This window comes from Pseudomonas sp. KU26590 (assembly GCF_026153515.1).
In the GTDB taxonomy this organism is placed as follows: domain Bacteria; phylum Pseudomonadota; class Gammaproteobacteria; order Pseudomonadales; family Pseudomonadaceae; genus Aquipseudomonas.
This window is the reverse complement of the sequence record NZ_CP110644.1, coordinates 647,844-763,186: the sequence shown is the minus strand read 5'-3', so window position 1 is coordinate 763,186 and position 115,343 is coordinate 647,844. Positions and strand designations below refer to the sequence as shown.

Sequence of the window (115,343 nt, the reverse complement as noted above, 5' to 3'; positions counted from 1 at the left end):
TTGATGATCTTGCCGAAGTTGGTCAGGCGGCGGGCGTAGCCTTTGTCGTGGGTCAGGTATTCGAAAAATTCCTGGCCGTGACCCTGAGTGAAATCAGTGCCGATGCCGATGGCGTCTTCGCCGACGATGTTCATCACGTACTCGATGGCTTCGGCGTAATCGTCGATGGTCGAATCGATGCCCTTGGCCAGAAACGGCGCGAACATGGTCACGCCGACAAAGCCGCCGTGATCGGCGATGAACTTAAGCTCCGCGTCGGATTTGTTGCGGGGGTGTTCTTTGAGGCCCGAAGGCAGGCAGTGGGAGTAGGTCACTGGCTTCTTCGATTCGAGGATGACTTCCTCGGAGGTCTTCGAGCCGACATGGGAAAGGTCGCACATGACGCCGACGCGGTTCATCTCCGCGACGATCTCACGCCCGAAACCCGACAGGCCGCCGTCGCGCTCGTAGCAGCCGGTGCCCACCAGATTCTGGGTGTTGTAGCACATCTGCACGATGCCCACGCCCAGCTGCTTGAATATCTCGACGTAGCCGATCTGGTCCTCGTAAGCATGGGCATTCTGGAAGCCGAAGAGGATGCCGGTCTTGCCCAACGCCTTGGCCTTGCGGATGTCGGCCGTGTTGCGCACCTGGATGACCAGATCGCTGTTTTCACGAATCAATTTCTGGCTGGAGGCAATGCTGTTGACGGTCTGCTGAAAGCCTTCCCACACCGAGACTGTGCAGTTGGCCATGGTCAGGCCGCCTTTGCGCATGTCTTCGAACAGTTCACGGTTCCATTTGGCAATGATCAACCCGTCAATGACGATGCTGTCGGCGTGTAACTCGGCTGGGCTCATCAGGCGGTCCCCTGGGGTTCTTTAATGGCCGGAAGGTCTGCCGGCGCTTTGGGGTCAGCATATGCCTGAGGGTCGGAGGAGCCGGGTGCAAAAACGACAGGGGAATTGCCGAAAGCGTCAAGAAACGACAAAGGGGGGTGATGGGCATTTGCTCCCCGCATTTGATAACTGTTCTTTGCCTCGCGCTTGGGCGAGAATCCAATCCATCTCTGACTCGGGAAGTCCCAATGAAAACCATGTTTCTGGCTTTGGCTTTATTCGCGACAGGTGCCCACGCTGCAGCCAACCCGGCCGTCAATCCTTGTGACGGCGTTGAAGAAGATCAGCAGACGCTTGAGTGCTCGGTGTACAGCCGCGACACGGCGGAGAAGTTGCTGACAGAGAATGTTCAGAACGTGCTTGAGCGTGTGCAGACGCAGTTCGGGGCGAACAAGGCCCAGGCCGAGGAGTTCGCCACCAAACTCAAGGCGGCCCAGGAAGCCTGGAAGAAACTGCGTGACGCGGACTGTGCAGTGGAAGTGTTCCCGGCCAAGCCCGGCACCAAAGAATTCAACATCGACCAGAACGATTGCCTGACCCGCGCCAGCGACGAACGATCGGAATACCTGGACACCGTCGCGCAGTCTGAGTGATCCCGAATGCGCTACCCTGACGCCCTCCCCGAGCTCAAGGTATGCACATGAACATCTGCGGCGTAGAAATCAAAGGCAGCGAGGCCATCTTCGCTGTCGCCACTCGCGCGTCCGGCGCGCTCGAACACGTTCCGTTGCCGATCAAGAAGATCGCACTCGAAGACGACGATGAAGCCGTCAACGTGAAAGCGTTCGCCCGCCAGATCGAAGCGTTCGTGCGTGACAACGGCATCGGCCATATCGCGATCAAAAAACGCAGCAAGAAAGGCGAGTTCGCCGGCGGCCCGACGACGTTCAAGATCGAGACCATCTTTCAACTGCTGGAAGACTGTGAAGTCATCCTGCTGTCGCCTCAGACGATTAATGCTCAGATGAAGAAGCACAGCTTTGAACTGCCCCCTGCGCTGAACAAGTATCAGCATGAGGCTTACAAGGCGGCGTGTTCGGCGTTGATGAAGGCCAAGTAAGCAATACGCTTACTTGGGTTCTCTGCGTTGCAACAGCCACTCGCCCAGTGCCTTGTCCTCCAAGGCATATGCGCCGCGACTGGATTTCCACACCAGCTCTTTGTCACGGAGCGCATCGATCGCCGCCTGAATGGTCTGAGTGCCAGGCACCAGCTCGCTGTTCAGCGCCTCCAACGCCTTGCCCACCGCAAGTAAGGTCGCATCGGCGAAGGGTGCGAACGGCTGGTTGTCGCGTGCGCGGTCAGCCATCACTTCCAGCACTGCTCGCTGTGGCAAGGTCAGGGCGTTGTAGGCGCTCTCAAACTCCTCCCACACGCCCGCCCGCAGCAACCGGGCACTGTCATGCAGCAATTGGCCAAGATTCTCGGCGTCTCCCAGCTCAAGCGCCACATCGCCGATGATTGAACGCAGCATTTCCGGGCGGCGCCCTACCAGCTCGAACGCGGAATCAATATCGGCCGCGGAAAACTGGTTGGTGAGGGCCAGATGGCTGTTGAGGTGGGCCGTGTAGGCTTTGGTGAAGTCTTTGCCTAATAGCGGAAACGGCGTAATGTTCGAGCCATAAAACGGTTGGTTTTTGTTCAATACCAGATGGGCCAGCTTGTCTCGGTTCGAGCCCGTCAACACCAGCCGCAACGCGCCGTTGCCTTGCTCATGACCTTGATTGAGCTCGTCCCGTGCGGCCTTCAACGCGAACATTGCGTTGACCCCGGCTTCACTGGTCAAGGCGTGCTGAGCTTCATCGATGATCAGCACGATCATCTTCTGCGACGCGCTGTGCAACAGCTGCAAGGCCTGCGTTAACGTCGAGCCCACTGGCAATTGCGGCGTGGTGAAATCCCACGACAGCGTGCGCAGGAAGTTAAGTTTGTCTATCCCGGCTGATTTAGCGAGCTTACGAATGCCTTTTTCGTACGGCACAAGGGCAACCGCGATCGCCGAGCTGATCAGGTCGGCGGGGTCCTGTTCCCGATCAGCCCACAGGTCAACGTAAACCGGCAGCCAACCCTGGACGAGACACTGCGGAACCAGATCCTCGCGCAGGAAGGTGCTCTTGCCAGTGCGACGGGGCGCCGCGAGGAACAGTCCTGATGAATAATCGTGCAGTCCTTCGCCGGTCAAACCTTCGGCGACGGTGGACGCGAGGGTCGTGCGCTTGAACACAAAACCAGTGCGTTTGGTCATGATTTATACCCAATTATTACTCGGACTATAATTTATAGTCGTGAGTATAATTGACAATAATCAGGAGTCAAACAGCCTTCACCTCGCGCGCCCGCCCTCGATCCTCCCTCGGACACACCACAAATCTCGCTCTGTAACTGCGGGTGAAATACGAAGGCGATTCAAACCCGCACGCAATACTGACCTCCAGCACGCTCATGTCGCTCTGGCGCAGCAGTTGCCTGGCTTTTTCCAGCCGCAGGCCGAGGTAAAAGTTGCTCGGCGTGTCGTTCAGGTGCAGGCGGAATAGCCGTTCCAACTGACGCCGCGTCACTTGAATCCCTTCTGCAAGTGCCAGCGTGCTCAGCGGCGGCTCGGTGTGCTGCTCCATGACGCCGATCACCTGCACCATTTTCTTGTTATTGATGCCGTAGCGCGTGGCGATCTGCATGCGCTGGTGGTCTTTGCGCTGGCGTATGCGCCCGAGGACGAACTGCTCGGAAACCTTGATCGCCATGTCAGCGCCGTGAGCCTGCCCGATCAGGTCGAGCATCATGTCGATGGAGGCGGTGCCGCCGGCCGAGGTAATGCGGCGCCGGTCGATCTCAAACAGCTCCTGCGTTGCCTGTAGCCGGGGATAGGTTTCCTTGAAGGCGTCCAGCGCTTCCCAGTGCAGGGTCAGCCGATAGCCGTCCAAAAGACCCGCCTGGGCGAGGACGAAACCGCCGGTGTCGATGGCACCCAGCACCACGCCTTCCAGGTCCAGCCGACGCAGCCAGTGTTCCAGCATCCCCGTGTAAAACTTCAGCGGATCAACGCTGCACATCACCCATAACGTCGCGCCTTTTTTCAGCGGCTCCAGCGCGGCATCGGCGTTCACCGACATGCCGTTGCTGGCAATCACAGGACCGCCGTCGACGCTCAGGATGTGCCAGCGAAACAGCTCGCCACCAAAACGATTGGCGACGCGCAACGGCTCCAGCGCCGACACGAAACCCATCATCGAAAAGCCGGGCATGAGCAGAAAGTAGAAATCCTGGGACATCGTTGGCGCGTTCCTTAGGATCTGAGCATATGGGAGATTTGGTCGGAAAGTGATCAGACACGACCGGGTTTCCTGGGCCCGATCATCCAATACACCTCTTGCCGATTGGCAGCAACCGTACAGGTCGCTGCTGTGCAAGACCGTGTCGCCGCTGTGCGATTTGAGAGGCTCGCTGCTGCGTAGTTTTGCATCTCATAAGCGGGCCGCAAACGTCCGCGTCAATGCCTGGCCTGCAAGGAACCTCACCCATGAATCACGACGTCATCATCACCTGCGCACTGACCGGTGCTGGCGACACGACCGGGAAAAGCCACCTGGTCCCGATCACGCCCAAGCAGATTGCCGCAGCCGCGGTCGAGGCCGCCAAGGCCGGGGCGACGGTCGTGCACTGCCATGTGCGCGATCCCGAGACCGGCAAGTTCAGCCGTGACGTCGAGCTGTACCGCGAGACCATGGACCGCATCCGTGAAGCCGACATAGACATCATCGTCAACCTGACTGCGGGCATGGGCGGCGACCTGGAGATCGGACCGGGCGAGCTTCCCACCGATTTCGGCCCCGGCACCGATCTGGTCGGTCCGCTGACCCGGCTCGCGCACGTCGAAGCGCTGCTGCCGGAAATCTGCACGCTGGACTGCGGCACCCTCAACTTCGGTGATGGCGACACCATTTATGTGTCCACGCCCGCGCAACTGCGGGCGGGGGCCAAGCGCATTCAGGAACTGGGAGTTAAAGCCGAACTGGAGATTTTTGACACCGGCCACCTGTGGTTTGCCAAGCAGATGATGAAAGAAGGTTTGCTGGACAACCCGCTGTTTCAACTGTGCATGGGCATTCCGTGGGGCGCGCCAGCGGACACCACCACGATGAAAGCCATGGTCGACAACTTGCCCGCCGATGCGGTGTGGGCTGCCTTCGGTATCGGCCGCATGCAAATGCCGATGGCTGCGCAGGCGGTGTTGCTCGGCGGCAACGTGCGGGTCGGTCTGGAGGACAACATCTGGCTCGACAAAGGTGTGCTCGCCAGCAACGGCGCGCTGGTCGAGCGCGCCAGCGAGATTCTCAGCCGCCTGGGCGCCCGGGTGCTGACCCCGGCCGAGGGCCGCGTGAAGATGGGCCTGAAAAAGCGGTTTTGATCCCCACACAAATCCTACCGTGCAGGAGTGAGCGTGCTCGCGATAACGGTGTGTCAGTCACACATCTGGCACAGATGAATAGCTATCGCGAGCAAGCTCATTCCTACAAGGCCCTCGACACTTTTTCGAGTAACCGACATGACCTTTATCACCACCATCAAAACGTTCGCGGCCTTGGGCAGCGGTGTCATTGGCAGCGGTTGGGTGGCGCGCGCGCTGGCTCATGGCCTGGATGTCGTGGCCTGGGACCCGGCGCCGGGCGCAGAAGCGGCGCTGCGCAAACGCGTGGCCAACGCCTGGCCGGCGCTTGAGCAAAAAGGCCTGGCGTCGGGCGCGTCCCAGGAACGCCTGCGCTTTGTCGACACCATTGAGGAATGCGTTCGCGACGCCGACTTCATCCAGGAAAGCGCCCCCGAGCGCCTTGACCTCAAACTGGATCTGCACCGCAAGATCAGCGCGGCGGCCAAGCGTGACGCGATCATTGCTTCCAGCACCTCCGGGCTGCTGCCGTCGGAGTTTTACGAGAGCGCCACACACCCGGATCGCTGCGTGGTGGGCCATCCGTTCAATCCGGTGTATCTGCTGCCGCTGGTGGAAGTGGTCGGCGGCAAGCACACCGCGCCGGAAGCGGTGCAGGCCGCGATTCAGGTCTACGAATCACTCGGCATGCGTCCGCTGCATGTGCGCAAAGAAGTCCCCGGTTTTATTGCGGATCGCTTGCTGGAAGCGCTGTGGCGCGAGGCCCTGCACTTGGTCAACGACGGCGTGGCGACCACCGGTGAAATCGATGACGCGATCCGTTTCGGCGCCGGCCTGCGTTGGTCATTCATGGGCACCTTTCTGACTTACACCCTGGCCGGCGGCGATGCAGGCATGCGGCACTTCATGGCGCAGTTCGGCCCGGCGCTGAAGTTGCCGTGGACTTATCTTCCGGCGCCGGAGCTGACCGACAAGCTGATTGACGATGTGGTCGATGGCACCTCGGATCAGCTGGGTAGCCACAGCATTGCGGCGTTGGAGCGGTATCGCGATGACTGCCTGCTGGCGGTACTTGAAGCGGTGAAAACCACCAAGGCCAGGCATGGGATGGCGTTTGAGGATTGAGCCAAAATTTTCATCGCCCAAACCGGCTTCATCGCGGGCAAGCGCGCTCCTACAAGAGGTATGCGATCAACTGTAGGAGCGCGCTTGCCCGCGAATAGGCCGTTGATCTCACCGAAATTGTGACCCTGGAACCCTATGCCTGCGCTCATTACGTACAAAACCCCAGTCCTCGTCGACTGGGTCGACTACAACGGCCACCTGCGCGATGCCTTTTATTTGCTGATTTTCAGCTTCGCCACAGACGCCTTCATGGAACGCATCGGCCTGGCCAGTGACGATCGGGATGCCAGCGGCCACTCGCTGTTCACGCTCGAAGCGCACATCAACTTCCTGCACGAAGTGAAACTCGGCGAAGCGGTGGAAGTGCGTACGCAAATCGTCGGGCACGACCACAAACGTGTGCAGCTTTATCACGGGCTGTACAAGCCAGACGGGGAGATCGAGTTGGCAGCGAGCGAGCAGATGCTGCTGCATGTGGACCTGGCGGCGGGGCCGAAGTCGGCGCCGTTCAGCGAAGCGTCGCTGCAGGCGCTGCGATTGCTGAGTGAAGCTCAACATGACCAGCCGAATCCGTCCTATGTCGGGCGGATCATCACCCTACCCAGCCGGCAAAACACCCTGTAGATACGCGGATCACGCCCACAAAAAAGCCCGCATCGCTGCGGGCTTTTCATTTTTCAGCAATCGATCAGAAAACGATCAGTTCACTTTGGCGTTCAGCTCGCCTTTGGCATAACGCTCGAACATCTTCTCCAGGGAGATCGGCTTGATCTTGGAGGCGTTGCCGGCGGTGCCGAATGCTTCGTAACGGGCGATACACACGTCGCGCATGGCCGATACGGTTTTCGCCAGGTATTTACGTGGGTCGAACTCGCTCGGGTTTTTCGCCATGAACTCGCGGATAGCACCCGTCGAGGCCAGACGCAGGTCGGTGTCAATGTTGACCTTGCGCACGCCGTGCTTGATGCCTTCAACGATTTCTTCGACCGGCACGCCGTAGGTTTCTTTAATGTCGCCGCCGTACTGGTTGATGATTTTCAGCCATTCCTGCGGAACGGAAGAAGAACCGTGCATCACCAGGTGGGTGTTCGGGATGCGCTTGTGGATCTCTTTGATCCGCTCGATCGCCAGGATGTCACCGGTAGGCGGCTTGGTGAACTTGTACGCGCCGTGGCTGGTGCCGATGGCGATAGCCAGTGCGTCAACCTGAGTTCTTTTAACGAAATCGGCCGCTTCCTCCGGGTCGGTCAGCATCTGGCTGTGATCCAGCATGCCTTCTGCGCCGACGCCGTCTTCTTCACCGGCCATGCCGGTCTCCAGCGAGCCCAGAACACCCAGCTCACCCTCAACCGAAACACCACAGGCGTGAGCCATGGCGACGGTTTCCTGGGTGACGCGAACGTTGTAGTCGTAGTCCGCAGGGCTTTTGCCGTCTTCGCGCAGCGAACCGTCCATCATCACCGAGCTGAAGCCCAGTTGAATGGAGCGTTGGCAGATGGCCGGGCTGGTGCCGTGGTCCTGGTGCATGACCACCGGAATGTGCGGGAATTCTTCGATCGCCGCCAGGATCAGGTGGCGCAGGAACGGGGCGCCAGCGTATTTGCGCGCACCGGCCGAAGCCTGAACGATCACCGGAGAGTCGGTCTTGTCGGCCGCTTCCATAATGGCGCGCATTTGTTCCAGGTTGTTCACGTTGAATGCAGGGACGCCGTAGCCGAACTCGGCTGCGTGGTCCAACATCTGGCGCATGCTGATAAGTGCCATTGTCTGTCTCTCTCCCGGTGGGGTCGTTAATCGTGCGTGCCGTAGTGGCGGCTATTCAAATTATAGGGGTCGATTGCTCAGTCATCGCCCCGGTGCTGCCTCGCTCGAACCGCTCAGCCCTTTACGGCGCCTTGCAGCCACGACCGATCAAATCGTTGGTAGCGTCCCAGTAGACCAGGCCTTCGCTGCCTTTGTTGTCGAACGCCAGCACGCCGTTACTGTAGAGCGCGCCGGAAGCTCCGGGCGACGCTTGCAGACGGAATACCTGCTCGCTCTGATTGAGGCGTACATCAACCTCCTTCTTCGCGGCATCGGCGTACTTCCAGAAAATCTCGGCTTTGCTGTCGCAGACCCAATGGGTCCAGGGGGCTGCCGGTTCCGATGCTTTCATGCTGGCGCAACCGCTCAGCAGCATCAGTGTCGCAAGGGCTAACAAGCCTTTCATTACTACTCCTGAATCCCCCGCATCGCGTGACGGATGTCGATCATGGCAGGGGCAATGCTGTTCCTGTATTCCGGCACACCGTCAAATGAGACTCAGTGGTCAACTGAAAATCAGTGACAGGGGACAGGTCCCACGGCAGGCATGAATTCGTATTTTTCCCAGACTTCAGGCCCGCCACGCTTGTAAACGATCGGTACGGTTTCCGCCTGCCAGCCTGCCTGATAGCAGCTGACCTGAAGCAATCCCGGCGCCGCGCTCGACGCCGTCTCTGCCTCAGGCTTGCTTGCACAGCCGACCAGCAAACCCGCCATGATCAACAGCGGTAATGGCTTGACCATTTCACTCCCCTTCACCTTGGCCGGTCAGGCCTTGGCGCGTTGTTCCAGAACTTCCACGGCAGGCAGTACCTTGCCCTCGACGAACTCAAGGAACGCACCGCCGCCTGTAGATATATAGGAGAGCTTGTCGCCTATACCGTATTTGTCGATGGCGGCCAAGGTGTCGCCCCCGCCAGCGATAGAAAACGCCGAGCTCTCGGCGATTGCGTGAGCCAGCGTCTTGGTGCCTTCGCCGAACTGATCGAACTCAAATACGCCGACCGGGCCGTTCCAGAGAATAGTCTTGGAAGATTTCAACAATTCGGCAAAGTGCGCAGCGGTTTGAGGACCGATGTCGAGGATCATGTCGTCGTCGGCGACGTCGGCGATCAGCTTGACGGTGGCTTCGGCATCGGCGGCGAATTGCTTGGCAACCACCACGTCGACCGGCAACGGCACGCTGACCTTCGCGGCGATGGCTTTGGCGGTCTCAAGCAGGTCCGGCTCGTACAGGGACTTGCCAACCGGATGGCCCGCCGCAGCCAGGAAGGTATTGGCAATACCACCGCCGACAATCAGCTGATTGCACTTCTCGCTGAGGCTGTTAAGCACGTCCAGCTTGGTGGAAACCTTGGAGCCGGCAACAATGGCCGCCATTGGCTGGGCCGGATTGCCGAGGGCCTTGCCCAACGCGTCAAGTTCAGCGGCCAGCAGCGGACCGGCCGCAGCGACTTTGGCGAACTTGGCCACGCCGTGGGTCGAGCCTTCTGCACGGTGGGCGGTGCCGAAAGCGTCCATCACGAACACATCACACAAAGCGGCGTACTTCTGCGCCAGCTCGTCAGCGTTCTTCTTTTCGCCCTTGTTGAAGCGCACGTTCTCGAACAGCACGATATCGCCCGCTTTGACGTCGACACCGTCCAGGTATTCCGCGACCAGCGGCACTTCACGACCGAGCGCCTTGCTCAGGTAGTCAGCGACCGGCTTGAGGCTGTTCTCGGCGGAAAACTCACCCTCGGTGGGGCGACCCAGGTGCGAGCAGACCATGACGGCTGCGCCTTTCTCCAGCGCCAGCTTGATGGTTGGCAGCGACGCGAGAATGCGCGCATCGCTGGTCACCACGCCGTCTTTGACCGGGACGTTGAGGTCTTCGCGGATCAGTACACGCTTACCTTGCAGATCGAGGTCGGTCATCTTCAACACGGTCATGAGGCATTCCCTGTTTTTACTATTGTTTATGAATGGTGTGCAGGTAGTGATCGGCGACATCCAGCATGCGATTGGCAAAGCCCCACTCGTTGTCGAACCAGGCCAGGATGTTCACCAGCCGAGGGCCCGAGACCCGCGTCTGGCTGGCATCGATGATCGCCGAGTGCGGGTCGTGGTTGAAATCGCAACTGGCATGCGGCAATTCGGTATACGCCAGCAGTCCCTTCAGCGGGCCGCGGGTGGCGGCCTCGCGCAGGATGCGGTTGATCTCGACGGCATCGGTATCACGGGCGACCTGCAGCGTGATGTCCAGGCACGAGACGTTCACCGTCGGCACACGAACTGCTTTGGCCTGAATTCGGCCGGCAAGTTCCGGAAGCAGCCGCTCGATGCCCCGCGCCAGACCAGTGGACACCGGGATGATCGACTGAAAAGCCGAACGTGTACGGCGCAGGTCTTCATGATGGTAGGCGTCGATGACTGGCTGATCGTTCATCGCCGAGTGAATCGTGGTGATGGTCACGTACTCGAGACCCAGTTCGCGATTCAGCAGGTCGAGCAACGGCACGCTGCAATTGGTGGTGCACGACGCGGCAGACAGCAGCCGCTCATCGCCGGTCAGGGTTTCCTGATTGATGCCGTAGACAATGGTGGCATCGACGTCGGCTTCGCTGGCCATGGGCTGGGAAAACAACACTCGCGGCGCGTGGGCCGAAAGAAAGCGCTCGCCGTCAGCACGCGTGTTGTAGACGCCGGAGCATTCGAGCACCAGATCGACGTCGAGCGAGCCCCAGTCGATGCCTTCCGGCGTCGCGCTGCGAAACACTTTGATGACGTGATCGTTGATGTGCAGAAAATCGCCTTCGACCCGCACTTCGCCGGGGAACCGGCCGTGTGTGGAGTCAAAGCGCGTGAGGTATTCGAGACTGGCCATGTCGGCCAGATCGTTGATTGCCACCACGTCAAAGCCAGCCTTCGCCCCTCGCTCGCACAGCGCGCGCAGCACGCAGCGGCCGATACGACCGTAACCATTGAGGGCGACTTTATAAGGGTGTGGCTGAGGCATGGGGTTCTCGCAGGCTTTCATCAAAACCTGTAGGAGCGCGCTTGCCCGCGAGTGCGGTCTGTCAGCCCTATCTCAGGCGACTGACAGAATGCATTCGCGGGCAAGCGCGCTCCTACACGGCAGCGCAGTGGTGCTTAGTCTTCCAGCAGCTCTTCAGCCGTGGAGAGGACGTTCTCCAGCGTGAAGCCGAACTCTTCGAACAGCAGGTTGGCAGGTGCCGACTCGCCGAAGGTGGTCATGCCGATCACGCGACCTTCCAGGCCCACGTACTTGTACCAGTAGTCGGCGTGAGCAGCTTCGATGGCGATGCGCGCGCTGACTTCCAGTGGCAGAACCGACTGCTTGTAGTCGGCGCTCTGGGTTTCGAAAACGCTGGTGCACGGCATGGAAACCACACGCACGTTCTTGCCGTCTGCGGTGAGCTTGTCGTATGCCTGAACAGCCAGGCCAACTTCGGAACCGGTTGCGATCAGGATCAGATCCGGCTCGCCGCTGCAGTCGCGCAGCACGTAGCCACCGCGGTTGATGTTTTCCAGCTGCTCGGCATCACGGGCCTGATGCTGCAGGTTCTGACGGGAGAAGATCAGCGCCGACGGGCCGTCATCACGTTCAATCGCGTGCTTCCAGGCGATGGCGGATTCAACGGCATCAGCCGGGCGCCAGCAGTCCAGGTTCGGCGTGGTGCGCAGGCTGGTCAGTTGCTCAATCGGCTGGTGAGTCGGGCCGTCTTCGCCCAGACCGATGGAGTCGTGGGTGAACACATAAATGATGCGTTTCTTCATCAGCGAGGACATGCGCACCGCGTTGCGGGCGTACTCCATGAAGATCAGGAAGGTCGCGCCGTACGGCACGAAACCGCCGTGCAGGGCGATGCCGTTCATGATCGCGCCCATGCCGAACTCACGAACACCGTAGTGCAGGTAGTTACCGGTGGCGTCTTCGCCGGTGATGCTGCGGCAGCCTTTCCAGATGGTCAGGTTTGAACCTGCCAGGTCGGCGGAACCGCCGAGGAATTCAGGCAGCAGCGGACCGAAAGCGCTCAAGGCATTCTGGCTGGCCTTGCGGCTGGCGATGGTTTCGCCCTTGGCGTTGACTTCAGCCACGTATGCGGCGGATTTCTCGGCGAAGTCAGCAGGCAGTTCACCGCTCATGCGGCGGATCAGCTCGTTGGCTTCGGTCGGGAAGGCTGCGGAGTAGGCAGCGAAACGCTGATCCCATTCGGCTTCAACGGCCAGGCCTTTTTCCTTGCCATTCCACTCGCTGTAGATGTCGGCCGGGATTTCGAACGGGCCGTGGGTCCACTTCAGCGCAGCGCGGGTCAGGGCGATTTCTTCAGTGCCCAGCGGAGCGCCGTGGCAGTCTTCCTTGCCTTGCTTGTTAGGCGAACCGAAACCGATGGTGGTCTTGCAGCAGATCAGCGTCGGCATGTCGCTCTTGTGAGCGGTGTCGATGGCGGTCTTGATCTCGTCGGCGTCATGACCGTCGACGTTGCGGATGACCAGCCAGCCGTAGGATTCGAAGCGCTTAGGGGTGTCGTCGGTGAACCAGCCTTCGACTTCGCCGTCGATGGAAATCCCGTTGTCGTCGTAGAACGCGACCAGCTTGTTCAGGCGCAGCGTGCCGGCAAGCGAAGCGACTTCGTGGGAGATGCCTTCCATCATGCAGCCATCACCCATGAACACGTAGGTGTGGTGGTTGACGATGTTGTGGCCTGGACGGTTGAACTGGGCAGCCAGAGTTTTCTCGGCAACCGCAAAACCGACGGCGTTGGCGAAACCCTGACCCAGTGGGCCAGTGGTGGTTTCAACGCCCGGGGTGTAGCCGTATTCCGGGTGGCCCGGCGTACGGCTGTGCAGCTGACGGAAGTTTTTCAGGTCTTCGATGGACAGGTCGTAGCCGGTCAGGTGCAGCAGCGAGTAGATCAGCATCGAGCCGTGGCCGTTGGACAGGATGAACCGGTCGCGGTCAGCAAACATCGGATTGGCTGGGTTGTGCTTCAGATAATCGCGCCAAAGGACTTCAGCGATATCCGCCATGCCCATCGGGGCACCCGGGTGGCCGCTGTTGGCCTTTTGCACGGCATCCATGCTGAGGGCACGAATGGCATTGGCTCGCTCACGACGGCTTGGCATCGCTGATCTCCTGGGGCAGATAAAAGTGGGACCGGAAAAAGGCGGCCATTTTCCCTCAGGCACCCTCCGGGGGCAATGACAGATCACACACCATCGGTGTTTTCCTCTGCCAGTGACGTGTTTTCGTACACCGCACCCAACGCCCGACGGCAAACGGCAGAATCTCGGCGCCGGGGTGCCGCCACTGATCGACCAATATCAAAACTTTTTGATATTGCCCTTGCGACACGTCCGGTCGATAACTAGACTGCCTGCCTTATGAATCTTCGCGTGCCTGCCATTAGCCATGATGAATGCGACGAGCTGGCTGCCTTGTGCAAAGCCGGCGGCGATCCGCTGCGGCTGAATGTCTTGCGCGCGCTGTCGAACGATTCCTTCGGCGTACTGGAGTTGGCGCAGATTTTCGCCATCGGTCAGTCCGGCATGAGCCATCACCTCAAGGTGCTGGCCCAGGCCGATCTGGTGGCGACGCGGCGTGAAGGCAACGCGATCTTTTATCGACGCGCCCTGCCCCACACCGAACACACCGGCGGCAAGCTGCACGCGGCGATGCTTGAAGAAGCCGATAACCTGCGCCTGCCCGATGATGTACAGGCGCGGATCGGCCTGGTGCATCGCCAGCGGGCCAACGCCAGTCAGGACTTCTTCGCACGCACTGCCGAGAAATTTCGGGCCCAGCAGGACCTGATCGCAGGACTGCCGCAATACCGCGACAGCCTGCTGTCGTTGCTGGACAAGCTGAGCTTTCCCGTCGATGCCACGGCGATAGAAGTCGGGCCCGGGGATGGCGGTTTTCTGCCTGATCTGGCGCGGCGTTTTCGACATGTGACGGGCCTGGACAACAGCCCGGAAATGCTCGATCTGGCGCGCAAGATCTGCACGCAAAAGGCGCTGGTTAACGTCGAGCTGAAACTGGCCGATGCACTGACCAACGCTAATATCGCCGGTAACTGCGTGGTCTTGAATATGGTGCTACACCATTTCGCCGCGCCCGCCGAAGCGCTCAAACAATTGGCCAACCTGTTGCAACCGGGCGGTAGCCTGCTGGTGACAGAGTTGTGCAGCCATGACCAGAGCTGGGCCAAGGAGGCCTGTGGCGATCTCTGGTTAGGCTTCGAACAGGAAGATCTGGCCCGTTGGGCCATCGCTGCGGGGCTGGTCCCCGGGGAAAGCCTGTACATAGGCTTACGTAATGGTTTCCAGATCCAGGTCCGCCACTTTCAGCGACCGGCTGGCAACACTCACCATCGGTACTAATCAGGAAAACCGTCGAGATGAGCGAATACTCCCTTTTCACCTCCGAGTCCGTGTCTGAAGGACATCCGGACAAAATCGCCGACCAGATCTCCGATGCGGTGCTGGACGCCATCATTGCCCAGGACAAGCAGGCTCGCGTCGCCGTGGAAACCCTGGTCAAGACCGGTGTGGCCATCGTTGCCGGCGAAGTCACCACCACCGCGTGGGTCGACCTGGAGCAGATCGTTCGTGATGTGATCTGCGAGATCGGCTACACCAGCTCCGACGTCGGTTTCGACGGTGCGACCTGCAGCGTGATGAACATCATCGGCAAGCAGTCCCCTGACATCAACCAGGGTGTCGACCGCGCAAAACCTGAAGATCAGGGCGCGGGCGACCAGGGCCTGATGTTCGGCTACGCCAGCAATGAAACCGCTGAACTGATGCCTGCGCCGATCGCGTTCTCGCACCAGTTGGTGCACCGTCAGGCTGAAGCCCGTAAATCCGGCCTGCTGCCGTGGTTGCGCCCGGACGCGAAATCCCAGGTCACTTGCCGCTATGAAAACGGCATCGTGGTGGGCATCGACGCCGTTGTTCTGTCGACCCAGCACAACCCGGAAGTGTCGTACAAAGATTTGCGCGAAGGCGTGATGGAGCTGATCGTCAAGCACGTGCTGCCTGCCGAACTGCTGCACAAAGACACCCAATTCCACATCAACCCGACCGGCCAGTTCATCATTGGCGGCCCGGTGGGCGACTGCGGTCTGACCGGTCGCAAGATCATCGTCGACAGCTACGGCGGCATGGCCCGTCACGGCGGCGGCGCGTTCTCCGGTAAAGATCCATCGAAGGTCGACCGTTCGGCAGCGTACGCTGGCCGTTACGTGGCCAAGAACATCGTCGCTGCCGGCTTGGCCGAGCGCTGCGAGATTCAGGTTTCGTACGCGATTGGCGTTGCACAGCCTACTTCGATCTCGCTGAACAGCTTCGGCACCGGCAAGATCAGCGACGACAAGATCGTCCAGCTCGTCCGCGAGCACTTCGACCTGCGCCCGTACGCCATCACCACCATGCTCGACCTGCTGCACCCGATGTATCAGGAAACCGCAGCCTACGGCCACTTCGGCCGCACGCCGCAAACCAAGACCGTGGGCGACGACACCTTCACCACGTTTACCTGGGAAAAAACCGACCGCGCCGACGCACTGCGCGCCGCTGCCGGTTTGTAATATCCGCTGGGTGCATAGCGCTTAGCGGCATCCGGTAAAAAAAGCCCCTGGCGATGTGAGTCGTCAGGGGCTTTTTGCATTCGGGTTGAAGGAACGATCAGCCCCGCCGCGCCACCAGCAAAAACGACGCTGCGCTCGCTAACAGCCCAGCACATATCCGGTTGAACAGACGCTTGCCACTTGGTTTGGCAAACAGACGACGCGCATGCACGCCCATCCAGCTGTAGAGCCCGATAGCGATGCATTCCAGCGCCAGAAACATCGCGCCCAGTTGTGCGAACTGAGTGATGACCACGCCGGAACGGTCGACGAATTGCGGCAGAAACGCGGTGAATAGCAAAATAGCCTTGGGGTTACCGATGGCCACTAGAAACTCCTGTCGTGCCAGAGTCCCCAACCCCCTCGAAGCAAAAACGGTCCCGCCCTCAGCCTCAGGTGCTGCCCGCCACAACTGCACCGCCAGATAAAACAGGTACGCCGCGCCAACGATCTTGATCGCGTGAAACAGCAGCTCCGACGTATGCAGCACCGCCGTCAGCCCCACCGCCGCCAGCGCAATCATGATCGCAAACGCCAGCAAACGACCAATGCCGCCCCAGCAGGCACTGATAAATCCATAGCGCGAGGCGTTGCTGATCGACAGCAGATTGTTAGGGCCGGGCGCCATGTTCAAGGCGAAACAGGCGGGAATGAAAACCAGCAAGGTGGGAAGGTTCACTGCAAGTCTCCTGCAAGAATCGAAGTGATGAAGTGTCAGCCCTGCGCGCTGCGAAGCTCAAGACACAGCTGAAGATCAAATCTGTTGCGTTTTTCCGTCGCGATTAAATTCTGCAGCCCATAAGTATTTTGCAGCCTTAATCCTGTCGACGTCGTCGCCATATTCAAATAACAAACCCTGGATACTTGCTATCGCGAAACGCCATATAAAATGGAGGATTTACCACGCCTTCAACAGCACTAAACCGATTCGCTATCACTGATATTTCGAATAAGCATAAATAAACTTAACTCATTGAAATTTAAGGTCATTAATTTAACCTTCATCAACTCGATTATTTGCCTCTTTGCAAGACGATCTCTAGGGAAGGTCTGAAGTAGGCACGCGTTTTTAACAGCCCCGTTGCTTGAGGCTCAAAAAATGTCGACTCAATCGAAAATTAGACCTTTTGCTCTCTCAATCCCCGCTTTTTTCTGCGTACAAGCGCTTTTCAGCACTCATTTTCCGCATTAAAGGCGTACCTCTCCTGCATTGAGTAATCGTTTTCGCATCATCCACAGGTTCGACAGAGCAAACAGCGTGGTCTGCTGCGCAGTGTTTTTCAGCAGGCCTCGGAAGCGTACTTTCGTATAACCAAACTGGCGCTTGATTACTCGAAACGGATGCTCAACCTTGGCGCGCAGTTGAGCTTTCGCGTATTCGATTTTGCGACGCATGCGCCCGATCAGACTCTTCTTTGCATGCTTTTTATAGCTGCTGGGCCGCGCAGCAATCGACCAGATCATTTGGCGATCTTGATGCTCGGGGCGCTTTTCGACGCCGGTGTAACCGGCATCGCCAGAGACGTAAGTTTCTTCTCCGTGCAGTAACTGATCGACCTGGGTTACGTCCGCCACATTCGCCGCAGTGCCCACTACGCTATGCACCAAACCGGATTCGGCATCGACACCGATGTGCGATTTCATCCCGAAATAGTATTGATTTCCCTTCTTGGTTTGATGCATTTCAGGGTCGCGTTTGCCGTCCTTGTTCTTGGTCGAACTCGGCGCATGAATGATCGTCGCATCGACCACGGTGCCTTGGCGCAACAACAAACCACGGTCGCCCAAATAGCCATTGATGACCTGCAAAATCCCACCGGCCAGCTCATGTTTTTCGAGCAATCTGCGGAAGTTGAGGATCGTGGTTTCGTCTGGAATCCGATCCAGATGCAGCCCGGCAAACTGGCGCAGAATCGTAGTTTCGTACAGCGATTCTTCCATAGCTGGGTCGCTATAACCGAACCAGTTCTGCATCAGATGAACCCGCAACATCGCCATCAACGGGTATGCCGGACGACCACCTTCTCCCGTTGGATAGTGCGGCTCGATCAGTTTGACCAAGCCATTCCAGGGCACGACCTGATCCATCTCGATCAGGAAGCGTTCACGGCGGGTTTGTTTGCGTTTGCCAGCGTATTCGGCGTCAGCGAAGGACATCTGCTTCATCGGGACTCAACCGTTCAGTGCTTGGGACTGGCGTATTTCACCAGATTTGGAAGTCTTTTTCAGAGTTTCCCTAGGCTAACGAGTGGACGACCTTATCTGAAACGCCTTTATTCCCAGTAAACAGGAAGCGACATCATGGAAGAGAACACAACAACTGCCACTTATGGAAAACTGTTCCCAGAACAAGTCGCTGACAAATGCGCGTCCGACGCGCTAGAGGCCAACAACGGGCCTCTGGCCTATCTTCACGCCCTGTATCGACAAGCGCTGACGCTGGAGGCCCAAGGTAATCCCGATAGCCAGATCAAACTCGCCAGCCGGCGCCCGGATATCGGCGAACGGGTGCTGGATAAGGCAAGCCTTGAAAACCAGGTCTCTGCGCTGACGCTGGTGATTGAAGCCATGACGCGGCAAGCCAAACTTCACGTGGGTGAAAAAAAGAACCTGGTGGAGGAGATTTCCAAAGCGCAATACCCCGTCCAATTGCCTTTTCACCGGCCGCTTGAGCAGATCAAGGCAGTACTCAAGCAGAAGAAAACGTCACTGTTCGATGTGCTGCAACGAAGCCATTACCACTACCCCAACTTCACTTCAGACACCCTGCGTAGCGAAAAACTCAGACACGTCATGCTAACCGCGACGGGGTTCAGCCCTGCGCTGCAATCCCTCTTGATCGATAGCAGCGCTGCCACCGACGGCGACTTCCTGCACAAGCTGTACGGCGTGAAGGGCGATGCATCCAACGCCCTTGAGCAACTGACCGGTGTCGAGTGCTTGTCCCGGCAAACCGGACTAAAGCCCGAAAGCATTCTGGAACTGCTGGCCACGTCGGGCGTTCCGGACGATGGCACAGAGGCCATCACCACGGTCAAATGCTCCAGCGCTTACGCTGCGGCCAACGAAAAGAACAGCGCAGCGCTTGGCGGCCATCTCTACGGCGCCGTGTTCATCAACAACGCAACCGCTCCGGCGTTATCTCTGGAAGACACCTACGAAGGACCAGGCATCAGCCTGCGTATCAAGGGTGCAAATGCTGACCACTTTGGTCGCATTCACAAAATCATCCACCTGCAACGCGCATTGCAACTGCCCTTCGCTCACGTTGATCTGCTGGTGATGGCTGCCCTGCGTGCGGAGGGCCAGACCAAGGATTTCCAAATCACGAAAAACACGCTCAGGGCGCTGGGTGTTTTCTGCTACATGCGCAATGAATACGATGTGACTGCCGAGCAGTTCGCGGCCCTGATCAACGGCGTAACGCCCTACGTTACAGGTGAACAAACACCTTTCCTGGACCGAGTGCTCGATGGCCCTGGCGCAGGACAACTGGCGGACACAGAAGATCGCCTGACGCTCGACGGCCGCGAGTTCGAGATCAGCGTCACCGCACAGAGCAGCGACAGCTCCTCTAAATCCGTCATTGGGGGGATATGCCGCGCTTTCGCCCTGGAAGAAAGAGTGGCGAACCTCTATCTGAAGCAGGCTGCGCAAGCGTTGAAACTCACAAAGCCGACGTTATCCCTGCCGGTATTCTCATCGCTCTACCGCCTGACCAGATTGCCTCGCCTTTTAGGGCTCGGCACGAACGAAGGCAACAGCCTTATCGCCTTGCTGGCGAAAACAAATCCGCGAGTGTGGACACAACTGGCGGGGACGCCGCAGATAACTGAAGGCGATTACTTCTACGACGGGGAGGTCGATGTCAAGTTGGGGGCAGCCGACATTCTTGACGTGTTGACCGGCCTGATCAATCTGGACATCTGGCTGCGGCGGCAAAAGATTTCCGCGCAGGCCCTGCTGAGCTGGCTCACGCCACTGCCCGCTGACATCCCCGCCGAACTCAAACCTCTTTACAGGGTGGATGCTCGCATCCAGCGCACCCTGGTCGACGCCCTTCCGCGGATCAAGGCCTCCCTGTTAAGCGAGACGCAGATTGCACAAGAAGTTGGCCTGGATGTGCTACCCGCATCTGGCTCATGGATCGGCACTTTGCAAACATGCCTGGATTCCCGCGGCTTGGTGAAAACGCTAGTCCTGCGCCCTGATCAAAGCCTTGCGGATGTGTTGAAAGCGGAACTCAAGGGCAAAGTTAACAGTGCCAACGCGGTATTTCGGGCAGATGTGGACATCGATCAGGTCATAGACAGGCTGGAGCGGCTGATCACCAATGCAACCATCGCGCAAGAAGACGCAGCCAAACACATCATCGGCAACGTCTTCGCTAAGGACGACGACGGGCGCGCACTCACTTCAGGGCACGCGCTTGAGCTATTACGCTGGATAGAGGAAAGCCGTTTCAGTCTACTGGCGGACGTATTGACAGCTGCCGAGAAAACGCCCGCAAGCGCGAGCACGGCGCTCGATGGGCTGACCCTCGATTTGTGGGACAAGCTTGCCCGGCACGCGCAGGTGATCAAATACCTGCAATTGAGCCCTACCGGACTTAAAGCCCTGCTTGATCACCCCGCCTGGTTCGACCTGGCAGGGGAGACGGACACTGCGGGGCAGACACCTTCAAGTGCCACTGCGCTTACCCTCGACTTGTGTTATCAGGTCAGCCGATACAGTGACTGGGTGCAACAATGCGAAAAGTCCGGCGTTGAAGAGAATGATGCACTTAATTATTTTAGCAACGCACCCCAAATCAACAGATTGAATACCGAGGTGTTGACTGCGGGGCGGCTTGGGAAGCTCATTGGCTGGTCTGAAAGCGAAACAATGGTTGCGCTTTCGTATGCGGGAACGGCAAAAAAAGAAACCGTAAAAATAGATACCAGCAAACCATTTGACGATTTTTTAGCATCACTGACAAAAACGGAGAAAGATATATATATCAGGTCGGACTATCGAGAGTTCAGCCCTTTTGGAGAACTTGTAGCCAGACACATGTTTAATGCCCGGCCAGAAGATTCTTCCAAAGATGCGCGATCCGTATATGACAAATTCGATCAATTTCTGAGGGACAACCCAGGCCCATTAAAGGTTCGTAAAGAACTTCTTCTTCCAGAGACAAGGCCTGAGGCGTGGGATTATATAAGTAAGTACAAAGATAAGAACAAGGAGTTGACGCTCGTTGAGTACTCTCCTACAACCGTTGACACACAAGCATCCGCGCGTTTGACCACCACAATTTCTGACATCGACCTTGTGCTTCGTTTAAAGAACCTATGCAACTTGACCGGCCTGTCCAGCGAATCATTACTCGATCTACACTCGCTTGACGAAAGTTCTAAATTCGAGGCCTACCGTGTCAGCGGTCAAGTACTGCTGGGCGCTTGTGATAATGTTGAACAGGAATCTATAGAATCTCGCCTGCAAGAACCATGGCGCGATGCGCTGGCGGCCTATTTACTAGGATACTGGGCGGCGTCCACCCCTGAGCTGAAGCGATTCATTCCCACCACCGAGGAGCTTTCCAGTTATTTTCTGACAGATGTTCTAGTCAGTACGGCAGTGAAAGTCAGTGCTGTGAACCAAGCAACTGCGAGCTTGCAGCACTACCTGCACAGGCTGTTTGCACGACTCGACCCGGGCTACACGACTACCATTATTGCGCAGGAAACATCGGACTTCTGGCGTCAATACCTGAGTACGTACGGGACCTGGAAAGTATGGCGGACGCAACTCAATCATCCGGAAAACCTGATCTACTACGCTAACCGGCCCAATAAAAGCACTGCTTTCCAGGCGTTGGAGGTGGAACTCAACCAAGGCAAGCTGGACCCTGAACTCCTACAAACAGCCATTACCAGTTACCTTACTAAATTCGAACAGACCAGCAATTTGCAAGTTATCAGTGGTTATCTGGACGGCACTGACCCCAAGAACGACACGTATCACTTTATTGGCAAAACCAATGCCTCGCCGGCCGAGTATTACTGGCGGTCCGTAGACATAGGGCTGCGCGACGACAAGGAACGCTTGAGCCCGCTTGCGTGGACCGAATGGGAAAAGATCAGCGTCTCCGCGACCGGTCAGATCGTTCAGAGCAGCTACACAGATCCGGACACCAAGGCCACATCCAGGTGCGATGCCATTCGCCCGGTGATGATTGAAGGCCGCCCCTATGTGTTCTGGGTCGAACGCGGCACTGTCGGCCTGCCGAGTGCGGACGACAAAAACCAGACTCCCACCAAGTTCAAAAAAATCAGCGTTCAATATATCTACAAGCAGAGTGATGGATTCTGGTCCACCCCTAACGAGCTCATTTGCCTTGATGGCATCCAAGATGGGAAGCGCCTGCCAGATTTAAAGAACCCCTACCTCAAAGATGACACCTATGAGCCTGGTTTGATCGCGTTGGTCAACACCGAAGGAGAACGTACCGAAGATCCGTGGCTGACAGTAATGTTATATAACAGTGCCTACACGTCCATCAATGACACCGCGCAGGAATCTGTACACTATGGAAATCTCAACACAGATTATTTTATTGAAGCACGGGATCTGTTGCTCATCGATAAAAAACAGTTCCCGTTAGATGCTACGAAAAGCCTGAGCAAAATCATTTACAACTCATACAAAGACGTCACCAAAGTCCAGCACCCTTATACAGGAGAGCGGTCCGAAATTGAGCCTCTAAAAAAAGAGCAGGGCACAACGCGCTTCGCGCTGGAACAATATAAACCAGATACGCTCACTACACCAATCCGGCAGTGGCCACAAGTTCTGGCCAAAGTAGATAGCGTCTACGAATTCGATCTCCACTACCAGGACTTCATAAAAAAAGAACCTTTGATACCTCAATCACAGTTCATAAACTACGACACTCTCCATGAAATTATCCCGTATGCAATGGGGAAAGCAAAGTACAATGAAAACCCAGACCCTGCTAACATGCTTCAAGTGATAGAGAATTCTTCCACCCCTAAGTACCTGATTGGGAAATTATTATTCCCCAGGCCAAACTCAACCAATACAATAACCGCCAACTTCATATCCGGAAAAGCCCTGACTCTGAAAGGACACTATAAAAAACCAATCGTTAACCTCACCAAACTCCCAACTGTAACATCCATTGCCATTAACATAACTTTTCGAATCAATGACATTGCGTACACTGTAACGTCAAATCAGTCAAACATCTCAATACCGAATGACGACAGGGACATAGGTTTTCAGCTTCCAATCACCGTTAATACTGCTGAAAAACGCCCACTCAGCATTGGCTATTCAGTCACCGATGACAACAAGAAGATTCAGGCCAAACCCGAAACACTACCTGAAGCAACCAGCCCTGAACGGTGGACCGTTAACCTGAAACTGGAAAAAGCCCGCTACCTGCTCGAAGACAGTCTAAGGATCGAGTTCTATCTCAAAGACCAGTTGATCGCCTCTCTGCCCGTGGACGTCGTCGTTAACCCGAAGGCCTACGAAAAAATAGAACTTCGGCTTTATGCCAAAGGGCCTAAGGACAAGGCATTTACCCGGCTGACCGAAGAAAGCGTCGTCGCAGACGGTAACGCCGTCATCACTCGCGACTACCCGTACAAAGATTCTGGTCAGTACATGTTTGCGCTGTGTGAGGCAGGCGAACCGTTGCAGAACGTATTCACCACCTTCGATGTGCAGGCACTGGGCACGGACGAAAAATGGGACATCGCGATAAGAAGGAACACCGAACAAGCCCAATACCTGGATCTGAGCGCCGTGGCCGACGACGCCCCCACCTTCCCCTCCAATGCCATCCGGCTTAACACCCTGTTTGGCAAACAGCTGGTTTCTCGCGCAGCACGTAGCGTGGAACGCGCTCTGGAATGGGAGGCACAGTGGATTAAAGAACCCACCATTGATGCCAACATAGAGACACCTCCGGTCGACTTCCACGGCGCTAATGGCGCTTACTTCCGCGAACTGTTTCTGCACTTGCCAGATCTGGTTGCAACCCGTTTAAGTGAACAACAACAGTTCGACGAGGCAGAGCGTTGGTACACGCAGTATTTATTCGACCCTTTCAGAACACAGAAAGACGACAAGGAGCGTCAGCCATTTTGGAACACCCGACCGCTGGCAGAGGGCGGTACCAGCGGTTCCGAACTGCAGAAGGTTGTTGATCCGACGGCACGGGCGTTCACCCTTTCGCGCTACTACCGGCAGGCGGTGCTCCTGTCGCTGGTGGATAACTGGCAGCGACAAGGGGATCACTTTTATCGGCAGCTCACGTCCAGCACGCTGAATCACGCCTGGTTGTGTTTCCAGAAAGCGCTGAGGCTGATCGGACCTTTACCGGAACGGACCTCGGTATCGCGCTGGGCTTCCGTGGCCCTGAATAGCGCGAGCAGCGTGCACTTTCGCGCACCGATCAACGAGCGGGTCGCCGCAGCCCGAAAAACCCTGGAGCATCGTCTTTTCAACCTGCGTCATGGGCTGACGCTGGACGGCAAAGTCTTGCCCGTCATGGACTGGCGCACAGAGAGCGTGGACGCGTTCGGCGTCGGCCAGCGAGGTATCGGCCAACTCATTAACACTTACAACAGTGATCGGGCGCAGATACCTGCATATCGTTTCCGTGAGTTGATCCCAACGGCCCGTACCGCTGTGCGGCAACTCCAGGACATGGGCCGCCATTACATGAAACTGATGGAGAATGAGTTCAACAGCACACTGTCGGCATTGCTCAAGCAACAACAAATCAACGTTTCTGATTTCACCCTGCAACTCAAGCGGGAGGCTGTCAACGATGAAGTCACTCAGAAAAAGCTGCTTGAACTAAGCAAACAAGCAGCGGTTTTCAGGAAGGAATACTACGAGAATCTGCTGCTGACAGGTCGCTCACCGATGGAGGAGGCTGCAACCGGTCTCATCTGGAGCGCAGCCGTTCTAAAAACAATGTCGGTCCCCCTCCAGATTGCGGCAGGCATAACGGAGGGCTTGGTACCGACCATTTATGGAATGGCGTTCGGGGGCAATAAACCGCACGCTTCAATGGCCAAGGCAGCGCTGGGAATGGAAATAGCCGCTGAATCCAGCATGTTTGTATCCGATCGCCTACTGGCCGAAGCGGACTATGAACGCCGTGCTCAAGAGTGGCAATTCGAATTAAAGCAGGCAGAACTGGATATCGAATCTTTGAACTTTGAGCTGGACGAATCCGACCTCGAATACAACGCCGCTACCATCAGCCTGGAAGAGGCCCGGGCGGTACGCGCCAATCTGGAAGAGCTGCATGCCACGATGACCAACGGCTTCATCAGCCCCTCGTCATATAACTGGCTCGTCGCCCGTCAGGAGCTGCTGTACGCCCCGGCTTACGACGCCGTCCTGTCGTTATGCCTGAGCGCCGAAGCAGCCTGGCGTTATGAAATCGGCGACTACACGCGCCCTGCCTTTATCAAGACCGGCGCTTGGGTTGATTCCTACAAGGGGATGCTGGCTGGCGAGTCCTTGCTCGTGGATCTGCAAGAAATGGAAAACGCGCATATTCAGTGCAACGAGCGCCGCCTGAGCATCAAGAAAACAGTTGATTTGAGGGGCACTCAAACGGGAGATGAATGGCTTGCCACCCTCAAATCGCTGGCCAGCGCCCCGCTGGTATTCGAGTTCAAATCCGCCGATTTCGACAAAAACTACCCAGGCCATTACCTGCGTCAGCTCAGGCACGTATCGGTTTCGTTTGTGACGACATCGGCAGCCGGGGCAAGCCTGGAAAACGTCTGCGCCATCCTTACGCAAACAGACAGCACGACGTTGGTCGAACCCACCAGCGAGGGCGCGGATTACTTGTATGCGCCCGCGACCAAGGCCCCGGGAAGCATTAAACGGAACCTGCGGGTCCAGCAACAAATTGCCCTGTCATCCGGGGAGGCGGACGACGGCCTGGGCTTCGACAAGGCTGACTGGGTGTATGAGCTGATGTTCCACGATGGCCGCTACCTTCCCTTCGAAGGCACAGGTGCCATATCACGCTGGCAGCTGAACTTCACAGATGCCGATTTTGTGAAATCGCTGCTGGCTGCCGATGGAAAAACAACCGTCATCAAAACGATCCAGATAAACCTCGTCTACACGGCGCTGGATGGAGGCAAGGCGTTTACCGACAAAGTGAAAACGCTTATGCAGGCCAAAAAGTAGGCGATGGCTTGCTGTGGACGCCAAAGGTTACGCATCAACCGTAACCTTTGGCGTTGTCTGGACTGGGGATAACACCTGGTAACCAACGCGCAATCGCAGAGTGATTTCAAGCCGCGTAGCCTTCCTCGCTCCCCCAGGCAAGGATGCTTCGATGCTGCTCTCTCTCCGCGCGCTCTCTTTTATCGCACTCCCTCTATTCGCCTTTAACGCCGTCGCGCAGACCTGCCCCGACTGGCCACCGGCAAAAGCCCGAAATGAAATCCTTGCGCTGCAAAATCAGATCACCCAATGGGACGACAGTTATCACCGCCAGGGCGTGTCTCTGGTCGCCGATGAGCTTTATGACCAATCCGTTCAGCGACTCGCCGACCTGCGCGGCTGTTTCGCCGCCACTCCGGCATCGCCCTCCAATCCGCTGAAAACCGCGCGCGGTCCTGTCGCGCATCCCATCCCCCACACGGGCCTGACGAAATTGCCGGGCGAGGCCGCCGTGCAGGCGTGGCTCGAAGGTCGAAGTGATCTGTGGATTCAGCCGAAGGTGGACGGCGTGGCGGTCACGCTGGTGTATGTCGACGGCAAACTGGTGAGCGCCATCAGCCGGGGCGACGGGATCTTCGGCCAGGACTGGACTGGGCATGCTCACCAGATCGAGGCAATTCCTCGCCATCTCGCGTGGGAAAAGACCGTGATCCTTCAGGGCGAGCTGTATTGGAAGCTGACAGATCACGTTCAGGCCGACGCCGGCAGTCTGAACGCTCGCAGCAAAGCGGCCGGCTTGCTGGCGCGTCACGCGATTAGCGAGCAGGAAGGCGCGAATCTCGGGCTGTTCGTCTGGGATTGGCCGGAGGGCCCGTCGGACATGACCGCGAGACTGGCAGGGCTCAGGGCCATGGGTTTCGAGGACAGCGCGCGCTTCAGCGAGCCGTTGGAGGGTTTCACTCAGGCAAAGAACTGGCGAGAGCACTGGTACCGCTCGGCGCTGCCGTTTGCCACCGATGGCGTGGTTATCCGGCAGGGAGAGCGTCCATCGGCCGAACGCTGGCAGGCAAAAGCGCCTTACTGGATCGCGGCCTGGAAGTACCCGTTCGCGCAGGCGCTGGCGGAGGTGCGCAAGGTTCATTTCAACGTCGGGCGCAGCGGCAAGATTACGCCCGTGCTGGACATTGAGCCTGTGCGACTGGATGACCGCATGATCACGCGCATCAGCGTGGGCTCCCTGAAGCGCTGGCAGGACATGGACATTCGGCCTGGGGATCAGGTGGCAATCAGCTTGGCCGGGCTGACGATTCCGCGCCTGGATGAGGTGGTGTCGCGCAGCGTTGATCGTGCGCCGCTGCATGTGCCGCGAGCGGAGGATTTTCATTCGCTGAGTTGCTGGCAGCCGGTCGAGGGCTGCGAAAGCCAGTTCCGCGAGCGGCTGAAATGGCTGAGCGGAAAGAAGGGATTGGCGCTCAGCGGCGTAGGACCGGGCACGTGGGACAAGTTGATTCAGGCAGGGCAAGTGGGCAGTTTGTTGGACTGGCTGACCCTCGACGGTGCACAGCTTGCTAACATTCCCGGCCTGGGCGAGCGCAGCAGCGCTAAACTGCTGGCAAGTTTTCAGGCCGCACGTGAAAAACCGTTTGTGGTGTGGCTCAAAGCTATCGGTTTACCGCCGGCCACCGGCGTTGATCTGGGCGAGTCCTGGGCGGCGCTCGCTTCCCGCAGCGTTGAGCAATGGCAGGTCGAACCCGGCATAGGCTCGGGACGTGCGAAGCAGTTACATGCATTTTTTCAAGAGCCGCAGGTGCAGGCGTTGAGCAGGCAGTTGCGAGACGAAGGCATCAACGGTTTTTAGTTTCAGGGCCGCACGATTGTGTCGAGCGTGCGGCCATTTGTGTTCAAGGAGTATTCATGAAATTCCTGTCATCCCTTTTTGCATTCACCGCGTGCGGGTTTCTGGCCGCGCCCGTGTTTGCAGCCGAGCAGGCGCCGGAACCGTCCGGATGCGCCGCCAAGCGCCAGGACATCGCCACTCAGATTGAGAACGCCAAGGCGGCGGGCAATACCGATCAACAGGCCGGGCTGCAAAAAGCCCTGAGCGCGTTGAACGCCAACTGCACCGACGTCGACGTGGTCAAGCAGCAGGAACAGAAGGTGCTGGATGCCAAGCGCGAAGTCAGCCGTCGCCAGGCGGATCTGAACAAGGCCATGAGCAAAGGCGATCCCGAGAAAATCGACAAGCGTAAAGACAAGCTGGCCGAATCTCGCAAGGAACTGCAGGCCGAGCAGGAAAAGCTGGAGAAGGTTCAGCCTGACGAGGATGACGAGTAAGGTCGTCTGCGGGCATCAGTCCTTAATGTGTAGGAGTGACCGGGGTGGCGCTCCACCTTGCTCGCGAGGACGGCATTTCCGCTGATGAAGACTTGGCGGATGGACTCACCTCTTCGTGAGCAAGCTCACTCCCACACGGTCTTTTTCTCGGCAAGATCTCAGGGTGTAAGAGCGACCGTTGAGCGATCAAACTGAAACGCCAAACAGCGCAATCACCAGCCCCATCCCGACGATCCAGGCCAGCGAACGCAACGCCGCGAGATCCGCCAGATAAAAGATGATGTAGAGCAGGCGACTGGTCACGAACAGCACGGCGAGTACGTCGATCGTGACCAACTGCGCGACACCGGCGACGTGGGCGATGATTACGCCAGCGGCAAACCCGGGAATCGCTTCAAAACTATTGAGCTGCGCGTTGTGGGCGCGCCGCGGGAGGCCTTCGAGGCGGTCGAGAAAGTCCCGGGGATCATGATTGTGCCGTGCACTGAATTTGCCGCTGCTGAACTTGGCAATGCCAGCGCACCCTATCGGCAACAGAATCACGATCAACACGCACCAAAAAGCAACGGTCATAACCACATCCTTTTTTTAGAATTTGAGCTTCATCAGAAGCATACCGAGTAATACCTATCTACAGGCTAAGAGCCACGGCCCGCCGAAAGGTTCTTACAGGTAACGCACGGCGGACGGGACCACAACCACCCGCGCACCCAATGGCGCATTGCGCAACCGGAGTAGGACCGGCTTTAGCCGGGAAGGCATTACCCGTCACGCCGCAAATCTGATGGCGTTCACGCCGGCCCCTTCCCGGCTGAAGCCGGTCCTACAAAGAACAACCTGCGCGCAGGTTGCTCGTCGATACTGCCACGAGCAGCCCGATTGGCTAAGATGCCAGCCACCCAGCCGACCTCGGCTGTATCTCGTAGCCCAGGAGCCTGCATGTCCAGCGAAGAAGACGCCACCCTCAGTGGCGCAGCGCCGATGATCCCCGATCAGCGCCGGGAGTTGATGCTGCGTCAGTTGCGCAAGCATCAGGTGCTCAGCGTGCATCAGCTCATGGAAATGTTCGACTGCTCGCACATGACCGTTCGCCGCGACATTGCGCTGCTTGAGCAAAGTGGCCGTGCCTATTCGGTGACCGGCGGGGTACGCATCGCCAGTCAGGTTCACAGCGAGCCCAGTCACCAGTCCAAGGCAGTGGTAGAGCTGCCGCACAAACAGGCGATGGCGAAACTGGCCGCCAGCCTGCTGCACCCCGAGATGACCGTGTACCTGGACGCCGGCACCAGCACGCTGGAAATCGTCCCGCACATTGTTGCGCTGGCGGGGATGACAGTGGTCACCAACGATTTCGGCGTGGTCAATGCACTCGCCGATGCGACCCATGTGGATGTGATTCACACCGGCGGCTTGCTGGACCACCCGAACCGGTCCTGTGTCGGCGGGCTGGCAGCGGCGACGTTGCGGCAGCTGGCAACCGACGTGGCGTTCATGTCGACCAGCTCATGGGATCTGCAGCGAGGCACGACCACGCCCTCTGCGCTGAAGGTTGAGGTCAAGCAGGCGGCCATGCAGTCGGCCTCGCGCACGGTATTGCTGACCACCAGCACGAAATACGGCACGTTCGGCATGTACAAGGTCGCCGGTCTGGAGCAGTTCGACACGATCATCAGCGACGACCGCCTCGCCCACGGCGCTGCGGACAGCATTCGCGGGCTGGGGGTTGAATTGATGTTGGCGTCGATGGATCAGCCAAGCTAACTCAGCGAGTGCCACAAACACTGTAGGAGCGCGCTTGCCCGCGATGACGGACTGTCCGAGACATATCTGTTTCAGACAAACCGCAATCGCGGGCAAGCGCGCTCCTACATTTGATGCGTACCAAGCCTCGGCCCCGACTGAGGCTTTTTTTCGCCTGCTCGTGGCAATGTTAATTTTTGTTAATCCAAAAAAGCACTTCACATTATCCGATCACAGGTTCACTATCTTTAACAGATCAGAACAAACACCGTTCGAGTGCTGATGAACTTCGGCGCTCACCCGAGGAGAGATTCATGAATAACAAGAATGTCGGCGTCATTGGTCTGGGTGCGATGGGCCTGGGCATTGCGCGCTCCCTGCTGCGCAGCGGCTTCAACGTTCATGCCTGTGACGTGCGCGCTGCCGTGACCGAGCAATTCGCCAGCGAAGGCGGCGTTGCCTGTGAATCTCCTGCGACTATGGCCGCTGCCTGCGACGTGATCATCACCGTCGTGGTCAATGCCGAGCAGACCGAAACCGTATTGTTCGGCGACAACGGCGCAGTCGCCGCTCTGCGCCCGGGCAGCCTGATCATTGGTTGCGCTACGGTCGCACCGACCTTCGCCATCGAACTGGGTCAGCGCCTCACCGAAAAAGGCCTTCTTTACCTCGACGCGCCGATCTCCGGCGGCGCGGCCAAGGCAGCCGCTGGCGAGATGACCATGATGACCTCCGGCCCGGCTGATTCCTACGCCAAGGCCGATGCGATCCTCAACGGCATGGCGGGCAAGGTGTATCGCCTGGGCGACGTTCATGGCCTGGGTTCGAAAGTCAAAATCATCAATCAGCTGCTGGCCGGCGTACACATCGCCGCCAGCGCCGAAGCCATGGCCCTGGGCCTGCGCGAAGGCGTAGACGCGGACGCGCTGTACGAAGTGATCACCAACAGCGCCGGTAACTCGTGGATGTTCGAGAACCGCGTACCGCACATTCTCAAGGCGGACTACACGCCGCTGTCGGCCGTGGACATCTTCGTCAAAGACCTGGGCCTGGTGCTGGATACCGCCCGCGCCAGCAAATTCCCGCTGCCGCTGTCGTCCACCGCCCACCAGATGTTCATGCAAGCCTCCACCGCTGGCTTTGGTCGTGAGGATGACTCCGCCGTGATCAAGATTTTCCCGGGCATCGAACTGCCGACCGCCAAGCCTGAAAACAACTGAGATGACGCTGATGAGCACCACGACTCCGCGCCCTCTGTTGGGCTGCATTGCCGATGACTTCACCGGCGCCACCGACCTGGCCAACATGCTGGTGCGGGGCGGCATGCGCACCGTGCAAAGCATTGGTATCCCGAGCGCCGACAGCCTGGCTGAACTGGATGCCGACGCCATCGTTATCGCGCTGAAATCCCGTACCACGCCGGCCGCAGAAGCCGTTGAAGAATCCCTCGCCGCGCTGCAATGGCTGCGTGATCAGGGCTGTGAGCAGATCTTCTTCAAGTACTGCTCGACGTTCGATTCTACCGCCAAAGGCAACATCGGCCAGGTGAGCGAAGCGCTGCTCAAGGCGCTGAACAGCGACTTCACCCTGGCCTGCCCGGCGTTCCCGGAAAACGGTCGCACAATTTTCCGTGGTCACTTGTTCGTGCAGGACCAACTGCTCAGCGAATGCGGCATGCAAAACCATCCGCTGACGCCGATGACCGATGCCAATCTGGTCCGCGTGCTGCAATCACAGACCACGCAAAAAGTGGGCTTGCTGCGCTACGACAGCATCGCCAGAGGCGTCGATGGCGTGCGTGCGCGCATCGAAGAGCTGCGTGCAGAGGGCGTGGTCATGGCAGTTGCCGACGCGCTGTCTGACGCTGATTTGTACACGCTGGGCGAAGCCTGCGCCGACCTGCCGCTGCTCACCGGCGGCTCGGGTCTGGCGCTGGGCTTGCCGGGCAATTTCCGCAAAGCGGGCAAGTTGCGTGACATCGACGCGGCGAAGCTTGAGCACGTCGACGGCGGCGAAGTGGTATTGGCGGGCAGCGCATCGGTCGCCACCAACGGTCAGGTTGCCGCCTGGCTTGAGGCTAACCGACCGGCCTTGCGCATTGATCCATTGGCATTGGCTGAGGGCAAATCTGTGGTGGCAGACGCATTGGCGTTCGCCCGCGATGCCGGGCAAACCGTATTGATCTACGCCACCAGCAGCCCGGAAGAAGTCAAAGCCGTGCAGCAAAAACTGGGTGTTGAACGTGCCGGCGCGCTGGTCGAAGACGCGCTGGGGCAGATCGCTCGCGGCCTGCTGGAGGCGGGCGTGAAACGCTTTGTCGTCGCCGGCGGCGAAACCTCCGGCGCCGTGGTTCAGGCCTTGGGCGTGAGCCTGCTGAAGATCGGCGCGCAGATCGACCCGGGGGTTCCGGCGACCATCAGCAGCGGCGCGATGCCTCTGGCTCTGGCGCTGAAGTCCGGAAATTTCGGTGGCCGCGACTTCTTCGACAAAGCCCTCAAGCAACTGGCGGGGGATGCCCGATGAGCAACGTAACCAGCAGTTCAGTGAGCGCCGAAAACAAACAGCGTGAAGAAATCTGCGCCATCGGCCGCCTGCTGTTTGGGCGCGGCTATACCGTCGGCAGCGCTGGCAACATCAGCGCGCGCCTCGACGACGGCTGGCTGATCACGCCAACCGACGCCTGCCTGGGGCGTCTCGATCCTGATGCCATCGCCAAGGTCAATCTGGCCGGCGAATGGGTCTCCGGCGACAAGCCGTCGAAGACGCTGGCCCTGCATCGTCAGGTCTACGACCGCAATCCTGGCGTCGGCGGCGTGGTGCACACCCACTCGACGCATCTGGTCGCGCTGACACTGGCCGGCGTCTGGAAACCGGACGACATCCTCCCGCCCATCACGCCGTATCAAGTGATGAAAGTTGGGCACATTCCGTTGATTGCTTACGAACGCCCCGGCTCGCCGAACGTCGCCGATCAAGTGGCGAAACTGGCGAACAGCGTGCGCGGCGTAATGCTTGAGCGGCTAGGCCCGGTGATCTGGGAAAGCTCGGTCGCCAAGGCTTCTTATGCGCTGGAAGAGCTGGAGGAGACGGCTCGCCTCTGGCTGATGAGCAACCCCAAACCTGAACCGCTGGACGCAGCGGCGCTGGAAGAACTGCGCCAGACGTTTGGCGTGAACTGGTAACCCCAACGGCGTTTAGATCGAAAACCGGCCTTCCGGTTTTCGGCGGACCGGCTTCGCCGGAAAACAATAACAACGGGACACAACATGACTCCTCTATTCCTCATGATCGTCGCCGGAGCCGGCATTGCGCTGTTGCTGCTTCTGGTCCTGAAATACAAGTTCCAACCGTTCGTGGCGCTGATGCTGGTCAGCATTATCGTGGCGCTGGTGGCCGGGGTTAAACCGGCCGATCTGGTAGCGACCATCGAAGGCGGCATGGGCAAAACCCTCGGCCACATCGCGATCATCATTGCCCTTGGCGCCATGATCGGCCGCATCATCGAACTGTCCGGCGGCGCCGAGGCGCTGGCCAAGACGCTGATCAACCGCTTCGGCAACCGGCGCACGCCGCTGGCCCTGACCGTCGCGGGTTTCATGGTCGGCATTCCGGTGTTCTTCGAAGTGGGCGTGATCATCCTCATGCCGCTGGCCTATGGCGTCGCCCGTGCCGCGCGTAAACCGCTGCTGATTTTCGCGCTGCCCATGTGCGCCGCGCTGCTGTCGGTACACGCCTTCCTCCCGCCACACCCGGGCGCAGTCGCAGCGGCCGGTCAGCTGGGCGCGGACCTGGGTCGCGTGTTGATGTTCGGGCTGCCGATCGTTGCTGTGTTGTGCCTGATCGGCTACCTGATTGCCGGTCGCATCACCCGCAAGACCTACCCGATGACAGATGATATTCGGAGCGAAGTCTACGGTCCGCACATCACCAACCAGGATCTGGTGGCGTGGGCGAACAATGATTACTCAACGACCTCCGAAGCGGCACACGCCCAGGTGCTGGGCCTGGAAGAAAACGCCAGCAGCCTGGCGGCACGTCTGCCAAAAGCGCCGGCGCCGGGCGCAGGGATCATCATCGCGCTGATTCTGCTGCCGATCATTCTGATCCTGCTGGGCACGCTGGCGACCACCCTGCTGCCCGCCGACTCAATGCTGCGCAGCGTGCTGACCGTTCTCGGCGCGCCGCTGGTAGCCTTGCTGATCGACACGTTGCTGTGCGCCTGGCTGCTGGGTTCACGCCGTGGCTGGAGTCGCAGCCAGGTGTCCGATGTCGTGGGCTCGGCATTGCCCGGCGTAGCGATGGTGATTTTGATTGCAGGTGCTGGCGGCGTGTTCGGCAAAGTGCTGGTGGATACCGGTATCGGCGCGGTGGTCTCCGAAGCGCTGCGCAACACCGGGCTGCCGGTTCTCGCACTGGGCTTTCTGCTGACGCTGCTGTTGCGTGCCGTACAGGGCTCGACCACAGTGGCGCTGGTGACCACGGCCGGCATTCTCAGCCCGCTGATCGCCACGCTGAACCTGAGCGCCAACCACATGGCCCTGCTCTGCCTGGCCATGGGCGGTGGCGGTCTGGCGATGTCGCACATCAACGATGCCGGTTACTGGATGTTCACCAAACTGGCGGGCCTCAACGTTGCCGACGGCCTGCGCACCTGGACCTTCTTGGTGACCATTCTGGGCACCCTCGGTTTCTTGATGACGCTGCTGCTCTGGCCTTTCGTCTAACGGCTTCAACTAGGAGATAACCATGCCTCGCTTCGCTGCCAACCTCAGCATGATGTATCCGCAACACGACTTCCTGGCGCGTTTCTCGGCTGCGGCGAGTGACGGCTTCAAGGGCGTGGAGTACCTGTTTCCCTACGACTTCAAGGCCGAGGAAATCAAGCTGCGTCTGGACGACTTCGGCCTGACCCAGGCGCTGTTCAACGCCCCGCCCGGCGACTTCACCAAGGGCGAGCGCGGCATTGCTTCGCTGCCGGGCCGGGAGAGTGAATTTCGCGACGGCGTCCAGAAGGCGCTGGATTACGCAGCGGTGCTGGGCAACGACCGCATTCACGTCATGGCAGGCTTGCTGCCCAGTGAAGACCTGCGCCAGCAGCATCACGCGGTGTATCTGGAAAACCTGAGCTTCGCCGCGCAACAAGCGGCCAAGGTCGGGGTGACGGTGTTGATCGAGCCGATTAACACCCGGGACATTCCGGGCTTTTTCCTCAATCGTCAGGATCAGGGCCAGGCTGTGCTTAAAGAGGTCGGCGCCGACAATCTGTTGGTGCAGTTCGACTGCTATCACTGCCAGATCGTCGAGGGCGACGTCACCAGCAAACTGCGCCGCGACTTCGCCGGCATCGGCCACATCCAGATCGCGGGTGTGCCGGACCGGCATGAGCCGAGCGTGGGGGAAGTGAATTACCCGTGGCTGTTCGAAGAAATCGACCGCCTGGGCTACACCGGATGGGTCGGCTGCGAGTACCGCCCGAAAGGCGATACCAGCGAAGGCCTGCAGTGGCTGCGTGACTGGCAGGGCCTCAAGCGCTGATTCCAGTTGGCCTCGGCAACACCTAAACCTCATAAAAATAAAAAGAGGAACTGACCATGCGAGGATTCAAACGTGGCCTGTGCACTGCGCTGCTGATCGTAGCGCAGACGGGGATGGCCTTTGCGGCAAGCGTTCCAGCAGCAGTGGAAGGGGTGTGGACAGCACCCAACTTCACTTTCCACACCGGCGAAAAACTGGACAACCTGCGGATGAGCTACATGACCGTCGGCGATCCGAAGAACCCGGCGGTGCTCTATCTGCACGGCACCAATCGCCCCGCCAGTGACATGATAGGCAAGGAGTTTGGGGGCGAGCTGTTTGGCCCTGGCCGACCTCTGGATGCCAGCAAGTACTACATCATCGCCCCCGATGGCATCGGCGTCGGCAAGTCGAGCAAGCCGTCTGACGGTTTGCGCATGAAGTTTCCTGCCTACAACTACGACGACATGGTCGAGGCGCAGTATCGCCTGCTGACCGAAGGGATGGGCATCAAGCATTTGCGGCTGGTCATGGGCAATTCCATGGGCGGCATGCAGACCTGGATGTGGGGCCAGAAATGGCCGGACATGATGGACGCTCTGGTACCGATGGCCTCGCAACCCACAGCGATGTCGGCGCGCAACTGGATCATGCGCCGCATGTTGATCGAATCCATCAAGCAGGACCCGGCGTGGAACGAGGGGAATTACACCAGCCCGCCGCCCTCCCTTCGTCTGGCCAATGTGATGTTTGGCTTCGGCACCAGCGGCGGCACCCTGGCTTATCAGGCCTTGGCGCCTACACGAGCTCTGGCAGACAAACTGGTTGATGAACGGCTGGCAGCGCCTTTGCCGGGGGACGCCAACGACTTCATCTACCAATGGCAGTCATCGGCGGACTACGACACCGCGCCGAAGCTCTCGGCAATCAAAGCGCCGGTGCTGGCAATCAACAGTGCAGACGACGAGCGTAATCCACCTGAGACCGGGACCATGCAGAAGTCCCTCGCCCAGCTGAAAAACGCACGTCTTGTATTGATTCCTGCCAGTGCTGAAACCCGCGGGCACGGTACGACCAATATGGCCCGTTTCTATGCCGAGCCGCTGGGTGAGTTCATGAAGGCAACCGCCCGGCCTTGATGGCGCTGAGATGTTTGCCTGCAACCCCATACAAGGATGCGGGCCATTGCGGTATCAGCCGTCGATCGCCTCTTCTTTGAACTGATCCTTCACGTAGGTGATTTCGGTCTTGCCGTGTGGTGCCGGCAAGCCGTCTTCGCCCAGATTGACGAAGACCATCTTCTCGACCGTAAGAATGCTCTTGCGGGTGATCTTGTTGCGCACCTGGCAGGTCAGCGTGATGGAAGTACGCCCGAACTCGGTGGCCGTAATGCCCAGCTCAATGATGTCGCCCTGACGCGAGGCGCTGACGAAGTTGATCTCGGAAATGTACTTGGTCACCACGCGCTGATTGCCCAACTGAACAATGGCGTAGATGGCCGCCTCTTCGTCGATCCAGCGCAACAGGCTGCCGCCGAACAACGTGCCGTTGGGGTTGAGGTCTTCGGGTTTTACCCATTTGCGGGTGTGGAAGTTCATGGGGGCTCCAGGGTGTTTGGGAGGCGGTGGTGGATGTGCGCCAGCTTCAAGCTTCAAGCCTGAAGCTGCAAGTTAAAAGCAGGTCCGCTGTTGTTTACCGCTTGCCGCTTGCAGCTTGCCACTTGCAGCTCAAAGAAAGATAATCGCCACCGCTTCAAAAAACGGTCATCACACCTTGTTACCGTTTTCCCGCCACCTGTCCGAGGGGCGCTGCAGCAGGTCAGACCTGTCAGGCTCGGAGAGGGCGTTGTTTGATCAGGCTTCCCGCCGGTCAAGCTTTAAACGCACAACGGCGCCCATTCGCACCCTACGAATGGAGACTCTTTATGAGTGCTGTACTGACGCCCAACGATTTCAACGACTACAAAGTCGCCGACATGTCCCTGGCTGCCTGGGGCCGTCGCGAAACCATCATCGCCGAATCCGAAATGCCTGCCCTGATGGGCCTGCGTCGCAAGTACGCTGGCGAACAACCGCTCAAGGGCGCGAAGATTCTCGGCTGCATCCACATGACCATTCAGACTGCCGTGCTGATCGAAACCCTGGTTGCCCTGGGTGCCGAAGTGCGCTGGTCGTCCTGCAATATCTTCTCGACTCAGGATCAGGCCGCTGCAGCTATCGCTGCTGCCGGCATCGCCGTGTACGCGTGGAAAGGCGAAACAGAAGCCGAGTACGAGTGGTGCCTGGAGCAGACCATCCTCAAGGACGGTCAGCCATGGGACGCCAACATGATCCTCGACGACGGCGGCGACCTGACCGAGCTGCTGCACAAGAAATACCCGGCCATCCTGGACCGCGTCCACGGCGTGACCGAAGAGACCACCACCGGCGTTCACCGCCTGCTGGACATGCTGGCCAAGGGCGAACTGAAGATCCCTGCGATCAACGTCAACGACTCGGTCACCAAGAGCAAGAACGACAACAAGTACGGCTGCCGTCACAGCCTGAACGACGCCATCAAGCGCGGCACCGACCACCTGTTGTCCGGCAAGCAAGCGCTGGTCATCGGCTACGGTGACGTGGGCAAGGGTTCGGCTCAGTCGCTGCGTCAGGAAGGCATGATCGTCAAGGTCACCGAAGTCGATCCGATCTGCGCCATGCAAGCGTGCATGGACGGTTTCGAACTGGTTTCGCCCTTCATCGACGGCGAAAACGACGGCACCGAAGCGAGCATCGACAAAGCACTGCTGGGCAAGATCGACCTGATCGTCACCACCACCGGTAACGTCAACGTCTGCGACGCCAACATGCTCAAAGCGCTGAAAAAACGCGCAGTGGTCTGCAACATCGGTCACTTCGACAACGAAATCGACACGGCTTTCATGCGCAAGAACTGGGCATGGGAAGAAGTGAAGCCGCAAGTGCACAAGATCCACCGCACCGGCGCTGGCGCGTTCGATCCTCAGAACGACGACTACCTGATCCTGTTGGCCGAAGGCCGTCTGGTGAACCTGGGCAACGCGACCGGTCACCCGAGCCGCATCATGGACGGCTCGTTCGCCAACCAGGTGCTGGCGCAGATCTTCCTGTTCGGCCAGAAGTACGCGGACCTGAGCCCTGCCCAGAAAGCCGAGCGTCTGACCGTCGAAGTGTTGCCTAAGAAGCTGGACGAAGAAGTGGCGCTGGAAATGGTACGTGGCTTCGGCGGCGTCGTGACCAAGCTGACCAAGACCCAGGCCGACTACATCGGCGTGACCGTCGAAGGTCCGTTCAAGCCGCACGCTTACCGTTACTGATACGTCTGTGGGGCGTGCTCGTCATTTAGGGCACGCTGACCCCGCATGAACGGCCGCAACTTGTAGGAGCCGGCTTGCTGGCGAAAGCGTCAGGTCAGACACCTCGATGTCGACCAAACTGTCGTTTTCGCCAGCAAGCCGGCTCCTACAGGGTTCGCGTCAGGCTTTTGAGCTTCCAAGGTTATGACCATGTCCCAAGACCGTAGCTACAGTTTCGAATTCTTCCCGACGAAGACCGACGCTGGTCATGAAAAACTGCTTGCCACGGCGCGTACGCTGGCCAGCTACAACCCCAGTTTTTTCTCCTGCACATACGGTGCCGGGGGTTCCACGCGCGACCGCACGATCAACACCGTGCTGCAGCTGGAAAAAGAAGTACACGTTCCGGCGGCACCGCACCTGTCGTGTGTCGGTGACAGCAAGGCCGACCTGCGCAGCTTGCTGGCGCAGTACCAGCAAGCCGGTATCAAACGTATCGTTGCCCTGCGCGGTGACCTGCCCTCCGGCATGGGCATGGCCAGCGGTGAGCTGCGTTATGCCAACGACCTGGTGAGCTTCATCCGTGAAGAAACCGGCGACCATTTCCACATTGAAGTCGCCGCCTACCCGGAGATGCACCCGCAGGCACGCAACTTCGAAGACGATCTGAAAAACTTCGTGCGCAAGGCCAACGCCGGCGCCAACAGTGCGATCACTCAGTACTTCTTCAACGCCGACAGCTACTTCCACTTCGTCGAGCGCGTGCAGAAGCTGGGCGTGGATATTCCGATCGTACCGGGCATCATGCCGATCACCAACTACAGCAAACTGGCGCGCTTTTCCGACGCGTGCGGTGCGGAGATCCCGCGCTGGGTGCGCAAGCAGCTGGAAGCGTATGGCGACGACACGGCAAGCATTCAGGCGTTTGGCGAGCAGGTCATCACTGAAATGTGCGAGCGACTGCTGCACGGCGGCGCCCCCGGTCTGCATTTCTACACGCTGAATCAGGCCGAACCGAGCCTGGCGGTCTGGAATAATCTGAAGCTCTCCGCGTGATAACGGTTTCAATTCAAACGGATTGAACCTCACAACGGTTGCAACGGCAGGCTTCGTCACCACGAGGCCTGCCAGCCCCGTCGTTGAGCCCTGCCTTCTGTTTTTGTTGAGAATCACTGCTTCTATTTAGTTAGCTAGCGTCGTAATCTCGCGCGCATGCCGTCCATCCTCCCAATATCCGCTGCAGCCCTCCTCGCCTGCCTGAGCTTCAGCGCGCTGGGCGAAAAACTGCGGATCGTCACCGAACCCTGGTCCCCCTACGTCATCGTGGACGACAACCATGCCTCCGGGCTGGATTACGACACCACGGCGATCGTCTTCGAGCGCCTGGGCATCGACGTCGAGTGGCAGTTTCTCCCCTGGAAGCGCTGCCTGATGATGCTCAGTGAAGGCGAGGCTGACGGCATTCTCGATATAAACAGGGACGAGGGGCGCGCTGACCTGTTGTATCCGAACGAACCGTTGTCGAGCATCGACTGGGTGCTGTTTCAGGCCAATGCCAGGCCGCATGCCTTCAATAGCATGGAAGACTTGCACGGTCTGACCGTCGGCGTCTCTCCGGGTTATCGATACAGCCCGGCGTTCGACAACTCGACAGCGTTCATCCGGGAGCCTGCACCGAGCCATGAAGCGAACTTCGGCAAACTGATTCGCGGCCGCATCGATTTGATGGTGACCGATCGCCTGCTGGGGCGGCAGATGATCAAGCGGCTCAAGCTGGAAGACCAGGTCAGTCAATTGCCGGTCGTGCTCAATCATCGGGGGCAGTACCTGGCGCTACGCCGCAACGCCGGCATGGACCTGCTGGCCCAACGGTTCAGCGCAGAACTGAAGCGTTTCAAGGAAGAAGCCGCCTACGCCAAACTGGTGGAGCGGTACACCGGCGAAACGCCGACGACTATTCCTGCAGAATCGGGGACTGGGGTCGATAAAACCGTTGAGCAGCAGGAAAGCAGCGCGTTGTGATTGCTCTGTTATACTCCGGCGTCTCCGCCAGGCTTGCGCCCGGGTGCACGGTCTCACAGAAGACTTCTCGAACACGTCAGCTGCGCACTTTTTGCGCCCCTGCCCCGAGTTGAACTTACAGACCTGCACAGGACCGGACGCCATCGCGCCTTCCAAGGATTGTGCGATGACCGCAGCAGGGTCGAGCGCATTCGCGTTACGTGCAGAACCTTAGTCTGCGCCTGGAAGATCATCCCTATTTGGGCCTCTATGGCCCCAACTCAAGACAGGATTACTCATGTCCTTTGCTTCCCTCGGTCTCTCCGAGGCTTTAGTCAGCGCCATCGAGGCTGCTGGCTACACCCAGCCTACCCCAGTGCAACAGCGGGCCATTCCCGCCGTGTTGCAAGGCCGCGATCTGATGGTCGCCGCCCAGACAGGTACTGGTAAAACCGGTGGTTTCGCCCTCCCTATCCTGGAGCGGTTGTTTCCCAACGGTCATCCGGACAAATCCCAGCGTCACGGCCCGCGCCAACCGCGCGTTCTGGTCCTGACCCCGACTCGTGAACTGGCCGCTCAAGTCCACGACAGCTTCAAGATCTACGCCAAGAACCTCAAGTTCGTCAGTACCTGCATCTTTGGCGGTGTCGGCATGAACCCGCAGGTTCAGGCCATGGCGCGCGGCGTTGACGTGCTGGTTGCCTGCCCGGGTCGTTTGCTCGACCTGGCCGGTCAGGGCAGCGTCGATCTGTCCCACGTTGAAATCCTCGTGCTGGACGAAGCCGACCGCATGCTCGACATGGGCTTTGTTCACGACGTGAAGAAAGTCCTCGCTCGCCTGCCGTCCAAGCGTCAGAACCTGCTGTTCTCGGCAACGTTCTCGCAGGACATCACCGCGCTGGCTGGCAAACTGCTGCACAACCCGGAACGCATCGAAGTCACGCCGCCGAACACCACGGTCGAGCGCATCGAACAACGCGTTTTCCGTCTGCCGGCCAACCACAAACGCTCGCTCCTGGCGCACTTGATCACCCAAGGTGCGTGGGAACAGGTGCTGGTGTTTACCCGCACCAAGCACGGTGCCAACCGCCTGGCCGAATACCTGGATAAACACGGCCTCAGCGCTGTGGCGATCCACGGCAACAAGAGCCAGAACGCGCGCACCAAAGCGCTGGCCGATTTCAAGGCCGGCTCCGTCCGCATCATGGTCGCGACCGACATCGCTGCCCGTGGCCTGGACATCGACCAGCTGCCCCACGTGGTCAACTTCGAGCTGCCTAACGTCGACGAAGACTACGTGCACCGCATCGGTCGTACCGGTCGCGCAGGCCGTAGCGGCGAGGCGATCTCGCTGGTTGCACCAGACGAAGAGAAACTGCTGAAAAGCATCGAGCGCATGACCAAGCAGAAGATTGCCGACGGCGATCTGATGGGCTTCGACATCACGGCCGTTGAAGCCGAGAAGCCGGAAGTCCGCGAGCGTCCGGACGTGCGTAACCCGCGCAATGCCCGTGGCCCGCGTGGCGACGGTCCGAACGGTGGCGGTGGTGGTGGCGGTCGCAAGGACAAAGGCAAAGACAAGGGCAAGGAAAAGCCGGCAGCGGCAGCGGCAGCACCCTCGGGCGAGCGCCCGGCACGTCCGGCACGCCCGCAAAAGCCGCGTCAGGGCACCCCGTCGAGCGAGTCACGCCAGTCTCAGCCAGCGGCTGCGGGCGCGAATCGCGCACCCGACGAGTTCCTGGATGATGAAGTGGACAACTTCGGCAACCGCGCCGACTACGTCAGCCCTTATCCGAACAAGACCCAGAGCCGCGGCCGTCGTCCGGGCGCTCCTGCCACTGGCGCCGCACCGGCACCGCGTGGTCAGGCGCCAGGCCGTAGCGGTCCGCGCGGCGGTTCAGGCAGCGGTTCGGCCACTGGCGCCCCCGCCAGCACCGACACCGCCGCCGCGCCGGCCAAACGCAGCGGTCCTCGCAACGGCTCCGGCCGTGACGGTCAGGCTCGCCGCGAAGAGTCGCCACGTGCCCGTCGTCCGGCTCGCGAAGAGCAGCAGCCAGCGCGTCAGGAGCCAGCAGTTCGCGGGCCTCGCGACGGTCAGCCAGCACCGAAGATCATGCACAAAGAGTCCAAGGGCGATCGTTTCCCTTCAGCTGAACAACTTGATCAGCTGCCTAGCCGCCCACGCGGTGAAAAACCAGCCCTGCTGACCCGCAACCGCGAAGGTTAAGCAGCGCCGGTTGTTCTGCAGCAACTAAAACGCCCCGACTGGTTCGGGGCGTTTTAGTTTCTGCCTGGATCGCCTGCACCAGTAGGACTGGCTTTAGCCGGGAAGACGTCAATCGTCTCACTGTAAAAGTGATGGCGGATGCACCGGCCTCTTCCCGGCTGAAGCCGGTCCCACTGACACAAAAACGCCGACCCAAAGGTCGGCGCTTTATCACCACAACAACGCGTCTTACTTGGCTTTGACGCCTTCGAACGAGATGATCAGGTCCATGGTGTCAGACTGTGGACCCAGGTCCATCATCTTGCCGAAATCAGAACGCTTGATCGAGGTAGTGCCCTCGAAGCCGGCACGGTAGCCGCCCCATGGATCCTTGCCTTCACCCAGGAAAGTCGTCTTGACGGTGACCGGCTTGGTCACGCCGTGCAGGGTCAGGTCGCCGATCACGTCAGCAGTGGTCTTGCCGTCAGCATTCTTGCCGACGTTGGTGACCTTGGTGGACACGAACTTGGCGTCAGGATAGGTCGCGACGTCGAGGAAGTCCTTGCTGCTGATGTGCTTGTCACGTTCAGCGTGGTTGGTGAAGACGCTGGCGGTCTTGAGGTCGATGCTGATCTTGCTGTCTTCAGGCTTGGCGGCGTCGAAGCTGAACGTGCCGGTCCAGTCCTTGAACGTGCCGTAGATGAAGCTGTAGCCCAGGTGGCTGATCTTGAAGTTGATGAAGGCGTGCTGGCCTTCCTTGTCGATTGTGTAATCAGCAGCCATCGCCTGACCGGCTGTCAGCAAAGCGGTACCGAGAGCCAGTGCAGCAAGTGTCTTTTTCAACATACGTCATCTTCCTTTCTAGTTGAATTGAGTATCAGGCCTTGCGGCCAAGCATACGCACAAGCGTGGCATCACGATCAACGAAGTGATGCTTCAAAGCGGCCAGCCCGTGGAGTCCTGCGAATATCACCAGGGTCCAGGCCAGGTACAAGTGCACGGTGCCCGCCACGTCTGCCTGGTCTGGCAGTCCGCTGATCAGTGCAGGCACTTCGAACAATCCAAACACCGGAATCCCGACACCGTCTGCGGTGGAAATCAGGTAACCGGCGAACATCACCAAAAACAGGTCCAGGTACAGAAACGCGTGCCCCAGCTTTGCAGCCGTTTTCACAAACCGGCTGTGCGTGGCAGGCGCTGGTGGCGGCGGGCTGACAAAGCGCCAGATCACCCGGATCAGCATGAACAGGAACAGCGTGATGCCGATGCTCTTGTGCAGGTCCGGGCCAGCCTTGCGCCACGTGTCGTAATAGCCCAGCCCTACCATCCACAACCCTAGCGCAAACATGCCAAACACCGTCAGCGCGACCCCCCAATGCAAAACGATGCTGACCCAGCCATAGCGAGAAGAAGAGTTGCGTAGCTGCATGCTGAATATCCTGTGAGTGCCGGGGGAGAGACTAGCGCTTTATCTATCGAAAGAAAGCGCAAAATGTTGCTCTGAGGAATCAGGAAATCCGATTGAAATCTCCAGACATATTTTCGTACGAAAAAGATTAAGCCAGCGTTACGGCTCTTCCAAACGAAAAAAAGGCGCGGTATCAAGCCGCGCCTTTGTTTTCAGCCGCTATCGATCAGTTTTTACTGTCGGTCGCGGGTGCTACCGGAGTGGCTGCCGGAGCGGCCTTGTCTTCCATGGCCTTGGTCGGCGCTTTTTTCGCAGCGTCGGTTTTTGCAGGGGCTTTGTGGGTGGCGGCTGGTTTGGCCGGGGCCTTTTTGACGGGCTCCTTCTTCGCCGGCTCTTTTTTGGCAGGTTCTTTCTTGGCCGGTGCCTTTTTCGCAGGTTCCACGACCTCAGGCTTGGCGGGTTCAACCGCCGGTGCTGGCGGGGTTACTGGAGCAGGCGCTGGAGCAGGGGCCGGAGCAGGCACTGGCGCTTTCTCGGCCGGTTTCGGCTCAGGCTTGGAACCGCCGAACATGTTCGAGAAGAAGCCGCCAATGCCGCCGCTGCTTTCTTTGGCCGGTTCAGGGGCCTTCGGTGGCGGCGCTTTGACCGGTTCGTACGACTTGCCTTCAGACAGTCCCTGCACCTGAATGGCCGCGCGCTGCCCCGAACGCAATGCGCCTTCCAAGGTGCCCGGGTACAAAGTGTCGGTATGTTCGCCGGCAAAGGCTACGCGCTGCAGCGGTCGTTCCCACAGGCGCCAGTACTTGCTGATCTGGCCCGGGCCGAACGCCAGGTACGCGCCACCGCTGGACGGGTCGATGCTGGAACGACGCAGTTCATAGCCGGTGAACGCACCGCGCGCCTGTGGATAGAACGCCTGCATGCGGATCAGCACCTGATCCACCAACTGCTTGTCGCCGAACGCCTGCATGATGCGAGCGTTGTCGCCGGACAAGTTGATGACGACGTTGGCGCCGCCCTTCAACGCAGGCTCGACCCACAACATGCCGAGGCCAGTGTTGCTGTAAATCTCGCCGGACATGCGCGCCTTGCTGTCCCAGACCGGGGTCTTGAACTTGAGCATGATCTGGTCGTGCCAGCCGTAGTTGGTGCTCTTGATCGCGCCCAGACGCTGGGCGTCCAGCGCCGGCGTCATCTGGATCTTGCTGAGCGCGCGCAGGGGCACGGCCAACACGACATATTCAGCTTGGTAGCCCAGCGAACCGACCTTGACGGTCACGCCGTCCTTGTCCTGGTTGATGGCCGACACCGGCGAATTGGTCTTGATGACTTTCAACTGTTTGACGAACTCCTCGGCCAGCACCGCGCTGCCACCCGGCAGGCGAGCGGCACGACGGTCGCGGTCATCGACGTTGCGATTGACCCGTGTCTGCTGTGCGAGGTACAGCAGCGACAAACGCGAAGGCTCGTCATAGCGCGTACGAATCTGCTGATTGATCAGCTGGCGCGCGGTCGGTGGCAGGCTCAGACGGTCCAGCCAGTTGGCGACGGTGATCTGGTCCAGCGCAAACAGCGTGCTGTTGGCAGCCGGGTTGTCCGGGTCAGTGATCGAGCGGGCCAGGTCATCCACCGCCGCTTCGTAGCGCTTGATGGCTTCAGCGGTTGCCGGCTGTTTGGTCGCCAGGTCGGCGCCGGTGAAGTACTCGCCTTCGATCAGGTAGCTCGGGGTCCGCACGAACTCCGGCGCGGGCACCGCTTTGATCTTGAAGCGATCGAGGTATTGATTCAGGACCGGCTGGGCCTTGGCGTTGCCGATCCACTCGCTGCCGGCCAGCCCGGAGCGGCCACCGACGGTGGGTTTGGCTTCCAGCAAGGTGACTTGCCAGCCTTTGCTCTGCAGCTCGTAAGCCGTCGTGAGTCCCGCCAGACCGCCGCCGACGACGATCACCGTATGCGGTTTATCCACGGCAAGCGCTGAAGCGCTGACCAGCCCAACCATCACCAGCGCACAGGCGCGCAGCCAACCAGAAAGCATTCAGCGAACTCCGGAGAAAAACGGGGTGAATTGTCGGATTTTATTGTCCGATTTTTCGAAGAGCGCGAAGGATACGCGAGCCGCCAAACGCCCGCCAGCAATGTCGGCGAGCCTGGTTTTCGCGCGCGCGGCGACTGAAACTACGCGCTAAAGGTTGTCCCGCTGGCATGCATTGCATAGGCTTGCGCGATTGTTTGCCCTCGCGTCATGCGAGCCGCTATGTGGAGAAGAGTAATGGGCCTTAACGACCAGTGGATGCAGCGCGACCTGAAGGTCCTTTGGCACCCCTGCACCCAGATGAAAGACCACGAAAAACTGCCGCTGATTCCGATCAAGCGCGGCGAAGGCGTCTGGCTGGAAGACTTCGAAGGCAAGCGCTACCTCGACGCGGTCAGCTCGTGGTGGGTCAACGTATTCGGCCACGCCAACCCGCGCATCAATCAGCGCATCAAGGATCAGGTCGATCAGCTTGAGCACGTGATTCTGGCGGGCTTCAGCCATCAGCCGGTCATCGAACTGTCCGAGCGTCTGGTGGCGATGACGCCTGAAGGCCTGACGCGCTGCTTCTACGCCGATAACGGTTCGTCCTGCATCGAAGTCGCGCTGAAGATGAGCTTTCATTACTGGCTCAATCGCGGCAAGCCGGACAAGAAACGCTTCGTCACCCTGACCAACAGCTACCACGGCGAGACCATGGCGGCGATGGCGGTCGGTGACGTGCCGCTGTTCACCGAAACCTACAAAGCGCTGCTGATGGAAACCATCAAGGTGCCGAGCCCGGACTGCTACCACCGCCCCGAAGGCGTGAGCTGGGAAGACCACACCCGCACGATGTTCGCGGTGATGGAGCAAACCCTGGCCGAGCATCACGACAGCGTCGCGGCGGTGATCATCGAGCCGCTGATTCAAGGCGCGGGCGGCATGCGCATGTACGACCCTATTTACCTCAAGCTGCTGCGCGAGGCCTGCGACCGGTATGGCGTGCACCTGATTCATGACGAGATCGCCGTGGGCTTCGGCCGCACCGGGACCATGTTCGCCTGCGAGCAAGCTGGCATCCGTCCAGATTTCCTGTGCCTGTCGAAGGCGCTGACCGGCGGTTATTTGCCGTTGGCGGCGTGCATCACCACCGATGATGTGTACGACGCCTTTTACGACGATTACCCGACCCTGCGCGCGTTTCTGCACTCCCACAGTTACACCGGCAACCCACTGGCGTGCGCGGCGGCGTTGGCCACGCTGGATATTTTCGAGCAGGACAACGTCATCGAAAACAACAAGGCGCTGGCTCAGCGCATGAAGACCGCGACGGCCCATCTGGTCGATCACCCGAACGTCGCTGAAGTGCGGCAGACCGGGATGGCGATCGCCATCGAGATGGTGCAGGACAAGGCCAGCAAAACGCCGTATCCGTGGCAGGAACGGCGCGGGCTGAAGGTGTTCGAGCACGCGCTGACCCGAGGCGCTTTGCTGCGTCCGCTGGGCAGCGTGGTGTACTTCCTGCCGCCGTATGTGATCACGCCGGAGCAGATCGACTTTCTGGCAGAAGTGGCGACCGAGGGGATCGATATCGCGACGCGCAGCAGCGTGAGCGTGGCGGTGAGAGAGAACTTCCATCCGGATTTCCGTGATCCGGGGTAGAAGCGACGACTTTCTAAACTGTAGGAGCGCGCTTGCCCGCGAATGCGTACCGTCAGACAACCTGATGCTGTCTGACAAAACGCCATCGCGGGCAAGCGCGCTCCTACACGAGACCGCGCGGATTCAACACAATATTTAGAGAAGCAACCATGAGACTGTCCCGTTTTTTCGTCGATGCCGCCCTTAGCATCGGTGAGCACGAACTGCCAGAGGCCCAAGCCCATTACATCAGCCGCGTGTTGCGCATGTCCGAAGGCGACGCGGTGCAGCTGTTCGATGGTTCGGGCCATGAGTTCCGCGCCACGCTGGCGGAGGTCGGCAAAAAGCAGGTGCGGGTGCAGGTGACCGAACGCTTCACCGGTCAGCCGGAATCGCCGCTGCAGATCCATCTCGGCCAGGGCCTCTCCCGGGGCGAACGCATGGACTGGGCGATTCAGAAAGCCACCGAGCTGGGCGTGACGCAGATTACCCCGATCATCAGCGAGCGCTGCGAAGTGCGGCTGAAAGATGAGCGTGCGGAGAAGCGTCAGGCGCACTGGCAGCAGATCGCGGTCAGCGCCTGTGAACAGTGCGGTCGCTCGGTGGTGCCGGTGATCCATGCGCCGGTGACATTGGTCGACTGGCTCAAGCAAACGGAAGCGGACCTGAAGCTGGTGCTGCACCCGGTGGCGGCGCCGCTGACCAGTCATGAAAAACCCGGCAGCCTGGCGTTTTTGATTGGTCCGGAAGGCGGGCTGAATGATGCGGAAGTGGCTCAGGCGCAGGACGCCGGTTTCCACGCCGCCCGCCTCGGCCCCCGCGTGCTGCGCACCGAAACCGCGCCAGTGGTGGCGCTGAGCATCGCGCAACAGTTGTGGGGGGATTTGTAGGACCGGCTTCAGCCGGGAAGGCGTCAGGCGTTACGCTGCGAGATTGATGGCGCACACACCGGCCTCTTCCCGGCTGAAGCCGGTCCTACAGCGAAGAGGCCGGTGTAACCACCACATTTCCGTCGCCCGCACCGACGCGTTCGCGGGCAAGCGCGCTCCTACAATCATGAGTGGGTCGCGTTACGGATGATTGATCCCAATGCGCGGTGAGAATTTACTCCGGCAATTCCGACGCCCGTCGCCGTGCCTTTGCGGGTTCTGGCCGGGCGCAGGGCAGAAACTCTCCGCGCCCAGGTTCACCCAACGGACTGCCGTCCCATACTAGCGCCCCTCTGGCAAACGTCATCGCCGGCCAGGCACTCAAGCGCATCCCCTCATACGGGGTGTAATCGACGTTGTGGTGCAGCATTTCGTTGGTCAGCTCGATGTCCAGGTCCTCATCCCAGATCACCAGATCCGCATCCGACCCAATGGCGATGCTGCCTTTGCGCGGATACAAACCGTACAACCGCGCCGCATTGGTGGCCGTCAGCGCGACAAACGCCTGCGGCGTGATTCGCCCCTTGCGCACGCCTTCCGACCAGAGCAGCGCCATGCGCGTCTCCACGCCCGGTATGCCATTGGCGACTTCGGAAAACGGCGCCGTCTCGCCGTGGGCACGCTTGCCGTCCGGACCGCCATAGCGAAACGGCGCGTGATCCGATGAGAACACTTCGAACGAGCCATTCTGCAGGCCGTCCCAGACCACTTGCTGATTGCCGGCGTCTCTCGGCGGCGGGCTGCAGATGCATTTCGCGCCTTCAAAACTGTCATCGCAACCCAGCGAGTCCGCGGTCAGAAACAGATACTGCGGGCAGGTTTCGCCGTAGACCTTCAGGCCGTGGCTCTGCGCCCAGCGAATCTGCTCGATGGCCTCGCGTCCGGACACATGGACGATGAGAATCGGCACATCGACCAGCTCGGCCAGCGCGATGGCTCGGTGAGTGGCTTCGCGCTCAACCAGCATCGGCCGGGACGTCGCGTGATAACGCGGCGCGCTATGGCCGGCGGCGAGCAAGCGCTCGGTCAGCCAGGCGATGCAGTCGCTGTTTTCGGCATGGAGCATCACCATCGCGCCTTCGGCCCGCGCCACCGACAGGGTTTCCAGAATCTCGCGGTCGTTGAGCTTCAGGGCGTCGTAGGTCATGTAGATCTTGAACGAGGTGTAGCCCTCGGCAATCAGCTCGGGCAGCTCGCGGCGCAGCACGTCTTCGGTGGGGTCGGTGACGATGAGGTGAAACGCGTAATCGATCAGCGCGCGACCGTCCGCGCGCCGATGGTAATCCTCCACCGCCGCGCGCAAGGTCTGGCCCTTCTGCTGGCAGGCAAAAGGAATCACGGTTGTCGTCCCGCCACACGCCGCCGAGCGGGTGCCGCTCTCGAAGTCATCGGCCATGACCGAGCCGTCGCCGGTCGGCTGATCCAGATGCACATGGCTGTCGATCCCGCCGGGCGTCACGGTTCGCCCTCGTGCATCAACCTCCTGCGCCGCACCTTGCAGGCCAAGGCCCAGCGCGACAATTTGGCCGTCGCGCACGCCGATGTCGCACAGGAAACCGTCCGCCGCCGTCACCACATTGGCGTTGCGGATGATCAGATCAAAAGCCTGCATGTCGTTCACTCCGTCAGGCGCGGGTCAGCCAGGCCTTGGCGATCTCTTCGCGGGTGGTGAACCAGACACCTTCGCGGGCCTGGGCGTACTCGATGAAGTGCTTGATCGCGCGGACACGGCCAGGGCGCCCGACCATACGCGGGTGCAGCCCGATGGACATCATTCGCAAGCCGTCGGCGGACTCTTCGTACAGCACGTCGAAGCTTTCCTTCATGTACTCGAGGAAATCGGACGCTTGGGACAGGCCCGGCGAGTTCCAGTAACGGAAGTCGTTGACGTCGCTGGTGTACGGCACCACCAGATGCTGCTTGCCCTCGACGTCGACGAAATACGGCACGTCGTCGTTGTAGGCGTCGGAGTCATAGAGAAACCCGCCCTCTTCCGCCACCAGCCGCCGCGTATGAACGCTGGCGCCGTAGCGGCAATACCAACCCACCGGACGCTTGCCGCAGGTGCGCTCGAATGACTCGATCGCCAGGCGAATGTGCTCGCGCTCCTCGGCTTCGGTCAGGCGGAACACCTCTTCCCAGCGATAACCGTGGCTGCAGATTTCATGGCCCAGCTCGACCGCCGCTTTGGCGACCTCCGGGTTCTGCTCGAAGGCCACTGCGCAGGCATGAAACGTCGCCGAGACGTTGGCCTGTTGCAGGATGTCGAGAATCCGCCAGATGCCGACGCGAGCGCCGTATTCGTACATCGACTCCATCGCCAGATTGCGCACACCGTCGGGAAACTGATAGCTGCCCCACTCGGTCATGCTCTCCTGGTCAGGGTCGCCCATGGCCAGGGACCGCTCCGAGCCTTCTTCGTAATTGATGACAAAGTTGACGGCCAGGCGCGCGCCATTGGGCCAGGTGCCTTGGGGGCGCTGCCGGCCATAGCCGACCAGATCTCGAATGGGTGACGCCATAAAAGCCTACTCCTGCAACGTTCGAACAGTCGGCAGACCGCCAAGCCGGGGCTTAGCAGTCAATGGTTTTCAGTGCATCGTGGTCGGGACCATCAAGGTTCTGACCGGTGCGAAAGGCCAGGCCCATGGCCAGGGTCTGCGCAATGCAGAACGCGGCGGTCAGGGAACGGAAGCCCAGCAGCTCGGCGTCGTTGACCTCGATCATCACCGACGCGGTTTGTCCGATGGGGCTGAGAATGCTGTCAGTGATCGCCACGATAGGCGTCCCCGCTGCGACGGCTTGCTCGCAGGCATCAATGGTTTCTTGCGCGTACGGCGGAAAACTCACCGCCACCAGCACGTCATCGCCGTGCAGGGCGCCGACCTGTTCACGCAGGCTGCCGCCCAGACCGCTGATGTGTACGGCACGACGCCCTACGCGGCTGAGCGCGTAACTCAGGTAGGACGCCATGGGAAACGAACGGCGCATGCCGACCACGAAGGTAGTTCTCGCCTGCTCCAACAGCTCGATGGCGCGCTCGATGGCCTCGACTTGCTCGCCTTCGGCCAAGTGTTCCAGCGAGACAATATTCGCGCGGCTGAACGCCGAGAGCATGGCGCCCACATCGGTGGGATCATCGAGCAATTGCTCGCCGCGATAGTGCCGAATGCGCTCTTTGAAACTGCCCTGCCCGGCCTGCTGCAACGGTTGTTTGAACAAGCGTTGCAGATCGCTGAATCCGCCGAAGCCCAACGCCTGGGCCAGCCGAATGAACGCTGACGACGGGATGCCGGAGATTTTCGCCAGCGCCGCGACCGTGTTCAGCGCCACGTCGTGGGGGTGCTCGTTCAGGTAATGCGCGGCGTCACGCTGCCGCGCGGTCAGGCGTTCCTGATGTTCGACGATGGCGGCACGCAGCTCGGCCAGGGTTTGGGGTACAGGCATAAAAAGGCTCGATAGAAGTCAGGATGGACGCAGTTCTGTGATCGCCTGAGCCAGATGCTCCACCAGACGATTCAACTCATCGACGCTGTTGTAGTGCGCGATCGACACACGGACCACGCCGCCGTAAGGGGTCAGACCCAACTGTTCGATCAGGCGGCGCGCATAGAAGTCACCAAAACGGATGCCCATGCGGTGATTGTCCACGCGGCGCACGATGGCTTCGGACTGAATGCCTTCCACCACAAAGCTAATGGTCGGCACGCGATCGCCGTCGGTCACACGCGACTTTCCGATGATTCGTACGCCCGGCGTCTCCCGCAGAAACGCCAGCAGCGTCTCGGCCAGCAGGTCTTCCTGCACTTCGAAGGCATCGAACGCGGCCTGCATCAACTGGCGTTCGCTGCCGTTGGCACCGAGGCGTTGGCCGATGTCGATCAGGTAATCGCTGATGCCGATGCAGCCGTAGGACAGCTCGTAGTTCAAGTTGCCGGGCTGCAGCTTGTAGGGAATGACCTCCTGGCCGATGAAAAAGTGGTTCAGGCTCGGCAGTTCCAGCAAGGCCTCGCGCTTGCCCCACATCACAGCGAAGTGCGGGCCGAAGGTCTTGTAGAAACTGAACACGTAATAATCGGCGCCGCTGGCCTGCACATCGACCAGCCGATGGGGCGCGTAGGCCACGGCATCGACGCACAGCTTGCCGCCCACCGCGTGCACCCGACGCGCCACTTCGGCGACCGGGTTGACGCTGCCGAGGATGTTCGACGCATGGGTCATGGCCACGTAGCGGGTCTTGTCGCTGAGCAGCGCATCCAGATCAGCCAATTCCAGGTCCATGCTCTGCGCGTTGACGGCCCAGACGCGCAACGTCGCGCCGCGTTCCTCACACAGCCGCACCCACGGCCCGATGTTGGCTTCGTGGTCGCAGTTGGTGACGATGATTTCGTCGCCGGCCTTGATCGAAGGGGCGATGGCGCGGCAGAGGATTTGCAGCAAATGAGTGGTCGAGCCGCCCATCACGCACTCTTCCGGGAAGCGCGCGTTGATCAGTTGCGCGACCGATTCCCGCGCCTTCATCACCCGCGCGCCAGCGTCCACCGACTCGCTGTAGGACGCGCCCAACTGCACGGCGCTGTTGAGCAAGTAATCGGTGATGCGCTCGGCGACCGGTTTGAGCACGGCCGAGCCGCCAGCGTTGTCCAGGTAGGCATAGCCGCTGCCGAGCGCGGGAAACTGGCTGCGTACGTAATCGATGTCCAAGGCATTCAAGGGATGAGCTCCAGAGTCTGATCAGTGATGCAGGATGGCCTGCAAAAACGCGCGGGTTCTCGGCTCTTGCGGGGCCGTGAAGAAATCGTGCGGGTTGTTCTGTTCGATGATTCGGCCGTTTTCCATGAAGATCACCCGGTCGGCGACCTTGCGCGCAAAGCCCATTTCGTGGGTCACGACGACCATGGTCACGCCGGAGCGGGCGAGGTTCTGCATGACGTCCAGCACTTCGCCGACCATCTCCGGGTCGAGTGCCGATGTGGGTTCGTCGAACAGAATCACTCGCGGCTCCATAGCCATGGTCCGTGCGATGGCCACACGCTGCTGCTGACCGCCGGACAACTGGCTGGGGTATTTCGCCGCGTGGGCGCCCATGCCGACTTTCTCCAGCAGCAAGCGCGCGCGTTCGTTGGCGTCACGGCGCGACATGCCGCGCACACGCACCGGTGCCAGCGCCACATTGGCGAGCACGGTGAGGTGCGGGTACAGATTGAAATTCTGGAAGACCATGCCGACTTCGCAACGGATGCCGGCCAGCTTCGGGCCCGTTTCAACGCGTTGGCTGCCGACGCGGATGTCGCCCTGCTGATATTCCTCCAGCAGGTTGATGCAGCGGATCAGTGTCGATTTGCCCGAGCCCGACGGCCCGAGAATGACCACCACTTCGCCTTGATCGACGGTGAGGTTGATGTCGGTCAGGGCCTGAAATGGCCCGTAGAATTTGGCCACGCCTTCCATTTCGATGACGGTGCTCATGAACTCTTCCTCCCGGCGCCGTTACGCCGCTCGATCCAGCTCACCAGTTGCACGAGCGGTAAGAGCAGCAACAGGTACATGACCGCCGCGCCCACCAGCGGTGTCGGGTTGGCTGACAGCGCTTGCGCCTGAGTGGCTTGTTTGAGCAGATCGGGCATCGCCACGACGGACGCCAGCGCGGTGTCTTTCATGACGTTGATGCAGTTGCTGGTCATCGGCGGCATGACGATGCGCATGGCCTGGGGCAGGATGATGTCGCGCATGGTGTTGAAAAAGCTCATGCCCTGGGACGCCGAGGCTTCGAATTGCCCGCGTGGAATGGCTTCGATGCCGGAGCGGAAAATCTCCGCTGAATATGCGCACGACACCAGTGACAGCGCCGCCGTGGCCGCCGCGAACGACGACAGGCGAATGCCCACAAACGGCAGCGCGTAATAGATCAACACCAACAGCACCAGCAATGGAATCGAGCGCAGCACGTCGATGTACACCCGCGCCAGAAACCGCACCGGCGCGTACCCGTACAACCGCAGCATCGCCAGCACCAGCCCGCCCACCAGGCCGAGAATGATGCTGACCACGCCAAGCATCACTGTCACGCCCAGGCCGCGGAGCATCAGTGGCAGCGCATCGACGAACACGCTCCAGTTGAAGAACGTTTCTAACAACTCCATTGCGATTCCTTGGTGGCGAGCAGTGACGGGCGCGGGCGTGAGCGGTCAGGGATTACTTGAGCACATCGACCACTTTGACGGTGCTGGACTCCGGATCAGCGTCGGCACCGAACCACTTCCTGTGCAGGTCGGCGATCACGCCTTCTTTCTTCATCGTGCTGATGATGTCGTTGACCTGGCCTGCCGATGCCCAGCCCTTGGCGTGCATCAACGAGTACTTCTCACCGGTAGGAATTTTCGCGACGACTTTGTATTGCGGCTTGTCCTTGATGTAGTACAGGACCGCCGGGATATCGCTGACGTAGCCGTCCATGCGGCCGGACGCGAGGTCGAGCATCGCAGGCGACAGCCCTTCGTAGCGTGAGACTTCCTTAAATTTGTATTCGGCCTGATGGGCGTTTACCCACATGTCGCCGGTGGAGCCGGTGTCGACGCCGACCACTTTGCCGTCCATGTCTTTCAGGCCGTTGATGCCGGATTTGGCGAGCACGGACAGGGATTGGTCGCTGTCGTAATACGGCTGGGCGAAGCCGACCGATTCAAGGCGTTTGGGCGTGATGGTGATCGAGGAGATGGCGATGTCAGCGCGCTTGGACTGCACGGCGCTGAACAGGCCGTTAAACGGGATGTTGACGAATTCCACGGTCTTGCCGGCGCGTTTGGCGACTTCTTTCACCACGTCGACTTCAAAGCCGACAATCTCGCCTTTGGCGTCCTGAAACTCCCACGGCACGTTGCCCACGTTCGCGCCGACGGTCCAGTCAGCGGCCCAGGTGGATGCGGAAAAGGCGGTTGCCACGGCCATGCTCAAGAGTACTTTCACATTCATGTCTTGCTCCCCGATTGATCAGTCAGTTCAAGAAGGCCGCCTTACCACGAGAGGGGGCGTTTCGAGGATCAGACTAGGATGACGAATCAAATAATTCAACAAATAAAATAAATGAATTAAATGCTTCAATCGGGTGCGGAAGTTATCCGCATTGGTGCAGAAGTGAAAGCGCGCAAGGCTGTGGGTGTACAGAAAATGATCAGTGATTTGAAAGGACCCATGCACCGAAGCGGCGCATGGATTGCTCGCATACATCATTTGCGGCCGGCTTGCTGGCGAGCCGGCGCCGGATGTGTACGCCGCAGATTGTGTGTCTGCCGTAACCCAGTGTAGGAGCGCGCTTGCCCGCGAAGAGGTCGGTACAGGCGACACATCTCTGTCGTCCTAACCAATGCCTTCGCGGGCAAGCGCGCTCCTACACGTTCGTCGTCGAATCCAGAGGCAATGGCTGGCGCAGAATCCGTAGGAACCGGGGTTTCAGCGGTCTACCGCTATAGCCTCACAACACATAACGCGTGATCGCGACAAAGTGCAGCAAGCTGCCAGCGATGACGAACAGGTGCCAGACCCCATGAAAGTGTCGGACCTTGGTGTCGAACGCGAAGAAGATGATCCCTACGGTGTAGAACAACCCGCCCAGCGCCAGCCAGATGAATCCGGCCATACCCAGCGCAGCGATCAGCGGCTTGACCGCAACCAGTACGATCCAGCCCATCACGGCGTAAATGACAATGGACATCACCCGCGCTTCGGAACGAGGCTTGATCTCCTGCAAAATGCCGATGATCGCCAGCGCCCAGACGATGCCGAACAATGTCCAGCCCCACGTCCCGTGCAGCGTCACCAGGCAAAACGGCGTGTAGCTGCCGGCGATGAGCAAATAGATCGAAAAGTGATCAACCTTTTGCATGATCACTTTCGCCCGGCCGCGAACGCTGTGATAGACCGTGGACGCGCTGTACAGCATCACCAGCGCCACACCGTAGACCGCGACGCTGACGATCTTCCAGATATCCCCGGTCATCGTCGCGACAACCAGCATCCACACCGCACCGATCGTCGCCAGAATCGCGCCGACCAAATGGGTCCAGGCGTTGAATTTTTCTCCGTAGTACATCCGCAAACGACCTCTCTGAATGGCATGACACGCGTCAAGGGTCCTGCTTCTGAACCGCAATGACAACGCATTGTGTCGTGTTATCGAGAATTTAATGCAGCCAGCCGCCGATCTCTTCGGCACAATCGGGCGCTCTCAAAACAAGAACCCGGCGCGGGCCCCCACGATGCAGATCGACGAAGAGCTGACCCTCAAGAAGCTGGAAATTTTTCTGGCGTTCATGCGCACCGGCAATCTGGCCAGGGCGGCGGCGGAGCTGCAGACGAGTACGGTCAGTGTGCATCGGGCGATTCATTCGCTGGAGAGCGCCTTGCGTTGCCCGCTGTTCAAGCATGAGGGCCGCAACCTTACGCCGCTCGAAGGCGCTTACGTGCTGGAGGAGCGCGCGCAGAAGCTGGTGCAGGACGTGCTCAGTACCATTGAGCAAACGCGGCAGGCGGCCGGGTTTTCAGCGGCGCGGTTCAAGCTGGGGGCGCTGTACTCCCTGACGGTCAAAACCGTGCCGCAGCTGATCATGGGCCTGAAGATCCGCCGCAGCGAACTCAACATCGACCTGATTCTGGGCTCGAACATCGACCTCTTCTACAAGCTGAAGAACATGGAAGTGGATGCGATTCTGGTGTCGCTGAACGAATCCGTGAGTGATCCGGATTGCGAGCATTTGCCACTGTTCTCAGACGACATCTTCCTCGCGGCCCCGGTGGATTCCCCCTTCGCCCAGCAAAGCGAAGTGAACCTGGGCGATCTGCGCGAAGCGACGTTCATTACCCTGACGCAAGGTTTCGCGACCCATCGTGATGGGGCGATGGTGTTTCAACAGGCAGGCTTCGAGCCGAAAGTGGCGATGCAGGTCAACGACATCTTCACGCTGCTGAGCATGGTCAGCTCGGGTGTGGGTTACGCGCTGCTGCCGGGGAGGATTGCGGCGGTGTATGAAAACCGTGTGCGGCTGATTCCATTGCAACAGCGTTATCGCATGCAGCAGCACATCGGTCTGGTCTTCCTCAAATCCCGCGAACGGGACCCCAATTTGCTCGCGCTGCTTGCGGAGTGCCGGATGTACTCGAACCGGCTGGCCCAGGCCTGAGCCGCCCCTCTCTGGGAGCGCGCTTGCCCGCGAAGAGGCCGGTGCAGCCCAAATATCTCTATCGTCCGAACCAAAGCCTTCGCGGGCAAGCGCGCTCCTACAGGTTTTGCGGCAGACGCCAAATTCACGTCTGCCCCCGAGAATAACGCCGCATCCAGATTTCCTCGTTGAGGTGCACTGCCAATGCTGCGCCGAACCCGCTTCTGCCGAAGGCGTAGGAGCGCGCTTGCCCGCGAACGCGTCATCACGGACACATCCGGAATATTTGTTTGCCGCAGGGATGATCGTCCGTGCACTAGCCTGATTCCGCACACTTCACTGCGCGAAGGAATGCCAATGTCACAAAGAAGCGCTGATCTGCGGCTAGGCCGTTACTCGGGAGTAGGGCAGATTTATCTTCTGACCTCCGTGGTGCATGGCCGACAACCTCTTTTCTTCAACTGGCGCACAGGTCGGTTGGTAGTCGAGGAGTTTCGACGAGCCCAGCAGGCCGGGATTGCAGAGTCTCTGGCGTGGGTTGTCATGCCGGACCATTTTCACTGGCTCGTGGTGTTGAGAGAGGGAACCTTGGGAATGCTGGTGCGCCGGGTTAAATCCGGCAGCGCGCTGGCGATCATGCGGGCGGGCCACACACCGTTTCGGGTATGGCAGAAGGGTTATCACGACCGGGCGGTCCGGCGGGAGGAAGATTTGCAGGCCGTTGCGCGTTACATCGTAGCCAATCCGTTGCGGGCCGGTCTGGTGAAACGCGTGGGCGATTATCCGCTCTGGGATGCTGTGTGGCTGTGAGATTTTTTCGCGGGCAAGCGCGCTCCTACAGGTTTTGCGGCGGACGCCAAATTCACGACTGCCCGCGTGAATAACGCCGCTTCCAGATTTGCTCGTTGAGGTGCACTGCCAATGCTGCGCCGAACCGGCTTCTGCCGAAGGCGTAGGAGCGCGCTTGCCCGCGAACAGGCCGGTACAGCCGACGCATCTCTATCGTCCGAACCGAAGCCTTCGCGGGCAAGCGCGCTCCTACAGGTTTTGCGGCGAACGCCAAATCCACGTCTGCCCGCGTGAATAACGTCGCATCCAGATTTGCTCGTTGAGGCGCACTGCCAAGGCTGCGCTAAACCCGCTTCTGCCGAAGGCGTAGGAGCGCGCTTGCCCGCGAACAGGCCAGTGCAGCCCAAGCATCTCTATCGTCTGAACCAAAGTCTTCGCGGGCAAGCGTGCTCCTACAGGTTTGCGGCAAACGCCAAATTCACGACTGCCCGCGCGAATAACGCCGCATCCAGATTTGCTCATTGAGGTGCACTGCCAATGCTGCGCCGAACCGGCTTCTGCCGAAGGCGTAGGAGCGCGCTTGCCCGCGAACGGGCCAGTGGAGCCCAAGCATCTCTATCGTCTGAACCAAAGTCTTCGCGGGCAAGCGCGCTCCTACAGGTTTTGCGGCGGACGCCAAATTCACGACTGCCCGCGTGAATAACGTCGTATCCAGATTTGCTCGTTGATGTGCACTGCCAAGGCTGCGCTAAACCCGCTTCTGCCGAAGGCGTAGGAGCGCGCTTGCCCGCGAACGGGCCGGTACAGCCGACGTATCTCCGTCGTCCGAACTCAAGTCTTCGCGGGCAAGCGCGCTCCTACAGGTTTTGCGGCGGACAATCGTCCGGGTTTGACCTTAGGAATTGCGGCGAAAACACGCCGCGCACTCAGAAGCCTCAGCCCAAAATTCCGCGCACGATGAAGTACAGCAGCGACGGCCCCAGCAGGCAGCCCAGTCCGGTGTGGAACGTCGCCGTCAGTGCGCCGTAAGGCACCAGCCGTCGATCCGTCGCCGCCAACCCGGCCGTCACGCCGCTCACGGTGCCGGCCAGACCGCCGAACACCATTGCCGAACGCGGGTTATCCAGCCCCATCCAGCGCGCGGCCATCGGGGTGCCAACCATGACCAGAATGGCCTTGATCAAACCAGTCGCAATCGACAGCGCCATCACATCCGAGCTCGCGCCCAGCGCTGCACCGGTCACCGGCCCGACGATGTACGTCACCGCGCCCGCGCCAATGGTGGTGATGCTCACGGCGTCGCGATAGCCGAAGGCATACGCCACGCAGCAACCGACGATGAACGGCAGCAATGTGCCGAGCAGCAGCGAGAACGCGCCGACCCAGCCAGCCTTTTTCGCTTCGGTGGCCTGCACTTCGAAGGCCGTGGCGACGATGGCGAAATCACGCAGCATCGACCCGCCCATCAGGCCGATCCCGGAGAACAACGCCAGGTCCGCCAGCCCTTTCTGGCCGCCGGTCATCGTGCCGCCTACCCACGCCAGCACCAGGCCAATTACGATCGCAATGGCCGAACCATGAATGCGCCCGAACGTCAGGCGCTTGGACAGCACCACGGAAATCCACATCACCACGCCCACGACCGCAAACGCGGTGACCAGGCCCTGGCTGATCAGGTCTTTCTGAATGAGCTCCCACATATCAGCGGCCTCCTGCTGGGGAAACAGTCGGCGCGATCACCGGAAGCGGGTTCGCGAGTTCGTCCTCTTTGGGCAGTGGCTCGCCCTTGTTGATCCGGCTGATGACCGCAATCGTGCAGCCACAGACCACCACCGACACCACCGCTGCGATGACCGCGATCGGCCCGCCCTTGAGCGCCGTCACCACGTTTTGCTGAGCGGCCATGGCCACGACGACCGGGATGTACATGGCGCCCCAGAAGCCGACGCCCATTTCACAGCCTTCGCTCATGCCGCCGCGCTTTTGCATGAACAGCCGTGCGCAGATCAACAGGATCATCGCAATCCCGACGCCGCCTACGTTGGATTTGACGCCCAGCAGCACGCCAAGCAGATCACCTAGAATCACCCCCGCGAGGGTGCAGATTGCGAGTAACGCCACGCCATAAATCACCATTGTTCTAATCCTCAAATTGCATCGTCGAAGTTGTTGTTTTTGTGTTCCTTCGAAAGCAGCAGTCGGTTTATGAGTGGCGGCGTTCCTCCTCTCGCGACAGCGCGCTGAGCGTATCCAGCCGGGCGCCCTGAAAGGCGACGGCCGATCCTTGTTCGAAAACGCGGCGCGCCAGGCCCGTAAGCACGGTGCCCGGCGGCAGTTCGATGTGCAGGCGTGCGCCGCGCTCGTACGCGGTTTGCACCGTGCTGCGCCAGTCGATGACACGGCACATGTTGAACGCCAGATCGTCGCGCACCTTGTCCGCGCTGAGCATCGGCCGCGCGGTGCTGCCGCTGAGGTATTTGAGCGTTGGCGCTTTCACGCCCACATGGGCAAACGCATCAGCGAGCGCCCGCGCAGGCTCAGCCAGCAGCTCGCAATGGGACGGCACGCTGACCGCCAGCCGCTTGGCCGCCGCAGCGCCCTGCTCTTTTGCAAGCGCAGCGACAGCCGCCATGGCCTCGTCTCGCCCGGCAATGACGAACTGGTTATCGGCGTTGATGTTGGCCAGATAGACCGGCAGCTCAACGCTGTGAATGCGTGCGATCAGGCCTTCAACCGTGGGTTGGTCGAGCCCGATCAGCGCAGTCATGCCGTAGCCCTGTGGATAAGCGCTTTGCATCAGCTCGCCCCGCAGTGCCACCAGACGCACGGCATCCGAAAAATCCAGAGCCTCCGCGATCACCGCCGCGGGATAAGCACCGATGGACAAACCCGCAACCATGTCAGGGGTGTTTTCATCCGCCATCAACACCCGCGCACAGGCGACGCCGGCGATCAACAAACACAGCTGAACGGCTCGCGTCGATTGCAGGGCCGCGGCGGTGTCCAGCGTCAGGACGTCCTCGTTCAGCGCAGCGCTCGCTTCCGCCAGGCACTGTTCAACCAAGGGATGCTCCGGCAGCCCGTGGAGCATGCCCGGCTGCTGCGCGCCCTGGCCGGGAAACGCCCAGAAACTGCTCATGCCGCGACCGCCTGCGCCAGCCAAGGGTTATCCACAAGCCGCGCGCCGTCTTCGGCTTTGAGCAGTACCTGACGTGACGGTCCTGCCCATTCGCGCAGCGCCACGGCGCCAAACGGCGTTTGCAGCTGAAGATCGATGCGGCACACCGCGCCGGCCAACTGCTCGACCAAACGAGCGGCATGCTGACGATCAAAGAAATCCGGGGTGCGCAGTATCAGATCGAGGTCGCTACCCGCGTGCAGCACCTGCACGCCACTGGCCAGCTCGAAACCGGCGCCACCCGCCACGCCCCACGGCAGGCCGAGCGCGTTCATCACGGGACGGATCTGCTGCAAGGCGCGCAACGCCGGCCAATCAGCGTCAGGCGTCATGGCGATCAACTCTTCAGGCCGCACGCGCCGTTGCACATCGTCGAGCTTCATGTGGGTGGCGTAGCGCTGATCCCGCGAGCGCCCCCGCACACCCACCGCCACCAGGCCAGCCGCGACACGGGCGCGGCGCACCACCACCGGATGACCCAGGCCAACGGCTTCAAACGCCCAAGCCGGTGCGTCGATCGGCAACGCAGCCGCCGAAAAACCCCACAACAAATCGTGGGGCAGCACCGGCTGGAAAGTACTCATTACCACTGCGCCCGCAACAGCTCGCGGACTTTCGACGACGCGGCGCGGTTCGGCGCCCCGAGGCGTGAGCTCAGGTCATTGCCGCCGGCGAGGGTGTCTTTGATCGCGGCAATCAAACAGTCCTGCACCAGGGTGAGATCCGACGCGGTGGGCTGCTCGATCTGACTGACCGACAGGGTTTCCCACAGCAAACCGAGGCTGGCGTAGCTGTCGATGTCATAGGCCATCGGCGGCACGCTGGCGGCGAGCTTTTCCAGTTCTTCGACGCTGCGCAGTGTCACCCGCGCCGCAGAGGCCTTGCCCATGGCGTGAACCATGACGCCCGGATCGCGCAGGGCAATCAGCCGATTGGCCTGATAGCCGTGTGCGAGAAACGCGCCGGACATCGCCTTGCCCACCAGCAGCCCGATCACCGGGTGCCCGGCCAGACGCGCCCGGGCATAAGCGTCAACCGCACCGGCAAGCGCTTGATGGATGCCCAGCGCTTCTTCCCGGCGGCCATAGGCCTGACTCGGCACGTCGATGATCGCAATCAGCGTGCGCTTGATATCGCTGTGCCGATCCAGCTCGATGGCGCCGTCCACCGCTTGGGCCAGACCCCACCCTTCAAGCAGGCCGACTTCACCGTTCTGTGCACGAGGAAAACGGTTATCTGGATCGGCGACCACCGCCAGGAATCGCGCCGGACGATCACCCAGTGCGCCGTCCGCTGCTTTCACCGACGCCGGCAGCCCCGCCACTTCAGTGGCGTTCGCGGCGAGCGAATTGAACCAGTTCAATCCACGCAGAGAGTAAGCACTCATGTCCGATCTCCTTGATACGCGCTGCGCACGGCAGCGGGCTCTATCTGCCGGGCCGTGTCCACTTGCGACAACCGCTCGAGGAACCAGGCGTATCGACTGCTGCGCTCCTGCTCGGGCTTGCCCTTGTGCAACAACGCGTGCACCTGTTGCTGAATAGCGTTGATGTCATCGGCGACAAACGCGTCCACTAGGCCGCTGGCGAACCGTTGCTCGCCCCCGGTCAGGCTCCAGATGAAGGGCCGGTCGCGGGAATCGTATTCTTCGATGCCGGCTTCCTGCTCGATGACTTGCGGGCCATTCAGCCCGAGACGCGCTTCCTGGGTGACGACCAGATAACTGCACAACGCCGCCGCAATGGACATGCCGCCAAAGCAGCCAACGCTGCCCGCCACCACGCCGATCACCGGCTGATAACGACGTAAATCAACGATGGCCGCGTGGATGTCGGCGATAGCCGCCAGCCCGAGGTTGGCTTCCTGCAAGCGCACGCCCCCGGTTTCCAGCAGCAGGATGGCGGCGGTGGGGATGCCCTTGCGGTTGTCTTCTGCCGCCAGTTCCAGCGCGCCGGCCATTTTGGCGCCGCCGACTTCGCCCATGCTGCCGCCTTGAAAACCGCCTTCGATGGCGCAGATCACCACCGGTTTGCCATCGACGGTGCCTTTGGCGATCACCACGCCATCATCCGCCTGCGGCACCACGCCTTGCTTGACCAACCAAGGAGAAACCAGGCGTTCGAAGGGGTCGATCAGCTCACGAAAACTGCCATCGTCGAGCAGTGCGCGCGCGCGCTGCCGGGCACCGAGTTCGACGAAGCTGTGTTGCTGCAGAAGCCGCGTGCTGTCAGTCATGACCGACCTCCTCGAAACCTTGCTCCAGACGCAGCCGAACGACGCCCGGTGTCGCGCCGAAGTCGTGGATGTCGATGCTCATGGCCGGTGGCGTCTGGCCGTCAAACATGCGCTGGAAGAGGTTTTCCCAGCGCGCCGAACTGCCGTTGACCGACGTCAGCACCTGGATCGTCAGCTTGCCCGGCTGACCCGGCTCGAGCAGTACTTCCAGATCACCCGAACCGACGCAACCTACCAGCGCGCGACCCAATGGCGGCTGACCGGCAGGGAATTCAAAAGACAGGGTTTCCATGATCAGACGTTCCTCGTTGCATCGCCGAGCGCAGGCTCCAGGCGATCAATAAACAGGCAAGCGGCGAGCAGATCGGCAGCGCCGCCGGGGGAGGCGTTCAGGCTCAACAGTTGCTGATCCAGCTGATTCAGCGCGCGACGGCCGCTGAGGGTCGCGCTGCCGCCAGCATCCAGCACCCGCTGCGCGCCGTGTTGCATGGCGTGCAGGCCTGCTTCGCCCGCGCGATACAGCACGCAGGTGTCGGACAGCGTGGTCATGATCGCCAGCAGCGCATCAAGTCGCGCGTTCTGCTCGCCATGGCCGGCGGCGCGGCTGCGAATGAGTTGCGGCAAGCCGGTTTGAGTCACGGCAGGGAAACCCGCTTGCGCTTGTTCCCGGGCACCCGTTACGCCGTATTTCTGAGCGACGGTCTGGCCATGGCTCTGGCTGTTTCGCTGGTTGGCGGCCTGATGACGATCCTCGATCAATGCCAGGCGCCCTGCGCGCTGGCAGAGTCCTTCTGGAGAAAAATCATCGGGATTCAGCGCTGCAGCAGTGACCAGCAAACCCAAAGCCCAGATCGCACCACGGTGAGTGTTCACTCCGTTGGTGGTGCGCATCATCGCGACTTCGCCCTCGCGACCGAGTCGGCCAATGGTTTCCCGCAACAGCGGGTTGATCTCGCCGATGGTAATGGCGGCGTCGGCCATCTGCTTGAACGCGGGCCACAGCGAGATCGCTGATGCGTGCATCAGACCCAGATGCAGATCGGTGTGAGCGCCACTGCTGCGACGATCGACCAGCGCCGGTTTTGGCGACAGGTCGGCTTCGTCGATCAGCGCATCCACGGCCAGATCGGCCAGGCGCTCAGCCACTGAGGCCGAACTCGGCGTTGCATCGAAAGCCTCGAAAGCTACGTTGAATGCGCGCATCACCAGCTCCTGAATTTCGCAGGCGGGTTGTACAAACCGCCAGACCATTCCACCAGCTCGGCGACGCTCTTGGCGGCAAGCAGTTCGCGGCTGGCATCGGTGCGACGAATGCCCAAATCCTCAGGCAGCGCAATCAGCCCTTCACGGCGCATACGGGCGGTGTCTTTCGGGTTGTGGCGCATGCCAATCGAGGTCACGCCCGCCACGGCGGCGATCAGCGCCTGACGCTCTTCCAGCGTTCGCGCCTTGTACAGATAGGCGATGCCTTCTTCGGTCAGCAGATGAGTGACGTCGTCGCCGTAGATCATGATCGGCGCCAAGGGCATGCCGCTTTTCTTCGCGACTTCCACGGCGTCCAGCGTCTCGACGAAAGTGGGTTTGCCGCCTTCCTGGAAGGTCTCGACCATTTGCACGACGAGCTTTTTGCCGCGTTCAAGATAGGCATCGGGGCCGTCGCCACTGTGCTGGCGCATGTCCAGCCAGGCGGGTGTAGCGTGACGCCGGCCGCGCGGGTCATGGCCCATATTTGGCGCGCCGCCAAAACCGGCAAGGCGTCCGCGCGTGACGGTGGAGGAATGACCGTCGCCGTCCACTTGCAGCGTGGCGCCGATGAACAGGTCCACGGCGTACTGCCCGGCCAGCTGGCACATCATTCGGTTGGAGCGCATGGAACCATCGTGGCCGGTGAAGAACACGTCGGGCCGCGCCGCAATGTAGTTTTCCATGCCCAGTTCGGTGCCGAAGCAATGCACGCTTTCGACCCAGCCGCTTTCGATGGCGGGGATCAGCGTTGGGTGCGGATTGAGCGTCCAGTTGCGGCAGATCTTGCCCTTCAGGCCCAGGGATTCGCCGTAGGTCGGCAGGATTAGTTCTATCGCGGCGGTGTTGAAACCGATGCCGTGGTTGAGGGACTGAACGTTGTGTTTCTCGTAGATCCCGCGAATCGCCATCATCGCCATCAGCACGTGCACCGGCTTGATGTGGCGCGGGTCGCGAGTGAACAGCGGCTCGATGTAGAACGGCTTGTCGGCGACGACCACGAAGTCGACCCATGACGCCGGGATGTCCACGCGCGGCAGGTCGCTGACGTCATCCACCAACTGGTTGACCTGCACGATGACGATGCCATCGCTGAAGGCGGCCGGTTCGATCAGGGCGGGGGTGTCTTCGGTGCTGGCGCCGGTGTAGATGTTGCCGGCCCGGTCAGCCATGAAACCGGCCGAGAGCACGACGTTGGGAATCAGGTCGACCAACAGGCGGGAATACAGCTCGATATAGGTATGAATCGCGCCGATTTCCAGCAGACCGTCTTCCAGCAACTGGCTGATGCGCAGGCTTTGCGTACCGGCGAAAGAGAAGTCCAGCTTGCGGGCAATGCCGCGTTCGAATAGGTCCAGATGCTCGGCCCGGCCGACGCTGGGCATGATCATGTGCAGGTCATGCAACTTGGCGGGATCGGCCTTCACCAGTGAGCGGGAAAGGAAATCCGCCTGCTTCTGGTTATTGCCTTCAAGCACCACGCGATCGCCCGGCGCAATCAACGCCTCAAGCGCCGCAACAATCTTGTCAGTCGGCAGTACAACGCCATCGGCGAAGGAACGCACCAGGTCGAGCCGCCGCAGCTTTTCAGTGCGACGACGCGACCAGCGCGGGTCAAGTTTAGTTGTTGTGGTCATGCTGACTCCACGAGTTCGCTGTCGTGGGGCAGATTAGGAGGGGTTCAGGTGCGGCATCAATCAAGCAAATGCATGAATCATTACCGTGAGAGTAATGATTAGTCCGCCCAGTTGATCTGATAGCGGGTGCTGCGCCCGCCGCCAGGCAGCTTTACCAGGCAGTCCTTTTCCAACAGGTCCTGAAGATGCCGGGTGGCGGTGGCTTTACTGACTTTGGCGACTGCCTGGTATTGGGCGGCGCTGACGCCATTGGTAAAACCCGCGTCAGGTTTCCCCGACAGCAGGTCGCCATTCAGCAACCGGTTGAGCACCTTGATCTGCTCCGCAGACAGGCCGTCATCCCGGTGGGCTTGCCAGAACCTGGCCTTCGCCAAGACCCGGTGGATACGCTGCATGGCCTGCTCCAGGGTGTGGAGCAAGGTCTGTAAAAACCACACGAGCCATTCAGTGATGTTCAGGCCGCCGCGCTGGGTCGCCTCCAGAATCCGGTAATAGTGCTGACGGTGGGCAAGGATGCTGGCGGACATGGCGTAAAAGCGTATGGCCTGGTGTTCGCCCTGGGCCATGGCAAGGTCAGTGATCGCGCGGGTCAAACGTCCGTTGCCATCGTCGAACGGGTGCAGCGTCACGAACCAGAAATGCGCGATGCCCGCGCGGATCAGTGGGTCAAGGGTAGGATCGGCGCGGCTGCTGTTGAACCAGTAGAAAAAGTCATCGAGCTTTTTCTCCAGACCTTCGTGCGCAGGTGCCTCGAAATGCACCACGGGCTGGTCGATGCGACCGGACACGACCTGCATGGGCTCAGGCCCTCTGAGCGTCCCGACCTGGATAGGGTTTGCCAGCAGCGCGCTCGGCTCGGGGAACAACAACTGATGCCAATGCATCAGCCGTTCAGACGTCAGCGGCGCGTCGTATTGTTGGGTGGCATCCAGCATCAGTTCCGCCAGACCTTCACTGCGCGCCGTCACACGTTCATCGCTGGCGAGCCCGAGCCGCTTTGCCAGAGACGAACGCACCGACTCCACATTCAGCTGCTCACCTTCAATGGCCGATGAGGTGAGGACGTTTTGCAGCAGGGCGTCCAGTTCGCGCTCGACATTCGCGTGGGTGCCTGACGCGCCAATCATCCCCAACAACTGCCCCTGCGCCTGGGTGCACGCCCGCAACAGCGGCGCCAACGGCTCAACGTCCCAGGAGAAGGAAGGCCATTTGGGGTGTTGCCAAATCCATTTTGCTGACTGTTTCACCTGACGCCTCGGAGGAGTGTGAGCCGATTAGCTATTCTATTCGGCTCACAGGGTGAGCCGAATATGCGGTTTATTCGGCTCATCGTCTAGGCGGGATTTGGGAAGAAGTCGATTGCCGGCAGCTCCATCATCTCTTTGGCCTGCCACAGTTGAGCCTGTGCCGTAGATCAAATTGTGGGAGCCGGCTTGCTGGCGAAGGCGGTGGGTCAGTCGATATTGGTAGCACTGACCCACCTAGTTCGCCAGCAAGCCGGCTCAGATGTAGGGGTAGGCGTTAAGTCTGCGGTGAACCTCAATAATGGCGAATATGGTTCAAGTGAAGCGTCAAATCCCCGCGCCACTTACCTGCACCAACCCCGCATCCACCAACCACTCTTCCAGCGCCACAAGGTCCGGGATCTTCGCCACGGTCTCGCCCACTTGCACCGCGGCCAGTTCCAGCTCGGCCAGCGGCACGTCGACGTAGCTAAGCTGGCTATCCAGCTTGCAAGAGCGCGGAATGCCTTGGGTCAGCAGGGCGATAAATTTGAGGTCGGGCCGGCCGCCGAGGGCGTTGAGCACGACGATGCGGGCGCGGCCTCCGACACGGGCGCGGCTGCCGCAGGCGGCTTCGAAGCTGAGCAGCGGCAGGCTGCGGTTGCGCCAGTTGATCGGGCCCAGGTACCACTGCGGTGCGGCGGGGTCGGCGACGCTGTCCTGATAGTCGATCAATTCCGCGACAGCGACGTTGGGCAGCAACAGATGCCGGTCACTCAAGGGGATGAGCAATCCGGTCAAGCTGGTCAGACGCGCCGTTTGCGTGGTGGTGTCAGACATGGGCGTGGCTCCAGTGGGCGATGCTTTCCAGCAGTGCGGCTTCCTGATACGGCTTGCTCATGTATTCGTTCACCCCCAGCGCCATGGCGTGGTCGCGGTGCTTCTGCCCCGATCGCGACGTGATCATGATGATTGGAAGGTGTTTCCAGGCGTCATCCCCACGAAGCTTGCTGACCACCTCAAAGCCGTCCATGCGCGGCATCTCGATGTCCAGCAGCATGATGTCCGGGGTGTGCTCCTGCAGCAGCGCCATGGCATCGACCCCATCCTTGGCCGTCAGCACGTTCATGCCGTTGCGTTCCAGCAGGCGGCCAGTGACCTTGCGCACGGTCACCGAGTCATCCACCACCATCACCAGCAACGGCCGCGCCTGTTCCGGTTCGACGTAACGCACCGGCGCGTGACCGGCGACTTGCAGCGCGAGCAGCTTGGCGTGAAAGCGCCGGATGTGCGCAAACAGGTCGAGGATCAGCACCACGCGGCCGTCGCCCAGGATGGTCGCGCCGGCAATGCCGGGTATCGCGGAAAACTGCGGGCCCAGGTTTTTCACCACGATTTCCCGCGAGCCGGCCAGCGCATCCACCTGCACCGCGACCCACTGATCGTGTACGTGGACCAAAAGCACCGGCAGCGGCTGGGTTTGTGTCTGGCCGCTCAATTTCGGCGGATGACCGTTATTGAGCAGTTCGCCCAGATAACGCAATTCGTAGGTCCGCCCGCTGTACTCATAGCGCGGCGGCACGGATTGATAACACGTCTCCAGCTCGCTTGGCATCACGCGCACGATGCCCTCGATGCTGTTCAGCGGCACGGCATACTGTTCTTCGCCGCACTGCACCATCAGCGCGCGGTTGACCGACACCGAGAACGGCAAGCGGACACGGAAACGCGCGCCCTCACCCGCCTTGGAATCAATGACCATCGAACCGCCCAGGTCCTTGACCTCGGCGTGCACCACGTCCATGCCGACGCCGCGCCCGGAAATCTGGGTGATGGTCTCGGCGGTGGAAAAGCCTGCGCGCAGGATGAACTGCAGAATGTCGTGTTCGCTCAGCTCGGCGTCGGGGCTGATGATGCCGCGCTTGATCGCCTTGCGCCGCACCGCCTCGAAGTCGACACCGGCGCCGTCGTCGCGCATCTCGATAACGATGTCACCACCTTCGTGGGCCAGACTCAGCGTGATATGCCCCCACTCGGACTTGCCGGCGGCCAGGCGTTCCTCGATGCTCTCCAGGCCATGATCGACGGCGTTGCGCAGCATGTGCTCCAGCGGCGCGACCATGCGTTCAAGCACGTTGCGGTCCATCTCGCCCTCGGCGTTGATCACGTCGAACTTGACCTTCTTGTTCAGCTCGCCCGACACCTGACGAACGATCCGGCGCAGACGCGGCACCATGCGTTCGAACGGCACCATGCGCGTGCGCATCAGGCTTTCCTGAAGCTCGGTGTTCACCCGCGCCTGTTGCAGCAGCAGGGTTTCTGCCTCGTGGGCGCGGGTGTCGAGGGTTTCCTTGAGGTCCATGAGGTCGGACGCGGACTCGAACAGCGCCCGGGACAACTGCTGCAGCTGCGAATGACGGTCCATTTCCAGCGGGTCGAATGCTTCATAACCGCGCTGATCAACATGATGGTCGCGACTGAGAATGCGGCCCTGGGTTTCGATATCGAGTCGGCGCAGTTGATCGCGCATCCGCTCGATGGTGGTTTCCATTTCCACCAGCGTGACCTGCGCGTCGCTGACTTGCTGCTCGACACGTCCCCGGAATATCGAGGTTTCGCCCGCCAGATTCGCCAGGTCTTCCAGCTGCTCGGCCGGGACCTTAATCATCTCCGGGCCGGTGCGCTCGCCATCGGCCTCGGCCTGTGCAGCCGCCGGATCAACAGCGGGCGCTGGCAGCAGCGCTGGCACTTCCTCAGGTTTTTCGACAGGTTCGCGGGCGGCCCCGGACGCGGTGTAGTGAGCGATGCTCTCGATCAGCAGCGCCGGGTTGGGCAACGGCTCGTAACCGCGAACGGCATCGACCATGTCGGCGAGCATGTCGTGGCCGCTCTGCAGCAGGCCGTTGAGCAGTGCGCTGTTTTTCAGCGCGCCTGTGGACAACCCTTCGTACAGCGATTCCAGCTCGTGAGCCAGATCGCCGATCGGCACGATTTCCACCATGCGCGCGCCGCCCTTGAGCGTGTGCAGGTCACGCAGCAGGTTTTCGACTTCCAGCGTGTTGTGCGGATCGGCCTGCCAGCGCACCAATGCTGCGCTGCTGCTCTCGATGATGTCGTCGGCTTCTTCGAGGAAGATTTCCAGCAGTTCCGGATCGCGCTCGTCCAGCGAGTGAATCATCGTCCTGACGTTGCGAGTCGCACCGTCGTTGGGCAGCAGGTAGCAGTTGCGCTGCCGAAACTCGCGAATCTTCTCGATCAGCGGCGCGGGACTGGCCAGCGCCGAACGGTGCTGCAACTGCTCAAGCATCAGCGACAGGTGATCGTGGCTGTGCACCAGCAGCTCGGCCAGTTGCGGCGAATAACCGCAACGTCGGTCAAGCAGGCCTTCGTAGAGCGACTCCAGCTCGTGACCGAGGTCGCCCACGGGCCCGATTTCGGCCATGCGCGCGCCCCCTTTGAGGGTGTGCAGGTCACGTTGCAACGATGACAACGGCGACGGGTTTTGCGGGTCGTCGAGCCAGCGTTGCAGCGCAGGACCGGCGATATCGAGAATGTCCATCGCCTCTTCGAGGAAGATCTCGACGATTTCCTGATCGAAATCATCACTCGCAGGCTGGACAGGCTTGGCGAGGCGTTCGCTGACCTCTTCCATCTCCGTGATGCGGGTTGCCCCATCGCCATCACGTTTGATAACGCCCATTGCGCCGGGGTCCAGCGCTTCGGCGAGCAGACCGCGCAAGGCGCTCACCCGTTCGGGACAAGGCTGAACTTCCTGTCCGGCGGCGACCTGATCGAGCATGTTGATCAGCGCTTCGTGGGCCTTTTCGGCTTCATCGAAGAACCGTTCGCTGACGGCAAGGCTGCTCTCCTCCACCGCGCCATACAGGTCGAGCAGCGCTTCGCACAGTTCGTCGACCTGAGGCAGATCGGCCATGTGCGCGCCGTGGCCGAGCATGGTCAGTTCGTCGAGCAGCGCGTTCAGTTCCTGGCGGTGGCCAGGGTGCTGGCGCCAGTCTTTGAGCAGGTTGTCGGCGTCCAGCAGGATGTCCATGCCTTCAGCGAGGAAGCTCGCGATCAACTGCGGATTGCGCCGCGTGCGCAGGCCATTACTGTCGTCGCTCAAGGCATCGGCCAGCCGCGCATCGAGCAGCTCCTGCGCCTGTTGAATCAATGCCGCAGCGCCTTCGATGGGCATCAGCGGGTCGGCATTCAGCTGGGCCAGGCCCTGATGAAACAAGGGTTCGGCAGCACGCAGCAGGTCGATTTCGTCCTGGCCGACCGCGATCAGGTTGGTCTTGAATTCGCGGACCAGTTGATCCAGCGGGCTCGCCAGCTCGGCGATCGGCAAGACGCCGGCCATGTACGCGCTGCCTTTGAGGGTGTGCAGCGCGCGCAGCAAATCGTTGCTGAACACCGGCGCATCGGCACCCTGAGCAGCGTCGAGATAACGGCTCACCGTGTTCAGGTGGGTGTGGGCTTCCTGACGGAAAATCTCCAGCAACTGCGGATCGAAACCCTCTTCGTCATCCAGCCGCTGCGCAGGCTCGACGTCACCCGCTTCGCCCTGGGCCAACGCGTGGGCCTGGGCGGCCAGTTGGTCAACATCGTCACGCTGACGCTGAACGTCCTCGGCGAAATCACGGATCACGTCCGGCAGCAAGGCCTGTACGTCTGTGAGTAACTGCTGCACTCGCACGTCCGGCTCGACGCTGTGCTCCAGCACGCGGTTCAGCAGGTTCTCCACCGACCACGCCAGTTCGCCCAGAATCAGCGCACGCACCATACGGCCGCTGCCCTTGAGCGTGTGAAACGCACGACGGATCTCGCCCAGCGCCGAAAGATTGCCGGGATCGGCACGCCAGCGCGGCACGTACTCGCGCAGTGCTTCGAGCATCTCGTCGGTTTCTTCGAGGAAGACTTCGCGCAGCTCGTCATCGATGCCCTGCTCGCCCTTCGGCGGCGGCAACAGGCTGGCCGGCATGTTGCGCGCCGGCGGGTTGACCGCCGACAGCGGGCTGGCCAGCACTTCGGCGAGGGTCCGAGTCGGGCTGACCAATGCCTGCCGCTCATGCAGATCTTGCAGTTCTTCTTCGCTGATGACTTCTTCGAGCACCGGCACATCCAGCGCGTCGGGGACCGGCGAGTAACCAAGCCGGGCGAGACTTTCCTGGGCCAGATCCAGCACATGTTCACCCGGCGCTTCCGGGTCTTCGGCCATGCGTTCGAGGTAATACTCGACGCCGATGATCACGTCAGCCAGGTGATCGAGCTGCGACCCGGCCGGGCTTTCGGTGTCGACCAGCAAGTGCTCGGTGATGTAGTCGTTGCAGGCGGCCAGCAAGCCGGATGCCCGCGCCAGCGGGATCATCGCCAGCGCGCCGCGCACCTGAATCAATTGCTCCGACAGCGGCTGCAGACGCGCGCGGTCCAGCTCGCCGTCGACGTAGGCGTCGATCACGTCCTTGGCCTGCTGCAGGACGATGCGCGCTTCCTTGATGACCAATTGGTGGATCTGGCTGAGGTCGGTCGTCGGCAGACGGCTCTCTTCGGGGCTGCTCTGGTTGACCGTTCCGGCCATGCCCGCAAGGGTGGATTCGACGTACAGCAGTGCCCCGGCGACGTCCATCAAGGTGGCGTCATCGGGTGCGCGCTGCCCTTGAGCCATGCCCTGCACCACGGTCATCTGATCGATGATGACTTTGCGCGGCTGACCAAAGCCCAGCACCGCCAGAGTGTCGGCGATCTGCCGCAGCGGCGGCAGCAACGCACTTAGCTCGCTGACGTGCTGACGATCTCCGCGAACAAAAACGTCGAGCCGCTCCTTGGTCCGCACCAACTCATCGCACAGGGCGATGATCACCGAGCGCATGGCGTCGCGATCCGGCCCGGCCATGCGCGCACGTTCCTCAGCGACCAGGGCGCTGTGGGGCAGCGCATCGGCGAGCGCGTACTGGTCCTTCAAGTCCGTCATCTTCTGCGCCTCGCTGTCGGACTTGGCGATGTAAAACAACAGGCTTTTCAGCAGTTCGTCGGGCGCAGGCTGATTGATGCCTTCGATGCCTTGATCCAGCAGACGTTTGAGTTCTTTGTCGGCGTCCTTGAACAGGCTGCGCAGCGCCGGGCTGTTGGTGAAGTTGCCGCTGAGCATGGTTTCGACCAGTGCGGACGCGATGCGCCACAGCGGTTCAAGCGGCGCGTCTTCGCACAACACCTCAAGCCGGGCGAACACTTTGCCCATGTAACCGAGTTGGGTCTGTACGTCCTGATCGCGAAGCAGCCCGACCAGCGCGGTTTGCAGCGTCTGCCGCAGCTTGCGCAGTTTCGCGGGCAGCTCCAGGCTGTCGCGCTCGGCCAGGGCCTCGGCATCGAGGGCGGGGATAGAGAGTAATTGCGGTGAAAACAGGCTGGTCTCGGACAGCAGACTTTCGCCCCGGGCGCTGCGCAAATCGTTGAGCAGCGGCAGCACCACCAGCGGCAGATCACGGCGGGCGGAATGAACACGTTCCAGGTAGACCGGCAATTGCGTCATCGCCAGATTCAGCAGCTGAATCGCTTCGCTTTCCTGGGCAACGTGGCCCTGTTTGAGCGCCAGGGCCAGCTGTTCGATTTCTTCGGCGAACAGCGCGGCGCCGTAGAACTCGATCATCTGCAGGCTGCCGTGAACCTGATGGATGAGCTCAAGGCACTCGTCCATTGCCGCGGCGTCGTGGGGCCGGGCGACGAAGGTGTCCAGTGCTTGTCGGGCGTGTGTGAGGGTTTCGGCTATTTCGCCTTTGACCCACTCCAGGGCCACGTAATCGTGACGGTCAGCCATGGTGACTCCGGTTGCCTGTGCCTTGACGCTGCTTCATGTGCATTAAAGGTTGCGTTAACGGGGCTATCAAACGGGCTTTCAACACAGTCATCAAACCGGCCATCAATGCCGCGATGTCGGCAGTTTGAAGCCGGACACAGAGCGGCGCATCTCGCTGGCCATCTTCGCCAGGTTGCCCATGCTCCGGGCGGTGGCCGCAGTGCCTGAGGTGGTCTGCGTGGTGGTCTGCTGAATAACCAGCATGGTCGAGGAAATCTGCTGACCCAATGCCGCCTGCTGCTGCGCTGCGTTAGTGATGCTTTCAACCAGCGCGGCGAGGATTTTCGAGACGCCTTCGATTTCTTCAAGCGCGACACCGGCATCCTGCGCCAGCCGCGCACCCCGCACCACTTCCGCGGTGGTCTGCTCCATCGAGATCACCGCTTCGTTGGTGTCGTTCTGAATGGCGCGCACCAGCGTCTCGATCTGCTTGGTCGCCGACGACGAGCGCTCGGCCAGCCGCTGGACTTCATCGGCCACCACCGCAAATCCGCGCCCGGCATCGCCGGCCATCGACGCTTGAATCGCGGCATTGAGCGCAAGAATGTTGGTCTGGTCGGCGATGTCGTCGATGAGGCTGACGATGTCGCCAATCTCCTGGGACGACTCGCCCAGGCGCTTGATGCGCTTAGATGTGTCCTGAATCTGCTCGCGGATGTTGTCCATGCCGGTGATGGTGTTGTGCACCACCTCGTTGCCCTTGTTGGCAATCGTCACGGACCGCTCGGCCACCGCGACAGATTCGGACGCATTGGCCGAGACCTGATCGATGGAAGTGGCCATGTCATTGATGGCGTTGGACGCCGCCGCGATTTGCAGCGCCTGATGTTCGGACGCGGCGGCCAGTTGTGTGGCAGTGGTCTGGGTGTCTTTCACGGCGCCGAACACCTGCTCAGCGGTGAGGTTGATGGTCGACACCAATTCGCGCAGCTGGTCGATGGAGTAGTTGATCGAATCGGCAATCGCGCCGGTGAAATCCTCTGTGACCGAAGCGGCCACGGTCAGATTACCGTCCGCCAGGTCTTCGATCTCGTCGAGCAGGCGCATGATTGCGTTCTGGTTGCGCTCGTTCTTCTCGGCGGTTTCGCGCAGTTGCCGGTTGGTTTCGCGCACCATTACCAGGCCAATCAGGATGATCGACGCCAAGGCCAGCAGGCCCAGGATGTAGCCGCCATAGCTGTACACCGCGCGGCCACCGGCCATGTGCTCGAAACTGTTGGCCAGCACTGAGGCTTCGTCGAGGAGTGTCTGCGAAAGGTTAAAGATGCTGCCCGACGCTTCGCGGACTTCCAGCAGCTCCGGCGAGGTTTCGAGGATTTCATCAACCGACCCGGAGACAAACTGGAACAGCTCGGCGATCTCGGCCAGCCGCGCCCGTGCGTCGCGGTCTTCAACCTGGACGATTTTCAGCGTTGCGTTGCCTTCGAGCATGCCATTGAGCACGCGCCCGAACTGGCTGGCATCGCGGCCGAACGCGTCCGCTGCCTGAACCGCCGTTTCGTCGCCGGCCAACACGGTGTTGACCGCCCCCAGTATCCGCTCGGCCAGTAGCGACTGGCGCTGGGCAAGGGCCACCTGGCTGGCGGGCGCACGGGTTTGCAGGAGAATGTCGACGACCTTTTCCGATTCGATCTGCAATTGCGGGATGGTCTCGGCAAGGGTCGCCGCCACCTGATGCAGCGAGAGCACGGTCTGCTCTCGGGCGAGAATGACGTCGGTGCTTTTGCGCAGGTTTTCCCAGTCGTCCTGCACGGCTTTAAGCTCATCGGCCACCGCAGCGGGCGCAGCAGGCAGGCCAGTGTTCTTGTCGCCTTTTTTCAAATACTGCCAGCGGGTGTCGAAATCGTTGCGCGCGTCGGCCAGCAGCTTGAACGCTGCCGCCTTGCCCGCCGCCGCTTCCGTGGCGTTTTTGGCGATGCGCTGGGACAGCACGCGCAGCTCGCCAGCGTGGCCAATGTATTGCTTATCGTAGTTGGACTGCGTGCTGAGGTACGCGAAGTTGACGAACAGCAGCATGATGAAAACGATGAGGCAGATGAACAGCACGACGATCTGCGATCGACTGCGCGCGCCTTCCAGTGACTTGCCGGTATTACTCATTGCTCAGGGCTCCGCCTGATGTTCGATTTAGAAAGGATCGCCGGGAACGTCAACGGTTGGAACATGCACCCGCTACTGTAGGAGCCGGCTTGCTGGCGAACCCGCCGTGTCAGGCAACGCATCTGCAATTGACCCACCGCATTCGCCAGCAAGCCGGCTCCTACAGAGGTGGGCATCAAAGCGCCACGTCCATAAACTGAGGCGACTGGATCAGTGCTCTCGGGCTGAACACCTGCCAGGCCTGCTCGCGCACGAAACACCCTCGTATGTAAGGCGCGACGCGGGGTTCGCTGTAGTGTCCCGCTTCCGGCATAAGGCTGCGCTCGTTGAAATGCTGCATGCCCAACACTTCATCGATGAGCAAGCCGACAAACACACCCTGAAAATCGATCACCAGTACGCGACGCTGTTTGCGCAGGGGCGACAGCTCGTGGCCGAAGAATGCGCACAGATCCATGATCGGCAACAGGCGGCCGCGCAGATTGGCGATGCCGCAGACCCACGCCTTGGCGCCCGGCAACACCGCGCAGCGAGGCTCGTGGAGGATTTCGTCGACCTCGCCCATGGGCGCCACGTAATGACGCTCGCCCATGCGAAAGCCAATGCCGCCCCAACCCTGCTGTCGGGTTTCCTGCAGCGGCAGGCCGGCAGCGAGGGAGCGGCAGCGCTGGTCGATATCGAGCAGCAGCTGGAAGGCGGTTTGTGACTGAGCCATGAGCGTCAGCCGGGGGTCAGCCCGCGAGCACCGCGTTCAGGGTTTTCATGAGGGTTTCTTCGTCCACCGGCTTGGTCAGGTAATCCCGCGCGCCCTGGCGTTTGCCCCAGACCTTGTCGGTTTCCTGATCCTTGGTGGTGATCATGATCACGGGGATCATGCTGGTGTCAGCGTCTTTGGTCAGCTGACGGGTCGCCTGAAAACCGTTAAGGCCCGGCATAACGATGTCCATCAGCACGGCATCGGGCTTTTCCTGACGGGCCAGCGCCACGCCGTCGGCACCGTTCTCGGCCTTGAGGACCTGATGGCCATGCTTCTCCAGCATGCCGGTCAGCTTGTACATTTCGGTCGGCGAGTCATCGACGATCAGAATTCGAGCCATGGTGCTTCCCCATAGAAACAGCCGTCCCGCACGAGGGGGCCGGCATCAAGATAGTTGTTGTTCTACTGCAACGAACCCCGGCACATGGGCCTTGATCGCACTGAGCAGTTCTTCCTTGCTGAACGGTTTGGTCAAAAACTGATCGGAACCGACGATGCGCCCTTTGGCCTTGTCGAACAGCCCGTCCCTTGAGGACAACATGATCACCGGCGTGGATTTGAACGCCCGGTTGTTCTTGATCAACGCGCACGTCTGATACCCGTCGAGCCTGGGCATCATGATGTCGACGAAAATGATTCTGGGATGATTGTCGGCAATCTTGGCCAGGGCGTCGAAGCCGTCGATGGCGGTGATCACTTCACAGCCGACGTTTTTCAGCAACGTCTCGGCGGTGCGACGAATCGTTCGGGAGTCGTCGATGACCATCACTTTCAATGGGGCTGAATGCTGTTCCATATCTGCTCTACCATCGCCGCGGCGAATCAGATGGGTTGCCTTCTGCCGGGCATCTGGTTTTGGGTCGGCGCATCGGGAAGTCCCCAATCAGTGCCAAAGCACGGCTGGCGCGACACCGGATGCCGAGCCTTTTTAGCACACTCTCCACGGTCAATCCATAAAGCCTTGCCCCTTGACCCAAAGCCGGCGCGGCGCCACCCTGACGCCTATTTTCGGCCTGTCGTGGCCTTTACCGATCAGAGGATATTACCCATGAGCATTCGCCTGGGAATCGTCATGGACCCCATCGAGCGCATCTCCTATAAAAAGGACAGCTCGCTGGCCATGCTCCTGGCAGCGCAAGCCCGCGGCTGGTCGTTGTTCTATATGGAGCAGCACGACCTGTACCAAGACGCCGGCCAGGCCCGCGCCCGTATGAAACCGCTGAAAGTCTTCGCCGACCCGGCCCACTGGTTCGAGCTGGAAGCCGAAGTCGACAGCGGTCTGGACGATCTGGACGTGATCCTGATGCGCAAGGATCCGCCGTTCGACATGGAGTTTGTCTACTCCACCTATCTGCTCGAACAGGCCGAGCGCGCCGGCGTGCTGGTGGTCAACAAGCCGCAAAGCCTGCGTGACTGCAACGAGAAGCTGTTCGCCACCCTGTTCCCGCAATGCACGCCACCTACGCTGGTCAGCCGTCGCGCGGACATCATTCGCGAATTCGCCGCGAAGCACGGCGACGTGATTCTCAAACCGCTGGACGGCATGGGCGGCGCGTCGATCTTCCGCCACCGCGTCGGTGATCCGAACCTGTCGGTGATTCTGGAAACCCTGACCAAGCACGGGCACGAGCAGATCATGGCGCAGGCGTATCTGCCGGCGATCAAGGACGGCGACAAGCGCATCCTGATGGTCGACGGTGAACCTGTGCCGTATTGCCTGGCGCGCATCCCGGCCGCTGGTGAAACCCGAGGCAATCTGGCTGCGGGCGGTCGCGGCGAAGCCCGTCCTCTGACGGACCGTGATCGCTGGATCGCTGCCGAAATCGGCCCGACGCTGCGGGAAAAAGGCCTGCTGTTCGTAGGCCTGGACGTGATTGGCGAGCACCTGACCGAAATCAACGTCACCAGCCCGACCTGCATCCGCGAGATCGACAACGCGTTCGGGACGGATATCGGCGGCATGTTGATGGATGTGATCGAGAAGAAGCTGCAGAAGGTCTAGCCGCGACGTTGTAGGAGCGTGGCTTGTCCCACGATCTGCCGGGAACCGGCAGCAAATCTGGCGAATACCGCATATCGGGTGTACCCCATTTGCCGGTTTTGCGACGGGTGCCCCGCCGTTCGCGGGACAAGCCACGCTCCTACAAGGGACCGCACCTTCCACTAATCGGCCCGGTGACATCAAACGCCAGGCCAGTCCTGACATTGCGTTATCATGCGCGGCCTGAATTTTTGCGCTAGGTGAGTAGTAATGCTGGCACATGTGCTGCCGGAGCGTGGATGAACGCTGCGGTCGACGATGATCTCCCTCTGTCCCTGACCCGCACCGGCGTGCGCCCTGCCGATCGCCTCGGGTTTACCCTGATGATCGCCGCACTGGTGCATCTGGCGGTGATCCTTGGCGTCGGTTTTACCTACGTCAAACCGGAAAAGATCAGCCAGACCCTGGAGATCACCCTCGCCCCCTTCAGGAGCGACACCAAGCCCAAGGACGCTGACTTCCTCGCCCAGGAAAACCAGCAGGGCAGCGGCACCCTCGACAAGAAAGCGGTGCCAAAGACCACCGAAATCGCCCCCTATCAAGACAACCAGATCAACAAGGTCACGCCGCCGCCTGCCGCCAAACCGGTGGTCAAGCAGGACGCGCCGAAGACCGCTGTCGCCACGAAAGCCCAATCCCCGCAAAAAACCGTCGCCAAGCGCGATGAGGTCAAGCCGGAAGAACAGAAGAAAGTCGCGCCAACCATCGACAGCACCCAGCTGAACAGCGAAATCGCCAGCCTTGAAGCGGAGCTGGCGGATGAGCAGCAGGCCTACGCCAAGCGTCCGAAGATCCACCGCCTGAGTGCGGCCTCGACCATGCGCGACAAGGGCGCCTGGTACAAGGAAGACTGGCGCAAGAAAATCGAGCGTGTCGGTAACCTGAATTACCCGGACGAAGCGCGCCGCAAGCAGATCTACGGCAGCCTGCGGATGATGGTGTCGATCAATCGCGACGGCTCACTGTATGAAGTGCTGATTCTCGAGTCATCGGGCCAGCCGCTGCTGGATCAGGCGGCGCAGAAAATCGTCCGGCTGGCCGCACCGTTTGCGCCGTTCAGCGGCGATCTGGCCGATATCGACCGGCTTGAGATCATCCGCACCTGGAAATTCGCGCGCGGTGACAAGCTGTCGAGTAATTGAAGGCAAGCGCGGTCCGCTGAGCACCGCAACCCTGTAGGAGCGTGGCTTGTCCCGCGATCTGCCGGGCACCGGCAGCACCTTCCATTGCTGATTGAGTCAGACACCCCGCGATCACTGACATCGCGACGGGTTCCCCGCCGATCGCGGGACAAGCCACGCTCCTACAGTTTTTGCGTCATACGCCTCATCCCCTAGTTGTCACGACAGCCCCGCGACGCCACACTAGGGCTCATGAAAAACGTCTCTCCGTCGTACCTCAAACATCAGTTTCTGATCGCCATGCCCCACATGCACGATGAGAACTTCGCTCAGACCTTGACTTACATCGTCGAGCACAATGCCAATGGCGCCATGGGCCTGATCATCAATCGACCGCAAAGCCTGTCGCTGGCAGACATTCTTGAACAGCTGCGCCCCGAATTGCCGCCTCCTGCGCGCTGCAAGGACATCCCTATTCACCTTGGCGGGCCGGTGCAAACCGATCGCGGCTTTGTCCTGCACCCTTCCGGCCAGGTGTTCCAGGCGACCGTGGACCTGGGCGGCATTTCGCTCTCGACCTCTCAGGACGTCCTCTTCTCAATCGCAGATGGCTATGGCCCTGATCAAAATCTGATCACCCTCGGCTATGCCGGTTGGGACGCCGGCCAGCTTGACGCTGAGTTTGCCGCCAATGCGTGGCTAAACTGCGCGTTCGACCCGGCGATACTGTTCGAGGTCGAAAGCGAAGAGCGCCTCGACGCCGCTGCCGCCAAACTGGGCGTCAACCTTAGCCTGCTGACCAGCCAGGCGGGCCACGCCTGATGGCCGGTCTGCGCCTGCTGCTGGGGTTCGACTACGGCACCAAACAGATCGGCGTCGCGGTCGGCCAGGTGATCACCGGGCAGGCTCGCGAGCTTTGCACATTGAAAGCGCAGAACGGCGTGCCGGACTGGGACAAGGTTCAGGCGCTGATCACGGAGTGGAAGCCGGATGCAATCGTGGTGGGTCTGCCCCTGAACATGGACGGCACGTCGAGCGAGATGAGCGCCCGTGCCGAGAAGTTTTCGCGCAAGCTCAATGGCCGCTTCAACCTGCCGGTCTACACCCACGACGAACGCCTGACCACCTTTGAGGCCAAGGGCGAACGCGCCTCTCGCGGCCAGCACGGCAGCTACCGTGACAATCCCGTGGACGCCATCGCTGCAGCGCTTCTTCTGCAAAGCTGGCTGGAAGCCAACACCGCCCTGTTTGAAACCTGACCCATCAACGCTGAACCGAATTCGATTTACCCCGGACGTTCGTGCAGCGCACGCCGGGGCACCTGAAGGAGCAACCATGAGCCTGCCAAATCCCGCCGAACTGATCAGCCAGATGGCGATTGATCTCAACGCGCACCTGAACCAACGCGGCATCCAGGAGCCTCGCTTCATCGGCATTCGTACCGGTGGCGTGTGGGTCGCGCAGGCGCTCCTTGATGCCCTCAACATTGAGTCGCCGCTGGGCACGCTGGACGTCTCCTTTTATCGCGACGACTTCAGCCAGAACGGCCTGCACCCGCAAGTGCGACCGTCAGAGCTGCCGTTCGAGATCGAGGGCCAACATCTGGTGCTGATCGATGACGTGCTGATGAGCGGGCGCACCATTCGTGCGGCGCTCAACGAGCTGTTCGATTACGGCCGTCCGGCCAGTGTGACCCTGGTGTCGCTGCTGGATCTGGACGCCGCTGACCTGCCGATCCGGCCGAACGTGACGGGCGCGACCTTGTCACTGGGGCCGAACGAGCGGGTCAAGCTGTCCGGGCCAACGCCGCTGACGCTTGAACTGCAAGACCTTTCCACCGATTCCGCCGCCCTCTAAGAGTCCTTTGCGATGACGCCTCTCGACGCCAAGCGCCCGCTGCAACTGAACCATCAGGGCCAGCTGCAGCACTTTCTCTCCCTCGACGGTTTGCCCCGCGAACTGCTCACCGAAATCCTCGACACCGCCGACTCCTTCCTCGAAGTCGGCGCCCGGGCGGTGAAGAAGGTCCCGTTGCTGCGCGGCAAGACCGTGTGCAACGTGTTCTTCGAAAACTCGACCCGCACCCGCACCACGTTCGAGCTGGCGGCGCAAAGGTTGTCGGCGGATGTCATCACGCTGAACGTATCGACCTCCTCGACCAGCAAGGGCGAGACGCTGTTCGATACGCTGCGCAACCTTGAGGCCATGGCCGCCGACATGTTCGTCGTGCGCCACGGTGACTCCGGTGCAGCGCACTTCATCGCCGAACATGTCAGCCCGCAGGTCGCGATCATCAACGGCGGCGACGGCCGTCATGCGCACCCGACCCAGGGCATGCTGGACATGCTGACCATCCGCCGCCACAAGGGCAATTTCGAAAACCTCTCGGTGGCGATCGTCGGCGATATCCTGCATTCCCGCGTCGCGCGCTCGAACATGATCGCGCTCAAGGCGCTGGGCTGCCCGGACATCCGCGTGGTCGCGCCAAAAACCCTGCTACCGGTGGGCGTCGAGCAATACGGCGTGAAGGTGTACACCGATCTGACCGAAGGCCTGAAGGACGTCGACGTGGTGATCATGCTGCGTCTGCAACGCGAGCGCATGTCGGGCGGCCTGCTGCCGAGCGAGGGTGAGTTCTACCGACTGTTCGGTCTGACCACTGCGCGTCTGGCCGGCGCCAAGCCCGATGCCATCGTGATGCATCCGGGCCCGATCAACCGCGGCGTGGAGATCGAGTCGGCAGTGGCCGACGGCGCGCACTCGGTCATTCTCAATCAGGTTACCTACGGCATTGCCGTGCGCATGGCCGTTCTGTCCATGGCCATGAGTGGCCAAACCGCACAACGTCAGTTCGAGCAGGAGATCGCCCAGTGAAGTTCAGCATCCTCGGCGCTCGCGTCATCGACCCTGTCAGCGGTCTGGATCAAGTCACCGACATCCATCTTGAAGCGGGCAAGGTTCTCGCCCTCGGCGCGGCCCCTGCCGACTTCAGCCCGACGGAAACCATTGACGCCGCCGGCCTGATCGCCGCACCCGGCCTGGTCGACCTGAACGTGTCGTTGCGCGAGCCGGGTTATAGCCGCAAGGGCAACATTGCCAGCGAAACCCGCGCCGCAGCAGCAGGCGGCGTCACCAGCCTGTGCTGCCCGCCGCGTACAAAACCGGTGCTCGACACGTCTGCCGTTGCCGAGCTGATCCTCGACCGCGCCCGTGAGGCTGGCCACAGCAAGGTGTTCCCGATCGGCGCGCTGAGCAAGGGCCTGGAAGGCGAGCAACTGGCCGAGCTGATTGCCCTGCGCGACGCCGGTTGCGTGGCGTTCACCAACGGCATGGTGAATTTCCGCAGCAATCGCACGCTGTGCCGTGCCCTCGAATACGCGGCAACGTTCGACCTGACCGTGATTTTCAACTCCCAGGACCACGATCTCGCTGAGGGCGGTCTGGCCCACGACGGCCCGACGGCTGCTTTCCTGGGTCTGCCGGGCATTCCGGAAACCGCCGAAACGGTGGCCTTGGCGCGGGACCTGTTGCTGGTCGAGCAAAGCGGTGTGCGCGCGCATTTCACGCAGCTGACCAGTGCGCGCGGCGTGGCCTTGATTGCCCAGGCGCAGGCGCGAGGCCTGCCGGTGACGGCGGATGTGGCGCTGTATCAGTTGATCCTGACTGACGAGGCGCTGACGGGCTTCTCGAGCCTGTACCACGTGCAGCCGCCGCTGCGCACACGTGCAGACCGTGACGCGCTGCGTGAGGCGGTGAAGTCGGGTGTGGTGCAGGCGATCTCCAGTCATCACCAGCCCCATGAGCGTGACGCGAAGCTGGCCCCGTTCGGCGCAACCGAACCGGGCATCAGCAGCGTGGAGCTGTTGTTGCCACTGGCGATGACGCTGGTTGAAGACGGCCTGCTGGACCTGCCGACGCTGCTGGCACGCCTCAGCTCAGGCCCGGCCGCTGCACTGCGCCTGCCCGCCGGAAAACTGACTGCTGGCTCGCCTGCGGACGTGGTGCTGTTCGACCCTGCCGCTTCGACGGTGGCGGGCGAGAAATGGCTGTCGAAAGGCGAGAACTGCCCGTTCCTCGGCCATTGCCTGCCGAGTGCAGTGAAGTACACGTTTGTGGATGGGCGGATTAGCTATAACGGGTGAGATTCCCAACCGTAACCTTGTAGGAGCGCGCTTGCCCGCGAAAGGACTCACTGCCGTCAAAGATGGAATGGTAACCCCAAATCCGTAGGAGCCGGCTTGCTGGCGAACGCGACAGAGGCCGACCATTAGTGTTGGCTGACACGACGCATTCGCGGGCAAGCGCGCTCCTACAAAGGGTATTGCGTTCGACGCAGCTTGCTGCAGGCTACGCACGCCCCATGTAGGAGCGCGCTTGCCCGCGAAAAGATTCACGCCCCCGCGAAGACGAAACTGACACCCTGCAGACGGATTCACAGGGTGCTGCGTGCAACGCGGATTACGCGGTCGGTACGGTCAGTTACCGGCGAGCGTTCTTCACCGAGATCTGGTCATTCAGCGTCCAGAAATCGTACAGCACGCCCAGTAACGCCAATCCCCCCGTCAGCAGGTAGATGATCCCGGTGATCCATTTGCCCTGATACATCCGGTGCACACCGAACACACCCAGAAAGGTCAGCAAGATCCAGGCAAGGCTGTAATCGGTCGAGCCTGCATTGAATCGCAGGTCTGCTTCCCGATCCATCGCCGGGATCAGGAACAGGTCGATCAGCCAGCCGATGCCAAACAGCCCCAGCGTGAAAAACCAGATCGTACCGGTCACCGGCTTGCCGTAATAAAACCGATGAGCCCCGGTGAATCCCACAATCCAGAGCAGATAGCCCATGACCTTGCTGTGGGTGTCCGGACGTTGAACGTCGGGTTGATAGGTGTTCATTGTTGACCTCGCCTGCTGCAATAGAAAAAAATATGCGTAAGTTTTGTGACTTTCATGATGCCGTCCGACGTATGGCTTGAACCTCTTTTCAATCGTGCAAACCCTTGTTCTGCAAGGTGATCAGCACAGTGAGATGACGATTCTGCTGCCAAAACTGACTTTAAGGGCAGTAAATTGTTCGACAAAGGGGCTCAGAATTTCGCAAAAAGCTGTTATAAAGTTGCGCGCTGACCAACAAGAGCCCTGCCTAATGCGTCCATTTTTCAAGACATGGCTGACTATTTGTCTATTTATGCCACTGGCCGCCCACGCCACCAATCGTGAGCAAACGCTTCCACCGAGCTTCACCGGTTTCACCGCCAGGTCCGAGTCGCCGGAATCCGTTTCACGCAACATCGCCGCTCAACGAGCTGCAATGGCTGCACTGGATCAGACGGCTACTCCACTCGAGACCTCTGGCAAGCGAGCCAAAGCTGTTAAAGGGAAATCGTCCCGCAGCACTCGCAAGATTTCGCAAAACACTGTCGCCCTGGCCAACGCGGCGCAGATGGGTACCAAACAGAGCAGCACCGTGGTCAACCGGGCCGTTAACGCCATCGGTACACCTTATCGTTGGGGCGGCACCAGCCCAACAAAAGGGTTCGACTGCAGCGGACTGGTGAAATATGCCTTCAACGACGTGAGCGAAGTCGATTTGCCGCGCACGTCCAACGCCATGGCCGAAGGTCACGGGCAGAAGGTTGACCGCAAGGACTTGAAGCCGGGCGACTTGTTGTTCTTCAACATCAAGAGCCGCACGGTGAATCACGTTGCGATCTACCTAGGCAACGACCGGTTCGTTCACGCGCCACGCCGTGGCAAATCCGTGACGATCGATACGCTGAAGAAGCCGTACTGGGACAGCCATTACGTCGTCGCCAAGCGAGTGCTGCCAAAGCAGCCGCCGAGCCAGAAAGGCAACGTGCGCATCGCTCAGCGATAAAATCTCGCCGCGACTCAGTGTTGGAGGGTGTTTGCCCGCGATGGCGGTGTGTCAGCTGCAGATGTCCAGCTGACACACCGCAATCGCGGGCAAGCGCGCTCCTACAATGGGCTGCTCGTTAAAAATTATCCGGTGTCTTCGCCTTCTCCCGCGCACTCTCGCGCGTGATCAGCCCCTTGCTGATCAGATCCTTCAGGCACATATCCAGCGTCTGCATCCCCAGTGATCCCCCGGTCTGAATCGACGAATACATCTGCGCCACCTTGTCCTCGCGGATCAGGTTACGGATCGCCGACGTGCCGATCATGATCTCGTGGGCCGCGACACGCCCCCCGCCGACCTTCTTCAGCAGCGCCTGAGACACGATGGCGTGGAGCGACTCGGAGAGCATCGAGCGGATCATCGACTTCTCCTGCGCCGGAAACACGTCGACGATCCGGTCGATGCTCTTGGCAGCAGACGTGGTGTGCAGCGTGCCGAACACCAGGTGGCCGGTTTCGGCTGCCGTCAGCGCCAGGCGAATGGTTTCCAGGTCACGCAGCTCACCCACCAGAATCACGTCAGGGTCTTCACGCAACGCTGAACGCAGTGCCTCGGAGAAGCCGTGAGTATCGCGATGAACTTCGCGCTGGTTGATCAGGCTTTTCTTGGACTCATGGACGAATTCGATCGGGTCTTCGATGGTGAGGATGTGGTGATGCTTGTTGCTGTTCAGGTAATCGACCATGGCTGCCAGAGTGGTCGATTTGCCCGAACCGGTCGGACCGGTGACCAGAACCAGGCCGCGGGGCACGTCGGTAATCTTGCGAAACACTTCGCCCATGCCCAGCTCTTCCATGCTCAGGACCTTCGACGGAATGGTCCGGAACACCGCGCCCGCGCCGCGATTCTGGTTGAACGCGTTGACCCGGAAGCGCGCGACGCCCGGCACCTCGAAGGAAAAATCCGTCTCCAGATGTTCCTCGAAGTCCTTGCGCTGCCTGTCGTTCATGATGTCGTAGATCAGCGCCTGAACCTCTTTCTGGTCCAGTGCGGGCAGGTTGATCCGCCGCACATCGCCATCGACGCGAATCATCGGTGGCAGGCCGGCAGAGAGATGCAAGTCCGACGCGCCTTGCTTGGCACTGAAGGCCAGCAGCTCGGTAATATCCATACAGCTCCTCATCACATAGAATGCCGCAGACCTTAGCCCTGCTGGCGCAAATCAATGTCCACGATAGCAGAGAACATCTCAACGCTCGCCGAGCGAATTCGTAGCGCGGCGCAAGCGGTGCAGCGCGACCCGGCCTCTGTCGGCCTGTTGGCGGTGAGCAAGACCAAACCGGCGAGCGACCTGCGCGAAGCCTACGACGCCGGTCTTCGCGATTTTGGCGAGAACTACCTTCAGGAAGCCCTCGGCAAACAGGTCGAATTGAGCGACCTGCCCTTGATCTGGCATTTCATTGGCCCCATCCAGTCCAACAAGACTCGCGCCATCGCCGAGCACTTTGCCTGGGTGCATTCCGTGGACCGTCTGAAGATCGCACAACGGCTGTCCGAACAGCGTCCGTCGGAACTGCCGCCCCTGAACATCTGCATTCAGGTCAACGTCAGCGGCGAGACCAGCAAGTCAGGCTGCAGCCCTGAAGACCTGCCCGCACTGGCCCAGGCCATAAGCGCGCTGCCTAACCTGAAATTGCGCGGCCTGATGGCCATTCCCGAACCCACCGATGACCGCGACGAACAGAACGCTTCGTTCGCCGCCGTCAGCACGCTGCAGGCACAATTGGGCCTGCCGCTGGACACGCTCTCCATGGGCATGAGCCACGACCTAGAAGCCGCCATCGCACAAGGCGCGACTTGGGTGCGGATTGGCACTGCCCTCTTTGGCGCCCGCGATTATGGGCAGCCCTAACCTTTGCCCCACAGGAAACCGTTCATGAGCAAAACCCGTATCGCGTTCATCGGCGCCGGCAACATGGCCGCCAGCCTGATTGGCGGCATGCGCGCCCAGGGCGTCGACGCTGAACTGATTCGCGCCAGCGATCCTGGCGCAGAAACCCGCGAGCGCGTGGCAAAAGTGCACGGCATCAAGGTCGTCGCCGACAACGCAGAGGCCGTTGAAGGTGCCGATGTGGTGCTGCTGGCGGTCAAGCCACAAATGATGAAATCCGTGTGCGAAGCGCTGAAGCAATCGCTCAAGCCTCATCAGCTGGTTGTCTCCATCGCCGCCGGGATTACCTGCGCCAGCATGAAGGCCTGGCTGGGCGAACCACCCCTCGTGCGCTGCATGCCGAACACCCCCGCGCTGCTGCGCCAGGGTGTCAGCGGCCTGTACGCCACCGCCGATGTCACCCAGGCACAGCGCGAGCAGGCCGAGACCTTGCTGTCGGCGGTCGGGACTGCACTGTGGGTCGATGAAGAAGCACAGATCGACGCGGTGACGGCAGTATCAGGCAGCGGCCCGGCGTATTTCTTCCTGCTGATCGAAGCCATGACCGCCGCAGGCGTCAAGCTCGGCCTGCCGGCTGACGTTGCCAGCAAGCTCACGCTGCAAACCGCACTGGGCGCCGCACTGATGGCCACCGGCAGCGACGTCGATGCCGCCGAACTGCGTCGCCGTGTGACCTCGCCTGCGGGCACCACCGAAGCCGCCATCAAATCGTTCCAGGCCGATGGCTTCGAAGTAATGGTGGAGAAGGCGCTGGGCGCCGCCGCACATCGCTCCGCCGAACTCGCCGAACAGCTGGGCAAATAAGGAACTACTCATGAATGCACTCACCGGCGCCACGATTTTCGTCATCCAGACGCTCATCAGCCTGTACCTGACCATCGTTCTGCTGCGCTTCGTGCTGCAGCTGGTCAAAGCCAATTTCTATAACCCGCTCTGCCAGTTCGCCGTCCGTGCGACCCAGCCGTTGCTCAAGCCTATCCGGCGCATCGTGCCGAGCGTCTTTGGGCTCGACACGTCTTCGCTGCTGCTGGCGATTGTCATTCAGGCGCTGCTGATGGCGTTCGTGCTGATGATGACCTACGGCACCATCGGCGATATTCCCCACCTGTTGATGTGGTCGATCATCGGCATCACGTCGCTGCTGCTGAAGATCTTCTGGGTCGCGATGATCATCATGGTCATCGTTTCTTGGATTGCCCCGGGCAGCCACAACCCGGCCGCCGAGCTGGCCTACCAGATCAGCGAGCCGATCCTGGCGCCATTCCGTCGCATCATCCCTAATCTGGGCGGTATGGACATCTCGCCGATCTTCGCCTTTATCGCGATTCAGGTGCTGCAGTCCTACGTCATGCCTGCGCTGGCGGCCTACGCCGGTATGCCGCAAGAGCTGTGGCGGTTGATCTGACAGTCAGGGCGACGGCGTCACCTGCCGTCGCCCTTTTCCCTGCCTTACGACCATCGCGCCTGCTGACGGCGTAGGAGCGTGGCTTGTCCCGCGATCGGCTGCGCAGCAGTCGTGAACCTGAAAATTCGGTATGGCTGAACCACCGCGCCGTGTGATTTCAGGCTTGCTGCGCAACCCATCGTGGGACAAGCCACGCTCCTACGCCCTCCGGGCAGAATCCAAAGCGTCACCCTCCGCGAATTCAGCCATTTAGTTTGTTGCCGCACCCCGGCGCGATCTTTAGACTTACGCCTCACTTCAGCGAGAGCAGGTCGATGTCCACGGTCTTTCCCAAAGATTCTGTCGGTCTAGTCACGCCGCAAATGGCGCATTTCAATGAGCCGCTGGCCTTGGCCTGCGGGCGTTCGTTGCCTGCCTACGATCTCATCTACGAAACCTACGGTCAGCTCAACGCCGCCAAGAGCAACGCGGTGCTGATTTGCCACGCGCTTTCGGGTCATCACCACGCGGCGGGCTATCACAGCGCCGAAGACCGCAAGCCGGGCTGGTGGGATAGCTGCATCGGCCCCGGCAAGCCCATCGACACCGACAAATTCTTCGTCGTCAGCCTGAACAACCTCGGTGGCTGCAACGGCTCTACCGGCCCCAGCAGCATCAGCCCGGAAAGCGGCAGGCCCTTTGGCGCCGACTTCCCGGTATTGACGGTCGAAGACTGGGTACACAGCCAGGCGCGTCTGGCCGACCGACTGGGCGTCGATCAGTGGGCCGCCATCGTCGGCGGCAGCCTGGGCGGCATGCAGGCGCTGCAATGGACGATCACCTACCCCGAACGTGTGCGCCATTGCCTGGCGATTGCTTCCGCGCCCAAGCTGTCGGCGCAGAACATCGCGTTCAACGAAGTCGCACGGCAGGCAATCCTGACGGACCCTGAATTCCACGGCGGCTCGTTTCAGGAACACGGAGTGATCCCCAAGCGCGGCCTGATGCTGGCGCGCATGGTCGGGCACATCACTTACCTGTCCGATGACTCGATGGGTGAGAAATTCGGCCGCGGCCTGAAGAACGAAAACCTCAACTACGACTTTCACAGCGTCGAGTTTCAGGTCGAAAGCTACCTGCGTTATCAGGGCGAAGAGTTTTCCGGGCGTTTCGACGCCAACACCTACCTGCTGATGACCAAGGCGCTGGACTACTTTGATCCGGCCGCCAACTTCAACGACAACCTCGCCGCGACCTTCGCCAATGCCAGCGCCAGGTTCTGCGTGATGTCGTTTACCACCGACTGGCGCTTCTCCCCGGCCCGCTCGCGGGAACTGGTCGATGCGCTGATGGCGGCGAAAAAGGATGTCTGTTATCTGGAGATCGATGCGCCCCAGGGCCACGACGCCTTCCTGATCCCGATCCCGCGCTACTTGCAGGCCTTCTCCAGCTACATGAACCGAATTGCACTCTGAGGACACCATGAGAGCCGACCTGGACATCATCCAAGACTGGATACCGGCTGGCAGCCGTGTGCTCGACCTCGGCTGCGGCGACGGCGAATTGCTGGCCTGGCTGCAACAGCACAAGCAAGTGACGGGCTATGGCCTGGAAAACGACGCCGACAACATTGCCCGTTGCGTAGCGCGGGGCGTCAACGTCATCGAACAGGATCTGGACAAGGGGCTGGGCAACTTCGCCAGCAACAGTTTCGATGTCGTGGTCATGACTCAGGCGCTTCAGGCCGTGCACTACCCGGACCGCATCCTCGACGAAATGCTGCGCGTCGGCCGCCAGTGCATCATCACCTTTCCCAACTTCGGGCACTGGCGTTGCCGCTGGTACCTGGCGAGCAAGGGGCGGATGCCGGTTTCCGAGTTCCTGCCGTACACCTGGTACAACACGCCGAACATCCACTTCTGCACCTTCGGCGACTTCGAAGAACTGTGCCGCGGTCGCTCGGCAAAGGTCATCAATCGGTTGGCGGTTGATCAACAGCACCGGCACGGCTGGGCCAGCAAGCTCTGGCCTAATCTGTTGGGTGAAATCGGCATCTATCGCGTCAGCAGCCCAGGCTTGCAGGACCATCAGATTGCCGTGTGACCTAAGCAGCGGAGCGGGAGAATCGTGCCGGCCAGCTTCAGCTTCGAAGTAAAAGCGGCGACAGCGACAGACACACGCTCAGCTTCAATCAGCGGATTTTCACGCAGCCGATTTTTACGGACTCATCATGAACCTCACCCAGCTTGTACTGGCCAGCCACAACGCCGGCAAACTCAAAGAACTCCAGGCCATGCTCGGCGCCAGCGTTCAGCTACGCTCCATCGGGGAGTTCAGCACCGTGGAGCCCGAAGAAACCGGGCTGTCGTTCGTCGAGAACGCTATCCTCAAGGCGCGTAACGCCGCGCATATTTCCGGTCTGCCGGCGCTGGCCGATGACTCGGGGCTGGCAGTGGATTACCTGGGTGGCGCGCCGGGCATCTACTCCGCCCGTTACGCCGACGGCCAGGGTGATGCGGCAAACAACGCCAAATTGCTGGACGCCCTCAAGGACGTCCCTGCCGAACAACGCGGCGCCCAGTTCGTCTGCGTTCTGGCACTGGTGCGCCACGCCGACGACCCGCTGCCGATCCTCTGCGAAGGCCTCTGGCACGGACGCATCCTCATGGCTGCCAGCGGAGAGCACGGCTTCGGTTATGACCCGTTGTTCTGGGTGCCGGAGCGCCACTGCTCCAGCGCCGAACTCAGCCCGGCCGACAAGAACCAGATCAGCCACCGAGCCCGCGCTATGGCGATCCTGCGTCAGCGCCTGGGGCTGAGCCCTGATCAGCAATGACTCAGGACTCCACCACCCGGCCGTTGATCCTGGGCGCGGCCGGTTTTTCCTCTGAGCCGCCGCGGGCTCCGCTCACCGAGCTTGCGCCGCTGTCGCTGTACATCCATATCCCGTGGTGCGTGCGCAAATGCCCGTACTGCGACTTCAATTCCCACACGGCGAGCCCGGTGCTGCCGGAACAGGAATACGTCGACGCGCTGCTGGCCGATCTCGATCAAGACCTGCCCCACGTCTATGGCCGAGAGCTAAGCACGATCTTTTTCGGCGGCGGCACGCCCAGCCTGTTCAGCGCCGATGCGTTGGGCCGCTTGCTGCGCGGCGTTGAACAGCGCATCCGCTTCGCGCCCGACATCGAGATCACGCTGGAAGCCAACCCCGGCACCTTCGAGCAGGTGAAATTCAGCGCGTATCGGGGCTTGGGCATCAATCGGTTGTCGATCGGCATCCAGAGTTTTCAGGAAGCCAAACTAAAAGCGCTCGGGCGCATCCACAACGGCGATGAGGCCGTGCGCGCGGCGGACATGGCCCGTCAGGCGGGGTTCGATAACTTCAACCTGGACCTCATGCACGGCCTGCCGGACCAGTCCCAGGAAGATGCGCTTGGCGACCTGCGTCAGGCGATTGCCCTCGCACCGACTCACCTGTCCTGGTATCAGCTGACGCTGGAGCCGAACACGGTGTTCTGGAATCAGCCGCCGACGCTGCCGGAAGACGACATTCTCTGGGACATTCAAGAGGCCGGTCAGACGCTGCTTCGGGAGAACGGCTACGCCCAATATGAAGTGTCGGCCTACGCCCAGCCGGGACGCGAAGCACGGCATAACCTGAATTACTGGGGCTTCGGGGATTTCATCGGGATCGGCGCAGGTGCCCATGGCAAGCTCAGCCACCCGGACGGGCGAATTATCCGCACCTGGAAAACCCGCTTGCCCAAAGATTATTTGAATCCCGCCAAGGCCTATCAGGCTGGCGAAAAGCTGCTGCCGCTGGATGAGATGCCGTTTGAATTTTTGATGAACGCTCTGCGCCTGACAAAAGGCGTGGACGCTGCATTATTCCAGCGCCGCACCGGTCTAAGCATCGATTCGCTCGCCAGTGCCCGTCTTGAGGCGGAACAACGCGGCTTGCTGGAGACCGATCCGTCACGGCTGGTGGCAACCGCTCGCGGCCAGTTATTCCTCAACGACCTGCTGCAGCACTTTCTTCTGTAAGGCTCAACACTAAGGACACTGAATGGAATTCGTACTCGACTTGCTGGCCACCGTCTCGCGCTGGAGTCGCAGCAATTTGTCGGAAATCGCCCTGGCATTGGTGGGCTGTCTGCTGATTCTGTTCGGGACCGACATCAAGGGCTGGATCGAAGGCCGCATCGGCAGCTTCGCCGGCGCCCTGCGCATTCCGATCATGGCGCTGCTCTGCACCGTCGGCAGTGGCGCTGCGTTGATTTATGCCACGCCGTGGGTCGTGCGCGGCCTGAGCCAGTTCAACAACTACAGCCTGGCGCCGGTGTTGTTGGTGGTGCTGGTGTTGATCGGGGTTGTGGCGGATCGGAAATAGTCGAAAGGGAATGAAAAAGCGCCCTTGCCCGCGATGGCGGGAAGGGCGCTCTCAAGAAATCACACTCCGCTGTTGCTGAATGCGATCAGCCCATCAGCGAATGCTCTGGATGCTGCCTTTGTTGCCGGTCACTTTCACGTTCACTTGCTTGAAGATGAAGTAATCGTTGACGGTGACTTCGTAACGCGGCGCGACGATCAGGTCGGAACCGGACGATTTGACGGCCTTGAACGCTGCGGCTGCTTTGGTGGAGGAGATCGGGTCCGGCAGAGGCAGGCCGATACCGCCGCCACCGCTCGCGCCACCGTAGGTCACGCCGTCCGCAAACTGCGTATCGCCGCCGATGTTCAACCAGCCGAACAGAACATTGGTGGACGACTCGCCGCTGATTGCTTCACCGACTTTGACGTCAGCCTTCAGATCAGTCTTCACGTCGCCGGACAGCGAAGCACTTGGCTGGCTGACGTTGTAGCTGACGCAGCCGCTGGTGGTCGCAATCAGCGTGGCGATCGCAGCCATTTGCCAAAACTTGTTCATCTTCATTCCTCGTCATCGATATGGATATATGCAACGGCGGGGACTATGAAGATCAGAACTGAAAATGGATGTCGGACGATTCCGAAGACCTTGTAGCCTTCTTAGGAAGAAATCGAAGGGTTCGTCATACAAGGCAGTTAGCGGCTGAAATGCGCTGTAAAAACTCAAAAGCGGCCGCTATTGGGCCGCTATTGGTCGAAAAGTGATCAGGCCAGCTTTTCGAACTTCAGATCCCAGACCCCGTGACCGAGGCGTTCGCCACGGCGCTCGAATTTGGTGATCGGACGTTCCGCAGGGCGCGGAACGCATTTGCCGTCGTCGGCCAGGTTGCGGTAACCCGGCGCGACATTCATCACTTCCAGCATGTATTCGGCATACGGTTCCCAGTCGGTCGCCATGTGCAGCACGCCGCCCGGCTTCAACTTGGTGCACACCAGCTCGGCAAATTCGGCTTGAACGATGCGGCGCTTGTGATGGCGCGACTTGTGCCACGGGTCCGGGAAGAACAGCATCAGCCGGTCCAGGCTGTTGTCGGCCACGCAGCGGTTGAGCACTTCAATCGCATCGCAATCGTAAACGCGCAGGTTGGTGAGCCCCTGAGTCAGCACGCCGTTGAGCAACGCGCCGACGCCCGGACGATGGACTTCCACACCGATGAAATCCTGCTCTGGCGAGGCGGCTGCCATTTCCAGCAGCGAGTGGCCCATGCCAAAACCGATCTCGAGGGTGCGCGGGGCCGAGCGGCCAAACACCTGATCGAAATCAACCGGGGCGTCGGCCAGCGGCAGCACGAACAGCTCCTTGCCTTGGTCCAGACCGCGTTGTTGGCCTTCGGTCATGCGACCGGCGCGCATCACGAAGCTCTTGATGCGACGGTGATGGCTGTCATCGCCTCGCGTTTTGGCATTTTCGTCATTCATCACTTCATCGTCCGGAAGTGGGTCGGGCGTTTGCGAATCAATCATCAACAGGCTCTTACTTGATCAGACCATCCAGCGGCGAGGACGCGCTGGCATAGAGTTTCTTGGGCATACGACCGGCCAGATAAGCCATGCGGCCCGCCAGAATCGCGTGTTTCATGGCTTCGGCCATCAGCACCGGGTGCTGCGCGTGAGCGATGGCCGAGTTCATCAGCACCGCCTCGCAGCCCAGCTCCATGGCGATGGTGGCATCGGACGCAGTGCCGACACCGGCATCCACCAGTACCGGGACTTTTGATTCTTCCAGGATGATCTGCAGGTTGTACGGGTTGCAGATCCCCAGGCCAGTACCGATCAGGCCCGCGAGGGGCATTACCGCGCAGCAACCGATTTCGGCGAGCTGGCGGGCAATGATCGGGTCATCGCTGGTGTAGACCATGACGTCGAAGCCGTCCCGGACTAGCGTTTCGGCCGCCTTGAGGGTTTCGATGACATTGGGGAACAGGGTTTTCTGGTCAGCGAGGACTTCCAGCTTGACCAGATTGTGGCCATCGAGCAGCTCGCGAGCCAGGCGGCAGGTGCGCACGGCTTCGATGGCGTCGTAGCAACCGGCCGTGTTCGGCAGGATGGTGTAGCGGTCCGGCGGCAGCACATCGAGCAGGTTCGGTTCGCCCGGGTTCTGCCCCAGGTTGGTCCGGCGCACTGCAACGGTGACGATCTCGGCGCCCGAGGCTTCGATGGCCAGTCGGGTCTGTTCCATGTCCGTGTACTTGCCAGTGCCGACCAGCAGGCGCGACTGAAAAGTACGACCGGCCACGGTAAACGGCTTGTCGCTGCGAACGTTGCTCATCTGAATTCCTCTTTACGGTTGAGGTTCTTGCAGTGCTTGCGGATCAGGCCTGCGGCACGTCGAAGGCTAGCCGCCACCGATGGCGTGCACGACTTCGACCTGATCGCCTTCGGTCAGCGTCGTGGCGGCATGCTGGCTGCGCGGGACGATGTCCAGATTGAGCTCGACGGCGATTCGGCGCCCGGTCAGATCCAGACGTGTCAGCAATCCCGCAACGGTCTCGCCGCCGGGCAGCTCAAAGGACTCACCGTTCAACTGAATGCGCATGCGAGGGGGCAGCCATCATTTTAGGGGGCGAGCATTCTAGCCCGATCGGTCGGTATGACCAAGGCAAAGCCACGCCATTCGTCTCAGGCATGGCCGATGCTTGCTGCGCGTTAGCGATAGGCGTGCGTGCAGTAGGGATTAGAGTGTGTCGAGACCCAGGCGCCATGCCGTCCAGCCCAGAATCGCCCAGCCAATCAGGAAAAACAGGCCGCCGAAGGGGGTGATGATGCCCAGCTTGGTCGCGCCGGTCAGCGTCATCAGGTAGAGACTGCCGGAAAACAGGATGATGCCCAGTGTGAAAGAGATCCCCGCGTAGGTGACGAGCCGGCCCTGGATCTGCATTGCCAGCAGTGCCACGCCAAAAATCGCCAGCGCATGAATCAGTTGGTAGAGCACGCCGGTGTGGAAGACCGCCAGGTATTCGGGCGTCAAACGGTTTTTCAGGCCATGGGCCGCGAACGCGCCGAGGGCGACGCCAGTGAATCCGAAGAAGGAGGCCAGCATCAGAAAGGTTCGTAACATGTACAACTCCAGGCAAGTTCAATGAAGCGTGGTCTGTATAATGGCCCGCTCAAACGGTTCGGCCAAGCCATCTCTATGCTGCAATTACTTCTCCGTCGTATCGCCAAAGGCCTGCTCTGTTTCGCAGCGGCAAGTGTCGTTCTGGTGCTGATTTTCCGTTGGGTCCCTCCTCCGTTTACCGCGCTGATGGTCGAACGCAAGATCGAATCCTGGTTCGACGGTCAGCCCATTGACCTGCAGCGCGACTGGGAGTCATGGGACAACATCTCCGATGATCTGAAAATCGCCGTCATCGCTGGCGAAGACCAGAAGTTCGCCGAGCACTGGGGTTTCGATATCGACGCCATTCAGGCGGCACTGGTTCATAACGAGCGCGGCGGCTCCCTGCGCGGGGCCAGTACGCTGAGCCAACAGGTGTCGAAAAACCTGTTTCTGTGGTCGGGCCGCAGTTACTTCCGCAAAGGCCTGGAAGCCTGGTTCACCGCGCTGATCGAGGTGTTCTGGTCCAAGCAGCGCATTCTCGAGGTGTACCTGAACAGCGTGGAATGGGACGACGGTGTCTTCGGCGCCCAGGCCGCTGCGCAGCATCACTTCCATGTGAATGCAGGCCAGCTTTCCACGCAACAGGCGAGCTATCTGGCCGCGGTCCTGCCCAACCCGCGGGAATGGAGCGCCAGCCATCCCAGCAGCTACGTCTCACGCCGCGCCGGCTGGATCCGCCAGCAGATGCGCCAGTTGGGTGGGGATGAGTATTTGATCGCGCTGAATCACAGCCGCAAGTGGTAAGCCACGATCCCTGTAGAGCCGGCTTGCTGGCGAATGCGCGCGTTCAGACACTTAGCTAGCGAATGCCATATGTGGTTCGCCAGCAAGCCGGCTCCTACGGATTGTCGTTGGGGGCAACCAGATTTAGCGTCGGACCCACAAACAAAAAAGCCCCGATCATCTCGGGGCGTTTTGCGTTTCAGCAGGGCAATCGATCAGGCAGCGATCGACAGCTTCAGCTTGTTCATCGCGCTCTTCTCGAGCTGACGAATCCGCTCGGCAGACACGTTGTACTTCTCGGCCAGGTCGTGCAGCGTCGCCTTTTCTTCTGCCAGCCAGCGCTGATACAGAATGTCGCGGCTGCGGTCGTCGAGCACGTTCAGCGCTTCGTGCAGGTTGGCCGTGGAGCTGTCAGTCCAGTCGGAATCTTCCAGCTGACGCGCCGGATCGTAACGATGGTCTTCCAGGTAGTTGGCCGGCGACTGGAAGGCGCTGTCGTCATCGGCTTCTGCTGCCGGGTCGAACGCCATGTCGTGGCCCGTCAGACGGCTTTCCATCTCGCGCACTTCGCGGGGCTCGACGCCCAGGCTCTCCGCCACGCGATGGACTTCTTCGTTGTTCAGCCAGGCCAGACGCTTCTTCTGGCTGCGCAGGTTGAAGAAAAGCTTGCGCTGAGCCTTGGTGGTCGCGACCTTCACGATGCGCCAGTTGCGCAGGATGAACTCGTGAATCTCGGCCTTGATCCAGTGCACTGCAAAGGACACCAGGCGCACGCCCATCTCTGGGTTGAAGCGCTTGACGGCCTTCATCAGGCCAACGTTACCTTCCTGAATCAGGTCAGCCTGAGCCAGTCCGTAACCGGAATAACTGCGTGCGATATGCACGACAAATCGCAGGTGGGCGAGCACCATCTGCCGAGCCGCCCCTAGATCCTGCTCGTAATAGAGACTCTCGGCCAGTTCACGCTCCTGCTCAGGCGTCAGCAGTGGAATGCTGTTTACCGTATGCACGTAGGCTTCCAGGTTTGCACCCGGAACCAAGGCATAAGCAGGTTGCAAAGAATTGGTCATACGGAAAAACCTCCGACACATAACTCGTGCAGTTCAGCACTGCGAAATTGACCGGGAACCGCTAGACAAGTTCCCTCAGCTGAAAAGTCAATAGGTGAAACAAAATTTACTCAGAAATCATGACAACACAACACTCACATCACTAACGAGGCGCCAACTCTCTCAAATGGCGTGCTACCGCAATCCACGCACCGATATACCCCAACAGCACCGCCCCAAGCAAGAGTGACAAGCCATCGGAAACCGGTACACCCGCGAGGGCGAAATCACTGCCGTACAACCCGGCCAGCTTGACCACCGCATCGTTCAGCCAGTCCAGCCCGAACGCCAGTACGCCCCAAGACAAAACCCCGGCACCGAGCCCGTACAACGCACCCATATAAAGGAAGGGCCGACGCACGTAGCTGTCGGTGCCGCCCACCAACTTGATGACCTCGATTTCCGTGCGACGGTTCTCGATGTGCAGACGAATGGTGTTGCCGATGACCAATAGCAGCGCTGCGACCAGCAACACCGTCAGACCAAAGACGAATCGATCGCCCAGCTTGAGAATGGCTGCCAGCCGCTCGACCCAGACCAGATCGAGTTGGGCCTGCTGCACTTTAGGCAACTCGGCGAGACGTGTACGTAATGCCTCCAGCGCGGCTTTGTCAACCTCCAGTGGCGTGACCAGCACAACACCGGGCAGCGGGTTTTCAGGCAGTTCCTTCAACGCCTCGCCCAGACCGGACTGTTTCTGGAACTCGTTCAGCGCCTCATCACGACTGATGTACTCGGCATCGGCAACGCCCGGCATTTCCTTGATCTGGCGGACCAGGCCTTCGCCTTCGCTCGGCGACGCTTCCAGTTGGAGGTACAGCGATATCTGCGCCGCACGCTGCCACGACCCACCAAGGCGCTCGACATTGCTCAGCAACAGCGAAAGGCCCATCGGCAAGCTCAGCGCGATCGCCATCACCAGACAGGTAAAGAAACTGCCAATCGGCTGCTTGCCCAAACGGCGCAGGCTGTCCAGCAGGCTTGAACGATGCGCTTCGATCCAGGCGCTGAACAACGCACCGAAGCTCGGGCCATCGTCGTCATCGTGTTTCTTCTTTTGCGGCGCCGGGTCTGACGCCTTGGCCGCGACGCGCTCGGACACCTTGGGGCTGCGGGTGGCACTCATACGCCAGCCTCCCCGTCGCCGATCAATCGGCCGCGCTGCAACGTCAGCATGCGATGACGCATCCGCGCGATCAGCGCCAAGTCGTGGCTCGCAATCAGCACGCTGGTGCCCAGTCGGTTGATGTCTTCGAACACACCCATGATTTCGGCGGCCAGACGCGGGTCGAGGTTACCGGTGGGTTCGTCCGCCAACAGCAGGGCCGGGCGGTGAACGATGGCGCGGGCGATACCGACGCGCTGTTGCTGACCGGTGGACAAGTCGCCCGGGTACAGCTCGGCTTTGTCCGACAACGCAACGCGCTCAAGGGCCGAATCGACGCGCTTCACTACCTCGGTTTTGGACAGACCGAGGATTTGCAGCGGCAGCGCGACGTTGTTGAACACCGTGCGATCAAACAGCAACTGGTGGTTCTGGAACACCACGCCGATCTGCCGACGCAAAAACGGGATCTGCGCGGTGCTGATCTGGCCCAGGTCCTGACCTGCCAGCAAAAGCTTGCCGGTGGTCGGACGTTCCATCGCCAGCAGCAGGCGCAGCAAGGTGCTCTTGCCTGCGCCGGAGTGACCGGTCACAAACAGAAATTCACCACGACGTACTCGAAAGCTCAGCTCATGCAGGCCGACGTGTCCGTTCGGATAGCGTTTACCGACCTGTTCGAAACGAATCATGGGCGCTCCCGCTCGGCGAATAGGGCTTGGACGAACGGTTCGGCTTCGAAGGTTCGCAGATCGTCGATGCCTTCACCGACACCAATGTATCGAATCGGCAGGCCGAATTGTTTGGCCAGGGCGAAGATCACGCCCCCTTTTGCCGTGCCGTCGAGCTTGGTCAGCGCAAGGCCGGTCAGCTGGACTGTCTGGTGGAACTGCTTGGCCTGATTGATCGCGTTCTGGCCCGTGCCAGCGTCCAGCACCAGAAGGACTTCGTGGGGCGCATCGGCGTCGAGCTTGCCGATCACGCGACGAACCTTCTTCAACTCTTCCATCAGGTTGTCTTTGGTGTGCAGGCGGCCCGCGGTGTCTGCGATCAACACGTCGACACCTCGCGCCTTGGCAGCCTGAACGGCATCAAAAATCACCGAAGCCGAGTCAGCGCCAGTGTGCTGGGCGATCACCGGGATCTTGTTGCGCTCGCCCCAAACCTGCAACTGCTCAACCGCTGCGGCGCGGAAAGTATCGCCTGCCGCCAGCATGACTTTTTTGCCTTCCAGCTGAAGCTTCTTGGCAAGCTTGCCGATGGTAGTGGTTTTACCCGCGCCGTTAACGCCTACCACCAGGATCACAAAGGGCTTGTGCTGTGAAGTAATGACCAGCGGGGCTTCCACTGGTTTGAGCATTTCAGTCAGCTCGTTCTGCAGCGACTTATACAGCGCGTCGCTGTCGGTGAGCTGCTTGCGCGCCACTTTTTGCGTCAAGTTACGCACGATCGTCGACGTTGCTTCCACACCGACGTCTGCGGTCAATAGCCGGGTTTCCAGCTCGTCGAGCATGTCGTCGTCGATGGCTTTCTTGCCGAGGAACAGGCTGGCCATCCCTTCGCCCAGGCTGGCGCTGGTTTTCGACAGGCCCTGTTTCAGACGCGCGAAGAAACCAGGTTGCTTGGGTTCGGCGGATCCTTCGAGCGGGACAGGGGGCACGCTGGTTTCAAGAACGGGCACGGCAGCCGCGGCTGGAACCCTCGGCGCTGTGGTCAAAGGCGGCGTCAACGACGGGAGATCATTGCCAGAAACCGGATCAGGCAGCGCGACCGGGGTCGGCTCGATGGACGGCGCCACTTCGGACGACGCGGTGTCGATGATCGCCGGTTGAGCAGGTACATCCGCATGTAGAGCGGCTGCGGGTTCCACGTTGGACTCGGTGTGAACCGGAATGGGCGGCGTAACGTGAGGCTCGCGCTCATCGGTGAAGGCCACTGGCTCGTCAGCAACGGGCAGGTGAAGCCAAGGATCTTCGACCGGGGCCAAAAGCGCTTCAGTCGTAGCTGTTTGTGGCAAGGGCTGCGGCGCGGATTGCGGCGCGCGCTCGGCCGGGATGACCGGGGCGTTGTGCTGCTCAGCAACAGCCGGGGCCTGATCGGACACGGATTCTGGCGCTGGTGCGGGGGTATTCTGAGGCGGCTCGGGAGTGGCTTCCTGCGGCTTTTTGCGCAGCCATCCGAACAGGCCTTTTTTCTCGCCAGCCGGGGCTGGGGTCTTCTTGTCGTCGTTGGAACCAAACATGGAGGACGGCTATCTCACGGTAACGACGCGCCAGAGCGGCGCCTCTGAAAAATTCTGTATGCGAAACAGACTGCTTTTATGTCCGCTTGTTCATAGGTTGCCCACGTCAAATAATCGGACCGTCGCCGGACCGTCCTACATGCGAATTCGGGCCAGGTCTTACAAGGTCTGTTTACGGCTCGGACATCTTAGCCATAGTCGTCAGGCAAACTGGCCGCTATCCTAACACCCCGCGCCCGCTGACGCTAAGCAGGCCGTCTCCAAGGTTCAAATCACGAATGAATGCTCTAGCCCGCTGTGCCGCAGGCCTGCTGCTCAGCACAATCTGTTTGCCCTTCGCCGCATCGGCTGCCGACCCTCAACCCACCACCGAATTCACGCTGGACAACGGCCTGAAGGTCGTCGTGCGTGAAGATCACCGCGCACCGGTCGTGGTTTCGCAGGTCTGGTACAAGGTCGGCTCCAGCTACGAGACGCCCGGCCAGACGGGCCTTTCCCATGCGCTGGAACACATGATGTTCAAGGGCAGCTCCAAGGCCGGCCCCGGCGAAGCATCGCTGATCCTGCGCGATCTGGGCGCGGAAGAGAACGCTTTCACCAGCGACGACTACACCGCTTATTACCAAGTGCTCGCCCGTGATCGACTGGCCGTTGCCTTCGAACTGGAAGCCGACCGCATGGCCACCCTGCGCCTGCCCCCTGAAGAGTTCGCGCGGGAGATCGAAGTCATCAAGGAAGAGCGCCGCCTGCGCACCGATGACAAGCCGAACGCCAAGGCCTATGAGCGCTTCAAGGCCATCGCCTACCCCGCCAGCGGCTACCACACGCCGACTATCGGCTGGATGGCCGACCTTGAGCGCATGAAGGTCGAGGAGCTGCGCCACTGGTATGAATCCTGGTACGCGCCCAACAACGCCACGCTGGTGGTGGTCGGTGACGTGAAGCCCGATGAGGTGAAAGCCTTGGCTGAGCGCTTCTTCGGCCCGGTTCCGCGCCGCGATGTACCGCCTTCGAAAAAGCCGCTGGAGCTTGCCGAACCTGGTCTGCGCCAGATCACTGTGCATGTCGCCACGCAGATGCCGAGCCTGATGTATGGCTTCAACGTGCCGAGCCTGGCCACCGCCACCGATCCACAGTCAGTCAACGCACTGCGCCTGATTTCGGCCTTGCTCGACGGCGGCTACAGCGCGCGCATCCCGACCCGTTTGGAGCGCGGCGAAGAGCTGGTGACCGGGGCCTCGTCCGACTACGACGCCTACACCCGCGGCGACAGCCTGTTCACCATCAGCGCCACGCCCAACCAGCAGAAAAAGAAAACCCTCGCCGACGCCGAAGCCGGCATCTGGCGCCTGCTCGACGAGTTGAAAACCAAGCCGCCCGCCAAGGAAGAGCTGGAACGCGTCAGGGCCCAGGTGATCGCCGGGTTAGTCTACGAGCGCGATTCCATTACCAGTCAGGCCAGCACCATTGGCGAACTGGAAACGGTGGGGCTGTCCTGGAAGCTCATCGATCAGGAACTGGCAGCGCTGCAAAGCGTGACACCGGAAGACATCCTGAAAGCTGCACGCACTTACTTCACCCGCGAGCGCCTTGCCGTTGCGCATGTTTTGCCTGAGGAGAAAGCCCAATGAGCCAGCGCATCGAATCCCGCTTTGCGCGAACGCGGGCCTGCTCCTTCGCACTCGCCGTGACGTTTGGCCTGTTGGGTGCGGGATCGGCGATGGCAGAGACTGCCGACGAAGCCCCGAAAGCCATCGACAAGGCGGCCAGTACGCTGGAATCCCTGAAAGAACTGGACGGTAAAGCGCCTGCTCGCCGCTCGCTGAACATCCAGTCGTGGAATACGGCTGAAGGCGCTCGCGTGCTCTTTGTTGAAGCCCACGAGCTGCCGATGTTCGACATGCGCCTGCTGTTCGCGGCCGGCAGCAGCCAGGACGGTGCCACTCCAGGCATTGCGCTGGTCACCAACGCGATGCTCAACGAGGGCGTCAAAGGCAAGAACGTCAGCGCCATCGCCGAAGGTTTCGAAGGACTGGGCGCCGATTTCGGCAACGGCTCCTATCGCGACATGGCGATCGCCTCGCTGCGCAGCCTGAGCGCCCCCGACAAACGTGAGCCGGCCTTGAAACTGTTTGCCGAAGTGGTGGGCAAACCGACGTTCCCGGCGGACTCGCTGGCACGAATCAAAAACCAGCTGCTGGCCGGCTTTGAATATCAGAAGCAGAACCCGGGCAAGCTGGCAGGCGACGAGCTGTTCAAGCGGTTGTACGGCGATCATCCTTACGCGCACCCGAGCATGGGCACGGCCAAAAGCATCGCGCCTCTGACCTTGGCTCAGCTCAAGGCCTTTCATGCCAAGGCCTACGCCGCTGGCAACGCGGTCATCGCGCTGGTTGGCGACCTGACGCGCGCTGAAGCCGAAGCGGTGGCGGCCCAGGTTTCAGTCGCGCTGCCCAAAGGTCCGGCGCTGACACAAACCGTCGCACCGATCGAACCCAAGCCGAGTGAAACCCACATCGAGTTTCCGTCCAAGCAGACGCACCTGATGCTGGCTGAACTGGGCATCACCCGCGGCGATCATGACTACGCGGCCCTGTCACTGGGCAACTCGATCCTCGGTGGCGGCGGCTTCGGCAGCCGTCTGATGACCGAAGTGCGGGAAAAACGCGGCCTGACCTACGGTGTGTCTTCAGGCTTCACGCCGATGCAGGCACAGGGTCCGTTCATGATCAGCCTGCAGACGCGCGCCGAGTTGAGCGAAAACACGCTCAAGCTGGTCAAGGACATCACCCGTGACTTCCTTGCCAACGGCCCGACCCAGAAAGAGCTCGACGATGCCAAGCGCGAACTGGCCGGCAGCTTTCCACTGGCGACTGCCAGCAATGCGGCCATCGTTGGCCAACTGGGCGCGGTCGGCTTCTATAATCTGCCGCTGACCTACCTCGAAGATTTCATGACGCAGTCCCAGAGCGTGACGGTCGAGCAGATCAAGACCGTGATGAACAAACATCTGGACGCTGACAAGCTGGTGATCGTGACTGCAGGTCCGACCGTCCCGCAGAAGCCGCTGCCACCCCCTACTGACAAACCCGCCGAGCAACCGCTCGGCGTTCCGGAGCACTGATGACCTCGACTTCCAAGCCGCCGCGTATCCACAAAGGGCACAAAATCCACACAGGCCTCGGCCAACTGCGGATCATCGGCGGCGAATGGCGCAGTCGGCGTCTGAGTTTCCCTGACGCCCCCGGTCTGCGCCCGACGCCGGATCGTGTGCGTGAAACCCTGTTCAACTGGCTGGCCCCTTACATCGAGGGCGCGCGCGTCCTCGATCCGTTCGCCGGCAGCGGCGCGCTGTACCTTGAAGCCCTGTCCCGCGGCGCCAGCATGGGCCTGGCGCTGGACACCAACTCGATGGCGATTTCCAGCCTGCGCGAACACCTCGGCGCGCTACATTGCACCGTCGGCAAAACCGCAACTGGCGACGCGCTTCGCCATCTGGAAACCCAACCGGCCGAACAGTTCGACGTCGTGTTCCTCGACCCGCCGTTCCACCAGGACTTGCTGATGCCGGCGTGCACGCTGCTGGAAGAGCGCAACTGGCTGGCGGACAACGCGTGGATCTACACCGAAAGCGAAACCGCGCCGTCGACGCTGGGCATGCCCGCCAACTGGCGCCTGCACCGTGAAAAGAAAGCAGGTCAGGTTCACTACGCGGTGTGGGAACGCAGTGCCGTCGCGAGCTGACCTTCGCGGGTTCGTCCCGGCGTTCGGCCTGGGCAACCCGCACTTGCAGACGCTGTGGGGACCGCTCTGGCGTCCGACCACTCACCTCGAGCGTCGGCGCGAGCGCATCTGGCTGGAAGACGGCGATTTCCTCGACATGGACTGGCATGGCCCGCACGACGCCACTGTGCCGGTCGTGCTCGTGCTGCACGGTCTGACCGGCTCGTCCAACTCCCCCTATGTGGCCGGGCTGCAGCACGCCATGGAGAAACAGGGCTGGGCGAGCGTCGCCCTCAACTGGCGAGGCTGTTCAGGGGAGCCCAACCTGTTGCCCCGCAGCTATCACTCAGGTGCCAGCGAAGACCTTGCCGCGGTGATCGATCATCTGCGCAAGGCCCGACCGTTGGCGCCGCTTTACGCTGTCGGGTACTCCCTGGGCGGCAACATTTTGCTCAAGCACCTTGGCGAAACCGGACTCGACAGCCACCTGCAAGGCGCTGCTGCGGTGTCGGTGCCGTTTCGTCTGGACGAATGCGCCGACCGCATCGGGCTGGGCTTCTCGAAAGTCTATCAACGCCACTTCATGCGCGAGATGGTCGGCTACATCAAGGACAAGCAGAGACGCTTCCAGCATGAAGGCCTCAGCGATGGGCTGGCAGAACTGGCGAAGCTGGGTTCGCTGAAAGACATGCGCACGTTCTGGGATTTCGACGGGCGCGTGACAGCGCCGCTCAATGGCTTCGTGGACGCCCATGATTACTACCGGCGCGCTTCCAGCCGGTACTTCCTCGGCGCCATCCGCACGCCAACCCTGTTGATCCAGTCCCTGGACGACCCGTTCGTGTTCAAGCACAGCCTGCCTGAGGCGTCGGAGCTGTCATCCAGCACCGCGTTCGACCTGCAGAAAAAAGGCGGCCATGTGGGTTTTGTCGGCGGCACCATCAGAACGCCCACGTATTACCTGGAGCAACGGATTCCGGCGTGGCTGACGGACGTCCATGGGGCGTCGGCAAACCGCTAACGGCTGCACGATCGTTAGTGCTGCGCTGGGCGATGGGCAGATGCGAGGCACACACGCCGCCACCTCAGTCCCCCGTCGCCACGCCCCGCTGCGGATCATTGATCCACTCGCTCCACGACCCTGCGTAAAGCGCCCCCAGCGGATACCCGGCGAGAGCCAAGGCAAACAGGTTGTGACAGGCCGTCACACCAGAACCGCAATAGGCGACGAGCTCATGGGCAGGACGGCCTTGTAGAGCCTTGGCGAAGCGCTGCTTCAGTTGATCCGCCGGGAGAAAGCGGCCATCCGGCCCGAGGTTGTCGGTGAACGCCGCGCACTGCGCGCCGGGAATGTGCCCCGCAATAGGGTCGATAGGCTCGACCTCACCCCGGAACCGCGCGGGTGCACGCGCGTCGATCAACGTCATGCCGGCATCGCCGATGCGGGCCTGCAGCTGCTCGGCCGTCAGCACCATCGAGTCATCCGGTACGCCGTCGAACGAGCCCTCGGGTTGATGCGGCGGATCAAGGCTCAGCGGCAGACCCGCCCCATGCCAGGCCTTGAGCCCGCCATCGAGCACATACACACCGTCGCGCTTGCCCAACCACATCAGCAACCACCAGGCTCGGGCGGCATATGCACCCGGCCCATCGTCGTACAGCACGATATCGCTCTGATTGTTCACACCCCAGAACCGCAAGCGCTCAATCAGCGCCTGCGCATCCGGCAGCGGGTGGCGACCGGTGACACCCTTGGTGATGGCCCCACTGAGATCATTGAGCAAGTCAGCGTAGGAAGCGCCTTCGATATGGCCCTCAGCGTAGCTTCGCTGGCCGTAGTCCAAATCGTCCAGCGACGAACGACAATCCAGTATCACAAGCCCGGGCTGGGTCAGGCGTTCTGACAATTGTTGCGGGCTGATCAATTGCGCGATGGACATGACAGGCTCCTGCAGGCAGTAAAAAAGGGCGATATGACGATTTATTGAGACAGCCGGGACGGTTCAGCCAGCGTCTTCCAGTGCCTTGGCCAATGGCACATAAAACTCCGCGCACAGGGCATTGACCGCCTCCCGCGCCTGGGGCGTGACGTAGGCCATTTCCAGCATCAGCACCTGATAAACGCCGCGACGAATCGCGTCTTCATTCAGGTGAGCGGCGTTTTCCCGCGTGGTGCACAGAAAACGTACCCATGACGTGAGGATGATCCACGCATTGAGCGTCAGCGATTCGATCTGGACCTTGTCCATGCTCAGGATCTGCGCGTCGACAAACCCGTCGTAAATGGACATCGCCTTGATCAGGCAGTGTTGGGAAAGGCGTCGGTAACGCACCGCCAGTTCAGGATCGGTTTCAAGCAAGTGCTCAAGATCGCGGTGCAGAAAACGGTAGCGCCACATGCCGTCGAGAATCGCCATCAAGTAATGGCGCTTGTCTTCAACACCCGGCAGACGACCCTTGGGCGGGTGCAGAAAGCTGTCGACCAGCGTTTCGTATTCGGTGAACAACTCGGCGATGATCGCCTGCTTGTTGGGGAAGTGGTAGTACAGATTGCCGGGCGACATTTCCATGTGCGCAGCGATGTGATTGGTGCTGACGCTGCGCTCGCCCTGCTGATTGAACAGCTCCAGGCTGCTGTGCACGATGCGTTCACGGGTGTTGATGCGTACGGTTTTGATGCGCGGCGCCATGTTCAACTCGAACGTCGAAACGTAACAGGGATGTGCCGGATGTTAACGCAAGCGTCGGGCCCGTTGCAGACTTCATCGCTCCACGGCAGTCGCCAGCCTGAGCCGAACCACCGCTGCCACGCCAACGCCGAGCACCGCTGCCGCCAGCGCGCTGATCAAAATGACGCCGCGCAGCCCGATCGGCGCCGTCAGCACCCCGACCAACAGACCGGCAAGCGGTTGCGACAGGTTGTTCAGCAGCGTGATGACGCCCACGGTTTTGCCGAAGTCGCGCGCCGGGATGACCCGCTGACGAATGCTGCGCATGTACACGTTGAACATCTTGTCGAAGCCGACGATCAGCAGAAAGCCGATGAGGTAGACCTCGGATGACGCGCTCGTGGCGGTAATGAATGCACCCAGCAGCAAGGCGATGTAGGACATCGCACCGAGCAGTTTCAGCGGCAGGCTGATCCGTGCCAGGACAAACAGAATCGCGATGGTCAGCAAGGCGCCCGCCGCCTGCAGGCCGGCGTAGTAATCTTTGCTCTCGCTGAATGAGCCGATCACCATGGCGGCCGAGCTGGCCAGGGTGACGCCGACAATCAGGTTGACCCCGACCGCCAGCAAAATGATCTTTTTGAGTTCGGCCAATCGGAAGATGTGTCCGAAGGCGATTTTCAACGGCTGCGTCCAGCGGCCTTGGTGCTGATCGAAGCGCTCCAGCGTGACATCGCTGTTGCGTTGCCAGACGCCCATGGCGAGATCCGCCGCGACGAAAACCACTGCCACACCGATCACGACGCCCCACCAGGGACAGATCTCCAGTGCCAGCGCCGCCAGCAAAGGGCCGAGTACAAGGCCGCTCTGGTCGGCGATTTGAGAGTAGGACAGCGTCTTGCCGTAGCGGTAATCCGGGAAAATATGCGGCATCGCCACTTCCCGGGCCATGATCCCCTGGGTGGTCAGGACGCCGCAGATCGCCGACAGCCCGATCAGCCAGCCAATGCCCCCAAACAGGCCGTATAACCCCATCGCGACCAGACAGATCAAGGCGCGGTAGATCTGGCTGATGTGCAGCAGCCGGATGGGCGAGTATTTGTCGCAGAGTGCGCCGCAAATAGGGAATGCGAGGAAGCGCGGCAACGTCTCGACGAAGAACGCCAGCCCCGCCAGGGACGCGCTTTTGGTGGTCTGGAAAACAATCAGGGGCACCAGAAACAGGAGAACCTGATCGGCGAGGCGTGAGAGGAACAGGGAAAGAAAAAACGCCAGATAGTCCGTGCGCATTGAGACTCCGTGTCAGGTATTTCGGGGCGGCAGTGCAGTATTTACCCGGGCAGTCTGGGGTGCGCCTGTGATCAAGCGCAAGGGCCGTTGACTTCGTAGAGCAATGACTCTAAAAAACCGCATAACTTCAATAAGGACCGCTGCGATGCCCGTCGACTCTAATTTTCTGCCATCTGCAGACGATCCTCCTTCCCCGCGCAGCAATCTGGAGCGTGTATTCGACGAACAACGCCGCGCGTTCGCCGCTAATCCGATGCCGACGCTGCAAGAACGCAAGCAATGGCTCGACCGCCTGCACACGCTGCTCAGCACCGAGCGTCAGGCGATCATCGACGCGATCAGCGCGGATTTCAGCCACCGCAGCGCCGACGAAACCCTCCTCGCCGAACTGATGCCCTGCCTGCACAACATCCGCCACGCCCAGCGTCATTTGAAGAAATGGATGCGGCCTTCGCGCCGAAGCGTCGGCATGGCGTTCCAGCCCGCCAGCGCCAAAGTCGTTTATCAGCCATTGGGCGTGATTGGCGTGGTGGTGCCTTGGAATTACCCGCTGTATCTGGCCATCGGGCCGCTGGTCGGCGCCTTGGCAGCGGGTAACCGCGTGATGCTCAAGCTCAGCGAATCCACGCCCGCAACCGGCACTTTGTTGAAAGCCCTGCTGGCGCAGGTGTTTTCGGGAGACCACGTCGGGGTTGTGCTGGGCGAGGCGGACGTCGGCGTGGCCTTCTCGAAATTGCCGTTTGATCACTTATTGTTCACGGGCGCGACCAGCGTCGGGCGACATGTGATGCGCGCTGCAGCGGAAAATCTGACCCCGGTGACGCTGGAACTGGGTGGCAAATCCCCCGCCATTGTGTCTCGAGACGTGCCGCTCAATGACGCTGCCGAGCGCATCGCTTTTGGTAAAACCCTCAACGCTGGACAAACCTGCGTGGCGCCCGACTACGTACTGGTGCCCAGGGACCGCATCGACGAATTCGTCGAATCCTACAAGGAAGCGGTCAATCGCTTTTATCCGACACTGACGGATAACCCGGACTACACCGCGATCATCAATCAGCGGCACGTCGCGCGGCTGAATTCATACCTCGCCGATGCGCAAGCCAAAGGTGCCCGGGTGATTCAGCTGTTCGCCGAGGGCCAGGACCGCAGAATGCCGTTCAGCCTGATTCTGGATGTGAGCGACGACATGCTGATCATGCAGGATGAGATCTTCGGCCCGCTGCTGCCGATCGTGCCCTATGACCGAATCGAGCAGGCGTTTGACTACATCAATCAGCGACCCAGACCACTGGCGCTGTACTACTTCGGCTACGACCGGCATGAACAGAATCGCGTGCTGGAGCAGACACATTCGGGCGGCGTCTGCCTGAATGACACCCTGCTGCATGTCGCTCAGGACGACTTGCCTTTCGGCGGCATCGGCGCGTCGGGCATGGGCCACTACCACGGACAGGAGGGTTTTCTGACGTTCAGCCATGCCAAAGGCGTATTGATCAAGCAACGCTTAAACGCGGCACGGCTGCTGTACCCGCCCTATGGAAAGGCGATCCAGACGCTGATTCAGCGACTGCTCGTGCGCTGATGCGCGTGCGAATTCTGACTGACACAACGCGCCCCAGTGGGACTGGCTGTGGAACATTGTGGGGCCGGCTTTAGCCGGGAATGCATCTCGCGCCATACCGCAAATCTGATGGCGCCCAGACTGGCCTCTTCCCGGCTGAAGCCGGTCCCACTCTCTGAACGCGGTCATCCTGTAGGACTGGCTTTAGCCGGGAGGGCGTCGAGCGCCACACTGCAAAGCCTCACTGCACTCTTCGGCAGCTTGGCCGGCTCAGCGTGCTGCGCTACCATCCAGTCCCCAACGAACCCCGACCAGGACGACCCGATGAACCGAGTGTTGTACCCCGGCACCTTCGACCCTATTACCAAGGGTCATGGCGATCTGGTCGAGCGCGCCTCGCGCCTGTTCGATCAGGTGGTCATCGCTGTCGCCGCCAGCCCGAAAAAGAACCCCCTGTTCCCGCTGGAGCAACGTGTTGCGCTTGCCCGCGAAGCGACCAAACACCTGCACAACGTGGAAGTCGTAGGATTCTCGACGCTGTTGGCGCACTTCGCCCAGGAACAGAATGCGAACATTCTGCTGCGCGGTCTGCGTGCGGTATCGGACTTCGAGTACGAATTTCAGCTCGCCAACATGAACAAGCAACTGGCCCCGGACATCGAAAGTCTTTTTCTTACGCCGTCAGAACGCTACTCGTTCATTTCATCTACGCTGGTCAGGGAAATTGCAGCGTTAGGCGGTGATATCACCAAATTCGTACACCCCGCCGTGGCCCAGGCGCTGAGCGAACGCTTCAAAGCCTGAGGCCTTGCGTCGAGGTAAGGTGCATACCGATCGCTAATGCGGCACAATTCGCCGCATTCGTTTTGATATGCCCCGGTGTCGACCGTGGCAGGAGTATCCATGTCCCTGATCATCACCGACGATTGCATCAACTGCGACGTCTGCGAACCCGAGTGCCCGAACGAAGCGATTTCCCAGGGTGAAGAGATCTACGTGATCAATCCCAGCCTGTGCACCGAATGCGTCGGCCACTATGACGAGCCGCAGTGCCAGCAGGTCTGTCCCGTGGATTGCATCCCGCTGGATGAAAACCATGTGGAGAGCAAGGACGAGCTCATGACCAAGTACAACCTGATCACCAGCAAGGCATAACCAAACGACTATCCTGTCGGCATACGTGCTTTCGCCGAAGACACTGGCTTATAACGCCTGTTGAATTGAGCGAGATACGCATGATCTCTATGCTGGAACGGATACCTGTTTTGTCAGGCGCAGTGCTTTTGCTGTGCTTTTTTTCGGCTCAGGCCAGCCCCGATCACCCTGATCAGGCCGCCATTGCCAGCCCGCACTCCATCGCCACCGCCGCCGGTCAAGAAATCCTGGTCGACGGCGGCAACGCATTCGATGCCGCCATTGCCATCAGCGCGACGCTCGCTGTCGTTGAACCTTACGGGTCGGGCCTCGGCGGCGGCGGGTTTTTTCTGCTGCGCCAATCCGGCGACCCCGTTCAGTATCAGTTTCTGGACGCGCGCGAAAAAGCGCCGCTCAAATCCAAACCCAAGATGTTCCACCGCAACGGGATCCTCCAGCCAGACCTGTCCCTGAACGGACCTCTGGCGGCCGCCATTCCCGGATTGCCCGCTGCCTTGGTCGAACTGGCTCAACGGTATGGCCGATTGCCGCTTTCGATCTCGCTGGCACCGGCCATCCGGGTCGCCCATCGCGGCTTCAAGGTGGACAGCGTTTATCGTGAGCGCGCCAGTTGGCGGCTGTTCGCGTTGCGCAACAACAAAGAGAGCGCGCGCCTGTTCCTGCGCAACAACGACGTGCCGAATCTGGGTGACGTCATCACCCAGCCAGAGCTGGCACAGACGCTGGAGCGCCTTGCCGACAACGGCCGCGCAGGGTTCTACAGTGGCCTGGTGGCGCAGGCGATGGTCAGTGGCGTTCGTCGCGCCGGGGGCATCTGGAATTACCACGATTTCGAGGAATATGAAGTCATCACGCGCACGCCTTTGCGCGTTCAGATGGCCGATCAACGGGAGCTGATCAGCGCACCGCCGCCCTCGGCAGGTGGCATTGTTCTGGCGCAAAGCCTGTTCATGCTGCAACAGCTGCCGTGGCGGGAGTCGGGGAAAATCCAGCGGGCGCACTTTGTGATCGAGGCGCTGCGCCGCGCTTATCGTGATCGTGTGTTGCTGGGGGACCCGGACTTCGTGCCCACCCCCGTGGCTCAACTCCTTTCCACCGACTACTTGCTCAAACTGACCACCAGCATCGACGCCCACCGCGCCACGCCCAACAACACCCTGGCGCCCGCACCGCGCTGGCGTGAGGGCGACAACACCAGTCATTTCGCCGTACTGGACAACGAAGGCAACGCCGTGACGGCGACACTGTCGCTGAATCTGCCGTTCGGCTCGGCGTTTACAGTGCCCGGCACCGGGATCATCCTCAACGATGAGATGGACGACTTTGCCATCGACCCCAAAGGTCAGGGCAACTCGGCGTCAGCCGGTGGGCATGCCAATGCCATTGAGCCGGGTAAGCGACCGATCTCAAGCATGAGCCCGAGCTTCATCGAAGGTCCGCAATCGCTCGCCGCCTTCGGCACCTCGGGGGGCAGCCGCATCCCCAGCATGGTGCTGCTGTCAATGCTGCAGTACCTGGACGATCAGCCCATTGCCAGCTGGGCATCGACGCCGCGTTATCACCACCAGTT

Annotated in this window: 103 protein-coding genes, 1 pseudogene and 1 riboswitch (2 of these 105 cut by a window edge); of the genes and pseudogenes, 50 read left to right on the top strand and 54 right to left on the bottom strand. The window is 60.6% G+C overall.

Translation table 11 applies throughout. The features are described 5' to 3' along the window. On the bottom strand, positions 1-839 hold the 5' portion of the coding sequence (locus OKW98_RS03480; RefSeq protein ID WP_265387984.1) for a dipeptidase. The gene continues 139 nt to the left of window position 1, outside the view; 839 of the gene's 978 nt are visible here — the first part of the coding sequence; it begins with the start codon at positions 837-839; its stop codon lies off the left edge, out of view. 227 nt (positions 840-1,066) lie between these two features. Between OKW98_RS03480 and OKW98_RS03475 the strand changes: the two genes are divergently transcribed. Next, positions 1,067-1,471, top strand: a complete 405-nt coding sequence (locus tag OKW98_RS03475; RefSeq protein WP_265387983.1) for a lysozyme inhibitor LprI family protein — start codon at positions 1,067-1,069, stop codon at positions 1,469-1,471. 47 nt (positions 1,472-1,518) lie between these two features. After that, positions 1,519-1,938 (top strand): DUF3010 family protein, encoded by a 420-nt coding sequence (locus tag OKW98_RS03470; RefSeq protein ID WP_265387982.1) that lies wholly within the window; start codon positions 1,519-1,521, stop codon positions 1,936-1,938. A 9-nt stretch (positions 1,939-1,947) separates the two neighbouring features. Here OKW98_RS03470 and OKW98_RS03465 read toward each other — a convergent pair whose 3' ends face one another. Both OKW98_RS03465 and OKW98_RS03460 read right to left on the bottom strand, forming a co-directional pair. Continuing rightward, on the bottom strand, positions 1,948-3,123 hold the full coding sequence (locus OKW98_RS03465; protein WP_265387981.1) for a hypothetical protein: 1,176 nt from the start codon (positions 3,121-3,123) through the stop codon (positions 1,948-1,950). A 67-nt stretch (positions 3,124-3,190) separates the two neighbouring features. Further along, entirely contained in the window at positions 3,191-4,147 is a 957-nt protein-coding gene (locus tag OKW98_RS03460) for a GlxA family transcriptional regulator (RefSeq protein WP_265387980.1), read from the bottom strand. A 248-nt stretch (positions 4,148-4,395) separates the two neighbouring features. Between OKW98_RS03460 and OKW98_RS03455 the strand changes: the two genes are divergently transcribed. The 3 genes from OKW98_RS03455 to OKW98_RS03445 all read left to right on the top strand — a co-directional run bounded on the left by OKW98_RS03455 (position 4,396) and on the right by OKW98_RS03445 (position 7,011). Next, positions 4,396-5,283, top strand: a complete 888-nt coding sequence (locus OKW98_RS03455; protein ID WP_265387979.1) for a 3-keto-5-aminohexanoate cleavage protein — start codon at positions 4,396-4,398, stop codon at positions 5,281-5,283. A 138-nt stretch (positions 5,284-5,421) separates the two neighbouring features. Further along, positions 5,422-6,387 carry an L-carnitine dehydrogenase gene (locus OKW98_RS03450; protein WP_265387978.1) on the top strand — a complete coding sequence of 322 codons (966 nt, stop codon included), beginning with the start codon at positions 5,422-5,424 and terminating at the stop codon, positions 6,385-6,387. 135 nt (positions 6,388-6,522) lie between these two features. Next, positions 6,523-7,011, top strand: a complete 489-nt coding sequence (locus OKW98_RS03445; protein ID WP_265387977.1) for a thioesterase family protein — start codon at positions 6,523-6,525, stop codon at positions 7,009-7,011. Between the two features lie 75 nt (positions 7,012-7,086). Here OKW98_RS03445 and fba read toward each other — a convergent pair whose 3' ends face one another. The 6 genes from fba to tkt all read right to left on the bottom strand — a co-directional run bounded on the left by fba (position 7,087) and on the right by tkt (position 13,320). Beyond that, positions 7,087-8,151 carry a class II fructose-bisphosphate aldolase gene (gene fba / locus OKW98_RS03440; RefSeq protein WP_065991242.1) on the bottom strand — a complete coding sequence of 355 codons (1,065 nt, stop codon included), beginning with the start codon at positions 8,149-8,151 and terminating at the stop codon, positions 7,087-7,089. A 121-nt stretch (positions 8,152-8,272) separates the two neighbouring features. Then, positions 8,273-8,596: an MliC family protein gene (locus tag OKW98_RS03435; protein WP_065991241.1), complete on the bottom strand. Its 324-nt coding sequence runs from the start codon at positions 8,594-8,596 to the stop codon at positions 8,273-8,275. Positions 8,597-8,706: 110 nt separating this feature from the next. Continuing rightward, positions 8,707-8,934: a hypothetical protein gene (locus tag OKW98_RS03430; RefSeq protein ID WP_065991240.1), complete on the bottom strand. Its 228-nt coding sequence runs from the start codon at positions 8,932-8,934 to the stop codon at positions 8,707-8,709. A 24-nt stretch (positions 8,935-8,958) separates the two neighbouring features. After that, positions 8,959-10,122, bottom strand: a complete 1,164-nt coding sequence (locus tag OKW98_RS03425) for a phosphoglycerate kinase (RefSeq protein ID WP_265387976.1) — start codon at positions 10,120-10,122, stop codon at positions 8,959-8,961. Between the two features lie 19 nt (positions 10,123-10,141). Next, complete coding sequence (gene epd / locus OKW98_RS03420; protein WP_265387975.1) at positions 10,142-11,188, bottom strand: erythrose-4-phosphate dehydrogenase; 1,047 nt, start codon at positions 11,186-11,188, stop codon at positions 10,142-10,144. A gap of 134 nt (positions 11,189-11,322) precedes the next feature. Further along, entirely contained in the window at positions 11,323-13,320 is a 1,998-nt protein-coding gene (gene tkt / locus OKW98_RS03415; RefSeq protein ID WP_265387974.1) for a transketolase, read from the bottom strand. A 258-nt stretch (positions 13,321-13,578) separates the two neighbouring features. Between tkt and OKW98_RS03410 the strand changes: the two genes are divergently transcribed. Next, positions 13,579-14,577 (top strand): ArsR/SmtB family transcription factor, encoded by a 999-nt coding sequence (locus OKW98_RS03410; protein ID WP_265387973.1) that lies wholly within the window; start codon positions 13,579-13,581, stop codon positions 14,575-14,577. Between the two features lie 17 nt (positions 14,578-14,594). Further along, positions 14,595-15,785, top strand: coding sequence for a methionine adenosyltransferase (gene metK, locus OKW98_RS03405; protein WP_265387972.1), 1,191 nt, complete (start codon positions 14,595-14,597; stop codon positions 15,783-15,785). 97 nt (positions 15,786-15,882) lie between these two features. Here the strand turns inward: metK and OKW98_RS03400 are convergent, their stop codons facing one another. Together OKW98_RS03400 and OKW98_RS03395 are read right to left on the bottom strand one after the other, a co-directional pair. Further along, positions 15,883-16,503: a LysE family translocator gene (locus tag OKW98_RS03400; RefSeq protein ID WP_265387971.1), complete on the bottom strand. Its 621-nt coding sequence runs from the start codon at positions 16,501-16,503 to the stop codon at positions 15,883-15,885. A gap of 509 nt (positions 16,504-17,012) precedes the next feature. Continuing rightward, the gene (locus OKW98_RS03395) at positions 17,013-17,990 is read right to left on the bottom strand and encodes an IS5 family transposase (RefSeq protein ID WP_265385849.1); all 978 of its coding nucleotides are present in this window, start codon (positions 17,988-17,990) and stop codon (positions 17,013-17,015) included. Between the two features lie 135 nt (positions 17,991-18,125). Between OKW98_RS03395 and OKW98_RS03390 the strand changes: the two genes are divergently transcribed. From OKW98_RS03390 to OKW98_RS03380, 3 genes are all read left to right on the top strand, one after another. Next, positions 18,126-26,060 (top strand): Tc toxin subunit A, encoded by a 7,935-nt coding sequence (locus OKW98_RS03390; protein ID WP_265387970.1) that lies wholly within the window; start codon positions 18,126-18,128, stop codon positions 26,058-26,060. A gap of 151 nt (positions 26,061-26,211) precedes the next feature. Further along, the gene (ligB, locus tag OKW98_RS03385; protein ID WP_265387969.1) at positions 26,212-27,897 is read left to right on the top strand and encodes an NAD-dependent DNA ligase LigB; all 1,686 of its coding nucleotides are present in this window, start codon (positions 26,212-26,214) and stop codon (positions 27,895-27,897) included. Positions 27,898-27,953: 56 nt separating this feature from the next. Then, the gene (locus OKW98_RS03380) at positions 27,954-28,373 is read left to right on the top strand and encodes a DUF1090 domain-containing protein (protein WP_265387968.1); all 420 of its coding nucleotides are present in this window, start codon (positions 27,954-27,956) and stop codon (positions 28,371-28,373) included. Between the two features lie 186 nt (positions 28,374-28,559). On the opposite strand, the gene OKW98_RS03375 is transcribed toward OKW98_RS03380, so the two are convergent. Continuing rightward, positions 28,560-28,946, bottom strand: a complete 387-nt coding sequence (locus OKW98_RS03375) for an MAPEG family protein (protein ID WP_074886691.1) — start codon at positions 28,944-28,946, stop codon at positions 28,560-28,562. 366 nt (positions 28,947-29,312) lie between these two features. Here OKW98_RS03375 and OKW98_RS03370 point away from each other — a divergent pair, with 366 nt between their 5' ends. The 7 genes from OKW98_RS03370 to OKW98_RS03340 all read left to right on the top strand — a co-directional run bounded on the left by OKW98_RS03370 (position 29,313) and on the right by OKW98_RS03340 (position 36,766). Next, the gene (locus OKW98_RS03370; protein WP_265387967.1) at positions 29,313-30,134 is read left to right on the top strand and encodes a DeoR/GlpR family DNA-binding transcription regulator; all 822 of its coding nucleotides are present in this window, start codon (positions 29,313-29,315) and stop codon (positions 30,132-30,134) included. Between the two features lie 293 nt (positions 30,135-30,427). Beyond that, positions 30,428-31,333, top strand: coding sequence for an L-threonate dehydrogenase (gene ltnD / locus OKW98_RS03365; RefSeq protein WP_074886687.1), 906 nt, complete (start codon positions 30,428-30,430; stop codon positions 31,331-31,333). A 10-nt stretch (positions 31,334-31,343) separates the two neighbouring features. Then, positions 31,344-32,636: a 3-oxo-tetronate kinase gene (otnK, locus tag OKW98_RS03360; protein ID WP_265387966.1), complete on the top strand. Its 1,293-nt coding sequence runs from the start codon at positions 31,344-31,346 to the stop codon at positions 32,634-32,636. After that, positions 32,633-33,295 (top strand): aldolase, encoded by a 663-nt coding sequence (locus OKW98_RS03355; protein ID WP_265387965.1) that lies wholly within the window; start codon positions 32,633-32,635, stop codon positions 33,293-33,295. Before otnK ends, OKW98_RS03355 begins: the two co-directional genes overlap by 4 nt. Positions 33,296-33,379: 84 nt before the next feature. Next, positions 33,380-34,837 (top strand): SLC13 family permease, encoded by a 1,458-nt coding sequence (locus OKW98_RS03350; protein WP_265387964.1) that lies wholly within the window; start codon positions 33,380-33,382, stop codon positions 34,835-34,837. Between the two features lie 22 nt (positions 34,838-34,859). Next, positions 34,860-35,648 carry a 2-oxo-tetronate isomerase gene (gene otnI, locus OKW98_RS03345; protein WP_265387963.1) on the top strand — a complete coding sequence of 263 codons (789 nt, stop codon included), beginning with the start codon at positions 34,860-34,862 and terminating at the stop codon, positions 35,646-35,648. 113 nt (positions 35,649-35,761) lie between these two features. Then, entirely contained in the window at positions 35,762-36,766 is a 1,005-nt protein-coding gene (locus OKW98_RS03340; RefSeq protein ID WP_265389640.1) for an alpha/beta fold hydrolase, read from the top strand. Positions 36,767-36,820: 54 nt separating this feature from the next. Here the strand turns inward: OKW98_RS03340 and OKW98_RS03335 are convergent, their stop codons facing one another. Beyond that, the gene (locus OKW98_RS03335; protein ID WP_032625250.1) at positions 36,821-37,225 is read right to left on the bottom strand and encodes an acyl-CoA thioesterase; all 405 of its coding nucleotides are present in this window, start codon (positions 37,223-37,225) and stop codon (positions 36,821-36,823) included. A 196-nt stretch (positions 37,226-37,421) separates the two neighbouring features. Continuing rightward, a riboswitch (S-adenosyl-L-homocysteine riboswitch) is annotated at positions 37,422-37,530 on the top strand. Between the two features lie 21 nt (positions 37,531-37,551). On the opposite strand from OKW98_RS03335, the gene ahcY reads away from it, so the two are divergent. From ahcY to OKW98_RS03315, 4 genes are all read left to right on the top strand, one after another. Then, a complete protein-coding gene (ahcY, locus tag OKW98_RS03330; RefSeq protein WP_237251677.1) occupies positions 37,552-38,961 on the top strand; it encodes an adenosylhomocysteinase in 1,410 nt (469 codons plus the stop codon). Positions 38,962-39,150: 189 nt separating this feature from the next. After that, positions 39,151-39,996 carry a methylenetetrahydrofolate reductase [NAD(P)H] gene (metF, locus tag OKW98_RS03325; RefSeq protein ID WP_265387962.1) on the top strand — a complete coding sequence of 282 codons (846 nt, stop codon included), beginning with the start codon at positions 39,151-39,153 and terminating at the stop codon, positions 39,994-39,996. A gap of 156 nt (positions 39,997-40,152) precedes the next feature. After that, a complete protein-coding gene (locus tag OKW98_RS03320; protein WP_265387961.1) occupies positions 40,153-40,962 on the top strand; it encodes a substrate-binding periplasmic protein in 810 nt (269 codons plus the stop codon). 277 nt (positions 40,963-41,239) lie between these two features. Beyond that, entirely contained in the window at positions 41,240-43,168 is a 1,929-nt protein-coding gene (locus tag OKW98_RS03315; protein WP_265387960.1) for a DEAD/DEAH box helicase, read from the top strand. 228 nt (positions 43,169-43,396) lie between these two features. On the opposite strand, the gene OKW98_RS03310 is transcribed toward OKW98_RS03315, so the two are convergent. The 3 genes from OKW98_RS03310 to OKW98_RS03300 form a co-directional block, all read right to left on the bottom strand. After that, positions 43,397-43,993 carry a YceI family protein gene (locus tag OKW98_RS03310; protein WP_133775571.1) on the bottom strand — a complete coding sequence of 199 codons (597 nt, stop codon included), beginning with the start codon at positions 43,991-43,993 and terminating at the stop codon, positions 43,397-43,399. A 31-nt stretch (positions 43,994-44,024) separates the two neighbouring features. Beyond that, positions 44,025-44,576 carry a cytochrome b gene (locus tag OKW98_RS03305; RefSeq protein ID WP_074893498.1) on the bottom strand — a complete coding sequence of 184 codons (552 nt, stop codon included), beginning with the start codon at positions 44,574-44,576 and terminating at the stop codon, positions 44,025-44,027. A 205-nt stretch (positions 44,577-44,781) separates the two neighbouring features. Then, positions 44,782-46,590, bottom strand: a complete 1,809-nt coding sequence (locus OKW98_RS03300; RefSeq protein ID WP_265387959.1) for an FAD-dependent oxidoreductase — start codon at positions 46,588-46,590, stop codon at positions 44,782-44,784. A 234-nt stretch (positions 46,591-46,824) separates the two neighbouring features. Here OKW98_RS03300 and OKW98_RS03295 point away from each other — a divergent pair, with 234 nt between their 5' ends. Together OKW98_RS03295 and OKW98_RS03290 are read left to right on the top strand one after the other, a co-directional pair. After that, positions 46,825-48,231: an adenosylmethionine--8-amino-7-oxononanoate transaminase gene (locus OKW98_RS03295; RefSeq protein WP_265387958.1), complete on the top strand. Its 1,407-nt coding sequence runs from the start codon at positions 46,825-46,827 to the stop codon at positions 48,229-48,231. Positions 48,232-48,380: 149 nt separating this feature from the next. Next, positions 48,381-49,100, top strand: a complete 720-nt coding sequence (locus OKW98_RS03290; protein WP_265387957.1) for a 16S rRNA (uracil(1498)-N(3))-methyltransferase — start codon at positions 48,381-48,383, stop codon at positions 49,098-49,100. 214 nt (positions 49,101-49,314) lie between these two features. On the opposite strand, the gene hydA is transcribed toward OKW98_RS03290, so the two are convergent. The 8 genes from hydA to trhA form a co-directional block, all read right to left on the bottom strand. Continuing rightward, positions 49,315-50,751: a dihydropyrimidinase gene (hydA, locus tag OKW98_RS03285; RefSeq protein WP_265387956.1), complete on the bottom strand. Its 1,437-nt coding sequence runs from the start codon at positions 50,749-50,751 to the stop codon at positions 49,315-49,317. 13 nt (positions 50,752-50,764) lie between these two features. Next, positions 50,765-51,661, bottom strand: coding sequence for an allantoinase PuuE (locus OKW98_RS03280; RefSeq protein ID WP_265387955.1), 897 nt, complete (start codon positions 51,659-51,661; stop codon positions 50,765-50,767). A 52-nt stretch (positions 51,662-51,713) separates the two neighbouring features. Then, on the bottom strand, positions 51,714-52,586 hold the full coding sequence (locus OKW98_RS03275; protein WP_192173220.1) for a MurR/RpiR family transcriptional regulator: 873 nt from the start codon (positions 52,584-52,586) through the stop codon (positions 51,714-51,716). An 18-nt stretch (positions 52,587-52,604) separates the two neighbouring features. After that, positions 52,605-53,852: a cysteine desulfurase-like protein gene (locus tag OKW98_RS03270; RefSeq protein WP_265387954.1), complete on the bottom strand. Its 1,248-nt coding sequence runs from the start codon at positions 53,850-53,852 to the stop codon at positions 52,605-52,607. Positions 53,853-53,873: 21 nt separating this feature from the next. Next, positions 53,874-54,608 (bottom strand): amino acid ABC transporter ATP-binding protein, encoded by a 735-nt coding sequence (locus OKW98_RS03265; protein ID WP_037018914.1) that lies wholly within the window; start codon positions 54,606-54,608, stop codon positions 53,874-53,876. Then, positions 54,605-55,282 (bottom strand): amino acid ABC transporter permease, encoded by a 678-nt coding sequence (locus OKW98_RS03260; RefSeq protein ID WP_265387953.1) that lies wholly within the window; start codon positions 55,280-55,282, stop codon positions 54,605-54,607. The genes OKW98_RS03265 and OKW98_RS03260 overlap by 4 nt, the downstream gene beginning before the upstream one ends. 52 nt (positions 55,283-55,334) lie before the next feature. Continuing rightward, positions 55,335-56,111: a transporter substrate-binding domain-containing protein gene (locus tag OKW98_RS03255; RefSeq protein WP_265387952.1), complete on the bottom strand. Its 777-nt coding sequence runs from the start codon at positions 56,109-56,111 to the stop codon at positions 55,335-55,337. 499 nt (positions 56,112-56,610) lie between these two features. Next, positions 56,611-57,228 carry a PAQR family membrane homeostasis protein TrhA gene (trhA, locus tag OKW98_RS03250; RefSeq protein WP_265387951.1) on the bottom strand — a complete coding sequence of 206 codons (618 nt, stop codon included), beginning with the start codon at positions 57,226-57,228 and terminating at the stop codon, positions 56,611-56,613. Positions 57,229-57,394: 166 nt separating this feature from the next. Between trhA and OKW98_RS03245 the strand changes: the two genes are divergently transcribed. Both OKW98_RS03245 and OKW98_RS03240 read left to right on the top strand, forming a co-directional pair. After that, complete coding sequence (locus OKW98_RS03245) at positions 57,395-58,315, top strand: LysR substrate-binding domain-containing protein (RefSeq protein ID WP_265389639.1); 921 nt, start codon at positions 57,395-57,397, stop codon at positions 58,313-58,315. A gap of 330 nt (positions 58,316-58,645) precedes the next feature. After that, entirely contained in the window at positions 58,646-59,104 is a 459-nt protein-coding gene (locus tag OKW98_RS03240) for an REP-associated tyrosine transposase (RefSeq protein WP_265387950.1), read from the top strand. A gap of 914 nt (positions 59,105-60,018) precedes the next feature. Here OKW98_RS03240 and madM read toward each other — a convergent pair. From madM to pilG, 16 genes are all read right to left on the bottom strand, one after another. Next, the gene (madM, locus tag OKW98_RS03235) at positions 60,019-60,783 is read right to left on the bottom strand and encodes a malonate transporter subunit MadM (RefSeq protein WP_074892392.1); all 765 of its coding nucleotides are present in this window, start codon (positions 60,781-60,783) and stop codon (positions 60,019-60,021) included. A 1-nt stretch (position 60,784) separates the two neighbouring features. Beyond that, positions 60,785-61,219 (bottom strand): malonate transporter subunit MadL, encoded by a 435-nt coding sequence (madL, locus tag OKW98_RS03230; protein ID WP_065991198.1) that lies wholly within the window; start codon positions 61,217-61,219, stop codon positions 60,785-60,787. A 67-nt stretch (positions 61,220-61,286) separates the two neighbouring features. After that, positions 61,287-62,222 (bottom strand): malonate decarboxylase subunit epsilon, encoded by a 936-nt coding sequence (mdcH, locus tag OKW98_RS03225; protein ID WP_265387949.1) that lies wholly within the window; start codon positions 62,220-62,222, stop codon positions 61,287-61,289. Continuing rightward, the gene (locus OKW98_RS03220; RefSeq protein WP_416147962.1) at positions 62,219-62,845 is read right to left on the bottom strand and encodes a malonate decarboxylase holo-ACP synthase; all 627 of its coding nucleotides are present in this window, start codon (positions 62,843-62,845) and stop codon (positions 62,219-62,221) included. The genes mdcH and OKW98_RS03220 overlap by 4 nt, the downstream gene beginning before the upstream one ends. Further along, positions 62,845-63,648 (bottom strand): biotin-independent malonate decarboxylase subunit gamma, encoded by an 804-nt coding sequence (gene mdcE, locus OKW98_RS03215; RefSeq protein ID WP_265387947.1) that lies wholly within the window; start codon positions 63,646-63,648, stop codon positions 62,845-62,847. The genes OKW98_RS03220 and mdcE overlap by 1 nt, the downstream gene beginning before the upstream one ends. Next, positions 63,645-64,496 carry a biotin-independent malonate decarboxylase subunit beta gene (locus OKW98_RS03210; protein WP_265387946.1) on the bottom strand — a complete coding sequence of 284 codons (852 nt, stop codon included), beginning with the start codon at positions 64,494-64,496 and terminating at the stop codon, positions 63,645-63,647. The genes mdcE and OKW98_RS03210 overlap by 4 nt, the downstream gene beginning before the upstream one ends. Beyond that, on the bottom strand, positions 64,489-64,788 hold the full coding sequence (locus OKW98_RS03205) for a malonate decarboxylase subunit delta (RefSeq protein WP_065991186.1): 300 nt from the start codon (positions 64,786-64,788) through the stop codon (positions 64,489-64,491). The genes OKW98_RS03210 and OKW98_RS03205 overlap by 8 nt, the downstream gene beginning before the upstream one ends. 2 nt (positions 64,789-64,790) lie before the next feature. After that, positions 64,791-65,699, bottom strand: a complete 909-nt coding sequence (locus OKW98_RS03200) for a triphosphoribosyl-dephospho-CoA synthase (protein WP_265387945.1) — start codon at positions 65,697-65,699, stop codon at positions 64,791-64,793. After that, positions 65,699-67,375, bottom strand: coding sequence for a malonate decarboxylase subunit alpha (gene mdcA, locus OKW98_RS03195; protein WP_265387944.1), 1,677 nt, complete (start codon positions 67,373-67,375; stop codon positions 65,699-65,701). Before mdcA ends, OKW98_RS03200 begins: the two co-directional genes overlap by 1 nt. A 98-nt stretch (positions 67,376-67,473) precedes the next feature. Then, the gene (locus tag OKW98_RS03190) at positions 67,474-68,622 is read right to left on the bottom strand and encodes a Fic family protein (protein WP_265387943.1); all 1,149 of its coding nucleotides are present in this window, start codon (positions 68,620-68,622) and stop codon (positions 67,474-67,476) included. 324 nt (positions 68,623-68,946) lie between these two features. Continuing rightward, a complete protein-coding gene (locus OKW98_RS03185; protein WP_265387942.1) occupies positions 68,947-69,438 on the bottom strand; it encodes a chemotaxis protein CheW in 492 nt (163 codons plus the stop codon). Continuing rightward, positions 69,431-75,412, bottom strand: coding sequence for an Hpt domain-containing protein (locus OKW98_RS03180; RefSeq protein ID WP_265387941.1), 5,982 nt, complete (start codon positions 75,410-75,412; stop codon positions 69,431-69,433). The genes OKW98_RS03185 and OKW98_RS03180 overlap by 8 nt, the downstream gene beginning before the upstream one ends. A gap of 102 nt (positions 75,413-75,514) precedes the next feature. Beyond that, the gene (locus tag OKW98_RS03175; protein WP_265387940.1) at positions 75,515-77,551 is read right to left on the bottom strand and encodes a methyl-accepting chemotaxis protein; all 2,037 of its coding nucleotides are present in this window, start codon (positions 77,549-77,551) and stop codon (positions 75,515-75,517) included. A 175-nt stretch (positions 77,552-77,726) separates the two neighbouring features. Then, positions 77,727-78,266 carry a chemotaxis protein CheW gene (locus OKW98_RS03170; protein ID WP_265387939.1) on the bottom strand — a complete coding sequence of 180 codons (540 nt, stop codon included), beginning with the start codon at positions 78,264-78,266 and terminating at the stop codon, positions 77,727-77,729. A 16-nt stretch (positions 78,267-78,282) separates the two neighbouring features. Next, the gene (gene pilH / locus OKW98_RS03165; RefSeq protein ID WP_065991171.1) at positions 78,283-78,648 is read right to left on the bottom strand and encodes a twitching motility response regulator PilH; all 366 of its coding nucleotides are present in this window, start codon (positions 78,646-78,648) and stop codon (positions 78,283-78,285) included. Positions 78,649-78,693: 45 nt separating this feature from the next. Next, the gene (pilG, locus tag OKW98_RS03160) at positions 78,694-79,104 is read right to left on the bottom strand and encodes a twitching motility response regulator PilG (protein WP_065991170.1); all 411 of its coding nucleotides are present in this window, start codon (positions 79,102-79,104) and stop codon (positions 78,694-78,696) included. A gap of 252 nt (positions 79,105-79,356) precedes the next feature. Here pilG and gshB point away from each other — a divergent pair, with 252 nt between their 5' ends. From gshB to OKW98_RS03125, 7 genes are all read left to right on the top strand, one after another. After that, positions 79,357-80,310, top strand: coding sequence for a glutathione synthase (gene gshB, locus OKW98_RS03155; RefSeq protein ID WP_265387938.1), 954 nt, complete (start codon positions 79,357-79,359; stop codon positions 80,308-80,310). Positions 80,311-80,588: 278 nt separating this feature from the next. Further along, on the top strand, positions 80,589-81,491 hold the full coding sequence (locus OKW98_RS03150; protein ID WP_265387937.1) for an energy transducer TonB: 903 nt from the start codon (positions 80,589-80,591) through the stop codon (positions 81,489-81,491). 231 nt (positions 81,492-81,722) lie between these two features. Then, positions 81,723-82,292, top strand: coding sequence for a YqgE/AlgH family protein (locus OKW98_RS03145; protein WP_265387936.1), 570 nt, complete (start codon positions 81,723-81,725; stop codon positions 82,290-82,292). Further along, on the top strand, positions 82,292-82,729 hold the full coding sequence (gene ruvX, locus OKW98_RS03140) for a Holliday junction resolvase RuvX (protein ID WP_265387935.1): 438 nt from the start codon (positions 82,292-82,294) through the stop codon (positions 82,727-82,729). Before OKW98_RS03145 ends, ruvX begins: the two co-directional genes overlap by 1 nt. A 76-nt stretch (positions 82,730-82,805) precedes the next feature. After that, complete coding sequence (gene pyrR, locus OKW98_RS03135) at positions 82,806-83,327, top strand: bifunctional pyr operon transcriptional regulator/uracil phosphoribosyltransferase PyrR (protein ID WP_265387934.1); 522 nt, start codon at positions 82,806-82,808, stop codon at positions 83,325-83,327. Between the two features lie 12 nt (positions 83,328-83,339). Continuing rightward, positions 83,340-84,344 (top strand): aspartate carbamoyltransferase catalytic subunit, encoded by a 1,005-nt coding sequence (locus OKW98_RS03130; RefSeq protein WP_192135527.1) that lies wholly within the window; start codon positions 83,340-83,342, stop codon positions 84,342-84,344. Continuing rightward, on the top strand, positions 84,341-85,612 hold the full coding sequence (locus tag OKW98_RS03125) for a dihydroorotase (RefSeq protein ID WP_265387933.1): 1,272 nt from the start codon (positions 84,341-84,343) through the stop codon (positions 85,610-85,612). Before OKW98_RS03130 ends, OKW98_RS03125 begins: the two co-directional genes overlap by 4 nt. 337 nt (positions 85,613-85,949) lie before the next feature. Here the strand turns inward: OKW98_RS03125 and OKW98_RS03120 are convergent, their stop codons facing one another. Continuing rightward, on the bottom strand, positions 85,950-86,366 hold the full coding sequence (locus tag OKW98_RS03120) for an NINE protein (RefSeq protein WP_265387932.1): 417 nt from the start codon (positions 86,364-86,366) through the stop codon (positions 85,950-85,952). Positions 86,367-86,616: 250 nt separating this feature from the next. Between OKW98_RS03120 and OKW98_RS03115 the strand changes: the two genes are divergently transcribed. After that, on the top strand, positions 86,617-87,348 hold the full coding sequence (locus OKW98_RS03115; RefSeq protein WP_265389638.1) for a C40 family peptidase: 732 nt from the start codon (positions 86,617-86,619) through the stop codon (positions 87,346-87,348). Positions 87,349-87,466: 118 nt separating this feature from the next. Here the strand turns inward: OKW98_RS03115 and OKW98_RS03110 are convergent, their stop codons facing one another. Continuing rightward, positions 87,467-88,501: a type IV pilus twitching motility protein PilT gene (locus OKW98_RS03110; RefSeq protein ID WP_265387931.1), complete on the bottom strand. Its 1,035-nt coding sequence runs from the start codon at positions 88,499-88,501 to the stop codon at positions 87,467-87,469. 54 nt (positions 88,502-88,555) lie between these two features. On the opposite strand from OKW98_RS03110, the gene OKW98_RS03105 reads away from it, so the two are divergent. The 8 genes from OKW98_RS03105 (at position 88,556) to OKW98_RS03070 (ending at position 95,058) form a co-directional block, all read left to right on the top strand. After that, positions 88,556-89,242 carry a YggS family pyridoxal phosphate-dependent enzyme gene (locus OKW98_RS03105; protein ID WP_265387930.1) on the top strand — a complete coding sequence of 229 codons (687 nt, stop codon included), beginning with the start codon at positions 88,556-88,558 and terminating at the stop codon, positions 89,240-89,242. 24 nt (positions 89,243-89,266) lie between these two features. Beyond that, positions 89,267-90,085, top strand: coding sequence for a pyrroline-5-carboxylate reductase (gene proC / locus OKW98_RS03100; RefSeq protein ID WP_265387929.1), 819 nt, complete (start codon positions 89,267-89,269; stop codon positions 90,083-90,085). 10 nt (positions 90,086-90,095) lie between these two features. Next, positions 90,096-90,686: a YggT family protein gene (locus OKW98_RS03095; RefSeq protein WP_065991147.1), complete on the top strand. Its 591-nt coding sequence runs from the start codon at positions 90,096-90,098 to the stop codon at positions 90,684-90,686. Between the two features lie 314 nt (positions 90,687-91,000). Then, positions 91,001-92,140: a homoserine O-succinyltransferase MetX gene (gene metX / locus OKW98_RS03090; RefSeq protein ID WP_265387928.1), complete on the top strand. Its 1,140-nt coding sequence runs from the start codon at positions 91,001-91,003 to the stop codon at positions 92,138-92,140. A gap of 7 nt (positions 92,141-92,147) precedes the next feature. Beyond that, positions 92,148-92,768 carry a methionine biosynthesis protein MetW gene (gene metW, locus OKW98_RS03085; protein WP_265387927.1) on the top strand — a complete coding sequence of 207 codons (621 nt, stop codon included), beginning with the start codon at positions 92,148-92,150 and terminating at the stop codon, positions 92,766-92,768. Positions 92,769-92,892: 124 nt separating this feature from the next. Then, the gene (rdgB, locus tag OKW98_RS03080) at positions 92,893-93,501 is read left to right on the top strand and encodes an RdgB/HAM1 family non-canonical purine NTP pyrophosphatase (RefSeq protein WP_265389637.1); all 609 of its coding nucleotides are present in this window, start codon (positions 92,893-92,895) and stop codon (positions 93,499-93,501) included. Then, entirely contained in the window at positions 93,498-94,712 is a 1,215-nt protein-coding gene (gene hemW, locus OKW98_RS03075; RefSeq protein WP_265387926.1) for a radical SAM family heme chaperone HemW, read from the top strand. Before rdgB ends, hemW begins: the two co-directional genes overlap by 4 nt. 22 nt (positions 94,713-94,734) lie before the next feature. Then, complete coding sequence (locus OKW98_RS03070) at positions 94,735-95,058, top strand: DUF3392 domain-containing protein (RefSeq protein WP_237254505.1); 324 nt, start codon at positions 94,735-94,737, stop codon at positions 95,056-95,058. 93 nt (positions 95,059-95,151) lie between these two features. Here the strand turns inward: OKW98_RS03070 and OKW98_RS03065 are convergent, their stop codons facing one another. The 5 genes from OKW98_RS03065 to OKW98_RS03045 all read right to left on the bottom strand — a co-directional run bounded on the left by OKW98_RS03065 (position 95,152) and on the right by OKW98_RS03045 (position 98,154). Then, positions 95,152-95,595: a hypothetical protein gene (locus OKW98_RS03065; protein ID WP_074892395.1), complete on the bottom strand. Its 444-nt coding sequence runs from the start codon at positions 95,593-95,595 to the stop codon at positions 95,152-95,154. 206 nt (positions 95,596-95,801) lie between these two features. Continuing rightward, positions 95,802-96,515 carry a tRNA (guanosine(46)-N7)-methyltransferase TrmB gene (trmB, locus tag OKW98_RS03060; RefSeq protein ID WP_265389636.1) on the bottom strand — a complete coding sequence of 238 codons (714 nt, stop codon included), beginning with the start codon at positions 96,513-96,515 and terminating at the stop codon, positions 95,802-95,804. 55 nt (positions 96,516-96,570) lie between these two features. Next, positions 96,571-97,365 carry a thiazole synthase gene (locus tag OKW98_RS03055; protein ID WP_074892362.1) on the bottom strand — a complete coding sequence of 265 codons (795 nt, stop codon included), beginning with the start codon at positions 97,363-97,365 and terminating at the stop codon, positions 96,571-96,573. A gap of 66 nt (positions 97,366-97,431) precedes the next feature. Further along, complete coding sequence (thiS, locus tag OKW98_RS03050; RefSeq protein WP_265387925.1) at positions 97,432-97,632, bottom strand: sulfur carrier protein ThiS; 201 nt, start codon at positions 97,630-97,632, stop codon at positions 97,432-97,434. A 138-nt stretch (positions 97,633-97,770) separates the two neighbouring features. Then, on the bottom strand, positions 97,771-98,154 hold the full coding sequence (locus OKW98_RS03045; RefSeq protein ID WP_065991125.1) for a DUF423 domain-containing protein: 384 nt from the start codon (positions 98,152-98,154) through the stop codon (positions 97,771-97,773). A 75-nt stretch (positions 98,155-98,229) separates the two neighbouring features. Between OKW98_RS03045 and mtgA the strand changes: the two genes are divergently transcribed. Next, positions 98,230-98,940 carry a monofunctional biosynthetic peptidoglycan transglycosylase gene (gene mtgA / locus OKW98_RS03040; protein WP_265387924.1) on the top strand — a complete coding sequence of 237 codons (711 nt, stop codon included), beginning with the start codon at positions 98,230-98,232 and terminating at the stop codon, positions 98,938-98,940. A 194-nt stretch (positions 98,941-99,134) separates the two neighbouring features. Here mtgA and rpoH read toward each other — a convergent pair whose 3' ends face one another. The 4 genes from rpoH to ftsY all read right to left on the bottom strand — a co-directional run bounded on the left by rpoH (position 99,135) and on the right by ftsY (position 103,372). Further along, complete coding sequence (rpoH, locus tag OKW98_RS03035; RefSeq protein ID WP_065991120.1) at positions 99,135-99,989, bottom strand: RNA polymerase sigma factor RpoH; 855 nt, start codon at positions 99,987-99,989, stop codon at positions 99,135-99,137. A 142-nt stretch (positions 99,990-100,131) separates the two neighbouring features. Then, a complete protein-coding gene (ftsX, locus tag OKW98_RS03030; protein ID WP_265387923.1) occupies positions 100,132-101,154 on the bottom strand; it encodes a permease-like cell division protein FtsX in 1,023 nt (340 codons plus the stop codon). After that, positions 101,151-101,822, bottom strand: coding sequence for a cell division ATP-binding protein FtsE (gene ftsE / locus OKW98_RS03025; protein ID WP_037018829.1), 672 nt, complete (start codon positions 101,820-101,822; stop codon positions 101,151-101,153). Before ftsE ends, ftsX begins: the two co-directional genes overlap by 4 nt. Further along, positions 101,819-103,372 (bottom strand): signal recognition particle-docking protein FtsY, encoded by a 1,554-nt coding sequence (ftsY, locus tag OKW98_RS03020; protein WP_265387922.1) that lies wholly within the window; start codon positions 103,370-103,372, stop codon positions 101,819-101,821. Before ftsY ends, ftsE begins: the two co-directional genes overlap by 4 nt. 278 nt (positions 103,373-103,650) lie before the next feature. Between ftsY and OKW98_RS03015 the strand changes: the two genes are divergently transcribed. From OKW98_RS03015 to OKW98_RS03000, 4 genes and pseudogenes are all read left to right on the top strand, one after another. After that, entirely contained in the window at positions 103,651-105,003 is a 1,353-nt protein-coding gene (locus tag OKW98_RS03015; protein WP_265387921.1) for a M16 family metallopeptidase, read from the top strand. Between the two features lie 116 nt (positions 105,004-105,119). Then, positions 105,120-106,496 (top strand): annotated as a pseudogene (locus tag OKW98_RS03010) (M16 family metallopeptidase); the annotation flags it as partial. Further along, positions 106,496-107,116, top strand: coding sequence for a 16S rRNA (guanine(966)-N(2))-methyltransferase RsmD (rsmD, locus tag OKW98_RS03005; protein WP_265387919.1), 621 nt, complete (start codon positions 106,496-106,498; stop codon positions 107,114-107,116). The pseudogene OKW98_RS03010 and the gene rsmD, both read left to right, overlap by 1 nt. Next, complete coding sequence (locus tag OKW98_RS03000; protein WP_265387918.1) at positions 107,100-108,116, top strand: hydrolase; 1,017 nt, start codon at positions 107,100-107,102, stop codon at positions 108,114-108,116. The genes rsmD and OKW98_RS03000 overlap by 17 nt, the downstream gene beginning before the upstream one ends. Positions 108,117-108,180: 64 nt before the next feature. Here OKW98_RS03000 and OKW98_RS02995 read toward each other — a convergent pair whose 3' ends face one another. The 3 genes from OKW98_RS02995 to OKW98_RS02985 all read right to left on the bottom strand — a co-directional run bounded on the left by OKW98_RS02995 (position 108,181) and on the right by OKW98_RS02985 (position 111,054). Next, the gene (locus OKW98_RS02995; RefSeq protein ID WP_265387917.1) at positions 108,181-109,035 is read right to left on the bottom strand and encodes a sulfurtransferase; all 855 of its coding nucleotides are present in this window, start codon (positions 109,033-109,035) and stop codon (positions 108,181-108,183) included. Positions 109,036-109,098: 63 nt separating this feature from the next. After that, a complete protein-coding gene (locus OKW98_RS02990; RefSeq protein ID WP_265387916.1) occupies positions 109,099-109,785 on the bottom strand; it encodes a TetR/AcrR family transcriptional regulator in 687 nt (228 codons plus the stop codon). A gap of 72 nt (positions 109,786-109,857) precedes the next feature. Continuing rightward, positions 109,858-111,054, bottom strand: coding sequence for an MFS transporter (locus tag OKW98_RS02985; protein ID WP_265387915.1), 1,197 nt, complete (start codon positions 111,052-111,054; stop codon positions 109,858-109,860). Positions 111,055-111,199: 145 nt separating this feature from the next. Here OKW98_RS02985 and OKW98_RS02980 point away from each other — a divergent pair, with 145 nt between their 5' ends. The 4 genes from OKW98_RS02980 to ggt form a co-directional block, all read left to right on the top strand. Further along, complete coding sequence (locus OKW98_RS02980) at positions 111,200-112,639, top strand: coniferyl aldehyde dehydrogenase (RefSeq protein WP_265387914.1); 1,440 nt, start codon at positions 111,200-111,202, stop codon at positions 112,637-112,639. A gap of 303 nt (positions 112,640-112,942) precedes the next feature. Further along, on the top strand, positions 112,943-113,422 hold the full coding sequence (coaD, locus tag OKW98_RS02975; RefSeq protein ID WP_065991094.1) for a pantetheine-phosphate adenylyltransferase: 480 nt from the start codon (positions 112,943-112,945) through the stop codon (positions 113,420-113,422). 99 nt (positions 113,423-113,521) lie between these two features. Then, a complete protein-coding gene (locus tag OKW98_RS02970; RefSeq protein ID WP_265387913.1) occupies positions 113,522-113,773 on the top strand; it encodes a YfhL family 4Fe-4S dicluster ferredoxin in 252 nt (83 codons plus the stop codon). Between the two features lie 80 nt (positions 113,774-113,853). Then, on the top strand, positions 113,854-115,343 hold the 5' portion of the coding sequence (gene ggt / locus OKW98_RS02965; RefSeq protein WP_416147945.1) for a gamma-glutamyltransferase. It continues 253 nt past the right edge of the window; only the first 1,490 of its 1,743 coding nucleotides appear in the window; it begins with the start codon at positions 113,854-113,856; the stop codon falls past the right edge of the window.

Coding starts and splice junctions, on each gene's coding strand:
- OKW98_RS03475 (WP_265387983.1), top strand. CDS start 1,067: ATGAAAACCATGTTTCTGGCTTTGGCTTTATTCGCGACAGGTGCCCAC.
- OKW98_RS03470 (WP_265387982.1), top strand. CDS start 1,519: ATGAACATCTGCGGCGTAGAAATCAAAGGCAGCGAGGCCATCTTCGCT.
- OKW98_RS03465 (WP_265387981.1), bottom strand. CDS start 3,123: ATGACCAAACGCACTGGTTTTGTGTTCAAGCGCACGACCCTCGCGTCC.
- OKW98_RS03460 (WP_265387980.1), bottom strand. CDS start 4,147: ATGTCCCAGGATTTCTACTTTCTGCTCATGCCCGGCTTTTCGATGATG.
- OKW98_RS03455 (WP_265387979.1), top strand. CDS start 4,396: ATGAATCACGACGTCATCATCACCTGCGCACTGACCGGTGCTGGCGAC.
- OKW98_RS03450 (WP_265387978.1), top strand. CDS start 5,422: ATGACCTTTATCACCACCATCAAAACGTTCGCGGCCTTGGGCAGCGGT.
- OKW98_RS03445 (WP_265387977.1), top strand. CDS start 6,523: ATGCCTGCGCTCATTACGTACAAAACCCCAGTCCTCGTCGACTGGGTC.
- fba (WP_065991242.1), bottom strand. CDS start 8,151: ATGGCACTTATCAGCATGCGCCAGATGTTGGACCACGCAGCCGAGTTC.
- OKW98_RS03435 (WP_065991241.1), bottom strand. CDS start 8,596: ATGAAAGGCTTGTTAGCCCTTGCGACACTGATGCTGCTGAGCGGTTGC.
- OKW98_RS03430 (WP_065991240.1), bottom strand. CDS start 8,934: ATGGTCAAGCCATTACCGCTGTTGATCATGGCGGGTTTGCTGGTCGGC.
- OKW98_RS03425 (WP_265387976.1), bottom strand. CDS start 10,122: ATGACCGTGTTGAAGATGACCGACCTCGATCTGCAAGGTAAGCGTGTA.
- epd (WP_265387975.1), bottom strand. CDS start 11,188: ATGCCTCAGCCACACCCTTATAAAGTCGCCCTCAATGGTTACGGTCGT.
- tkt (WP_265387974.1), bottom strand. CDS start 13,320: ATGCCAAGCCGTCGTGAGCGAGCCAATGCCATTCGTGCCCTCAGCATG.
- OKW98_RS03410 (WP_265387973.1), top strand. CDS start 13,579: ATGAATCTTCGCGTGCCTGCCATTAGCCATGATGAATGCGACGAGCTG.
- metK (WP_265387972.1), top strand. CDS start 14,595: ATGAGCGAATACTCCCTTTTCACCTCCGAGTCCGTGTCTGAAGGACAT.
- OKW98_RS03395 (WP_265385849.1), bottom strand. CDS start 17,990: ATGAAGCAGATGTCCTTCGCTGACGCCGAATACGCTGGCAAACGCAAA.
- OKW98_RS03390 (WP_265387970.1), top strand. CDS start 18,126: ATGGAAGAGAACACAACAACTGCCACTTATGGAAAACTGTTCCCAGAA.
- ligB (WP_265387969.1), top strand. CDS start 26,212: ATGCTGCTCTCTCTCCGCGCGCTCTCTTTTATCGCACTCCCTCTATTC.
- OKW98_RS03380 (WP_265387968.1), top strand. CDS start 27,954: ATGAAATTCCTGTCATCCCTTTTTGCATTCACCGCGTGCGGGTTTCTG.
- OKW98_RS03375 (WP_074886691.1), bottom strand. CDS start 28,946: ATGACCGTTGCTTTTTGGTGCGTGTTGATCGTGATTCTGTTGCCGATA.
- OKW98_RS03370 (WP_265387967.1), top strand. CDS start 29,313: ATGTCCAGCGAAGAAGACGCCACCCTCAGTGGCGCAGCGCCGATGATC.
- ltnD (WP_074886687.1), top strand. CDS start 30,428: ATGAATAACAAGAATGTCGGCGTCATTGGTCTGGGTGCGATGGGCCTG.
- otnK (WP_265387966.1), top strand. CDS start 31,344: ATGAGCACCACGACTCCGCGCCCTCTGTTGGGCTGCATTGCCGATGAC.
- OKW98_RS03355 (WP_265387965.1), top strand. CDS start 32,633: ATGAGCAACGTAACCAGCAGTTCAGTGAGCGCCGAAAACAAACAGCGT.
- OKW98_RS03350 (WP_265387964.1), top strand. CDS start 33,380: ATGACTCCTCTATTCCTCATGATCGTCGCCGGAGCCGGCATTGCGCTG.
- otnI (WP_265387963.1), top strand. CDS start 34,860: ATGCCTCGCTTCGCTGCCAACCTCAGCATGATGTATCCGCAACACGAC.
- OKW98_RS03340 (WP_265389640.1), top strand. CDS start 35,762: ATGGCCTTTGCGGCAAGCGTTCCAGCAGCAGTGGAAGGGGTGTGGACA.
- OKW98_RS03335 (WP_032625250.1), bottom strand. CDS start 37,225: ATGAACTTCCACACCCGCAAATGGGTAAAACCCGAAGACCTCAACCCC.
- ahcY (WP_237251677.1), top strand. CDS start 37,552: ATGAGTGCTGTACTGACGCCCAACGATTTCAACGACTACAAAGTCGCC.
- metF (WP_265387962.1), top strand. CDS start 39,151: ATGTCCCAAGACCGTAGCTACAGTTTCGAATTCTTCCCGACGAAGACC.
- OKW98_RS03320 (WP_265387961.1), top strand. CDS start 40,153: ATGCCGTCCATCCTCCCAATATCCGCTGCAGCCCTCCTCGCCTGCCTG.
- OKW98_RS03315 (WP_265387960.1), top strand. CDS start 41,240: ATGTCCTTTGCTTCCCTCGGTCTCTCCGAGGCTTTAGTCAGCGCCATC.
- OKW98_RS03310 (WP_133775571.1), bottom strand. CDS start 43,993: ATGTTGAAAAAGACACTTGCTGCACTGGCTCTCGGTACCGCTTTGCTG.
- OKW98_RS03305 (WP_074893498.1), bottom strand. CDS start 44,576: ATGCAGCTACGCAACTCTTCTTCTCGCTATGGCTGGGTCAGCATCGTT.
- OKW98_RS03300 (WP_265387959.1), bottom strand. CDS start 46,590: ATGCTTTCTGGTTGGCTGCGCGCCTGTGCGCTGGTGATGGTTGGGCTG.
- OKW98_RS03295 (WP_265387958.1), top strand. CDS start 46,825: ATGGGCCTTAACGACCAGTGGATGCAGCGCGACCTGAAGGTCCTTTGG.
- OKW98_RS03290 (WP_265387957.1), top strand. CDS start 48,381: ATGAGACTGTCCCGTTTTTTCGTCGATGCCGCCCTTAGCATCGGTGAG.
- hydA (WP_265387956.1), bottom strand. CDS start 50,751: ATGCAGGCTTTTGATCTGATCATCCGCAACGCCAATGTGGTGACGGCG.
- OKW98_RS03280 (WP_265387955.1), bottom strand. CDS start 51,661: ATGGCGTCACCCATTCGAGATCTGGTCGGCTATGGCCGGCAGCGCCCC.
- OKW98_RS03275 (WP_192173220.1), bottom strand. CDS start 52,586: ATGCCTGTACCCCAAACCCTGGCCGAGCTGCGTGCCGCCATCGTCGAA.
- OKW98_RS03265 (WP_037018914.1), bottom strand. CDS start 54,608: ATGAGCACCGTCATCGAAATGGAAGGCGTGGCCAAATTCTACGGGCCA.
- OKW98_RS03260 (WP_265387953.1), bottom strand. CDS start 55,282: ATGGAGTTGTTAGAAACGTTCTTCAACTGGAGCGTGTTCGTCGATGCG.
- OKW98_RS03255 (WP_265387952.1), bottom strand. CDS start 56,111: ATGAATGTGAAAGTACTCTTGAGCATGGCCGTGGCAACCGCCTTTTCC.
- trhA (WP_265387951.1), bottom strand. CDS start 57,228: ATGTACTACGGAGAAAAATTCAACGCCTGGACCCATTTGGTCGGCGCG.
- OKW98_RS03245 (WP_265389639.1), top strand. CDS start 57,395: ATGCAGATCGACGAAGAGCTGACCCTCAAGAAGCTGGAAATTTTTCTG.
- OKW98_RS03240 (WP_265387950.1), top strand. CDS start 58,646: ATGCCAATGTCACAAAGAAGCGCTGATCTGCGGCTAGGCCGTTACTCG.
- madM (WP_074892392.1), bottom strand. CDS start 60,783: ATGTGGGAGCTCATTCAGAAAGACCTGATCAGCCAGGGCCTGGTCACC.
- madL (WP_065991198.1), bottom strand. CDS start 61,219: ATGGTGATTTATGGCGTGGCGTTACTCGCAATCTGCACCCTCGCGGGG.
- mdcH (WP_265387949.1), bottom strand. CDS start 62,222: ATGAGCAGTTTCTGGGCGTTTCCCGGCCAGGGCGCGCAGCAGCCGGGC.
- OKW98_RS03220 (WP_416147962.1), bottom strand. CDS start 62,845: ATGAGTACTTTCCAGCCGGTGCTGCCCCACGATTTGTTGTGGGGTTTT.
- mdcE (WP_265387947.1), bottom strand. CDS start 63,648: ATGAGTGCTTACTCTCTGCGTGGATTGAACTGGTTCAATTCGCTCGCC.
- OKW98_RS03210 (WP_265387946.1), bottom strand. CDS start 64,496: ATGACTGACAGCACGCGGCTTCTGCAGCAACACAGCTTCGTCGAACTC.
- OKW98_RS03205 (WP_065991186.1), bottom strand. CDS start 64,788: ATGGAAACCCTGTCTTTTGAATTCCCTGCCGGTCAGCCGCCATTGGGT.
- OKW98_RS03200 (WP_265387945.1), bottom strand. CDS start 65,699: ATGCGCGCATTCAACGTAGCTTTCGAGGCTTTCGATGCAACGCCGAGT.
- mdcA (WP_265387944.1), bottom strand. CDS start 67,375: ATGACCACAACAACTAAACTTGACCCGCGCTGGTCGCGTCGTCGCACT.
- OKW98_RS03185 (WP_265387942.1), bottom strand. CDS start 69,438: ATGTCTGACACCACCACGCAAACGGCGCGTCTGACCAGCTTGACCGGA.
- OKW98_RS03180 (WP_265387941.1), bottom strand. CDS start 75,412: ATGGCTGACCGTCACGATTACGTGGCCCTGGAGTGGGTCAAAGGCGAA.
- OKW98_RS03175 (WP_265387940.1), bottom strand. CDS start 77,551: ATGAGTAATACCGGCAAGTCACTGGAAGGCGCGCGCAGTCGATCGCAG.
- OKW98_RS03170 (WP_265387939.1), bottom strand. CDS start 78,266: ATGGCTCAGTCACAAACCGCCTTCCAGCTGCTGCTCGATATCGACCAG.
- pilH (WP_065991171.1), bottom strand. CDS start 78,648: ATGGCTCGAATTCTGATCGTCGATGACTCGCCGACCGAAATGTACAAG.
- pilG (WP_065991170.1), bottom strand. CDS start 79,104: ATGGAACAGCATTCAGCCCCATTGAAAGTGATGGTCATCGACGACTCC.
- gshB (WP_265387938.1), top strand. CDS start 79,357: ATGAGCATTCGCCTGGGAATCGTCATGGACCCCATCGAGCGCATCTCC.
- OKW98_RS03150 (WP_265387937.1), top strand. CDS start 80,589: ATGAACGCTGCGGTCGACGATGATCTCCCTCTGTCCCTGACCCGCACC.
- OKW98_RS03145 (WP_265387936.1), top strand. CDS start 81,723: ATGAAAAACGTCTCTCCGTCGTACCTCAAACATCAGTTTCTGATCGCC.
- ruvX (WP_265387935.1), top strand. CDS start 82,292: ATGGCCGGTCTGCGCCTGCTGCTGGGGTTCGACTACGGCACCAAACAG.
- pyrR (WP_265387934.1), top strand. CDS start 82,806: ATGAGCCTGCCAAATCCCGCCGAACTGATCAGCCAGATGGCGATTGAT.
- OKW98_RS03130 (WP_192135527.1), top strand. CDS start 83,340: ATGACGCCTCTCGACGCCAAGCGCCCGCTGCAACTGAACCATCAGGGC.
- OKW98_RS03120 (WP_265387932.1), bottom strand. CDS start 86,366: ATGAACACCTATCAACCCGACGTTCAACGTCCGGACACCCACAGCAAG.
- OKW98_RS03115 (WP_265389638.1), top strand. CDS start 86,617: ATGCGTCCATTTTTCAAGACATGGCTGACTATTTGTCTATTTATGCCA.
- OKW98_RS03110 (WP_265387931.1), bottom strand. CDS start 88,501: ATGGATATTACCGAGCTGCTGGCCTTCAGTGCCAAGCAAGGCGCGTCG.
- OKW98_RS03105 (WP_265387930.1), top strand. CDS start 88,556: ATGTCCACGATAGCAGAGAACATCTCAACGCTCGCCGAGCGAATTCGT.
- proC (WP_265387929.1), top strand. CDS start 89,267: ATGAGCAAAACCCGTATCGCGTTCATCGGCGCCGGCAACATGGCCGCC.
- OKW98_RS03095 (WP_065991147.1), top strand. CDS start 90,096: ATGAATGCACTCACCGGCGCCACGATTTTCGTCATCCAGACGCTCATC.
- metX (WP_265387928.1), top strand. CDS start 91,001: ATGTCCACGGTCTTTCCCAAAGATTCTGTCGGTCTAGTCACGCCGCAA.
- metW (WP_265387927.1), top strand. CDS start 92,148: ATGAGAGCCGACCTGGACATCATCCAAGACTGGATACCGGCTGGCAGC.
- hemW (WP_265387926.1), top strand. CDS start 93,498: ATGACTCAGGACTCCACCACCCGGCCGTTGATCCTGGGCGCGGCCGGT.
- OKW98_RS03070 (WP_237254505.1), top strand. CDS start 94,735: ATGGAATTCGTACTCGACTTGCTGGCCACCGTCTCGCGCTGGAGTCGC.
- OKW98_RS03065 (WP_074892395.1), bottom strand. CDS start 95,595: ATGAACAAGTTTTGGCAAATGGCTGCGATCGCCACGCTGATTGCGACC.
- trmB (WP_265389636.1), bottom strand. CDS start 96,515: ATGAATGACGAAAATGCCAAAACGCGAGGCGATGACAGCCATCACCGT.
- OKW98_RS03055 (WP_074892362.1), bottom strand. CDS start 97,365: ATGAGCAACGTTCGCAGCGACAAGCCGTTTACCGTGGCCGGTCGTACT.
- thiS (WP_265387925.1), bottom strand. CDS start 97,632: ATGCGCATTCAGTTGAACGGTGAGTCCTTTGAGCTGCCCGGCGGCGAG.
- OKW98_RS03045 (WP_065991125.1), bottom strand. CDS start 98,154: ATGTTACGAACCTTTCTGATGCTGGCCTCCTTCTTCGGATTCACTGGC.
- mtgA (WP_265387924.1), top strand. CDS start 98,230: ATGCTGCAATTACTTCTCCGTCGTATCGCCAAAGGCCTGCTCTGTTTC.
- rpoH (WP_065991120.1), bottom strand. CDS start 99,989: ATGACCAATTCTTTGCAACCTGCTTATGCCTTGGTTCCGGGTGCAAAC.
- ftsX (WP_265387923.1), bottom strand. CDS start 101,154: ATGAGTGCCACCCGCAGCCCCAAGGTGTCCGAGCGCGTCGCGGCCAAG.
- ftsE (WP_037018829.1), bottom strand. CDS start 101,822: ATGATTCGTTTCGAACAGGTCGGTAAACGCTATCCGAACGGACACGTC.
- ftsY (WP_265387922.1), bottom strand. CDS start 103,372: ATGTTTGGTTCCAACGACGACAAGAAGACCCCAGCCCCGGCTGGCGAG.
- OKW98_RS03015 (WP_265387921.1), top strand. CDS start 103,651: ATGAATGCTCTAGCCCGCTGTGCCGCAGGCCTGCTGCTCAGCACAATC.
- rsmD (WP_265387919.1), top strand. CDS start 106,496: ATGACCTCGACTTCCAAGCCGCCGCGTATCCACAAAGGGCACAAAATC.
- OKW98_RS02995 (WP_265387917.1), bottom strand. CDS start 109,035: ATGTCCATCGCGCAATTGATCAGCCCGCAACAATTGTCAGAACGCCTG.
- OKW98_RS02990 (WP_265387916.1), bottom strand. CDS start 109,785: ATGGCGCCGCGCATCAAAACCGTACGCATCAACACCCGTGAACGCATC.
- OKW98_RS02985 (WP_265387915.1), bottom strand. CDS start 111,054: ATGCGCACGGACTATCTGGCGTTTTTTCTTTCCCTGTTCCTCTCACGC.
- OKW98_RS02980 (WP_265387914.1), top strand. CDS start 111,200: ATGCCCGTCGACTCTAATTTTCTGCCATCTGCAGACGATCCTCCTTCC.
- coaD (WP_065991094.1), top strand. CDS start 112,943: ATGAACCGAGTGTTGTACCCCGGCACCTTCGACCCTATTACCAAGGGT.
- OKW98_RS02970 (WP_265387913.1), top strand. CDS start 113,522: ATGTCCCTGATCATCACCGACGATTGCATCAACTGCGACGTCTGCGAA.